This window comes from Virgibacillus salarius (assembly GCF_039521925.1).
In the GTDB taxonomy this organism is placed as follows: Bacteria; Bacillota; Bacilli; order Bacillales; family Amphibacillaceae; genus Virgibacillus; species Virgibacillus salarius.
This window is the reverse complement of record NZ_BAAACY010000088.1, coordinates 1-111928: the sequence shown is the minus strand read 5'-3', so window position 1 is coordinate 111928 and position 111928 is coordinate 1. Positions and strand designations below refer to the sequence as shown.

The 111928-nt window shown below is 38.4% G+C and carries 105 protein-coding genes and 2 riboswitches; of the genes, 58 read left to right on the top strand and 47 right to left on the bottom strand.

Annotation, left to right across the window (positions count from 1 at the left end):
* The first annotated feature begins 411 nt into the window (after window positions 1–411).
* The 15 genes from ABDZ84_RS11945 (at window position 412) to cysC (ending at window position 15936) form a co-directional block, all read left to right on the top strand.
* The gene (locus ABDZ84_RS11945; RefSeq protein WP_026683026.1) at window positions 412–1074 is read left to right on the top strand and encodes a peroxiredoxin; all 663 of its coding nucleotides are present in this window, start codon (window positions 412–414) and stop codon (window positions 1072–1074) included.
* 88 nt (window positions 1075–1162) lie between these two features.
* Window positions 1163–2572, top strand: coding sequence for an MBL fold metallo-hydrolase (locus tag ABDZ84_RS11940; protein WP_026683027.1), 1410 nt, complete (start codon window positions 1163–1165; stop codon window positions 2570–2572).
* Window positions 2573–2700: 128 nt separating this feature from the next.
* Window positions 2701–3273 (top strand): TetR/AcrR family transcriptional regulator, encoded by a 573-nt coding sequence (locus ABDZ84_RS11935; protein WP_026683028.1) that lies wholly within the window; start codon window positions 2701–2703, stop codon window positions 3271–3273.
* A gap of 383 nt (window positions 3274–3656) precedes the next feature.
* A complete protein-coding gene (locus ABDZ84_RS11930; protein ID WP_026683029.1) occupies window positions 3657–4007 on the top strand; it encodes a DMT family transporter in 351 nt (116 codons plus the stop codon).
* Window positions 4007–4321, top strand: coding sequence for a DMT family transporter (locus ABDZ84_RS11925; protein ID WP_026683030.1), 315 nt, complete (start codon window positions 4007–4009; stop codon window positions 4319–4321). Before ABDZ84_RS11930 ends, ABDZ84_RS11925 begins: the two co-directional genes overlap by 1 nt.
* 205 nt (window positions 4322–4526) lie before the next feature.
* A riboswitch (SAM riboswitch) is annotated at window positions 4527–4629 on the top strand.
* Window positions 4630–4796: 167 nt separating this feature from the next.
* Window positions 4797–5522 carry a phosphoadenylyl-sulfate reductase gene (locus tag ABDZ84_RS11920; protein ID WP_034679895.1) on the top strand — a complete coding sequence of 242 codons (726 nt, stop codon included), beginning with the start codon at window positions 4797–4799 and terminating at the stop codon, window positions 5520–5522.
* A gap of 112 nt (window positions 5523–5634) precedes the next feature.
* Window positions 5635–7467 (top strand): assimilatory sulfite reductase (NADPH) flavoprotein subunit, encoded by a 1833-nt coding sequence (locus tag ABDZ84_RS11915; RefSeq protein ID WP_026683032.1) that lies wholly within the window; start codon window positions 5635–5637, stop codon window positions 7465–7467.
* A 90-nt stretch (window positions 7468–7557) separates the two neighbouring features.
* A complete protein-coding gene (cysI, locus tag ABDZ84_RS11910; protein WP_026683033.1) occupies window positions 7558–9273 on the top strand; it encodes an assimilatory sulfite reductase (NADPH) hemoprotein subunit in 1716 nt (571 codons plus the stop codon).
* Window positions 9274–9315: 42 nt separating this feature from the next.
* On the top strand, window positions 9316–10095 hold the full coding sequence (gene cobA, locus ABDZ84_RS11905; protein ID WP_343781629.1) for a uroporphyrinogen-III C-methyltransferase: 780 nt from the start codon (window positions 9316–9318) through the stop codon (window positions 10093–10095).
* A 17-nt stretch (window positions 10096–10112) separates the two neighbouring features.
* Window positions 10113–10844 (top strand): sirohydrochlorin chelatase, encoded by a 732-nt coding sequence (locus tag ABDZ84_RS11900; protein WP_026683035.1) that lies wholly within the window; start codon window positions 10113–10115, stop codon window positions 10842–10844.
* A gap of 30 nt (window positions 10845–10874) precedes the next feature.
* On the top strand, window positions 10875–11516 hold the full coding sequence (locus ABDZ84_RS11895) for an NAD(P)-binding protein (protein WP_026683036.1): 642 nt from the start codon (window positions 10875–10877) through the stop codon (window positions 11514–11516).
* On the top strand, window positions 11500–12315 hold the full coding sequence (locus ABDZ84_RS11890; RefSeq protein ID WP_026683037.1) for a uroporphyrinogen-III synthase: 816 nt from the start codon (window positions 11500–11502) through the stop codon (window positions 12313–12315). The genes ABDZ84_RS11895 and ABDZ84_RS11890 overlap by 17 nt, the downstream gene beginning before the upstream one ends.
* Window positions 12316–12355: 40 nt before the next feature.
* Complete coding sequence (gene sat, locus ABDZ84_RS11885; RefSeq protein WP_026683038.1) at window positions 12356–13525, top strand: sulfate adenylyltransferase; 1170 nt, start codon at window positions 12356–12358, stop codon at window positions 13523–13525.
* A gap of 18 nt (window positions 13526–13543) precedes the next feature.
* Window positions 13544–15322, top strand: coding sequence for an SLC13 family permease (locus ABDZ84_RS11880; protein ID WP_026683039.1), 1779 nt, complete (start codon window positions 13544–13546; stop codon window positions 15320–15322).
* A gap of 11 nt (window positions 15323–15333) precedes the next feature.
* The gene (gene cysC / locus ABDZ84_RS11875) at window positions 15334–15936 is read left to right on the top strand and encodes an adenylyl-sulfate kinase (RefSeq protein ID WP_026683040.1); all 603 of its coding nucleotides are present in this window, start codon (window positions 15334–15336) and stop codon (window positions 15934–15936) included.
* A 333-nt stretch (window positions 15937–16269) separates the two neighbouring features.
* On the opposite strand, the gene ABDZ84_RS11870 is transcribed toward cysC, so the two are convergent.
* Window positions 16270–16899, bottom strand: coding sequence for a TetR/AcrR family transcriptional regulator (locus ABDZ84_RS11870; protein ID WP_051388469.1), 630 nt, complete (start codon window positions 16897–16899; stop codon window positions 16270–16272).
* A gap of 197 nt (window positions 16900–17096) precedes the next feature.
* Here ABDZ84_RS11870 and ABDZ84_RS11865 point away from each other — a divergent pair, with 197 nt between their 5' ends.
* Window positions 17097–17858, top strand: a complete 762-nt coding sequence (locus ABDZ84_RS11865) for an SDR family oxidoreductase (protein WP_026683041.1) — start codon at window positions 17097–17099, stop codon at window positions 17856–17858.
* Window positions 17859–18262: 404 nt separating this feature from the next.
* Here the strand turns inward: ABDZ84_RS11865 and ABDZ84_RS11860 are convergent, their stop codons facing one another.
* Window positions 18263–18628 carry a YybH family protein gene (locus ABDZ84_RS11860; RefSeq protein WP_026683042.1) on the bottom strand — a complete coding sequence of 122 codons (366 nt, stop codon included), beginning with the start codon at window positions 18626–18628 and terminating at the stop codon, window positions 18263–18265.
* A 155-nt stretch (window positions 18629–18783) separates the two neighbouring features.
* Between ABDZ84_RS11860 and ABDZ84_RS11855 the strand changes: the two genes are divergently transcribed.
* The gene (locus ABDZ84_RS11855; protein WP_051388470.1) at window positions 18784–19338 is read left to right on the top strand and encodes a hypothetical protein; all 555 of its coding nucleotides are present in this window, start codon (window positions 18784–18786) and stop codon (window positions 19336–19338) included.
* 276 nt (window positions 19339–19614) lie between these two features.
* Here ABDZ84_RS11855 and ABDZ84_RS11850 read toward each other — a convergent pair whose 3' ends face one another.
* Window positions 19615–20184, bottom strand: a complete 570-nt coding sequence (locus tag ABDZ84_RS11850) for a histidine phosphatase family protein (RefSeq protein WP_026683043.1) — start codon at window positions 20182–20184, stop codon at window positions 19615–19617.
* A gap of 153 nt (window positions 20185–20337) precedes the next feature.
* Between ABDZ84_RS11850 and ABDZ84_RS11845 the strand changes: the two genes are divergently transcribed.
* The gene (locus ABDZ84_RS11845; RefSeq protein WP_026683044.1) at window positions 20338–20682 is read left to right on the top strand and encodes a DUF3889 domain-containing protein; all 345 of its coding nucleotides are present in this window, start codon (window positions 20338–20340) and stop codon (window positions 20680–20682) included.
* Window positions 20683–20720: 38 nt separating this feature from the next.
* On the opposite strand, the gene ABDZ84_RS11840 is transcribed toward ABDZ84_RS11845, so the two are convergent.
* Entirely contained in the window at window positions 20721–21263 is a 543-nt protein-coding gene (locus ABDZ84_RS11840) for a GNAT family N-acetyltransferase (protein WP_026683045.1), read from the bottom strand.
* A 618-nt stretch (window positions 21264–21881) separates the two neighbouring features.
* Between ABDZ84_RS11840 and ABDZ84_RS11835 the strand changes: the two genes are divergently transcribed.
* Entirely contained in the window at window positions 21882–23477 is a 1596-nt protein-coding gene (locus ABDZ84_RS11835) for a M4 family metallopeptidase (protein WP_034679881.1), read from the top strand.
* Between the two features lie 448 nt (window positions 23478–23925).
* Here the strand turns inward: ABDZ84_RS11835 and ABDZ84_RS11830 are convergent, their stop codons facing one another.
* From ABDZ84_RS11830 to ABDZ84_RS11810, 5 genes are all read right to left on the bottom strand, one after another.
* Entirely contained in the window at window positions 23926–24303 is a 378-nt protein-coding gene (locus ABDZ84_RS11830) for a hypothetical protein (protein WP_026683047.1), read from the bottom strand.
* 79 nt (window positions 24304–24382) lie between these two features.
* Window positions 24383–25183: a hypothetical protein gene (locus ABDZ84_RS11825; RefSeq protein ID WP_026683048.1), complete on the bottom strand. Its 801-nt coding sequence runs from the start codon at window positions 25181–25183 to the stop codon at window positions 24383–24385.
* 134 nt (window positions 25184–25317) lie between these two features.
* Window positions 25318–25632, bottom strand: coding sequence for an NUDIX hydrolase (locus ABDZ84_RS11820; RefSeq protein WP_309299829.1), 315 nt, complete (start codon window positions 25630–25632; stop codon window positions 25318–25320).
* A gap of 146 nt (window positions 25633–25778) precedes the next feature.
* Window positions 25779–26240, bottom strand: coding sequence for a DinB family protein (locus tag ABDZ84_RS11815; RefSeq protein WP_026683049.1), 462 nt, complete (start codon window positions 26238–26240; stop codon window positions 25779–25781).
* Window positions 26241–26244: 4 nt separating this feature from the next.
* Window positions 26245–26625, bottom strand: coding sequence for a hypothetical protein (locus ABDZ84_RS11810; protein ID WP_026683050.1), 381 nt, complete (start codon window positions 26623–26625; stop codon window positions 26245–26247).
* A 218-nt stretch (window positions 26626–26843) separates the two neighbouring features.
* Between ABDZ84_RS11810 and ABDZ84_RS11805 the strand changes: the two genes are divergently transcribed.
* Entirely contained in the window at window positions 26844–27332 is a 489-nt protein-coding gene (locus ABDZ84_RS11805) for a GyrI-like domain-containing protein (protein ID WP_034679883.1), read from the top strand.
* A 150-nt stretch (window positions 27333–27482) separates the two neighbouring features.
* Here ABDZ84_RS11805 and ABDZ84_RS11800 read toward each other — a convergent pair whose 3' ends face one another.
* Window positions 27483–27854: a VOC family protein gene (locus tag ABDZ84_RS11800; protein WP_026683052.1), complete on the bottom strand. Its 372-nt coding sequence runs from the start codon at window positions 27852–27854 to the stop codon at window positions 27483–27485.
* 760 nt (window positions 27855–28614) lie between these two features.
* Here ABDZ84_RS11800 and ABDZ84_RS11795 point away from each other — a divergent pair.
* On the top strand, window positions 28615–28821 hold the full coding sequence (locus ABDZ84_RS11795; protein WP_034679890.1) for a DUF2642 domain-containing protein: 207 nt from the start codon (window positions 28615–28617) through the stop codon (window positions 28819–28821).
* Window positions 28822–28963: 142 nt separating this feature from the next.
* Here ABDZ84_RS11795 and ABDZ84_RS11790 read toward each other — a convergent pair whose 3' ends face one another.
* From ABDZ84_RS11790 to ABDZ84_RS11775, 4 genes are all read right to left on the bottom strand, one after another.
* Complete coding sequence (locus ABDZ84_RS11790) at window positions 28964–29365, bottom strand: hypothetical protein (RefSeq protein ID WP_343781614.1); 402 nt, start codon at window positions 29363–29365, stop codon at window positions 28964–28966.
* 401 nt (window positions 29366–29766) lie between these two features.
* Window positions 29767–30246 carry a hypothetical protein gene (locus tag ABDZ84_RS11785; RefSeq protein WP_026681909.1) on the bottom strand — a complete coding sequence of 160 codons (480 nt, stop codon included), beginning with the start codon at window positions 30244–30246 and terminating at the stop codon, window positions 29767–29769.
* Window positions 30247–30412: 166 nt separating this feature from the next.
* Window positions 30413–30565, bottom strand: coding sequence for a YjcZ family sporulation protein (locus ABDZ84_RS11780; RefSeq protein WP_080668705.1), 153 nt, complete (start codon window positions 30563–30565; stop codon window positions 30413–30415).
* A gap of 276 nt (window positions 30566–30841) precedes the next feature.
* Entirely contained in the window at window positions 30842–30940 is a 99-nt protein-coding gene (locus ABDZ84_RS11775; RefSeq protein WP_166530617.1) for a YjcZ family sporulation protein, read from the bottom strand.
* Between the two features lie 551 nt (window positions 30941–31491).
* Between ABDZ84_RS11775 and ABDZ84_RS11770 the strand changes: the two genes are divergently transcribed.
* The 6 genes from ABDZ84_RS11770 to ABDZ84_RS11745 all read left to right on the top strand — a co-directional run bounded on the left by ABDZ84_RS11770 (window position 31492) and on the right by ABDZ84_RS11745 (window position 37080).
* Window positions 31492–31920, top strand: coding sequence for a CHRD domain-containing protein (locus ABDZ84_RS11770; protein WP_026681910.1), 429 nt, complete (start codon window positions 31492–31494; stop codon window positions 31918–31920).
* 687 nt (window positions 31921–32607) lie between these two features.
* On the top strand, window positions 32608–34128 hold the full coding sequence (dacB, locus tag ABDZ84_RS11765) for a D-alanyl-D-alanine carboxypeptidase/D-alanyl-D-alanine endopeptidase (RefSeq protein WP_425542119.1): 1521 nt from the start codon (window positions 32608–32610) through the stop codon (window positions 34126–34128).
* Window positions 34129–34376: 248 nt separating this feature from the next.
* On the top strand, window positions 34377–35138 hold the full coding sequence (locus ABDZ84_RS11760; protein ID WP_026681913.1) for an AAA family ATPase: 762 nt from the start codon (window positions 34377–34379) through the stop codon (window positions 35136–35138).
* Window positions 35139–35782: 644 nt separating this feature from the next.
* A complete protein-coding gene (locus ABDZ84_RS11755; protein ID WP_343781608.1) occupies window positions 35783–36004 on the top strand; it encodes a hypothetical protein in 222 nt (73 codons plus the stop codon).
* A gap of 310 nt (window positions 36005–36314) precedes the next feature.
* On the top strand, window positions 36315–36668 hold the full coding sequence (locus ABDZ84_RS11750; protein ID WP_343781606.1) for a hypothetical protein: 354 nt from the start codon (window positions 36315–36317) through the stop codon (window positions 36666–36668).
* Between the two features lie 250 nt (window positions 36669–36918).
* On the top strand, window positions 36919–37080 hold the full coding sequence (locus ABDZ84_RS11745) for a GrpB family protein (protein WP_161629279.1): 162 nt from the start codon (window positions 36919–36921) through the stop codon (window positions 37078–37080).
* A 102-nt stretch (window positions 37081–37182) separates the two neighbouring features.
* Here the strand turns inward: ABDZ84_RS11745 and ABDZ84_RS11740 are convergent, their stop codons facing one another.
* Window positions 37183–37599: a carboxymuconolactone decarboxylase family protein gene (locus tag ABDZ84_RS11740; RefSeq protein WP_026681915.1), complete on the bottom strand. Its 417-nt coding sequence runs from the start codon at window positions 37597–37599 to the stop codon at window positions 37183–37185.
* 122 nt (window positions 37600–37721) lie between these two features.
* On the opposite strand from ABDZ84_RS11740, the gene ABDZ84_RS11735 reads away from it, so the two are divergent.
* A complete protein-coding gene (locus ABDZ84_RS11735; protein ID WP_026681916.1) occupies window positions 37722–38159 on the top strand; it encodes an Lrp/AsnC family transcriptional regulator in 438 nt (145 codons plus the stop codon).
* An 830-nt stretch (window positions 38160–38989) separates the two neighbouring features.
* Here the strand turns inward: ABDZ84_RS11735 and metA are convergent.
* The 6 genes from metA to ABDZ84_RS11705 form a co-directional block, all read right to left on the bottom strand.
* Window positions 38990–39898 carry a homoserine O-acetyltransferase MetA gene (metA, locus tag ABDZ84_RS11730; RefSeq protein WP_026681917.1) on the bottom strand — a complete coding sequence of 303 codons (909 nt, stop codon included), beginning with the start codon at window positions 39896–39898 and terminating at the stop codon, window positions 38990–38992.
* A 183-nt stretch (window positions 39899–40081) separates the two neighbouring features.
* Window positions 40082–41533, bottom strand: coding sequence for a carbon starvation CstA family protein (locus ABDZ84_RS11725; RefSeq protein ID WP_343781603.1), 1452 nt, complete (start codon window positions 41531–41533; stop codon window positions 40082–40084).
* A 143-nt stretch (window positions 41534–41676) separates the two neighbouring features.
* Window positions 41677–42408, bottom strand: a complete 732-nt coding sequence (locus ABDZ84_RS11720) for a LytR/AlgR family response regulator transcription factor (protein ID WP_343781601.1) — start codon at window positions 42406–42408, stop codon at window positions 41677–41679.
* On the bottom strand, window positions 42396–44147 hold the full coding sequence (locus tag ABDZ84_RS11715; RefSeq protein WP_343781598.1) for a LytS/YhcK type 5TM receptor domain-containing protein: 1752 nt from the start codon (window positions 44145–44147) through the stop codon (window positions 42396–42398). Before ABDZ84_RS11715 ends, ABDZ84_RS11720 begins: the two co-directional genes overlap by 13 nt.
* A 482-nt stretch (window positions 44148–44629) precedes the next feature.
* Complete coding sequence (guaC, locus tag ABDZ84_RS11710) at window positions 44630–45613, bottom strand: GMP reductase (protein ID WP_343781595.1); 984 nt, start codon at window positions 45611–45613, stop codon at window positions 44630–44632.
* Window positions 45614–46084: 471 nt separating this feature from the next.
* Window positions 46085–46195: a DUF6007 family protein gene (locus tag ABDZ84_RS11705; protein ID WP_425542122.1), complete on the bottom strand. Its 111-nt coding sequence runs from the start codon at window positions 46193–46195 to the stop codon at window positions 46085–46087.
* A gap of 485 nt (window positions 46196–46680) precedes the next feature.
* Between ABDZ84_RS11705 and ABDZ84_RS11700 the strand changes: the two genes are divergently transcribed.
* On the top strand, window positions 46681–47244 hold the full coding sequence (locus tag ABDZ84_RS11700) for an LOG family protein (RefSeq protein WP_026681924.1): 564 nt from the start codon (window positions 46681–46683) through the stop codon (window positions 47242–47244).
* Between the two features lie 279 nt (window positions 47245–47523).
* Here the strand turns inward: ABDZ84_RS11700 and ABDZ84_RS11695 are convergent, their stop codons facing one another.
* Window positions 47524–49458: a BglG family transcription antiterminator gene (locus tag ABDZ84_RS11695; RefSeq protein ID WP_343781594.1), complete on the bottom strand. Its 1935-nt coding sequence runs from the start codon at window positions 49456–49458 to the stop codon at window positions 47524–47526.
* A gap of 236 nt (window positions 49459–49694) precedes the next feature.
* Here ABDZ84_RS11695 and ABDZ84_RS11690 point away from each other — a divergent pair, with 236 nt between their 5' ends.
* From ABDZ84_RS11690 to ABDZ84_RS11675, 4 genes are all read left to right on the top strand, one after another.
* Window positions 49695–50009 (top strand): PTS sugar transporter subunit IIB, encoded by a 315-nt coding sequence (locus ABDZ84_RS11690; protein WP_026681926.1) that lies wholly within the window; start codon window positions 49695–49697, stop codon window positions 50007–50009.
* A gap of 24 nt (window positions 50010–50033) precedes the next feature.
* Window positions 50034–51143: a PTS transporter subunit EIIC gene (locus ABDZ84_RS11685; RefSeq protein ID WP_343781592.1), complete on the top strand. Its 1110-nt coding sequence runs from the start codon at window positions 50034–50036 to the stop codon at window positions 51141–51143.
* 138 nt (window positions 51144–51281) lie between these two features.
* Window positions 51282–51629 (top strand): PTS lactose/cellobiose transporter subunit IIA, encoded by a 348-nt coding sequence (locus ABDZ84_RS11680; protein ID WP_026681927.1) that lies wholly within the window; start codon window positions 51282–51284, stop codon window positions 51627–51629.
* 106 nt (window positions 51630–51735) lie between these two features.
* Window positions 51736–53157: a glycoside hydrolase family 1 protein gene (locus ABDZ84_RS11675; RefSeq protein WP_343781589.1), complete on the top strand. Its 1422-nt coding sequence runs from the start codon at window positions 51736–51738 to the stop codon at window positions 53155–53157.
* A gap of 288 nt (window positions 53158–53445) precedes the next feature.
* Here the strand turns inward: ABDZ84_RS11675 and ABDZ84_RS11670 are convergent, their stop codons facing one another.
* Together ABDZ84_RS11670 and ABDZ84_RS11665 are read right to left on the bottom strand one after the other, a co-directional pair.
* Window positions 53446–53925, bottom strand: a complete 480-nt coding sequence (locus ABDZ84_RS11670; RefSeq protein WP_343781587.1) for a DUF4188 domain-containing protein — start codon at window positions 53923–53925, stop codon at window positions 53446–53448.
* A 1-nt stretch (window position 53926) separates the two neighbouring features.
* Window positions 53927–54484 (bottom strand): PadR family transcriptional regulator, encoded by a 558-nt coding sequence (locus ABDZ84_RS11665; protein WP_343781585.1) that lies wholly within the window; start codon window positions 54482–54484, stop codon window positions 53927–53929.
* A gap of 150 nt (window positions 54485–54634) precedes the next feature.
* Between ABDZ84_RS11665 and ABDZ84_RS11660 the strand changes: the two genes are divergently transcribed.
* Window positions 54635–54982 (top strand): hypothetical protein, encoded by a 348-nt coding sequence (locus ABDZ84_RS11660; RefSeq protein WP_166530291.1) that lies wholly within the window; start codon window positions 54635–54637, stop codon window positions 54980–54982.
* Window positions 54983–55070: 88 nt separating this feature from the next.
* A complete protein-coding gene (gene rlmH, locus ABDZ84_RS11655) occupies window positions 55071–55550 on the top strand; it encodes a 23S rRNA (pseudouridine(1915)-N(3))-methyltransferase RlmH (RefSeq protein WP_166530290.1) in 480 nt (159 codons plus the stop codon).
* Between the two features lie 439 nt (window positions 55551–55989).
* Here rlmH and ABDZ84_RS11650 read toward each other — a convergent pair whose 3' ends face one another.
* The 4 genes from ABDZ84_RS11650 to ABDZ84_RS11635 are packed head-to-tail and all read right to left on the bottom strand — an operon-like array spanning window position 55990 to window position 63620.
* Complete coding sequence (locus ABDZ84_RS11650; protein WP_343781582.1) at window positions 55990–60387, bottom strand: coiled-coil domain-containing protein; 4398 nt, start codon at window positions 60385–60387, stop codon at window positions 55990–55992.
* Window positions 60374–61114 carry a DUF6063 family protein gene (locus ABDZ84_RS11645; protein ID WP_281949862.1) on the bottom strand — a complete coding sequence of 247 codons (741 nt, stop codon included), beginning with the start codon at window positions 61112–61114 and terminating at the stop codon, window positions 60374–60376. The genes ABDZ84_RS11650 and ABDZ84_RS11645 overlap by 14 nt, the downstream gene beginning before the upstream one ends.
* Window positions 61114–62616 (bottom strand): replicative DNA helicase, encoded by a 1503-nt coding sequence (locus ABDZ84_RS11640; RefSeq protein ID WP_343781579.1) that lies wholly within the window; start codon window positions 62614–62616, stop codon window positions 61114–61116. The genes ABDZ84_RS11645 and ABDZ84_RS11640 overlap by 1 nt, the downstream gene beginning before the upstream one ends.
* On the bottom strand, window positions 62598–63620 hold the full coding sequence (locus ABDZ84_RS11635) for a Wadjet anti-phage system protein JetD domain-containing protein (RefSeq protein ID WP_166530286.1): 1023 nt from the start codon (window positions 63618–63620) through the stop codon (window positions 62598–62600). Before ABDZ84_RS11635 ends, ABDZ84_RS11640 begins: the two co-directional genes overlap by 19 nt.
* 362 nt (window positions 63621–63982) lie before the next feature.
* Between ABDZ84_RS11635 and ABDZ84_RS11630 the strand changes: the two genes are divergently transcribed.
* The 7 genes from ABDZ84_RS11630 (at window position 63983) to dltD (ending at window position 70725) form a co-directional block, all read left to right on the top strand.
* Entirely contained in the window at window positions 63983–65725 is a 1743-nt protein-coding gene (locus tag ABDZ84_RS11630; protein ID WP_281949863.1) for a sensor histidine kinase, read from the top strand.
* An 81-nt stretch (window positions 65726–65806) separates the two neighbouring features.
* Entirely contained in the window at window positions 65807–66478 is a 672-nt protein-coding gene (locus tag ABDZ84_RS11625) for a response regulator transcription factor (RefSeq protein ID WP_343781575.1), read from the top strand.
* A gap of 14 nt (window positions 66479–66492) precedes the next feature.
* The gene (locus tag ABDZ84_RS11620) at window positions 66493–66639 is read left to right on the top strand and encodes a teichoic acid D-Ala incorporation-associated protein DltX (protein WP_080668743.1); all 147 of its coding nucleotides are present in this window, start codon (window positions 66493–66495) and stop codon (window positions 66637–66639) included.
* Window positions 66640–66656: 17 nt separating this feature from the next.
* Window positions 66657–68159: a D-alanine--poly(phosphoribitol) ligase subunit DltA gene (gene dltA, locus ABDZ84_RS11615; protein WP_343781572.1), complete on the top strand. Its 1503-nt coding sequence runs from the start codon at window positions 66657–66659 to the stop codon at window positions 68157–68159.
* Complete coding sequence (gene dltB / locus ABDZ84_RS11610) at window positions 68156–69313, top strand: D-alanyl-lipoteichoic acid biosynthesis protein DltB (RefSeq protein ID WP_205389318.1); 1158 nt, start codon at window positions 68156–68158, stop codon at window positions 69311–69313. The genes dltA and dltB overlap by 4 nt, the downstream gene beginning before the upstream one ends.
* 15 nt (window positions 69314–69328) lie before the next feature.
* Window positions 69329–69565 (top strand): D-alanine--poly(phosphoribitol) ligase subunit DltC, encoded by a 237-nt coding sequence (gene dltC / locus ABDZ84_RS11605; protein ID WP_026682562.1) that lies wholly within the window; start codon window positions 69329–69331, stop codon window positions 69563–69565.
* A complete protein-coding gene (dltD, locus tag ABDZ84_RS11600; RefSeq protein ID WP_121604155.1) occupies window positions 69565–70725 on the top strand; it encodes a D-alanyl-lipoteichoic acid biosynthesis protein DltD in 1161 nt (386 codons plus the stop codon). The genes dltC and dltD overlap by 1 nt, the downstream gene beginning before the upstream one ends.
* Window positions 70726–71155: 430 nt before the next feature.
* Here the strand turns inward: dltD and iolG are convergent, their stop codons facing one another.
* From iolG to ABDZ84_RS11555, 9 genes are all read right to left on the bottom strand, one after another.
* Window positions 71156–72166 (bottom strand): inositol 2-dehydrogenase, encoded by a 1011-nt coding sequence (iolG, locus tag ABDZ84_RS11595; RefSeq protein ID WP_321132433.1) that lies wholly within the window; start codon window positions 72164–72166, stop codon window positions 71156–71158.
* A 73-nt stretch (window positions 72167–72239) separates the two neighbouring features.
* Window positions 72240–73100 (bottom strand): class II fructose-1,6-bisphosphate aldolase, encoded by an 861-nt coding sequence (fba, locus tag ABDZ84_RS11590; RefSeq protein ID WP_343781567.1) that lies wholly within the window; start codon window positions 73098–73100, stop codon window positions 72240–72242.
* A gap of 90 nt (window positions 73101–73190) precedes the next feature.
* Entirely contained in the window at window positions 73191–74078 is an 888-nt protein-coding gene (iolE, locus tag ABDZ84_RS11585) for a myo-inosose-2 dehydratase (protein WP_026682284.1), read from the bottom strand.
* A gap of 22 nt (window positions 74079–74100) precedes the next feature.
* Complete coding sequence (gene iolD, locus ABDZ84_RS11580; RefSeq protein ID WP_343781565.1) at window positions 74101–76017, bottom strand: 3D-(3,5/4)-trihydroxycyclohexane-1,2-dione acylhydrolase (decyclizing); 1917 nt, start codon at window positions 76015–76017, stop codon at window positions 74101–74103.
* Between the two features lie 27 nt (window positions 76018–76044).
* Window positions 76045–77025, bottom strand: coding sequence for a 5-dehydro-2-deoxygluconokinase (gene iolC / locus ABDZ84_RS11575; protein WP_026682282.1), 981 nt, complete (start codon window positions 77023–77025; stop codon window positions 76045–76047).
* 181 nt (window positions 77026–77206) lie between these two features.
* Entirely contained in the window at window positions 77207–78025 is an 819-nt protein-coding gene (gene iolB, locus ABDZ84_RS11570) for a 5-deoxy-glucuronate isomerase (RefSeq protein ID WP_026682281.1), read from the bottom strand.
* A gap of 90 nt (window positions 78026–78115) precedes the next feature.
* Complete coding sequence (locus ABDZ84_RS11565) at window positions 78116–79573, bottom strand: CoA-acylating methylmalonate-semialdehyde dehydrogenase (RefSeq protein ID WP_026682280.1); 1458 nt, start codon at window positions 79571–79573, stop codon at window positions 78116–78118.
* 74 nt (window positions 79574–79647) lie between these two features.
* On the bottom strand, window positions 79648–80037 hold the full coding sequence (locus tag ABDZ84_RS11560) for a tautomerase family protein (RefSeq protein ID WP_026682279.1): 390 nt from the start codon (window positions 80035–80037) through the stop codon (window positions 79648–79650).
* Window positions 80028–80852, bottom strand: coding sequence for a DeoR/GlpR family DNA-binding transcription regulator (locus tag ABDZ84_RS11555; protein WP_228088937.1), 825 nt, complete (start codon window positions 80850–80852; stop codon window positions 80028–80030). Before ABDZ84_RS11555 ends, ABDZ84_RS11560 begins: the two co-directional genes overlap by 10 nt.
* 481 nt (window positions 80853–81333) lie before the next feature.
* Here ABDZ84_RS11555 and ABDZ84_RS11550 point away from each other — a divergent pair, with 481 nt between their 5' ends.
* The 5 genes from ABDZ84_RS11550 (at window position 81334) to ABDZ84_RS11530 (ending at window position 85967) form a co-directional block, all read left to right on the top strand.
* Window positions 81334–82101, top strand: coding sequence for a DeoR/GlpR family DNA-binding transcription regulator (locus ABDZ84_RS11550; RefSeq protein WP_166530273.1), 768 nt, complete (start codon window positions 81334–81336; stop codon window positions 82099–82101).
* A 117-nt stretch (window positions 82102–82218) separates the two neighbouring features.
* Entirely contained in the window at window positions 82219–82515 is a 297-nt protein-coding gene (locus tag ABDZ84_RS11545; RefSeq protein WP_051388394.1) for a PTS sugar transporter subunit IIB, read from the top strand.
* 2 nt (window positions 82516–82517) lie between these two features.
* Window positions 82518–82835: a PTS sugar transporter subunit IIA gene (locus tag ABDZ84_RS11540; RefSeq protein WP_051388393.1), complete on the top strand. Its 318-nt coding sequence runs from the start codon at window positions 82518–82520 to the stop codon at window positions 82833–82835.
* A gap of 481 nt (window positions 82836–83316) precedes the next feature.
* Window positions 83317–84336 carry a Gfo/Idh/MocA family oxidoreductase gene (locus ABDZ84_RS11535; RefSeq protein WP_026682386.1) on the top strand — a complete coding sequence of 340 codons (1020 nt, stop codon included), beginning with the start codon at window positions 83317–83319 and terminating at the stop codon, window positions 84334–84336.
* Between the two features lie 38 nt (window positions 84337–84374).
* On the top strand, window positions 84375–85967 hold the full coding sequence (locus tag ABDZ84_RS11530) for a solute:sodium symporter family transporter (RefSeq protein ID WP_026682385.1): 1593 nt from the start codon (window positions 84375–84377) through the stop codon (window positions 85965–85967).
* 466 nt (window positions 85968–86433) lie between these two features.
* Here ABDZ84_RS11530 and ABDZ84_RS11525 read toward each other — a convergent pair whose 3' ends face one another.
* Window positions 86434–87624 (bottom strand): MFS transporter, encoded by a 1191-nt coding sequence (locus ABDZ84_RS11525; protein ID WP_026682384.1) that lies wholly within the window; start codon window positions 87622–87624, stop codon window positions 86434–86436.
* Between the two features lie 64 nt (window positions 87625–87688).
* Window positions 87689–87788, bottom strand: a riboswitch (purine riboswitch).
* Window positions 87789–88035: 247 nt separating this feature from the next.
* On the opposite strand from ABDZ84_RS11525, the gene ABDZ84_RS11520 reads away from it, so the two are divergent.
* Window positions 88036–89037: a hypothetical protein gene (locus ABDZ84_RS11520; RefSeq protein WP_343781556.1), complete on the top strand. Its 1002-nt coding sequence runs from the start codon at window positions 88036–88038 to the stop codon at window positions 89035–89037.
* 379 nt (window positions 89038–89416) lie between these two features.
* On the opposite strand, the gene ABDZ84_RS11515 is transcribed toward ABDZ84_RS11520, so the two are convergent.
* Entirely contained in the window at window positions 89417–89902 is a 486-nt protein-coding gene (locus ABDZ84_RS11515; RefSeq protein WP_343781554.1) for a DinB family protein, read from the bottom strand.
* 24 nt (window positions 89903–89926) lie between these two features.
* Window positions 89927–91159: an MFS transporter gene (locus ABDZ84_RS11510; protein WP_343781552.1), complete on the bottom strand. Its 1233-nt coding sequence runs from the start codon at window positions 91157–91159 to the stop codon at window positions 89927–89929.
* Window positions 91160–91293: 134 nt separating this feature from the next.
* Here ABDZ84_RS11510 and ABDZ84_RS11505 point away from each other — a divergent pair, with 134 nt between their 5' ends.
* Window positions 91294–91875: a CGNR zinc finger domain-containing protein gene (locus ABDZ84_RS11505; RefSeq protein ID WP_026682376.1), complete on the top strand. Its 582-nt coding sequence runs from the start codon at window positions 91294–91296 to the stop codon at window positions 91873–91875.
* Between the two features lie 431 nt (window positions 91876–92306).
* On the top strand, window positions 92307–93740 hold the full coding sequence (locus tag ABDZ84_RS11500) for an alpha/beta hydrolase family protein (RefSeq protein ID WP_026682375.1): 1434 nt from the start codon (window positions 92307–92309) through the stop codon (window positions 93738–93740).
* 27 nt (window positions 93741–93767) lie between these two features.
* Here the strand turns inward: ABDZ84_RS11500 and ABDZ84_RS11495 are convergent, their stop codons facing one another.
* The 7 genes from ABDZ84_RS11495 to ABDZ84_RS11465 form a co-directional block, all read right to left on the bottom strand.
* On the bottom strand, window positions 93768–94793 hold the full coding sequence (locus tag ABDZ84_RS11495; protein ID WP_026682374.1) for a MerR family transcriptional regulator: 1026 nt from the start codon (window positions 94791–94793) through the stop codon (window positions 93768–93770).
* A 311-nt stretch (window positions 94794–95104) separates the two neighbouring features.
* A complete protein-coding gene (locus ABDZ84_RS11490) occupies window positions 95105–96979 on the bottom strand; it encodes a beta-glucoside-specific PTS transporter subunit IIABC (protein WP_166529969.1) in 1875 nt (624 codons plus the stop codon).
* Between the two features lie 188 nt (window positions 96980–97167).
* Complete coding sequence (gene licT, locus ABDZ84_RS11485) at window positions 97168–97998, bottom strand: BglG family transcription antiterminator LicT (RefSeq protein WP_026682372.1); 831 nt, start codon at window positions 97996–97998, stop codon at window positions 97168–97170.
* 238 nt (window positions 97999–98236) lie between these two features.
* Window positions 98237–99673 carry a 6-phospho-beta-glucosidase gene (gene ascB, locus ABDZ84_RS11480; protein ID WP_026682371.1) on the bottom strand — a complete coding sequence of 479 codons (1437 nt, stop codon included), beginning with the start codon at window positions 99671–99673 and terminating at the stop codon, window positions 98237–98239.
* A gap of 298 nt (window positions 99674–99971) precedes the next feature.
* Window positions 99972–101156, bottom strand: a complete 1185-nt coding sequence (gene alr, locus ABDZ84_RS11475) for an alanine racemase (protein WP_343781547.1) — start codon at window positions 101154–101156, stop codon at window positions 99972–99974.
* A 243-nt stretch (window positions 101157–101399) separates the two neighbouring features.
* A complete protein-coding gene (gene ald / locus ABDZ84_RS11470) occupies window positions 101400–102521 on the bottom strand; it encodes an alanine dehydrogenase (RefSeq protein ID WP_026682369.1) in 1122 nt (373 codons plus the stop codon).
* A 113-nt stretch (window positions 102522–102634) separates the two neighbouring features.
* Window positions 102635–103879 (bottom strand): PucR family transcriptional regulator, encoded by a 1245-nt coding sequence (locus ABDZ84_RS11465; RefSeq protein WP_026682368.1) that lies wholly within the window; start codon window positions 103877–103879, stop codon window positions 102635–102637.
* A gap of 129 nt (window positions 103880–104008) precedes the next feature.
* On the opposite strand from ABDZ84_RS11465, the gene ABDZ84_RS11460 reads away from it, so the two are divergent.
* The 8 genes from ABDZ84_RS11460 to ABDZ84_RS11425 form a co-directional block, all read left to right on the top strand.
* Complete coding sequence (locus tag ABDZ84_RS11460) at window positions 104009–105097, top strand: YkvI family membrane protein (RefSeq protein WP_166529973.1); 1089 nt, start codon at window positions 104009–104011, stop codon at window positions 105095–105097.
* 344 nt (window positions 105098–105441) lie between these two features.
* Window positions 105442–106941, top strand: coding sequence for a malate dehydrogenase (quinone) (gene mqo, locus ABDZ84_RS11455; RefSeq protein ID WP_121604137.1), 1500 nt, complete (start codon window positions 105442–105444; stop codon window positions 106939–106941).
* Between the two features lie 315 nt (window positions 106942–107256).
* The gene (locus tag ABDZ84_RS11450) at window positions 107257–107805 is read left to right on the top strand and encodes a GNAT family N-acetyltransferase (protein ID WP_281949882.1); all 549 of its coding nucleotides are present in this window, start codon (window positions 107257–107259) and stop codon (window positions 107803–107805) included.
* 461 nt (window positions 107806–108266) lie between these two features.
* Window positions 108267–108554 (top strand): hypothetical protein, encoded by a 288-nt coding sequence (locus ABDZ84_RS11445; protein WP_281949883.1) that lies wholly within the window; start codon window positions 108267–108269, stop codon window positions 108552–108554.
* Between the two features lie 82 nt (window positions 108555–108636).
* Window positions 108637–109386, top strand: coding sequence for an ATP-binding cassette domain-containing protein (locus ABDZ84_RS11440; RefSeq protein WP_281949884.1), 750 nt, complete (start codon window positions 108637–108639; stop codon window positions 109384–109386).
* Window positions 109379–110776: a hypothetical protein gene (locus ABDZ84_RS11435; RefSeq protein WP_281949885.1), complete on the top strand. Its 1398-nt coding sequence runs from the start codon at window positions 109379–109381 to the stop codon at window positions 110774–110776. Before ABDZ84_RS11440 ends, ABDZ84_RS11435 begins: the two co-directional genes overlap by 8 nt.
* 361 nt (window positions 110777–111137) lie before the next feature.
* Window positions 111138–111413, top strand: a complete 276-nt coding sequence (locus ABDZ84_RS11430) for a hypothetical protein (RefSeq protein WP_281949886.1) — start codon at window positions 111138–111140, stop codon at window positions 111411–111413.
* 167 nt (window positions 111414–111580) lie between these two features.
* The coding region (locus tag ABDZ84_RS11425; protein WP_343781541.1) for a helix-turn-helix domain-containing protein at window positions 111581–111928 on the top strand (348 nt) is incomplete at its 3' end.

Below are 111928 nucleotides of genomic sequence, written 5' to 3'. Positions count from 1 at the left end.
CAGCCGGAGTGGTGGTCAAGCAGTAGCTATTATTCCATAATAGCTACTAGAGGAAGCGTAAATCTGAGCAGTTAGTGATAAGGACTGAACGAATTTTGCTCAGTTTTTTTAATCTTGGCAGTGCCCGGGTTTCTAGCCATAGAATGGTACGTATCACACATCGGCGTCTGTCAAGTACTCAAGGGTTAGTTGTCTGTTATCCCGGACGAACGATCGAACCGCCTAGCGAATTCCCGCTAACTATTCGATCGTAGTTTCGTTGCTTTTTCTCTCACTAAACAATTATTTACAAGCACGCTAAATTGTTAACATTCCATGACAATTCAGATTTTTTTAACATGCATGTTTAGTCCACGTAATATAAAGGTAAAGACTAGCAGAACTAGAAGTAAAAAGAAAGGGGATTCAAACATGGAACAACAGGAACACTACGTGGAAGTAAATGGATTACCACGAATTGGGGAGCAGGCACCTGATTTTCAGGCTAAAACGACACAGGGAGATATCTCCCTTCGTGACTATCAAGGGAAATGGGTTGTATTGTTTTCCCATCCATCTGATTTCACACCAGTTTGTACGTCTGAATTTGTTGCCTTTCAGGAGGTATATCAACAATTACGTGCACTGGATACGGAATTGATTGGTTTAAGTGTTGATAGTGTTAGTTCGCATATTGCCTGGCTGCGGAATATAGAAGCGAACTTTCAGACGACCATAGAATTTCCTATCATTGCTGATCTAGATCAAAAAGTAGCGACGAAGTACGGTATGATTATGCCAGAATCTACGGGCACAGAAACTTCACGAGCTGTTTTTGTCATAGATGAGAAGCAGACGATTCGCGCACTCATTTATTATCCACTTACAACTGGACGGAATATGAATGAGATTGTTCGCCTTGTAGAAGCATTGCGAACAACGGATGAATATGGTGTATCGACTCCAGCTAATTGGCAATCAGGTGACAAGGCCCTTGTCAAACCACCACAAACAAAGCAGGAAGCAAATGAACGAATGAATGATCAGGACTATGATTGCGTTGATTGGTATTATTGTCAGAAAGAAATGAAGTAGAAAAAGTTCCCCGGCTCTCCTTAGTCGGGGAATCTCCTAATAGTTCGTTTGTTAGAAATGTATGGAATAGAAGGAGGTTATTAGATAGATGTATTTAAAATACTTTTATGATTCTTCCTTAGCGCAAGCTTCTTATATGGTAGCCTGCCAGTCAACTGGAGAAGCTGCCATTATTGATCCAGCAAGGAATATCGATGCATATATCCATCTTGCTAATGAGCAGGGGTTTCATATTTCCGCAGCGGTGGAGACACATATTCATGCTGATTTTGTATCTGGTGTCACAGAACTATCTCGGCGTACGGGAGCGACGATTTTTTATTCGACGGAAGGACCGAACAATGGAGGGTATGATTGGGATGATTGTTTAACCGTTCAAGGATTACGAGACCAAGACATTATAACCATCGGTAATGTCCAACTCAAAGCAATACATACTCCTGGTCATACACCAGAACACATGGCATATGAGCTAACAGATAAGGCGACAGCCAATTTGCCAATGGGGATATTTACGGGTGACTTTGTTTTTGTAGGAAATGTAGGTCGCCCAGATCTTCTTGAAAAGGCGTTAGGTGTGAAAGACTCTGCTGATAAAGGAGCTCGGCAGCTGTTTAAGTCGCTACAAAGGTTCAAACAATATGCTGATTATATACAGATTTGGCCAGGTCATGGAGCTGGAAGTGCATGTGGTAAAGGTCTTGGCTCCATACCTACTAGTACAGTAGGATACGAGCGAATGTATAATCCGGCATTTCAGTTTACAGAGGAGCAGCCCTTTGTGGACTTTTTGCTTCATGGCCAACCAGAACCACCCGCTTATTTTGCCAAGATGAAAGCAATAAACAAAAGGGGAATGACACCGTTAGCCAATGTGCCTGCCGGTGTAGAATTTCAATTACAGGGAGACTGTATCGCAGAATTAGCAAAAGACAAGAAAAATATAGTCATTGATACTCGAAATGCTATCGATTATGCTAATGCTAGTCTTCCAGGAACAATAAACCTTCCATATCCCGGGTTATTTGCTGATTGGATAGGTAAGCTCGTTGATTATGAGTCCAACATCTATTTCATAGCTGAGCCATATCGCTTTGATGAATTAAGAGAAATCGTTATAAGCATTGGTATGGATAAGCTTAGGGGGTTTTTCTCTACATCGTTAATTCAAACGGCATCCAGTCTACGTTCGTACCAAAATCAATCACCAACAGAGATTGAACGAAGGTTTCAAAAGAATGAAGTGCAAATTTTGGATGTGCGTTATCAAGATGAATGGGAGGAAGCACGCATTCCAGAAGCAATACATGCTTCGCTGCCACATGTAAAGGAGCGAGTCAAAGAGCTGTCCACAAGTAAGCCGATAGCTGTTCACTGTGCCTCTGGAAAGCGTTCTGCGATAGCCGCAAGTATATTATTAAATGAAGGCTTTGAAGTAATTAATATACGAGGCGGAATGCTACAATGGAAAAATGAGGATTTAGGTTGGACGAAATAGGATAGTAAAACGATTCCTTCCGTCAAGTTTTTGAAGAAACAAGAGAGATGCTTGACAGGAAGGAATTTATCCTATAAAATGACTGAAAGTCAGTCAAGAGAAATGAATACTATGAAAGGGGCGGTGATATGGATAATAAAAAGGAAAAAATTACGAAGTCTGCTATTCATGTGTTTCGTGAAAAAGGGATAGAAAAAACAAAGGTTTCCGACATTGTAAAAGGCGCAGGCATCGCACAAGGAACCTTTTATTTATATTTTCCCTCGAAACTTGCAGTTATGCCTTCAATTGCTGAAGTGATGGTAGAACGAATCGTAGAAGAAATGGAGCGAAAAGTAAATCGAGAAACGGCATTTACGGATCAATTAGGTCAAGTCGTCTCCATTATATTTGACCTGACAAAGGAATATCGGGAAATATTTGCGCTGATTTTTGCTGGATTAGCCTCAAGTGACTATTTGAGTGAGTGGGAAAAAATCTATGAGCCTTATTATGCCTGGATGCAAGAATTTCTTGAGCAACCAAAGGCTGCTAGTAAATTACGAGATTCGATTGATATTAACGGAACAGCTAAATTACTAATTGGCCTAATTGAATCGGCCGCTGAACAATCCTATCTGTATGACCAACAAGACGAGGAGTCTGCTAAACAAAAACAACGAGAAGTCTTAGAATTTGCATTACATGCATTATGTAAGTAATTGGACTTGGTGTAATCCAAGTTTTTTATTATAAGTTAAGAAAGTATAAAATCAGTGCAATGACTGCGTTAAGCCAAGTAGTTATTTTGAAATGTTTGATGTATATTGGCAATGCCCCTACGAATTACTTCGCTTTCCGCGGGCACGGCTTCAACTAACTTTGCAAAGAAGAACACGTTGCAAAGTTAGCTGAAGGACAAACCCCACGGAAAGGGAAGTGGGCAGCCGGAGTGGTGGTCAAGCAATAGCTATTATTCCATAATAGCTACTAGAGGAAGCGTAAATCTGAGCATTTAGTGATAAGGACTGAGCGAATTTTGCTCCGGTTTTCTAAAAATATAATGACTGAAAGTCAGTCATGTGGTAAAGGATGAAATACAGAAATGAATAAATCATGGATATATGTTGTATTAACGAGTGTTTTTGAATTGATCTGGATCTATGGATTTAATACCGCTAACGCTTGGTGGCATTGGGTCCTAATCATAGGAGCTATCCTTTTAGATCTCCATTTCCTGTCTAAAGCTTGTGAAAATCTACCAACAGGTACCGTATATGCGATATTTGCTGCTGCGGGAACAGTAGGTACAGCCATCATGGATATTTACTTGTTTGGTGGAAGTTTAAATGTAGGAAAAATGTTCTTTATGTTGATTCTAGTTCTAGGGGTTATTGGCTTAAAACTTTCTGATCAACCGGAACAGTCTGAAGCGACAAAGGGGGTTCAATCCTAATGGGTTGGTTATTTATTGCGAGTGCATCTGTATTTGAAATGTTAGGTGTCTTAGGTTTACGTCTCTATAGTCAACAGAAGACTATACGAAATGGACTGCTTTATATTGGTGGATTAGGTGGTTCATTCATCTTTTTATATGCATCCTTCTCGTATTTACTTGTAAGTGTGGCATATTCTGTGTTTATTGGCATTGGAACGGCCGGTGCGGTATTGATGAACATGATTTTCTTTGGTGAATCTACGAATAAGTATCGAATTGCTAGTTTGATTGCGATTATTATTGGAGTTACCGGGTTAAAAGCATTATCATAAGCATATTAGAATACACATGCTTTTGGGAGAATAGTACGTTCACATTTAGGTGATTCTTTTCATGATCTAAAAAAATTTATTGTCACATCTGGCTTGTTTTTTGTATATAACATGAATATCAAACTATTCTCATGTTTTGGAAAAAGGCATTGACTTTTTCTGGAAAACCATTTAATATATCAAACAATACAGTCATAGATTTTAATTCTTATCAAGAGAGGTGGAGGGAAAAGGCCCTTTGAAGCTTCGGCAGCAGGTTATTCTAACACTGTGCCAATTCCTACAGACAATGGTCTGATAGATAAGAAGAGTGCAAGATACCGTACAAATTACTCTTCTTATCACATGGATAGGAAGAGTTTTTCATAGCATGTTTATGTTTGCCTCACTGCCTATTTCCAGTACATTTGTTTGCCTAGACCTTACGCCTTTATTTTTAAGAATAACGTAGGAGGGATAATGCGTGACAAGTCATATGCTGTCATATCAAGATTTTACTGTTGATCCTTTTAAAGATTTTCTCCCTGAGGATGAAACGAAAGGAGCCTCTACCATTTTAAGTTGGGCATATGAGCAATATGGGGATTCCATCGTTTATGCATGTAGCTTTGGCGCAGAAGGTATGGTGCTAATTGATTTAATAGCAAAGGAGAAATCCGATGCAGAGATTGTCTTTCTAGACACAGGGTTACATTTTCAAGAAACGTATGATCTCATCGATGAAGTGAAAAAAAGGTACCCTGATTTGCGGATTCGCTTAAAGCAGCCTGATTTGACAGTGGAAGAACAGGCAGCAAAGCATGGCTCAGCCTTGTGGAAGCGACAGCCAGATCAATGTTGTTTCATTCGTAAGATCAAGCCTCTTGAAGAAGAACTAGATAAGGTACCTGCTTGGATATCTGGACTTCGTAGAGAGCAGTCACCAAGTCGTAGTAAAACAGACTTTGTGAATAGGGATGAACGATTTAAAAGCATTAAAATATGTCCGTTAATTTATTGGACTTGGGACGATGTATGGAATTATATTCAAAAACAACAATTGCCCTATAATGAACTGCATGATAGAAATTATCCAAGTATTGGGTGTATTCCTTGTACCTCCCAAGTAGCCGACTCTGATGATTTACGTGCAGGTAGATGGACGGGGCAAACGAAAACGGAATGTGGCTTGCACACCACGGTTAATAAAAGCGAATCGTGATGATCTGAGTATTCATCTTTTTTATTTCGTTTAATTCCTAGTAAATTAATTGGTATACTAAGTATTTGATTGTATAGGTATAAAAAAGAACTTAATAGTGAGGTGGAACGTGTTGTCGTTGAATGTAACAAATAGCCCTTTTAATCACGAACAAATAGAACAATTAAATCTCCTGTTACCTACTTTAACGGATCATCAAAAGGTTTGGCTAAGTGGTTACCTTTCAGCTTTTATATCAAAAGAAGTCCAATCTGGTAATCCAGACCCCCAAGCCGTCAGTCAAGCAACGAATGCTGGCACAGATCCGAGAGAAGTAACCGTATTATATGGATCGGAGACAGGGACTGCCCGCTCATTAGCAGAATCGATGGCTGAAAAGCTAGACGCAGCGAATTTTTTGGTAACTTGCTCCGCGCTTGATGACTTTAAGCCAAAGAAATTAAAGAAGACAGAGGATGTATTAATTATAACGGCAACCCATGGAGAAGGTGATCCACCGGATAATGCGATCTCTTTCTATGAATTTCTTCACAGCAGAAAAGCACCTAAATTGGATCATTTGCGTTTCGCAGTGCTAGCGCTCGGTGATGAGTCGTATGAATTTTTCTGTCAAACAGGAAAAGACTTTGATAAACGCCTAGAAGAATTAGGTGGAGAGAGGCTATATGACCGAGTAGATTGTGATTTGGATTTTGATGAGCAAGCGTCTGAGTGGATGACGGGAGTACTCGGGGTTTTAAAGCAGTCATCTGAAGTTGTTGACAATACCGTTCTAGCAGGTCAACAAACGGCAGGCACGTTCGTTTCCGAACAACCTGGTTTTTCAAGAACAAATCCATTTATGGCCGAGGTTGTGGAGAATATTAATTTAAGTGGTCGCGGTTCCAATAAGCAAACCCGCCATCTAGAATTGTCCATTGATGGGTCTGGCTTTACCTTCAAACCAGGAGATAGCTTAGGGATATTTCCGAAAAATGACCCCGTATTAGTCGATCAACTTATGAAGGCGATGAATTGGGATGCAGAACAAACTGTATCTGTGAATAAACAGGGGGAAATTAGGTCATTACGAGAAGCTTTACTTTCCCATTTTGAGATTACGGTTTTAACGAAGCCACTAGTAGAAAAGGCAGCTACATTATTTGCTAATGAAGCATTAACCGATCTATTAACAGCAAGCAATAAGGAAAATTTAAAGTCGTATCTTGAGGGAAGGGATGTTCTAGATTTAGTAACCGATTTTCCGCCTAAGAAGCTGCTGGCTGAGGATTTTGTCAGCATATTACGGAAGCTACCTGCTCGTCTTTATTCCATTGCCAGCAGCTATGAAGCCAACCCTGATGAAGTTCATCTAACTGTTGGTACGGTAAATTATTTTGCTCATGGGCGTGAACGTGCGGGCGTCTGCTCCAGTCAAGTAGCCACACGAGTGGAAGTCGGTGAGAAATTGCCAGTGTATATCCAACAAAACGCTAATTTTCAATTTCCTGATGACCCGGAAACGAGGGTGATTATGATTGGTCCTGGTACCGGGGTTGCACCATTTCGCTCTTATCTGGAGGAACTAGAGGAAACCGAAGCGGAGCAACAAACATGGCTCTTCTTTGGAGAACAGCATTTCTCCTGTGATTTCCTTTATCAAGTGGATTGGCAAAAGTGGTTAAAATCTGGTGTGCTATCGAGAATGGATGTGGCATTCTCACGGGATACCGATCAAAAAGTATATGTACAACACAAGATGCTTGAAAAAAGTAAGGATTTTTATGAATGGTTAAAAGCAGGCGCTGCTGTTTACGTGTGTGGAGACGAAAAGCATATGGCAAAAGACGTCCAGCAAACAATACTTACGATTTTAAGGCAGGAGGGAGACATGACTGCGGAGGAGGCTGAATCGTATTTGCAGCAAATGCGTCAGGAGAAACGCTACCAGCGAGATGTGTATTAATGGCTCTTGTTGGTTAAATAGGCAGGTTATTTAGGATACATGCTTGGTGCTATTACACGTGAAGATTAAGGAATGGAGGGAGTTTAACGAATGGCAAAGGGAAAGGACTCACTACATGAGACCACATTGGATGATATGGAGCGAATTAAAAAAGAAAGTAAATTTCTACGAGGTACAATAACGGAAGGACTTGCAGACCCAATAACAGGAGCTATTTCGGATGATGATAATAAAGTGCTGAAGTTTCACGGGAGTTATCAACAGGATGATCGTGATCTACGGGATGAACGGAGACGTCAAAAATTAGAGCCTGCCTATCAATTTATGCTGCGAGTGCGTGTTCCAGGAGGAATTGCCAGCCCTAAGCAATGGCTGGTGATGGATGAACTTGCTGACAATTATGCAAATGGAACGATTCGTCTAACCACAAGGCAAGCATTTCAATTACATGGCATCTTGAAATGGAATTTGAAAAATACGATAAAAGAGATTAACCATACACTTATGGATACTTTAGCAGCATGTGGTGATGTAAATCGAAATGTAATGTGCAATACCAATTCATATCAATCGGCGGTCCATGCAGAGGTTCAAACGTGGGCACAAAAAATTAGTGACCACCTCTCACCAAGAACCGGAGCATATCATGAGATTTGGCTAGATAAAGAAAAAGTAGTTGATTCGCGAGATGAAACGGAAATAGAACCAATCTATGGAACAACGTATTTGCCAAGAAAATTCAAGATTGGCATTGCTGTACCACCATCAAATGATATTGATGTATTCTCTCAAGACCTTGGCTTTATTGCTATTCAAGAGGCAGGTAAACTGGTGGGGTTTAATGTTTCTGTTGGTGGCGGTATGGGAATGACGCACGGAAATACCGATACGTATCCGCAATTAGGGCGGGTGATTGGCTTCTGTACACCAGATCAAGTAATTGCTGTAGCAGAGGAAATTGTTACAATTCAACGTGACTATGGAAATCGATCCAACCGTAAGAATGCAAGATTTAAATACACGATCGATGCAAGAGGTATTGATTGGCTAAAGCAAACGTTACATGAACGATTAGGCTGGGAATTGGAGGAAACGAGAAATTATCAGTTTGAAAATAATGGGGATAGCTATGGCTGGGTGGAGGGAAACGGCAAATGGCACTTCACATTATTTATTCAAAATGGCCGTGTAAAGGATACAGAGGATTATCCATTAAGGACAGGACTGAGGGAAATCGCAAAGGTGCATACGGGTGATTTTCGTTTAACACCTAATCAAAATCTAGTCATTGCAAATGTTACGAAACAAAAGAAAGAACAGATCGATCAACTTATCAAAACGTACAAACTAACAGATGGTGGGCAATTTAGCGGGTTACGCCGTAATTCGATGGCTTGTGTTGCGTTACCAACTTGCGCTTTGGCAATGGCGGAATCAGAAAGGTACCTTCCTTCATTAATTGAAAAGATAGAAGGGATTCTTGATGAAGCAGGACTACGTGAAGAAGAAATGGTTATACGCATGTCAGGCTGTCCCAATGGATGCTCGCGACCAGCTCTAGCAGAAATTGCGTTCATTGGTAAGGCGCCAGGTAAGTACAATATGTACCTTGGTGGAAGTTTTACCGGGGAACGATTAAGTAAGCTCTATCGAGAAAATATAGGCGAGCAGGAGATTTTAGATACACTTCGTCCTATTCTCAATCAGTATGCAAGGGAACGGCTCGATGGGGAGCATTTTGGAGACTACGTTATTCGAGCGAATTATGTGGAAGCTGTACATTCCGGACTTGATTTTCATAGGTAGTGCAGGTTTAAACCAGATTAATAGAAGAGGCGGGGGTAGGAAATGGGAAAGGTATATTTGGTTGGAGCAGGTCCAGGTGACCCCGATTTGATTACGGTAAAAGGTGCAAAGATCATCGGTCAGTCGGATGTTATTTTATATGATCGTTTAGTGAATGAACAATTATTAGAGGACTATGCACCTAAACAAGCAGAACTGATTTATTGTGGGAAGCGTCCAGATCACCACGCATTAAAGCAGGAGCAAATAAATCAATTACTTTGGCAATATGCAAGGCAAGGGAAGGTTGTTACGCGATTAAAAGGCGGTGACCCTTTTATCTTTGGAAGAGGGGGTGAGGAAGCGCTCACTCTAGGAAAACACCAGATTCCATTTGAAATTGTACCAGGAATTACTTCTGGATCAGCTGCGCCAGCCTATGCCGGAATCCCGTTAACCCATCGACAGATTAGCTCATCTGTTGCTTTTGTGTCGGGAGTAACTCGAAATGGAGATACAGGTGAAGCATATTGGGAGCACCTTGCTAAGGGCGCTGAAACCTTATGTATTTATATGGGTGTAAAAAACCTTCCAGACATATGCCATTATCTAATTAAATATGGCAGGGATGCAACGACGCCGATTGTCGTTATACATTATGGGACAACACAAGCGCAACAAACGATAACAGGTACGTTGCACACGATAGCAACGAAAGCTAAACATCTAAAAAACCCCTCGATGATTATTATTGGTGAGGTCGTTCGGCTACGTGAACAAATAAAGTGGTTTGAAGGGCTGGCTTATGAAGCATCCGAATCGCCAATTGCTGTCATTGGGTAACAAAGGGAGGAAGCTACATGCAAGCTGTTCTTTATGTAAGTCATGGCAGTAGATACGCTGATGCTACGGCAGAAGCCATATCGTTTCTTGAAACGGTGAAAGAACAGGTGGATATTCCCTTGCAGGAAATCTGCTTTCTCGAATTGGCCACTCCTGATATGAAGCAGGGAATTGCTAATTTGGTAACTCAAGGGGCAACCCGCATCGCAATTGTACCGGTGCTATTATTACAAGCAGGTCATTATTATCACGATATTCCGCAGGTTATTGAGCAGCAAAAGGCATTATATCCAGCTATTTCATTTACCTATGGTCAACCACTTGGTGTACAAGATCGATTAACGCAGATATTGGCTGAGCGAATGAATCAAGCAGTGGTAACTATGAAGTCAGATATGAAGGTGCTGTTAGTAGGCAGAGGCAGTAGTAATCCACAAACAGTAATCGATATCGAAACCATCGCAAATCGACTAAAAAAAATAACGGGGGTAGCTCATGTGGAAGCATGCTATCTAGCTGCATGTACCCCTGCTTTTGAGGGAAAGTTGCGGGCAGCTGTTACGGAGGAAAACTCGCAAATTGTTATCGTCCCTTATATTTGGTTTACCGGATTTTTGATGCGACATATTCAGCAAAGGATTACAGAAATTGGGGGAAGCAAGAGGGAAATCATCCTTTGTCATCATTTAGGAAAGCATCCGGCAATGCAGGAAGCATTAAAGGATCGCGTTATAGAGGCAATCGTGTAAAGCAATTTTATAAAAAGGATGTTGAATGCAATGGGGCGAATTCCATTAATGCTTGAATTAAATGAAAAGCAAGTAGTTATTGTTGGTGGTGGCACGATAGCAGAACGACGTATAAACACAATCATAGACAGTGGTGCTTACATTACAGTAATTAGTCCTATGATTAATAAGGCAATTCGAACGGCTTGGGAAGCGGGCTTTCTTACATGGAAACAAAAGACATTCGAGGCAACGGATATCCAGCAGGCTGTACTTGTTGTTGCCGCCACAGACGATCAATTGGTGAATCAATTCGTATCTATGTCAGCACCAGCCGAGTGCCTTGTAAATAATGCTTCAGATGCAAAAGCGAGTCATGTTCATTTTCCTGCATATCTGAAGCAAGGAAGATTGTCCATTAGTATTTCAACCAATGAAGCAAGTCCAGCACTATCATCCAAGATTAAGAAAGAACTTGAACGCATCTATAACAAGGACTATGAAGGCTATGTAGATTTTCTATATCAAAGCAGACAGCTATTGAAACAATCCACCGTGGATAAGCAGCGGCAGAAAAAACTATTACAATCGCTCGTATCTGAGGAATTTCTGTGTAAAGATAAACAACTTCAGGCATTACAGTCGCTAAGAGCAATAACGGGGAGGATCGATGCAAGTGAAGGGATTAAATAATAAGCAGGTAGGTATTGCTGCTACACGTAAAGTGGAAGAGATAGCTACATTAGTTAAAAAAAATGGAGGCATACCCTCCGTATTCTCTATTCAAGGAGAACAAGTATTTGATGATCAAACAGGTGAAGCGAATATTTCAACATTATTGTCAGGATCATTTGACTTCATCATCTTAACTACAGGAATTGGGGCAGCGAGCTTAGAAAGAGTTGCACGAAAGCTCCATTGCTTTTCCGATTTTATTCAGAAGCTAGGACAAACGACGTTAGCAATTCGAGGCAGTAAGACACGTCATTGGTTAAAAGAACACGCTATTTCTCCGACATTTGTATCGAAAGATGGCACCATGGAGGATCTTATACAGACGCTTGCTAATCAACCTAATCGGCAGGGACAGCGTGTTTATTTACAGGCATATAACCAAGATGATTTACAGTTACAAGCAGCATTAGAGCACTTAGGATATGCTGTCTATTTGGCGAAACCATATTATTATAAGCAACCAGATGCTGAGGTATTACGGGAATTAAGGGATGAAATTATTCATCAATCCTTAGATGCTGTTATTTTTACAAGCAAAACACAGGTTCAGAATCTTTTCCACTCCTTTTCACATGAGCATAGAAAACAGGTAATAGCCGCCTTTAATAAACATGTCCTAGCTGCTGCAGTAGGAAAAGTAACTGCACAGGAATTAAGAAAGAATCAGATTCAGGATGTTTTTTATCCGACGAAACCGAAGATGGGAAGAATGGTCGTAGAAATGAATCATTATTACGAACAACAGGTTGTTCAATGAAGCGTTATGCCATGAAAGCGAATAGGAGGGAGCTTAAGTGATATCAACAACGGAACAGATAGGAAGTATACCTCATGGAGGTAAATTAATCCAAAGGCAAGTCGCTAAGGAAGAACGGGGTGCCTATTTGCAAAAAATAGCGAACGTAAAAACAGTAACAGTAAATACGTGGCATCTCTCCGATTTGGAATTGATTGCGAATGGAGGCTTTAGCCCTCTTACTGGATTTATGGGGAAGACAAATTATACAAGAGTTGTAGAAGAAATGCGGTTGGAGGATGGCACGATTTGGAGTATCCCCATCACACTAGATGTAGAAAAAGCACAAGCAGAGGCATTGGAAATCGGTGATCAAATCGCACTGATTGGCGAGGATGATGAGGTATATGGTGTCTTAAATCTTACCGAGAAGTATCACTATGAAAAGGAAAAAGAAGCAAAGCTTGTGTATGGCACAACTGACCCATCACATCCAGGTGTTAAAAAAGTGTATGAAAAAGGTGATATATATCTAGCTGGTCCTATTCATCTACTTCAAAAGAAAGCAAATAATCAATTCGCTAATTATCAGCTAGATCCAAGAGAAACAAGGAAATTATTCGCAGCATTAGGATGGAAAACAATTGTAGGATTTCAAACAAGGAACCCAGTGCACCGCGCACACGAGTATATTCAGAAATGTGCATTAGAATCTGTTGACGGGCTATTGCTTAATCCTTTAGTAGGAGAAACAAAATCAGATGATATCTCAGCTGATATACGAATGAAAAGCTATGAAGTCATCTTAGATAAATATTATCCGAAAGACCGAACGAGACTAGTAATCTATCCTGCAGCGATGCGCTATGCTGGTCCAAGAGAGGCTATCTTACATGCTATTGTTCGAAAAAACTATGGCTGTACGCATTTTATTGTTGGGCGGGACCATGCAGGTGTTGGTGATTATTATGGTACTTACGAAGCGCAGGAGTTAATTTCCCAATACGAGGCAGAGCTAGGAATTCAAATATTTGCATTTGAACATGCATTTTATTGCACAGCATGTGAAAACATGGGAACAGAAAAAACATGTCCACATGATAAATCCTACCACGTTCATTTAAGTGGCACGAAAGTACGTGAGAAGCTACGTAATGGAGAAGAGTTGCCAAAAGAATTTTCACGCCCAGAAGTAGCAAAAGTGTTAAGGGAAGGCTTCAGACAACGTTAAGTAAAGGGAAGGTTCCTCATGTCGAGCGAGATGATCATTGTTTCTATCGTAATTTGTTTCATGATCGGTGGACTTATCATGGATATTGCGCATCCAGTCATTATTGTGTTTACCGCATTAACCATCTTTTTATTAATAGGTATTGTAACACCAGAGGACGCGCTTATTGGTTTTTCTAATGAAGGAATGCTAACCATTGCTCTGTTATTTATTATAGCTGGTGCCATTCAAAAAAGCGGTATTATCGAAGACATTATGAAGAACTGGCTAAATAAAAGTAATAGTTTAATCGGCTCAATGGTCCGAGTACTGATACCAACGTCTACACTTTCTGCATTTTTAAATAATACACCAATTGTTGTTACGTTTACGCCATTAATTAAAAATTGGTGTGAGGAGCATCAAATTGCACCATCAAAATTCTTAATCCCCCTTTCCTATGCGACCATTTTAGGTGGAACCATTACGTTAATGGGGACGTCCACCAACCTTGTCGTACATGGTATGCTAATTGATTACGGCTATGATGGATTTTCAGTCTTTCAGTTAGCAATTATTGGCGTTCCGATTACCATTGTTGGTCTCCTTTATTTGATTGTCATAGGCAGACGCCTGTTACCGGAAAATAAAGGTTTTCAACAGCAGGTAAAAGAGGATTCCCGAGAATATATTGCTGAAATGGTTGTTGAGGATTCGTTTTCAGCGGTAAATCGTAGTGTGAAAGAAGCTGGATTAAGAGAGTTAAAGGGACTTTATTTAATCGAAATTATCCGTGGTAAGGAGCGCGTATCACCTGTCCGCGCTACAACCATTATTCAAGCTGGTGACCGTCTCATTTTTACCGGTATAATCACGGCATTAGCTGAGGTGCAAACAACGAAAGGGTTATCGTTAAGAATGGGAAAGCAAGTTGATTTTGATGATTTAAAGAATGGCAGCTCAACAATTGTAGAAGCTGTTGTATCGCATCAGTCCTCCTTGCTTTCCAAATCGGTGAAGCAATCTAAGTTTCGATCCTTATACGATGCTGGAGTTATTGCAGTTCACCGAGATAGCGAACGAATAAAATCCAAAATTGGTGATATTTTGTTAAAGCCAGGTGATAGCTTACTATTACTAGCAGGAGCCGATTTTATGGAAAAGTATCAGCAATCGGAAGACTTTTATGTAGTAACCCCATTAGATCGACCGAATACATTTCAGCGAAATCCTTTTAAAGGCTGGATAACAATCATTCTCTTTTTAGCGATGATTCTATTGGTTACAATCGGTATATTGAGCATGTTTAAGGCGATGGCTATCGTAGTTGTAATCATGTTAGCAATGAAGGTGATCACAATGGAAGAGGTAAAGAAATATATTCATTTTGATGTGCTATTGCTAATTGCCTGTTCATTTGGTATTGGCATGGCGATGATGAAATCAGGCTTAGCACCTTGGATTGCTGATAAAATATTGAGTGTAGGAGAGCCACTTGGCTTATTTAGCTTACTATTGCTTATCTATATAGCAACAAATCTATTCACGGAAATCATTACAAACAGCGCAGCGGCTATTTTGATGATCCCGATCGTCTTCGAAATGGCAGCTAACCTAGATTTAGAGCCAATGGGCTTTGCAATTACAATGACGATCGCGGCGTCTTCTAGCTTTATTACGCCGATTGGGTATCAAACGAATTTAATTGTCTATGGTCCTGGTGGCTATACATTCAAAGACTATGTAAAAATAGGGACACCCTTAAGTATCTTGGTAATGCTTATTACGGTTATGATTGTATACTTCTGGTGGTTTTAGGAGGGAAAAATGTGACTAAGTCGAAGCATATTGCTTGGCATGACTCGATTGTATCAAAAGAAGCTAGGCAGAAACGAAACAAACATAAAAGTGCAGTACTTTGGTTTACGGGGCTATCTGGCTCCGGGAAATCAACGATTACCGTGGAGCTGGAAAGGAAGCTCTATCAACTAGGTATTTACACGTATCGGCTAGATGGTGATAATATTAGGCATGGATTGAACAAGAATCTTGGGTTTACACCGGAGGATCGAGCGGAAAATATCCGACGAATTGGCGAAGTATCGAAGCTATTTATCGATGCGGGTGTTCTTACATTGACTGCCTTTATCTCTCCATATCGAGAAGACCGCAATCTTGTAAGAGCGCTGCTGCCAGATAAAGAATTTATTGAGGTATATGTAAAATGTAGTTTAGAAGCGTGTGAAGAACGTGATCCCAAGGGATTATATAAAAAAGCACGTGCTGGTACAATAGCGGGTTTTACTGGTGTCGATGCACCTTATGAGGAACCAATTGCTCCTGAACTAACAATTGATACAGAGAAACAATCGATTGAAGAAGCGACGCAGCAGGTTATTAATTACTTGTTAGAAAATGATTATTTAACGTAAGGATAAATGATGCTGTTCGAAGGGAAAACCTTAGAAGAAATTATCTGTATGAATCGTAGCAATTCAAAGGAATGCATATTTATGGCGATACAGCATCAATTCTAGCGTAATGTTAGAACTGTCTCATAAGGTTAAAAAGCTAAGAAAGTATTATATTAGCCCATGTGGATAAAAATGGCGTGTTGAGACGCCCAGCTCCAGCGCCCCGTAACGAGGCGACTTCACGAATCTGGCAGTGAATTTTCTCTCATGCGCAAGCTGAATCATTGCCAAGGAAGAGGAGTGTATTCCAGTTAGTATCGATAAGCTACCTTATGAGACGTTCTTTTTAACTTATGAAGTTGTTTCCGATGCTTCCATTACTTTAGGTGTAAGATATTGCATAGAAATAGGTCTGTTTGACAGCATTTTAATTAATTGGTCAGCCATGTAGTCAGTGGAATATTTGAATCCACCTTTTACCCATTCCATAATCATTCCAAATAACGCATAAGCTTGATAACTTATCTGTAAGTCTTTTTCAATTGAATTGTCTCCCCTGTCCTCTCTTTGCAGCTGTGCAAGGTCGTTCATTGGCAATTTTTTCAAAATATCACATAATTTATTTTGAAAACCTGGTAATACATGTTCGTGATAAATAATGGTTTGATAGAAATCAGCAAAACGTGCCACATGTTCAAATATTTTAATACTAGCAGGGGTCAGGTCATGGAGACTAAATATTTCCTTATTAGCATATGGATCGCGGTAAGATTTAGTTAAATCAGATATGACATCGTCGACTAGCTCATGGAGTAGATCCTCTTGTATTTGGTAGTGCTTATAAAATGTTCCCCGATTTAAATCCGCTGTTTTGACAATATCCGTGATGGTGATTTGTCGTAATTCCTTTTCTTTCATAAGTGTAAGCAACGCAGATTTTAATGCAGTTTTTGACTTATGAATCCGCCGATCTACTTTCATATACAATCTACCACCAATCTGTTTATTATTTTGTTATGTTCAACATCAAGGGTGTTTAATGTTGATTAATCAACATGTTAGCGGTTATTTGAATATTGCTACCTTAAGTATAGTACATTATGCTTCTAGTATACAGTCACATGATATTGTCATTAGTTGGAAGACCTTTTTATATGTAGATAAAGGAGAGATTATGAATGAAATTATCAGGCAAAGTAGCAATTGTTACTGGTGCTGCTTCAGGTATGGGAAAAGCTATTGCTGAGCTCTATGCCAAAGAGGGTGCTAAAGTAATCGTTTCGGATATTAATTTAGAAGGTGCAGATGCGGTAGCTTCTGCCATCGAATCAGCTGGTGGTACAGCAAGAGCAATGAAGACAAACGTAGCAGAACGTGAAGAAATCGACCAATTAATTGATATAACTGTTCAAGAATTTGGAACGCTAGATATTCTAGTCAATAATGCAGGAATTATGGATGGCTTTGAGCCCGCAGGCGAAATCGAAGATGAGAATTGGGAGCGAATCTTTGCCATTAATACAACTGCGGTAATGCGTGCTACAAGAAAAGCCCTACCGATCTTTCTAGAAAAAGGAAAAGGCGTTATTGTTAATACTGCGTCAACTGGCGGTTTAAATGGGGCGCATGCTGGTGCAACATATACTGCTTCCAAACACGCTGTAATTGGTTTTACGAAGAACACTGGCTATATGTATGCAGATAAAGGTATTCGATGTAATGCAATTGCTCCAGGTGGTGTTGCAACCAATATCGGTGCATCCATGAAAAACGTAAACGAGCTTGGAGCAAGTCGTACAAAAGCTGGTCAGGCAGTTATGCCACGTGCTGGACAACCTGAAGAAATTGCCAATGTAGCTCTATTCTTAGCATCTGAAGATTCAAGCTTTATAAATGGTACGGTCATTACTGCAGATGCAGGCTGGACAGCAGCATTCTAATGAAAAAGTACTAGATATGCGGGGGCAAAAGCGTTCTAATCGAAGAAAAAAATGAAACAACTAAAAATGATCGTTCGTTCAACTAATTCGCTCCAGAAATATACGTGCTTCCGCGTTCGGCTGGTGCCCCTCCTCTTGCTGGTGAAATGTCGTACTACGGTGTCTGCTCGAAGCCTTTTATCTTGTACTCTCGCAGGATAAGGAAGGCTTCGACAGCAGTACATCGCACGCAGGAAAAGCGATCTTCTTTTTTCAACAATCTACGAATATTTGCTATTGTGCATCTTTAGAATGGACTGTTTTAGTTAGATCCTATCCTTCCCTTTTCCATTATATAAAAAATGAAGATAACTTGCTCGTATACAAAGGTTGTGTCCTTTCTTGCTAAACGTTATGTGATGAACTTACAAACTACTTAAATGCTCGTGAATAAGCCTCCACTTCCCATCCTCCGTTTGTACAAAAACATTTGTTGCACGTCCGCTTCCTGAAACAAGCCGCCCTTCATAGTACCCTTTATAATGGTAGTTGTAGATACAGGTTGCTGTATGTTCATCGACAGCGATCCACTGAATGTTTTTTGCTTGGTAAATTTCATCCTCAATTGTCCTCCACGCGTGCTCGAAATACATTTTTATTTCAGGGATGGAAGCACAGGTTTTATCGGTAAACCAATAATGTGCATCCTTATGTAACATCTTTTCAACCTGTTGGAAATCATGTGAGTTCGTTGCATCTATATACTGTGTAAGTGCATTTTTATAGTTCATGATTAGTCACTCCTCTTATGTTTCGTTTTAATTGTACCTGTTAAAAGTATAGCTTTGTTTACGCACAAAAACAAGAATATACGTTCGTTTATTTATGCTGTTGACATTTTAATTCAGAAATTTATAAAATTAGATTAGGGATGGGGAGGGAGAAAATGTATATTATCTTAGGAATTGGTATAATTGCTGTTGTTATTGTTTTATTTTCAATAGCTAAATTTGCAGCGTTTTCGGAGTTTATGAGTGGTTTTAAAAAAGGGACATTTGAAAAGTTAATGATTGGGCTTTCCGTTGCAGGCGTTGTATCGCTCGCTTATGGAATTTATTATGAAGTGACCTATCAACCACCCTATTTAGATATACAGGTGAATGGGAATGAACATACAGTTTTTGGTGAAATTGGTGATGTCGGATATTATGGTGATGGACTTGTAACTAAAGATAAAGAAGCCAATCTTCATCTTGTCACATGGGAAGATTGGAATTTAGAGGGCAACACGGTAGTAGAGCTTACCTATCCATCAGGTGCAACGGAAACGTGGGAGGCAAATATAACCGAATTAAATGACCAAGTAATCAATGGTTTGGCAGAAGCGCATGATGTGCAAAGTATATATGAGCTTTCCCCCTATACATTTACGGAATCAGGAAATGTAGAAGTACGTATACAGGAAGCCGAGGCTAGCTTTATTATTGAAGTAAAGGAATGATCATCAAAAAAGGACGACAGATGTCTATGTGTGGAGTTTTTCAGCTCCATGTGGAACTGGATGTTAAGCCCCATCGTTGTCCGGTATGTAATGTGCTTACAAAATGAAGGAAGATACATTGATAATTGATTAACATACACAAATATAGGGGGTGCCGCCATGGCGGGCACCCCCTACGATAAGTCATCATTGGCTCGCAAGCTTCAACTTGAAGCCTTTATCTCTATTGACTCACTCCAGTCGCTACGTTTCTAATCGAGCGCTTGCGCTTTTTTCTTAGGAGAGATGTTCTGTTTGATTATAGTCACGAACCTTCCAATCATCTTGCTGAACATGAATATTACTAATACATCCATTCATAAGCTTTGTTTTACCAGAACCAATTTCCCCGTCAGATAGCTCGGAGAGTATCGCATTAATTACAGCGCCATGTGCAACTAATAAAATCCGTTTGTTAGGGTATTGCTCCTTCACTTTTGCAATACCACCCATTACTCGTGCTTGAAAATCCTCCCGCTCTTCCTGATTAGGGAAGTTGCGATCAGGATAAGCTTCATTCCTTTCTGCGATGGTCATTCCTTCTGCTTTTCCAAAAGATCGTTCCTTGAACGCTTCCATTATTTTAAATGGTAATTGTAGTTGCTTATTTATAATTTCTGCAGTTTCCTTTGCCCTTCGTAATGGACTACATATCAGTTCATCATAATCTTCGCTATTTAAATATGTAGCACATTTCATAGCTTGCTTTCTACCAGTATCATTTAATGGAATATCCGTTTTGCCTTGGAGCTTTCCCGCGGCATTCCAATCGGTTTCCCCGTGTCTAATTAAACAAATAGTTGTCATGTTCATTGCTCCCTCCCCTTCATCACCTATTCATTTATTATACTAAATAAAATTCGTTGAAGTTCACAGTAAACGTGTTCGAAGTTCACAAATCAAGATACGTATAAATTCACAAATTCTTCACATTCTAAATGTATAAAGGAGGATGGACCGATGCATACATTTTTTATGGCAGTTAGCTTGAGTGGGTTGATGCTTATTACAGGGGCGACTTCTCTAATTCCTACAGAACAAGCTGCTGCAGCTGTTGTTGAAGAAGTTCCTGCCTATGCAAAGTGGGGTAAAATGGCTGTCAAAGCAACGATGGCTAAATATCCAGATGCCGAGATTGTTGATTATTTATACAGTGGCAATGAAGAACAGGATGACTCAAGAATAGAAAAATTTAAGCTGTGGCTACGAGAAGGAGATAAGGAATTTGGTGTGCGAATTCATATAAAGCATCATGTATCGTCAGAAAAAGTAGAAGGAATTTCCTTTGAGGAAACGTCGAATTGACAAAAGCGCATGACGATAATCGATCTGCGCTTTTGTTCCTACATATCTTCTGGATTGATGATAGCTAATACTTGATGGTCTTCCCACTTTCCGTTTATTTTCACATTCTTTTTGGCAATACCTTCTTTATGAAATCCTGCCTTCTCTAATACACGAATCGATCCGGTATTATGTGGCATAACTCCTGCTTCAATCCGATGGAGCTTCAGCTCGTTAAATCCGAAATCTACTACAAGCTTAGCCGCCTCGGTCATGTATCCTTTGCCATTATGAGATTTATCAAGAACGTAGCCGATAAGTGCACACTGTACTGGTCCCCGCTTTACTTGAAACAAATTAATCGTACCAATTAGCTTGTCCTCTTCGTTTAGAAACATCCCAAAATGGTACTCCTCTTCTTTCGCTTGTCTACTTATCGCTTGCCGAATTCTTTTAAGCTGAGCCTCTTCTGTATAAAAATCCTCTTCTCTTTCTATGGAATAGGCTGCAAAAAAGGAGCGGTTACGTTTTTCGAGATTCAGGCATTCGGTCACATCGTCTTCGGTAAACGGCCTTAGATAGAAATGTTTTCCTTTTAACATCGCTTTCACTTCCTTCCTTCCATCTATCTATTTCGAGTTATTTTGTAGAATTTCCTTCTATTTTATTGCTGAAAAAATAAAAACTATTTCTGTTTTGCTTTCCAAATAAACTGAGGAAAAAGGTGCAAACAAATGAAGGGTCAAGACGAATGATGGAGTATAATCGCTAATTTTTCTCGGATTTATAGTGAATAAGTTATAACATTTTAGCTATTATTTATAATAACCGTAGCTTTATTAGGAGGTTTGAATCGTTTTTAACAGAGGTTTCTTTTCGTTGACAGATAAGGGTAGTTATTTAGCCTCGAAAAAAGTAACGAAATCAGCTTCTTTTCTAATGGGTTTCATTCCTAACTCCTATGTATAAGTAAACAGAAATCAGTACATATTAATCATTTTTTATTATTCATAAACATAGCTACGGGTTTCGACAAATTTATCGAGTCTATTAATCTATAATAGTTTCTACACGTAAGATTCTAGCAATTCATTTTTAAAATTTACTAGAGTTAAGAGGGTGTAGACTTCATAATTAATAGCAGAAAGGGAGTGAAGGATGAACGGCTCCGCTTGCTCCGGGCAGCGGCTAATTTATGAAAGATGGAAAGGATGGTAGGTATGAAATTAAAGAAAAAATGGATGGCTTTGACACTGGCGGTTCCATTGTCATTTGGAATGATTACCCATAGTACTATGATTCATGCGCAAGAAACAAAAATAAACATAGATAACTCCTACGATACCCCCTCATATATTATTGAAAAATGGCAGGCACCAAGTGGTCTATCCAAAAAAGAGGTTGTCCTTTCATATTTGGAATCCAATCAAGAACACTTTCAATTAACAGATCGTTCGCATATTAATTTTAACATAACAAATGAACAAATAGATCGGGAAACAGGCACCACCCATTTTAAGCTAGAGCAGTTGTATAAAGGCATACCTATATTTGGCGCGGATCAGACAATTACATTAGATGAAAATAAAGACGTTACTGCGTATTTCGGTAAGGTTATTCCTGCAATAGAAACGAAAAATGTGGCAGAAAAAACGACGGTATCAGCAGCGAAAGCAAAAGAAATTGCTAAAGCACATATTGAAAAGAAAATTGGGGAAGTAAAGGATTATGATGGTGAAGTAGATGCAAAACGATATTTATATGAATATAAGGAAAAATTCTATGACACGTATCTTGTTACGGCTTCTACTACACAGCCATCCGTAGGGTTTTGGCATTATTTTGTTGACGCGTCCAATGGTAGCATTATCGATTCATATAATGCTGCTCATCATGTTACTGCTTTTGGAAGAGGCGTGTTTGGTGATAAACAGATGTTTGAGGCTCAGGCATTTAATGGGATGTACAGGCTATTTGATATTACTCGTGGTGATGGGGTAGTAACGTATGACCATACAACAGGTACAAATGTAGATATAACAAGTTTAAATAAGATGTTCCGGGATGGATCAGCCGTCGATGCTCATGCAAATGCACAAAAAACATATGATTATTATTTGGATACCTTTAATCGTAATTCTGTAGATGACAATGGTCAAATTTTAATATCAGCGGTTCATGTCGGACATAACTGGAATAATGCATCGTGGAATGGGAGGCAGATGTCCTATGGGGATGGAGATGGCATTCGTTTTCATCCGTTAGCAGGAGGACTTGATGTTGCTGCTCATGAAATGAGCCATGGTGTTGTTCAGCATACAGCCGGATTAATTTATCGTAATCAGTCTGGCGCCTTGAATGAATCGTTTGCAGATATATTTGGGGCAATGGTTGATCGGGATGATTGGCTAATCGGTGATGCAATTATGGCAGATGGAACGATGGCCTTGCGATCAATGGAAGATCCGACGGCATTGATTGAAAGACGCACACAGGAGCCCTATCCAGATCATTGGGATAGAAGATATACAGGACCATTAGATAATGGTGGCGTCCATATAAACAGCAGTATTAATAATAAAGCAGCTTATTTAGTTTCAGAGGGAGGAGAGCATTACGATGTTGAAGTGAATGGAGTTGGCCGTGATGTAACAGAACAAATTTATTATCGCGCCCTATCCCTTTATTTAACAAGTAATTCCGATTTTAGCATGATGCGTCAAGCTGCTATACAAGCGGCTACGGATCTATATGGAGACGAATCAGAGGCGGTGGCAGCTGTCGAACAAGCCTATAATGCTGTTGGAGTCTATTAGTTGAAAAAAATCAATACCTAGCTATCTGTTGTTGGAAGGTAGCTAGGTTATGTATTAGATCAATTTTTTCCGTGGGGATGGTAAGCTGTCTTAAATGATGTATTTAAATAAATATGTTACAGTTCATCGTAATTAATCAGTTGATACTACTTCTACGACAATGTTCCCAGTAAGCTCATCATCTATCCCGCATATAACTGGCAGTAAGACCCCCACTCAAGCAATAAAGTAAAACCAATATGGATAGGTGGGGATCAACTGCCAGTAAATGTCCGATTGGTTCAACTAACAATCCGTGGGGGATAAACAAAACTCCCACGGGATGAAGTTTCACTATATAAAAATGAGTACATTCCAAACTCCGGGAGATGGGAATAATAAATTTGATGGCATATTAACTTCGTTTTTATTAATTTGTGCTCCGCTGTAGAATTCTCCAGAAAACACCTTAATTAAATCTTTTGCTCCTTTTTTTTAATGCCATTATTTCTACTGGTTGATTTTTAATATTTTCTTGCCCCCAATAAAACCAAAAATATTTTTGTGATTTACTAGATACGATTGGGAAAGGGCCAGTTATACCAAATGCATCCTTTTTTCCGATAACTTCATAAGTTAAATCTTCACCATCCTTACTTTTCGTATGATACTCAAAGATTGGAGTAAGCTCCCAATCATTATATGCTTCATTTAATGCAGTTGTTGAATTTTCATCATTCCCTTTTATAGCTTTTACGCTGTCTTCTTTCACTTTACTGTCCGTTTCACACGCGGCAAACACTATTAAGAAAAGCATTAGATAAACCAATACAACCGTTTTATGCAACGATATCACACCTCTCAACAATCTTATTAACTGAAAGTATGCTGGATTCTGTTAAATGATCCCTATTTCTATAAGGAGATTATTTCTTCCGCCAAATTGACTTGGTGTATGCGATGGTCATTCCTACTTTTTGCATGTTCTGCTGGCTCACACTACCAAATGTGGCTTGACCAACGATGATTTTACAGTTTGCCTCTCTTGCAAGCTGGATACGTCGTTGAAGTAAGGCTTGATGCACACCTTTATTTTGGTCGGTAGGAAGCGTTGCTGCGGCAGCTAAGTTCGCAATCGTATTCTTTGTAAATAGTACACCAACTCCTGCCGGTGTATTGCTGCTATTAGCAAGTAGAAACGTCCAGCCAGGCACCTTGTGCAAAACAGCGTTATTTTCTGCAATAAAGGGGTTTAAAAAATCAGGCATTGCGAATCCTTTTGTATAAATATGTGCAAATGTATTAAAATTGTCTATATGTATTGGTTTGATAGTAATATCAGGAAACTGTCTGCGTTTAAGCTTCGCCGTTTCTCCATAAAGAACGGTATGAAATCCTTTTTGGTAAAAGCCTCTGGAAGCAAGTGCATCAAATACAACATTTGACACATGGGCTGGAGTTAGTTCGAATTGTAACGGAATGTTCTTTTGCTGGTAAAAGTCAATTATCTCCTCTAAATAGTCGCTATCATTATCAGTCAGTCCTTTCACTGTATTAAAGGAAGGGCCAGGAATTTTGGTAGCAGTAAATGCAGTAGCATTTCCAAATGTTCTTACGTCAGCATCCATTGGATTTCCTTGGATGTGGGAAATAGCAGTTAATCTTGATTGGAGTGTATCAATCTCAGCTTGTTCGATCTGCAAAGCCATTTCGTTTGTTAGTATCACGTACACACAATCCCTTCTATAGCTCGTATATGACTATTCTCTTATAAATAATGAAAGCTTAAGGGAAAGTTGTGTAGCAATCTCCTTACTGCTGCTCCAAATCATATACGTGAGATAATCGATTACAAAAGTAGTTACGTTTCGAATGTCTTTTCTGTTTTGGTTATCACCTTTTGCTTTAAGCGATCTGCTTGCTTAATATAAGCTTTCACATATCCTGGGATCGTGGACCCGTGGATGATCTCCTCTGTTGTCATCCAATAAACAGCAGCTATCTCGTTAGGATCTTTCGCAATTGCTTTACCAGATTGATGTTCACATAGATATACTATATTTACAACATGGATACCTGTATCGGTTACAAAGGAGGCGCTTGTTATATATATAGGGTGCTTAACAAAAATTCCTACCTCCTCGGTAATTTCTCTACGTAATGTCGTTTCAAGTATGGTATCCGTATTGCCTTCTTTGCTCTACTTTTCCATCAATTAGTGATAATGTATTAGCGGCATGATCTTCTTTACACTACGTTTTCCAATTAACCATTTGTTGTCTTTATAAATGGCGCCTTCTACATTTACGATAAACAATAGTATTACTCCTTATCTGTGTTATAAAGTCCTCTTCGTATTAAATTGGCAGTGATGGGTTCCCTATTTAGCTCGCGCGACCAGATAGATAATTGTCCCACATGGTGGATTTCGTGAGCAATGACATGACGCATGATTTCCCCGTGGGTAAACATTCCAAAACAAGGCTTATAATCTTTACCAGCATAATACGATTCGATATAAGGTAAAATTTGTCTCCTACAAGTTTGGGAAAATGTTACTATATCCTCTAAGCTGGTAAATTCTTCTTTGTCATAATGGTATTCTTCTTTACCAGCTAATCCGTTTATCCACGCTTGCTCCACATCTATGATGTGAAAGAGCGTACCCAAAATACTTCTTACACCACCAGTTCGTTGCTTTACCAGTTCATCGTGAGAAATTTGCGTACACCAATCAAACCATTCATCGCGAACCTGCCAATTATAGCGGAAGAATGTTAGCAAACGATCAGCTCCTTTTTATTAGCTCGTTCCGAAAATCTTTCAGTAGTCCCTGCCTTCTATGGATAAAAGGTAAATAGTAGAAGGTACTTGCTTTTTCTGGGAGTATGGTTGTTTCTGAAAAGATATAGATTGTTTTTTCCAAAGCCGCCGCAATGCCTAATTCTATATGACTCCCTTTTCCTGCAGGTACTAGCATAATAAATACATCACAGTCTACAACTGCTTGCTTCTCTTTGCTGCCAATGAATTGTAGCTCCTTTTCCGTGGTTGCTCGAGTATTCTGTGTCCAGTCGTATGTTTGTAGGTTCCCGTTATGGACGAGCCCTTCTGCTAAGTAACGTACGTGTTCTTTGTTTTTAAAACTAGAGGCTATGTAGAATTTCATAGAAGCGATTTTCCTTTCCAGCTTATGCATTTGTTCGTGAAATAAAGTAAGACTGTTAGCTCCATCAAGGGTTGGTCGAAGGGCGTGCTATACTAAGCTGTAAGCATGCTTGTTAGAATGTAGCCCCCCCTTCTCCCGAAAATAGTTGGAAATATAGACTAGACCTGTCACACTATTAGTATATAATTAGTTAGAAAATTAGGAAAGGGTTGATAATTTTGAGGGATAAGCAGGCTAATGAGGCGAAACTATTGACAAAAGCTGGGTTTACAGCAATTGGTCTAAAATGGGAAGGTACATTTGTTGGAGCGGCCGCTGGAGAAATTCGAAATCTGCAAAGAGAATTGCGAAGGCGAGTACATGAAATAGTCGATGCATTGGAGCCAGATCGTTTCTTTGGATTATCTTATCATGCAAATCCAGCTTCGAATGGTTTCATCCATTATGCTGTCGTGGAAGTGACTGACGTGGAAAAGATTCCATCGGGTATGGAGATTGTAACCCTACCTGAGCTAACATATGCAACGTGTGATCATGAAAAAGGACAGGCAATAGATCGCTCCTACCAAAATATCTATGAATGGATTCAAAGCCAAGGGTATGAGGAGAACTCTGTCGGTCATTTAACCCATGTTGAGCTATACAAGATGGATAAAATCGAAGAGGAGCCAGAATTTACGATATTAATACCCGTAAAGAAAAGCTAGATTTACAGAAGGGCTCAATTAAGACAAACAAATATCATTTCCAAAGAATAAACGATAAAACTCTGAACTATTATTCGAACATAACTTCGTATATCGAATGGAGTTCAGAGTTTCCTTATCTATATTTCGTTTGGTTTGTCCCTTTTCATACTAGCTATCTATAATGACACTAAACGTGTTGCCATCTAGATCATAAAAGTCAAAGCCAGTAATTGCTCCATGATCCTCTACCTCGGAAACATGCACACCTTTTTGCTTTAATTCAGTATGTAATGCATGCACATCAGCAGTTGTAAAATTGAAGTTAGAATTCTGAAAATCCGTAATGTCAGGGAAAGTGGTTGGTGGCATTTTTTTCACCTTTATAAGTGTTACATATTGCTTTTCCTCTGTAAAATAAAAATCTGCTCCATTACCATCTGGCCAAGCGCCAATAGGATTTAACCCAAGCTTCTCCTGATACCATTGAGCAGATTTTTCCATATTGGTTACAGGGATAAATACAGCGCCAATTTTTATCATCTCTATTCCTCCTTTTTTGATTTCACTTTAAGTAACGCAAGCTGGGAGCTAATTCTTACACATTAGGTATTTTTTTGAATGAGGACTACAAAACTCAATGTATTCCCAGCCAAGTCTGTATCGAGTTGTGCGTGTTCAATCATTTTTTGTATAATTTTTGAATCTAATGGTAGGATTGTTTATGTGAACTCCTTATAGTTAGGGATTTGGACAGGACTACCATACCCTAATTATAAGGTTTTTTCATGAATTTTTATAGTTGGAATTACCAATATTCGCAATCTTGAGGAAATGTATGTTGCTTGGCTTTAGTTTCAAAATGTAATGATCGCTAGTGAGGAAATTAAAAAATTAGAGGCTGAGACAAAAGAATGAAGAAACAATTCGTTTTCTAATTAGAATCATTCATTTAGCACCTGAAATAAGCGAGACTCCGGAGGGAACAGCACGAGTCCAAAGATCCACTTGGTAACGTGTTTTTCTTTACTAAGTTAGCTGATGCCGTGCCCGCGAAAAGCGCGTATAGTTTCACGGTGCGGCGATGATACTCCTATTGATAACATGATTATTCGTATTTTGAGTAAAGAAGTTGTGTTTTGTCCCAGCTTCTCGTTGGTAAAGTGTCCTTCATATGGCGAAACTTAAACAGCCCGTTTGATGAGCGGATACTTATTTGTACTTAACCCCTCCTTCACTTATCCATACAGTTAGAATCTTTTAGAATATGATAATACTGTATTGGTAAGAAAGGAGGAATTCGATGAAAGCTGATTACTTTTATCAAAAAGCCTGTAAATACTATGGAAAGCCAGTTAAGGTCGTAGATCACTATGGGAAATGTTATCGTGGTGTTCTAAAGGATGTTACTCCTAAAGGAATTTATCTTGATTCAGGTGTATCAGGGTTCTTTTTTCCCTTCTTTGCTATTGTTTCCCTTGTATTGTTGACATCATTATTCTTTATTTAAAATAAAAGAACCCTTCTAAAAAGTCGAGTATGAATAATGATTACTAGTACACATCGAAGGATTTTAATCATCAAAAGATGCCTCTTATCAACTTATGAAAGAGGCATCTTTTTCGAAAGGATTAACAATTCGGAGGGAAATATTAATAATAGTATGGGAAAAATAAACGACGTAGTCGGAAAAATGGAAATCGGAACCGTCTAAAACGACGAAACCTTCTAGGAAAACCGAATCCACCATATCCGCCATATCCACCATATCCACTATACCCAAAGCCGTATTGGCGTTCCGTTCCCACTTCTCTGTCCATATCACCATATGGCATAAGCAATGTTACACTGTCGTCATCTACATCTTCAATAATGCCATCATACATTTGCCCATCTATTGCTTGAATTTGCACAAAGTATAAATGAAATTTATTACATAATTCATACATTTGTTTTTTGTGTGTATTATGATCCATGTATGGAGAATCATAGCCTTGTTCATATGGTGATTCATAGTGTTGATATGGGTGATCCATTTCATGTTGATAGTGCATTGTATCCTTCCTTCCTATATTACTCACTCCTAAAATATTCATCCCATAGGCAAATGTTACAAAGTATAGCTAATAAATTTAAAATATCATCTTATTGTTGGCAATTTAATAGTGGTACATGCCCAGTTCTCCACATTAAATGATGCAGCTAAAATAAAGGGAATTTCAAAATTAGAAAATGCAAATTAATCAACGTAATACTCCAAAGTGGATTAAAATCACCTTTCATTCTTTTATCTCCGTTGCCTCAGTCCAGTCGCTACGTTTCTATTCGGGAGCTTCCGCTTTTGTTCCTTCTATAATTTAGAGTATGGAAGGAAAGGTATAGGCTCCTTTTGTTTTAAATAAATCCTACCTTGTATCTCTGCAATTATTTTTTATATAAACAAAAAGGTTAGTCACTAAGACCAACCTCTTGAACTATACTGTTCGCTTTCTGATGGAACAGAAATCCCCATTGATTGTAAAGCTTCTTTTGTTTCATTTAAATACGCTTCTGCCTGCTCTTGCCATATGATAATTGTTTCCATAAAGGATTTATATTCAGTTGGCGCATTCTCAGCCATCGTATCTAAGCCCTCACGCACTTTTTTATCTTGCGTCTCCGCATTAATTATACAAGCTATTAATGTGTCAATAATAGATTGCCGTTGCTCACCATTCGTAAGTCTTTGAGATGATCCCACTGCGGTTATACGATGATAGGATGCAGGGACTAGGTGACTATGCATTTCGTTGTTCCCTTTTAAATCCTTTGTTTCCGGTATATGGAATAACTCGCTACTCATAGCACATACCATTTCTTCAGCATACAAACTATGGTACAAAAAAGATAAAACAGCTTCCCAATTGCTTACTCTGTAATTATAAAATGGATACAAAAAACCATCTCCCTTATTTGATAAAAGAATTATCTTTTAGGGTATGATCACATATCCAAGTAGGTGTAATTGATTGGAAAGTTTTCATAAAAAAGATGCTGACAAAAATAAAATATAAGTCAGCATCATCATTTCTTCAATTGTCGATTTATTACGTTAAAACTTTCTAATAACTGTGTCCAAATGCTGCAGCTCCTACAATGATTAATAGAATGAATAATACAACAATAAGTGCAAATCCACCACCGTATCCGTAGCCACCACCATAGCCGCAGCCGTAACCGCCACCATAGCCTTGACCGCCATATCCGAATGACATTCATATCCCTCCTTTTATCCTGCATATAACTGACAGTAAGACCCCCACCTCAAGCAATAGAATGAAATCAAAATTGGTAAGTGGTGGATCGACTGCCAGTAAATGTCCGATTGGTTCAAAAGTCTTTAGGTCATACTTGTGGTACTAACCATCCGTGGGGGATAAACAAAATTAAATTTATATCAACACTCTCTACATAGTAGGAGTGACAAACATGGCTATCATTATTCGTTAAATTGGGTTACTTTATTTCGTCTTAATTCTTATTTACGTTTATTAGCCGTAACTACCATAGCCGAATGATCCAGCACCAACAATAATTAGAACGACAAACAACACAACAACTAGCGCAAATCCACCACCATACTGTGACATTTTTAGATCGGACCCTAATAAATAGACTTCTCTTATAACCTATGAATGAAGGCTTTATTATGATTGGTTATACGCTGATAATGATAAGATTTTTCCGTCTAGAACTGCATAACCTCACTACGTGAGGCATTTTAAACGTATATCAAGAGGAGGGATATTCATGATTGAAAAATGATGTTATGGCTTATGGACCCTACAATGGGCGCATCGATGGAAAATATGTTAATAAGTAAACATGATGAGAACCCATATTCAGTGACACCTATTGTAGGGAAGCTAACCCTACGGGCTTTTAAACAAAATAAAATTATGTAAGCAACTAATTTTAGCATTTCCTTTGACAACATGGTGTATTAGGAAAATGCGGATTTTACAGAATTTCTATTTCCCAAGTATTAAAATTGAGAAGCTAGCCTTTTGGTTCCTTCATTGACAGTTAATGTCCGCGTGACCTGGCTCGTTACTATACATCCAACAATTAGGTTTTAAAACTATACAGACCATATATCCATACATAAACTATAGCAATTATATGGAAGGAAGGTGAAAACATGCTAAAAACGTTTAAAGCTAGATTGAAGGGAGATAACGAAGTCCCCCCGGTAAAGACTAACGCTTTTGGTAGTGCAAAATTTGTAGTAAATAAAAGAAGAACTAAAGTAAAGTTTTCGCTAGATGTTCGGAACATTCGAAATTTCATTCAGGCTCATATTCACTTTGGTGAACGTGGAGAAAATGGACCAGTAGTAGTTTTCCTATTTGGGGCTAACCTAGAAACGCTTGAGGAACAAAATGGCATTACGACGCAAAGAGGTGTTATTACTGGCATTATTACTGATGATGACATTGTACCAAATGAGGTAGGAATAAGGACTGTAGAGGATTTAATAAATTCTATGGAACGAGAACTAACGTATGTAAATGCTCATACTGAACAAAATCCTGCAGGGGAGATTAGAGGTCAAATTGTACCACTTTAGTTTCCGCGATTAATCGCTAATGATATTCGCACTAGGATAGTTATAACCGATTATGCAAGAAATTTAATTGTTTATGTATTGTAACGATGGCTAACTTACAAAATAAAATAAATCCCAATTAAAGTATTGTGGTCCATCGTTCCATAAGCTTATGTATATGATAGGGTAATAGGTTATAAAACGACACTCTTCTATATATAAAAATCCTAGTAGAAACCAATGGGCTTTTCCTTTGTTTGTCATGTTATAACCTTTTATCTTATGAAACCTGTCTCAGATGATATGGTAATGAAACATAAATTACATGACATTCCTTTTATTTCTAAGACACGTTTTTTAAGCCGAATTATCGGGAAGAAAGGTCCACATTTTAAGCTTCTCGATGGAATCATGAAAGATAAATGAGCGGTCAATTGCTCGTAAAGCCCGATTAGTGTGATACAGTGAAACTTACCTTTGCATTCTTTCAAAGGTATCATTGTTGAATCGATCGGGTTCGTATCGTTGATGGAAAAAGCGTATGCGGAGCTCTTAGCGACTGTAGAAGGGATAAATAAGGTCCTATTTATCTAGGTCTATGGAAGCTTTTTTTATAAAATTTCTAATAAATGCACTATTTTACTGTATAATTAAAATATTCAAATAAAATGAAGGGATGTGGACAAGCTCATGGATTGGAAGAATCACATGAAGAAAGGATTTTTGCTCCTCTTGTTCTTATTTATTACGATAATCCCATTTTTGAAACAGGAGGAGCCCTTATTTGTAAAAGCATCCGAAGATATAACAGCGGCAGAAATGGATGAAGATGCTCCGTTGGATGAAAAGCTTTCCGCTATACTAGCGAATGAGCATCTGGAAGGGACGGTTACGGGTGTTAGCATTAAGCGTGCAGATACTGGTGAACTACTTTATCAACAGAACGGTGACATTCGACTACATCCGGCTTCTAACATGAAATTACTAACGGCAGCAGCAGCTTTAGAAACACTTGGGAAGGACTACCAATTTGCGACAGAGATATTAACGGATGGTAAGCGAAGAGGGAAGGTACTACATGGAAATCTATACTTAAAAGGAAAGGGTGATCCCACCCTCCTCCAAACGGATTTTGTTCAATTTGCTAAGGATTTAAAGAAGCAAGGAATTCGGAAAATTAAGGGAGATCTTGTAGGTGATGATACATGGTATGATGACGTTCGTCTTTCGCAGGATCTGAATTGGTCTGATGAGCCATTTTATACAGGTGCACAGGTCTCGGCATTAACCCTGTCACCAAATGAAGACTACGATGCTGGTACGGTAATTGTAGAAGCAACTGCGAAAGATACTGCCAAAGGAAAAGCGGAAATACGTGTTATGCCAGAGACAGATTATATAACGATTAAAAATAACACGAAAATGGTGGATGCCGGAGAGCCGAGGGATATTTCGATTGAGCGAGAGCATGGATCGAATACGGTAGTTGTTGAGGGTACGATGCCAGTAGAAGGTGCAGCGTCTAGGTCGTGGGTATCGGTATGGGAGCCAACTGGATATGCGCTCGATGTATTTAAAAAATCATTAAAAGCACAGGGGATCTCTTTTATTGGCAACTCCAAGGATACGTTTGCAGCAACACCGGCAGATGCCCAGCTCCTAACATCTAAACAGTCAATGCCAGTAAAGGATTTACTCATTCCGTTTATGAAACTAAGCAATAACGGGCATGGTGAAGTGCTGACAAAGGAAATGGGAAAAGTAATAAACGATGAAGGCAGCTGGGATGAGGGGCTGCAGGTGATCGGAGACGTTATTACCGATTTTGGTGTAGATGAAGACACGATACTACTTCGGGATGGTTCTGGAATGTCGCATAAGAATATGATTCCAGCAAATGATCTTGCTGAATTGCTTTACAACGTACAGGATGAGGACTGGTTCGCTGCTTATAAGGAGTCATTACCGGTTGCAGGTGAAGCAGAAAGGTTAGTTGGAGGTACACTTCGGTATCGAATGACATCAGAGCCAGCAAAAGGAAATGTGACAGCAAAAACAGGATCGTTAACGGGGGTATCCACCCTTTCTGGCTATGTTACAACGAAGGATGGGAAGCCGCTTATTTTCTCCATCATGGTAAATAATTACGTGGGTTCTAGTGCAACGATTAGAGGAGTGGAAGATCAACTAGCTACCACGTTAGCAACACATGAATTTACGGAAGAATAATGAATGCCATGGAGGATGGCTGAGGTATTATGTAAATACAGTAACTAACCTATTTGGAAACCCCTTCGGGAGAAGAATTTGTGTGTGAAAGAGGTTTACTTACGAGAATATTGAATTGTATATTCAGTTATGTCGGAGTAGAGCTGCTTTTTGGGCAGCTCTTTTACGTTGAAGATGGCTATCGCTAAATGTAGCTTGGAATGCTAAAATGAAAAGAAAAAGAGCTCGTTATGCAGAGGTGATTCCCTATGCCTAGATTAACATCTGAAAATACTTTTTTAAAAAGCTTACAGTTAAAACAGGAGCAAGTGCCTTCCTTTGATACATTCCCATTCGATCTACCCGTTATTCGTCATTTGGGAGTGTTAGATTTTCATCCAAATGTTACGTATATCATCGGTGAAAATGGCATGGGTAAATCAACACTGTTAGAGGCAATTGCTGTAGAATTAGGCTTTAATCCAGAGGGAGGTACGCGGAATTTTAACTTTTCCAGCTATGATTCGCATTCACCTTTAGATAACTATATTCGGATTAGTAAAGGTGTCCAGCGCCCGATCGATCATTTTTTCTTTCGTGCAGAGTCGTTTTACAATGTAGCAACGAATATTGAAGTGATGGATAGTCAGCCAATGGCTGGGCCACGTATTATTGACTCCTTTGGAGGTAAATCTTTACATGAGCAATCTCATGGAGAGGCCTTTTTCGCAACTTTTATTCATCGTTTTCAAGGGAATGGTCTTTATATATTAGATGAACCAGAAGCGGCTTTATCACCGTTACGACAAATGTCCATGCTTACGCGCATTCATGAATTAGTAGAAAATGGCTCACAATTTATTATATCCACCCACTCACCAATTCTTATGGCGTATCCACAGTCTCTATTATTTGAATTATCGGATTCGGGTATACGGGAAACGACGTTAGAAGAGACAAGTCATTATGCTATGATGCGGCAGTTTTTTGAGAATAAGGATCGAATGCTCCATCATTTGTTTTACGAGTAGAGCTGTTTGATTTGTCTGGTAAACGTCATATATCCATTGGAAGGAAAGAGGAGACTATCGATAACGGTATAAGCCCTTTAGTTTTCTTGGAAAAATAGAAGGTCATTCAAAAACAAGTGCGTATTCTCAGGCAAATATGGCTATCTCATTTGTTTTTAAAGGGGCTTGGATGTATAAGGATGGAAAATGTCGTGTGTAAGTGTAACCAACAAGGGAAAGGTAAGTGGATATGTCAAGAGTTAAAAAAACAATTTATACGTTAGTTGTGATTCTGGTGATATTAGCGATTTTTTCATTTGTATCTACAAATGTATTATTTAAATAAAGCAATTCATTTGTTTTATTTAATAACCAAAAAGGGAGAGCGTATTGCTCCCTTTTGTTCAAAGTTAAGAAAGTATAAAATCAGTGCAATGACTGCGTTAAGCCAAGTAGTTATTTTGAAATGTTAGATGTATATTGGCAATGCTCCGACTAATTACTTCGCTTTCCGCGGGCACGGCCTCAACTAACTTTGCAAAGAAGAACACGTTGCAAAGTGGATTTTCGGCTTGTGCTAATCCCGCAGGAGTCTACGTAATTCGTCTCCGCTATGCGAAGGTGCAACAATTCTTGTCATAAGTAATAGGTTGACTTTTTTTCCAATGGGTAAAGTAAAAAAATTGCTATCCGTGAGTATAAAAGCAGCTGTGTTACTTCATGCTAGCGTTGTAGAGGCTGGTAATAGCGAAGGCCGGCCACTTCAACTCCTGTGGGAAATGTTTGACCTGAAGATCCACTTTTTTGAGCGGGTTTTGCTAAAAAAGTTAGCTGAAGGACAAACCCCACGGAAAGGGAAGTGGGCAGCCGGAGTGGTGGTCAAGTAAGCAGTAGCTATTATTCCATAATAGCTACTAGAGGGAGCGTAAATCTGAGCATTTAGTGATAAGGATTGAGCGAATTTTGCTCCGTTTTTCTAATGTAAAAAAATCTATTGCTGCGATCGAAGATAATGGTATATAAATTTGCTCCGGAAATATACGTTGCTCCTTGAAGGCGCTTCGTAGCTGGATATCTGAATATAAAGACGAGGGGAATAAGGAAAATCCCTTTATGTCCTAGTATAATCGCCCAATAGTTTTGCTGGGCAAATGCATATCCTATTTTCATAGACAATATGGAAGTGAGGGAAGTTCTATGAATGGAGATTGGAATATGCCTGCGGTGATGCCTCCTGAGCAACAATTTTATGTACAGGAAGATGTTGAACGTAGACCACCATTTGGTCCTGGCCCAGGATTTAAAGGAGGCTTTGGCAGACCACCATTTGGAGGTCCAGGGTTTGGAGGTCCTGGATTTGGTGGCCCAGGATTCGGCGGCCCAGGGTTTGGAAGCTCCGGATTCGGTGGCCCGTTTTTCGGCGGGTTCGGCGTTCCACTAATTGGTGGGTTAGCTGGCGGGCTTTTAGCAGGAACACTTGTGAATGCGTTCGATGATGGTGGCTACGGCTATTATCCACCCCCTTACCCACCGTATTATGGCGGGTATTAGCTAGATCAATGAAGAATAAAGATGAAATAGATAAATGGAAGATGCTTGATTCAAGGTCAGCTGTACTATACTCGTTGTCTGGTTGAATGAAAACCTCTTTATGATATATAAGCCATCACATGATGTATGTGGTGGCTTAGCTATTATTTGCTCCATTAACCGTTGACGGCTAATGAAGCGTTTGCTATCTTGAACAGGATTCATTGAAGGAAACAATATGCTGTGTATTTTATAAGGGAGGGCTCGGGTGATGAAGGTGCGATTAACAGATTACGATAAAAAATGGGTACAAATGTTTGAGCAGGAAGCGCGATTTCTTCGCGAGTTGCTAGGAAGTGAAATCACTACCTATAAAATGAAAAACCTTCCTACTGTTAGATTCGGAAGGTTTTTTTGTCATACACAATTTTAGTATAGCATGAAGAAATATAGTTTATTAGCCGATTTTGTTGAAGATCATTAAAAGCCTTATTAAACAAAAGCAACTAGTTAGGAAGAGCTTTTATATTTAAAATTATTTCTTTACAGGTTCTAATTTCATCATAGCTCCAAAGTACTGTGAAGCAGTAGTAAACGAAATAAAAGCACAAAGTTCACTGATTTCTTCTTCAGTCATGCATTCCTGTAAAACGTTAAAAGTTGAAGTTGGTATATTCCCCCTTAGCTTTAAAAACACCTCCGTAAAAGCAACCGCAATAGAAGTTTTTTCATCAAACTTATCAGGATTAGGTTTACCTTTCACTTTACAATACTCACAACCATTACTTTGGGCTAACGTTCTCCTTATTTGCTCCTTTAATTCAGAAGAAAGCAATCCTCCTTTTTCTAATACTTTCCCTAAATGTGACCATCCTTTCATTACTTCTACGTTGTGTCCTAAAAGTCGTTGAAATGGTGAGTCTCCGAAACTTGATTCCTTAATTCTTGCCATTTAAAATCCTCCTTTGCTATATTTAATTTTAGAAGATTTAATACAAAAATAACATTAAATTTATAATGAGTAATCGATAAATTAATTAAACAATTAACGATATTAGGAGGATTTATTTAAAAATGAAAATTGATAATGTTGACAGAAAGATTTTAGATGAATTACATAAAAATAGTCGCTTATCTATGAGTGAACTTGGAAGAAGAGTTAACCTATCTTCTCCTTCTGTAACAGAACGGGTTAGACAAATGGAATCATTCGGTATTATTAAAAGCTATACATTAGAAATCGATTATGAGAAATTAGGTCTACCTATCCAATGTATAATTGAAGCAACAGTCAAAAATGGGGACTATACGTCGTTCAAAAACTTTATTCTAAAACTCCCAAACGTACATTTTTGTTATCGTATAGCTGGAAATGCTTGTTACATGCTTAAAATGCACTTTGAAAACTTATCAAAAGCGGAGAAATTCATAGAAGAAGTAAATCCGTACGCACAAACTGTAACACATTTTATTTTCTCACAAGTACCAACAGTTCCGCGTTCTGCGAACTAACATTAATATTCCTTTAGGGACTATTCAACTAAACCCTCTCTATAAAGAAAGAAGTATCTAGTGTGATTCCACAATCTGTCCCTTTTATGCTAATAGGCTCAAATCCTTATTCCGAAAGTACTGCAAATGTACACCTTACAAACTATGGATAGATGATTGGTAAGGAAGGTGTAAAATAGAAATAAAGTTATTTCACGTTAATATGCAAACATTATGTACCACAAATTCACCAAGTAAGTCTTAGTGATAGGGTTCATCTTATAAATCGCAACGTAAAAGGTGAAAAAGTCAAAGAATCATGAAAGCCGTATACAGTACCTTTCTTTACGGTTCATAGCAGTAACCCTGTTCATTTAGCCGATAAGAAGCCAATATGCTAAAGATATGATAATTCTATGCTTCGCGCTCATCCAGAGGGAGTCGAACGCTATGGTAGCTAAAAGGAGCGTTTATCAATCCGCTATGATGACACGAGGTTCTACAGCAAAGCAAAGAAGCCCTTTGTAATGAATTGGTATAAAAAGAACCAACATATGTCAGATACCTAATGGAGCATGAGTGGAAGCACCCTTTCTGTGACAGCCACATTTACGAAAGGAGCCAAATCCGTTGGGGAAGAAGGAAAAGTGTTTGAATCAAAGAAAAAATAACTAGAAATGATGTTCATGAAACGAAGCTACTCGGAAATATCCTTCGCTTGCCGTGGGCGGCTGGTGAGCCCCTAATGCTGCGGGATCTCACCGATACCTCCCGTAAGACAGTGGGATGCTATTTACCACACTTGCTTTTTATTTCTAGCTTATCCGTCTTACCGGATGACCATTTTTGGCCTATTTCCATTCATATGGTGTTTCTTGATAGACGTAGTAATTAAGCCAGTTCGAGAACAGTAAATGTGCATGGGAGCGCCAGCGGTTTAATGGTTTTATTTCCGGATTATCGTTGGGAAAGTAATTTTTAGGAACAGCTGCATCGATGCCTTTATTTCGATCGCGATAATATTCGTCCGCAAGCGTAAGATCATCATATTCCAAATGACCAGTAACCATCACGTGTTTTTCATCCTTAGACAAGATAATAAATGGGTCATTGTCTAACGTCGATGACAGGAGTAGCAGCTTATCATTCTTTTCCACTTCCTCCGCTGATGTACCCGTATAACGGGAATGTGGTGCTAAGTATTCCTCATCAAATCCACGGACAAGCTCTACAGTAGAATTTGCCACTGTATGAGAGAGCACCCCTGTGCATTTAGCGGGTAGCTCAAATTTGCCGATACCATAATGATAATAAAGTGCTGCCTGGGCAGCCCAACAGATATGTAAGACAGAGGTAACATGTGTTTTCGACCATTCCATAATTTCAGAAAGCTCTTCCCAGTAATCAACCTGTTCAAAAGGCATGAGCTCCACAGGTGCACCAGTAATAATCATGCCATCAAATCGCTGGTTCTTGATATTGGCAAATGTATTATAAAATTGATTTAAATGGGACGGACTAACTGTCTTTGATTCATGTGTTGCTGTATGAAGGAATGTAACGGTAACCTGTAATGGCGAATTACCTAATAAACGCAGTAATTGTGTTTCCGTGCGTTCTTTTTCAGGCATTAGATTGACAATAACTATATTTAACGGACGAATATCTTGTGTCGTCGCCCGATCCGTATCCATTAAGAAGATGTTCTCTTCCTCTAACACATGACGTGCAGGTAATTGCTTAGGTACATTAATTGGCATGCTATTATCCCCCTTCCGATGATGCTATTTATTATAAAGTAAGATACGGATAAGTTCTATACCTCCTCTGAAAATCGTACAAAGTTTCAAAAGATATACGCAAATGAATAATATGAAGGCATCGTTGTACAAAAAAACAGGGTATTGCTCATTAAGACAATACCCCTTCATAGATAAATTTACTTATGCAGCGCTGTCCCAATTGGAGATATCCTCTTCCAACGGAACATTGTTTGCTCGAGCCTTCTTCGCAGCCTTAAAGAATAGGACAAGTAGGATTATCGTTCCAATGACACCACCGGCCCAAGCAACGTTCATCGGTAAGCCGAAGCCGATTTGCTGGGATAGGATATAGGCGATTACCATAACAAGCATGAATGTACCTGGTATGAGTGAAACAAAGTAATTTTTCTTTGCGATATAAAGATACATCGCTCCTACAAATAGCGCGATCACAGCTGTGGCTTGGTTCGCCCAGCTAAAGTAACGCCATAAAATATTAAAGTCAATTTGCGTTAAGACAACCGAAATAGCAAACAGTGGTAAGGCAATCCATAAGCGGCTGGATAGCTTTTTCTGAGCGATCTTCAGATAATCTGCAATAATCATTCTTGCACTACGAAATGCAGTATCTCCGGACGTGATTGGCAAAACGATGACACCTAGGACAGCAAGTGTTCCACCGATTGCTCCTAGTAATACTGTGGAGGATTCACTTACAATTGCTCCTGGTCCGCCAGCTGCTAAGATATCACTTAGTCCTTGATAGCCATCAAACATGCTCATCGCTGCCGCTGCCCAAATCATTGCAATAATCCCTTCAGCAATCATCATACCGTAGAAAATTTTACGTCCTTCTTTTTCCTTCTTCGTTGTACGCGAAATAATCGGTGTCTGCGTTGCATGAAATCCAGAAAGCGCACCGCAAGTAATGGTAAAAAATAATAAAGGAAAGATAGGTGCATGGTCTGGGTGGAAGTTTTGTAAGGACAGCTCAGGAATCGGTGCACCAGTGACTACTAATCCAACACCAACGCCAAGTGCACTTAGTAATAGCAGTGCGCCAAAATATGGATAGAGTCTGCCAATGATTTTATCTACTGGAAGTAATGTAGCGACAATATAATAAACAAAAATAGCAGCAATAAAGATCCACACGGCAACACTACCATCTGTCAGTAAGTGAAGCAGGCTGGCTGGTGTTGAGACAAATACCGTACCTACTAATAAAAGGAGCAGGACAGCGAATGCATTTACAATATGCTTCATGGCCTTTCCTAAAAATTTACTAGCTAATTCCGGTAAATGGGCACCACGATTACGAATGGAAATCATCCCTGTTAAATAATCGTGTACCGCACCTGCAAAAATACAGCCAACAACAATCCAAATGAAGGCTGCTGGTCCATAGAGTGCTCCCATAATTGGTCCAAATACAGGGCCAGTACCAGCAATATTCAACAGCTGGATAAATGAATTTTTTGCGGTGCTCATTGGAATATAATCTACCCCATCAGCGTTTACATAAGCAGGTGTTGCTCGCTCCTGTTTTACACCGAATAATTTTTCAATGAATTTACCATATGTGAAATAACCGATAATCAGTAGTGCAATTCCAGCTAAAAAAGTATACAACGCGCTCTCCCCCTATTTCTATAAATGAATGCGATTACATAAAGTATAAAAGAAACCTAAGAAAGAAAGGGGGAATGGAGAATAACACGTAGAAAAATCAGATTAACATGTTAGCTTGTTCTATTAAGATGTGAAATAGCTTACTAGATTTCTAAACGCTGTCTTAATGCTTTGGCATAATTCCTGCTTACGGATAACACTTCGTCATGTCCATCTACATGCAGGTGATAGGCACCATTGAACCATGGGGTTAACCGGCTAACATATTCTAAATTCACTAAGAAGCTTTTATGAATCCGGAAAAATCCGTATGCAAGCAGCCTGCTTTCTAATTCCTTTAATGGGATCTTCGTTTCATATTCGCCGGTCTTCGTAATCAGCTTTGTTAATTTATCCACCCGTGACATATAGAGAATTTCTTTTGGCTCCAGATAAAAGATCTCCCCATCCGCCTCAACGGCTAGCTTACCTGTTGGTTTCGTTTTATCGGTCTGCTGGCTAGTAAATAATTTATTTTCAATTCGTTGAATTGTCTCCTGTAATTGCTCCTCATCATAGGGCTTCAGCAAATAATCCACAGCATCATGACGGAATGCCTCCGCTGCAAATTGTGGATAGGCAGTTGCAAACACAATTAACGGTGCATGCTTCAGCTTTCGAATGGCTTCTGCTGCCTTCATCCCATCCATCTTTGGCATTTCTACATCCAAGAAGATAACATCTAGCTGGTGCTGAAGGGCCTTTATCACAGCATCCTCGCCAGACGCAGCTTCATCAACGAGCTGAATAGAAGGAAAGCTGCTTAATAAATGCTTCAATTCATCTCTACTATATAATTCATCATCCACAATAAGTGTTTGAATTAACTGATCCATTGTTGTGACATCTCCTTATAGGGTATGGAAAACTGAATAGAAGTTCCTTGATTAATGCTACTGCTGATTTGCAGCGAAGCATCCTCGCCAAACATAATGCTTAATCTTCTATTTACATTGTACAGGGCCAAGCCACTGCCAGAGGCTGAATCAATAGGCGCTTGAATGACTTGCTCAGCCAGCTCTGTGTTCATTCCCTTGCCATTATCTGCTACATAAATGCAAATTCTATCTTGATTCCGGTTTATTTTTATTTTCAGCATGCAATCTGTTTCTTTATCCTTAAAGCCGTGCTTCATGGTGTTTTCAATTATTGGTTGTAGCGTAAGTGGCGGAATAAGCTGGTTAAGTACACAAGGATCGATTTCATAGCTAACCGTTAATTTATTTTTAAATCGTTCTTCTTTAATGGATAAATAAGCCTTCACATGAGCCAATTCCTGTTGTAAGGTGATCGTGCTTTGGGTCGTAGCTGATAGATTCTGCCTGAGAAAATGAGAGAGAGACATGAGCATTTTCCGGGCTTTACCTGGATCTAAGCGGATTAAGGAGATAGTCGTATTCAGCGTATTAAACAAGAAGTGTGGACGAATCTGTGCTTGAAGCGCTTTTATCTCTGCCTCTTTTGCCAGCTGATAGGCACGATCTACCTCTGCCGTTTCAAGTTGGTGACTAATCATAGAACTAAGTCCTTTAATCAGCTCTTTTGTTACGTTTGTAATCTCCTTTTCCGAGCGAAAATAGAACTTTAAGGTGCCAATTGTCTTTCCGCATTGTCTAAGTGGTGCAATAACTGCTGCGCCTAAGGGGCAATTCGTAACTGCACAATGAATCGACTCCTGATTGGCAATCAAGACCTTCCCCTGTTGGATGGCATCAAGCGTAATCTTTGTTTGGATCGGACTATTGGTACGGTGGTGATCATGTCCAAGCCCAACATGTGCTAATATTTCCGAACGATTCGTAATCGAAACAGCACTCGTTTGAATTTCCTGATGGATAATATGACAAACGGCTTCAGCCGCCGTTGGTGTTAATCCATGCTGTAGGTGAGAAATCGTCTGATCGGCAATACGAAGCGTCTTCTGCGCTTGGAGAGCGCTTACTTTTTCTTCCTCGCTTAATACATTTTTAATGACGAGCAGGAATAGTGCAGATCCAAGCCCATTTGCTAAAATCATGGGAATGCCAATAATGTTCACAAGTGCGCTTGCCTGTTCAAACGGCTGGGCAATCATTAAAATAATTAACATTTGCAGGGACTCCGCAAGCGCACCAATAATAAATGCGGTTTGCAGTCTCACCCGTTTATGCTTTTTATAAAATAGACTAGCAAGGATACTAGCGATTATCGTGGCAAGACCACAGGCAATTGCCGTAAATCCGCCTAAGGTAAATCGATGTAATCCGGCAATGATCCCTGCGCCAATTCCAACCGTTGGACCGCCAAGCAGGCTTGCAATTACCACACCGATAACACGCGAGTTGGCAATTGCTTCATCAGCCGATAGGTCCGCTGCCCAACGGTGAAATTCCAAATTTTCTGTGCTGAGACTAACACCTGAATATGTACCGATAATGCCGAAGAAGCCGAAGAATAGAATGGCGGTAAATTGCTGTCTGCGATTCAGTTGATTTTGATAGAACATACTGCGGAAGAATCGGAACCTTGTTAAGATGAATGCGATCGTAACGAGAATCCCAATCCGTTCTATCATGGTTAATAATAATTCCCACACGGAAATACCCCCTCCTTACCGAGCGGATTTGGCTACATCTAGTATAGCAGTTTTCGTAGAATTGAACGAAAATTTAGGTAGAAGGGTCTAGTGAAAGAGGTGCTATAAGGGGAGCGATCTTGAAAGCCGTATAATCATTTTATGCTTTCATCGTAATTTGACATAGAGGATGCTTCCTGCGGTTATTGTCAGCGTTAATTTATTTTCCGATACATGGTTCTATGGACAGATGCTATTTTCTTAGCAGATCCCTCGGAATCTAGTTTTTTCGGTAAGACGTATTACCATTTCAAAAATAAGCCGAACTATGATCCGGATATAACGTCGTATCCACGGATGCTAGTTCGGCTTCCATTACTTATCTATTTTAGGAGAGCTAGTTTAAAAGATTATCTTATCTGGCGGATCTTACCGACTAGTTGAAAAAGATCCCGGCTATTCGTATGTCCCTTTTGAAATACCAAGTTATTCATCAGCCGTAATTAGTAAACTTTATCCCCATTAAAGATGGAGTTCTTAACGACAACATAGTCTACATGGCGAATCGACTCCAGCTTGTTGCCACCTGCATAAGAAATCGATGATTGTAGATCCTGCTCCATTTCCTTTAGCGTATCTGTAAGGGAGCCTTTATGCTCCACAAGCATTTTCTTTCCCTCTACATTTTTCTTTTCCCCTTTTTGAAATTCAGAGGCAGAGCCGAAATATTCCTTCAGCACCTTACCGTCCCTTTCAATCGTTTCGCCAGGGGATTCCTCATGCCCTGCGAATAATGAACCGATCATTACCATGGTTGCACCAAAGCGAATGGATTTCGCGATATCACCGTGTGTCCGGATGCCACCGTCGGCAATAATAGGCTTGCTTGCTGCTTTTGCACACCAACGAAGTGCCGCCAATTGCCAGCCACCTGTACCAAAGCCTGTTTTTATTTTAGTAATACATACTTTCCCAGGGCCGATTCCCACTTTTGTCGCATCAGCACCAGCATTTTCTAATTCTCTAACCGCCTCAGGTGTTCCAACGTTTCCAGCAATGACAAAGCTTTGAGGTACATGCTGTTTAATATGCTTGATCATTTTAATAACTGCTTCTGAATGACCATGAGCGATATCAATGGTGATATATTCTGGTGTTAGCTGCTCATCAGCTAGTTGCTTCACAAATCCATACTCTTCTTCTTTTACACCAACGCTAATCGAAGCAATTAGGCCTCGCGCTTGCATATCTTTGATAAAGGCAATACGCTTCTCTGGTTCGAAGCGGTGCATGATATAGAAGTAATCATTTTCTGCTAAAAACAAAGCAATCTTTTCATCTATGATCGTCTGCATATTTGCAGGAACGACTGGTAATTTAAAGGTGTTTCCACCTAACGTAACAGTTGTATCACATTCTGCACGGCTATTCACCATACATTTTGCAGGAATTAGCTGAATATCTTCGTAATCAAATACATTTTCCATGATTTACACCCCAAAATCCGAATGATTTTATATAATATATTATGATTGTTCGTCTATTAGTAATGTATCTCATTTTGTAGCAAAAGTCAAAATATAAAATGTAAAGGCTTAACTAATCAATACATGTCACCGATTAACGATGAAAAGAAGTATGATAAGCGCTTAAACCATACACTGTGTAGAAGGTATTATCCTTCTCCTAACAGAGAGGGCAGTAAGCGAGGCACGGTAGGGAAAAGAAAAATTCTCCCCATTCGCTGCATCTATTTTATTGACATAATATCAGTCTGCTTGGTGTTCTTTTAAACACAATAAATACTCCCTTCATAGTAGTAAGAGAATTTTTATTTTCTCTGTCTACGATAAAGGGAGCATATCACAATGGTTCGGATTATTATGTGAATAGAATACTTTTGTCAGATTCATTTTAATCAGGTTGAAAGTCAATGGCTCTTCTTTTTTTTAATGGAGTCAACAATAATGTGAAAAGCCATAGCTAAACCAAAAGCAAAAAATATAAAAAATAACTATGTTTAATAATACACTCCAAACATTATAGCTAGGTAAATAAGAAAATAACATAAACATAGGAACTATAAATATTAAGTCTAATAATCCTATTCTATTAAAATCACTATTTAAATGATTCAATTACAACACCCACTTAGGAAAGTATTTTACAAGCCTGTCTTTACCTCCATACGTATCGACTGTTGTTTGAAATAAATATTTACAAACTGCTCCTCCAGCAAAACTTATTTGCGTATCAAATTCTTTATTTCTAGGAAGGTCACGTAAATCCCTCTCTATCTTGCAAATTCTTTTTTTGAAAAATGGGCGAAAACCACATGACAAGAGTCTAGTAAACAAAAATTTTTATATAAAATCGATTGTAATGAAAACTGCGAATTTACTAAAATGACTAGTAGAGCTGTAGCGTTTATTGAAGGTGCCATTCTCAATAATAATTAGATAAGGAAACATAATAAATTAAAATGCAGCAACTTGATGTGAGAATGATATAATGGAAGTATGACAATCAAGAAATGAGGGTGATGAGGATGGATTTGAAGCGAATTGCTGTATTCTGTGGCTCAAGCGCTGGTCAGGACAGTGTTTATATAGAAAACGCAAAGCAACTAGGTGAAGCGATGGCAGCAAACAATAAAACCTTGGTATATGGCGGTGCCCAGGTCGGTTGTATGGGAGCTGTGGCAAATGCTGTGTTAGATCAAGGTGGCCAAGCGATTGGCGTAATCCCCCAAAAGCTAATGGATGTAGAAATTGCCCATGAGCATTTAACAGAGCTTCATGTAGTAGAAACGATGCATGAGCGTAAGGCAAAAATGGCAGATTTAGCCGATGGTTTTGTAGCATTACCAGGTGGAGCGGGAACGTTAGAGGAATGGTTCGAGGTGTTTACATGGGCACAATTAGGATATCATGATAAGCCAATCGCTTTATTGAATGTCAACGGCTTTTACGATCCACTAATTCAAATGCTAGACCATACAATTGATGAAGGATTTATGAAAAAGGAATATCGCGATATGATTATTGTTGCCGAAGAGCCAGCAGCATTAATTGATAAAATGAATCGTTATGAAGCTAGCTATGTAGTGAAATGGTAGAAAGAGAGGAAGGGAGCTGTCCGAAGAGATAGCTCATCCTAAGGAAGATATATTAACAGGTTAATAATAGAGGAAATATAAGGCTACCTCGAAAGTCTGCATACATTCTTTCATGGTAGCTTTTTTATGATGAAAATATCTATCATATGGCCCAATATATTTAAAATTTAAGGATTACTCAATAGAGAAGGAGATATCCTGTTTTTTCATATACGCACCGTGTTTCGGATATTTAATCACTCATCTCATTTGTTAGTTTGTTTTGTTCTATTCCTAAGATTAAGCGTCATTTCCCATTAATATTGACAATTGGTCAATAAATTCCTGAAAGTTAGTTGATGTTGCAAGTTGGGAAACGTTTGCCGGATTTGTTAACACTTTTATATATTCATCATAAATTTCCCGATAGATCTTTCTTTCCTTTTGGCTCATTGCAATCAGTGAAACAATGCGGACGTTGTCACTTTCTCCCCAATGGATCGGTTGCTTGGGTATAAGAATAGCAATAGTTGTTTGTAAGGCGTCCATTTTCATGGAGTGCGGAACAGCGACAATTTGATTAAACGCTGTGGAAGACATCTTCTCCCGTTTGAGTACATCTCCAAGATAGTTTTTAGGAACAAGTCCATGATCTATCATCTTCTTTCCTAAATAGTTTATTGTTTCTGTTTCATTGGCAAATGATTTACCTCGGACAAATAGACGCTCATCAAATAGTGAAAGTAGTTGTTGCTTCATTCTTGCTCTAGCCTTGGCTGCTTTTAAGCGCTCTATTTCATCGCGAATCTTTATCAAGTCATAGTCTGATACAAAAGGACTTATCGTTAGCGTAGGAGTATTCCCAGAAGCGGTTGTCGGCATTGTAGTGATGATCATATCTGCATTCATTGATAACTGATAATCCATTTGCGTAATTACCTGTTTGAATGTTATCTGATTGCCAACATGCTTTCGTATTTTTTTCTGTATATCTTTGTGTATATCATAATAGCCGGGAGTAATTAGGATAGCCTGAATCTTTGTCATTGTATGTTGTTTTAATTCTAGGCAACTCCCAACATGTAAGGCTATATACGTGATTTCATCCTCAGGTAGCTTTACATGCTCCTCTTCCGTGATGATGTTTGAAATAAATACCGCTAGATCATAAATAAGCGGAGAGGAGGTTTTAATAGTCTGGGTTAACGGGTTCTTGGATGAAAATCCACTCGCCGCCCTTACCGACATATTTTTAATATGCAGGGCAAACTTTGCTTGAAATTCTTCATCGGCAAGATCAACTAGATAGCTATCGTTAACCTTTTCGATAATCTTTTGTACTAAATGGATGTACTTATCATTGATAAAGCTGTTGAATAGATTAGTTGAGCGCTCATCTTTTAGATTAATGGTAGTTTTACTTGCTAATAATGATTGCAGGTAGTTCATTTCAGCATTACTAATAAACACATGAAAATAGTCTTCTATCAAATGTTTAACCTCAGTTAGCACCTCGGCTGGAATTAACGGCTGTTCAAATTCATATGAAAATTTTTGGATATATTGTTCGTCCTTGATACGTTCAATCGAGATGACGATATGGTAGATAATGTTACCAATGGTATATTCATTAATGTCTAAGCCATGATTATTTAAGATTTGTAACAGGCGATCGCGAAACGCATGAAGGTCATAATCATACACCTCTTCCAAATCAATAATATTATAAAAGGTTGTATTATATTCTTTAAAATAAATGACACTCATCAGTTTACGCTTATTTCTTTCCAAACCACTCAAGGAGAGCTGATCTTTTTTTCGACATAGCTGTAAATCAAAGTTTTTTAAAAATGATCGACAGCTTTGCATATCTCTTTCCACCGTAGGCATACTGATATGGAGGTAATCACTTATTTCAAAGAGGTCGATCCCCTCTGGCAGTAAGACAAGCTGTTGTAACATATAATACATACGTTGTGACGGCGTTTGAATAACGGATCGGCTTGCTTCAGATTTTTTCTCATGAGGCATATCATTCTTCCGAAAACCAACGAAGCGATAACCAAGATGAGAGGATTCAATGTGTACATCGGATGAAGGATGATTGAAAAGCGAGATATAATTTCTCAACGTACGCGGTGAAATATTCAAGAGTTCTGTTAGCTCTTTTGTTTGGACCCAATCATTTTTCTCCTGCAAGTATTCAATAAGTAATTCCTTCTTATCCTTACGCATGAAGGCACCCCCACTTCCTTCTAGTATTTGTTCAAAAAAGAGTAGCCGATTCGAAACAATAACGTGCAAAGCCTTCTCAACCATTTCTTCTCAAACCTTATTATATTATAGCTTACCCTATTTTTTAGTCATTTTATAATCAGCTTTTTGCCGAACAGTAGGCAATAAGTTGATTGGTAAACCTATAAGGATTTGTTACATAATTACAGTACAACAAGTAATGAGGAGGAGCTTCAATGGAAAAAACAGCACTTTTAATTTGTAGTGGAGGAGCATCTAGTGGATTTTTGGCTCAGAATATACGGAAAGCGGCGAAAAAAAGAGGAATGGAAATCGAAGTAATTGCTCGCGGAGAATCTGAATTAAGAGAATATATGAATCAAATTGACGTTGTACTCATTGCCCCACACCTTAGCTATATCCAACAGGATATCGAACAGCAGCTAAATGGAAGCGGCATTCCTTGCACACTAATTGATCCATCCACATATGGCCTGCTAGATGGAGAAAAGGGCTTAGATATTATTATTCATCAACTCGAAGAAAAATAATAATCATAGAGGGTGAAATATAGCATGAAAAAATTTATTCAATGGATGAATGAATCATTTGCACCTCGGATGAACAAAATCACAAGAAATGCTTGGGTTTCAGCTATTCAAGAAGCAATTATGGGTGTTTTGCCACTTATTCTCGTAGGCTCTTTAATAACACTGATATCGATTTTAAATGATTTTATTTCTGGTATGCCTAACCTACAGCCAATAAGTGATTTTTCGTTTGGATTAATGAGCTTATTTATTGCATTTTTAACTCCCTATTTCATTATGGATAAGTTAAAGAAAACAGATAGGCGACTAGTTGCTGGATTAACTGGGGCAGCGATGTTTTTAATGTTACTCGCACCCGAATTTACGGATGAAGGAGCCATATCCTTTGCTTTTGAAAGGTTTGGAGCGAATGGTATGTTTGTTTCGTTATTTGTCGGGCTATTAGTCGGATTTGTCTTTTATCAGTTTAGTAAATTTTCTTTTTTTAAAAGCTCTAGTTCACTACCTGATTTCATTATCGTATGGTTTGATACCATTTTGCCTATAACATTATTGTTGCTTGGCGGATGGCTATTCACATTTGTTTGGGACTTTGACCTTTATCTGGTAATTATTAGCCTGTTTGAGCCTTTAAATCAAATTGGTCAAAGCTTTGTCGGGTTTGTATTAATCACGTTTTTATGTGTGTTTTTATATACGTTTGGAATTAGCCCTTGGGCGCTTTACCCGATCATTTTTCCGATCTGGGTTTCGGGTGTAGAACAAAATGCCGCTAATGTAAGCCAAAGCATACAGCCGGAAAACATTCATGTGTTTGAAACAATGATGGCATGGGTATGGATTGGCGGAATGGGTACGACACTTCCTTTAGTTGTGCTCATGGTGTTGCTCGCTAAATCGAAGCACTTAAAAGCCATAGGACGAGTAACGATAGTACCTTCTATTTTTAATATTAACGAACCGGTTATCTTCGGATCACCTATTGCTTTTAATCCGATTCTCATGGTGCCGATGTGGCTAAACGGAATCATCATACCAGTTATTACGTATGTTGTTTTAAACCTTGGGATGGTTACGATACCATCAGAGGTATTGCAGTTATGGTATTTACCAGTGGAATTTCTACTTTCTTAGTTAATACTGATTTTCGAGGATTGATTTTATTAGTTCTTATTCTAGTAGTATCATTTATCATTTGGTATCCATTCTTTAAAGTTTATGATAATCAAAAGGTTAAAGAAGAGGCTACGGAGTAGTAAAGGAGGCTGTTTTATGGAAAAGAATACGGAAAATATTCATGAGGTTGCAATGAAAATTATTTTGGCAGCCGGTAATGCACGAGAAGAGATTCAAGCAGCATTAAAGGAGATGGAAGTCTTTGCTTTCACAACTGCTGAAGAAAAGTTGGCGCAGGCTAAAGAGCATATAACAACGGCTCATTCTGTACAAACAGATACGATTCAAGGTGAAGCCAGAGGAGAGGAAATTACGTTCTCGCTATTATTTACGCATGCTCAGGATCATCTCATGACGGTGATGAGTGAGTGGAATACGGCAAAAAATCTAGTAACGATCTGTCGCGGTCTCGATGAGAGAATTAGCCGTCTAGAGAAAAAATAATGGTCAAGCTAGTTTACTGGCCCGTTGTCCATGATATAGCGTTCAGATGAACAGTAGCAAAATATAGATAGAAAGTTAAAAAATCATGAGATGGGTGTGGTGAAAGATGCTTTATACAACAAATTCTACGTTTCCGGAGTCATTCCTTTGGGCAGCTGGTACATCTGCTTATCAGTGTGAGGGTGCACATCTAACGAATGGTAAAACACTATCGGTTGTTGAAAAAAATATCAATAACCAATATGCGGATCCTAGTGTTGCTTCTGGGCATTATCAGCTTTGGGAAACTGATGTTGAATTGATGAAGGACTTAGGTTTAAAAGCCTATCGCTTCTCTATTTCATGGCCTCGTATCCTTCCCAATGGTAGAGGAGCGGTCAATCAAGAAGGAATTAATTTTTATCGAAACATCATAGCTAAACTGAAAGAATACCATATTGAGCCAATTGTTACAATCTATCATTTTGATCTTCCTCAATGCTTACAAGATGAGTATGGGGGATGGTCGTCACGGAAGATAATCAAAGATTTTGAAGAATACTGTCAGGTGCTATTCGATCATTTTGGTAATGATGTAAAGTATTGGATTACGATTAATGAACAGAGTAACATGTTTCAACTTCCTTATTTAATGGAGTTTGATGAGCAGCTCCCATTAGAAAAGCAGAAATTTGAAATGAATCATATTATGACAGTCGCGCATGCTAAGGCTATCCACCGTTGTCGGCAAACGATTGCCGATGCGAAAATTGGTCCAGCATTAGGGATCATTCCTAACTATCCTGCATCGGCCAAGCCAGAGGATATCTTAGCTGCCAAACATGCTGATGATTTAAGAACCTATTTGTTTATGGATCTTTACATGAAGGGGAAGTACAAACAATCGGTGTGGAATTATATGGTCCATAAAGGAGTAGAGCCAACGATAGAACCTGGAGATATGGCATGCATCAAGACGGCCAAGCCAGATTTTATCGGGATCAATTACTATCAATCTCGTGTTGTGAAATTTGTACCAAAGGATACAGCGGAGAAAGAATTAAAGCTTAATTATGATGGGGAAGCTGACGAGACACAATTTGAAAATATCCCTGGTTTGTACGAGGGAGCAGCTAATCCTTATACGAATAAAACGCAGTGGGATTGGGAGATTGATCCAGTCGGATTGCGATATTTATTGAATGATATCTATGATCGGTATGATGTTCCTGTGCTGATTACAGAAAATGGAATTGGTACGATAGATGAATTAACGGAGAAGAAGGAAATTCTTGATGAAGAGCGAATTGATTTTCTAAGAAATCACTTATTCCAATTGCATTTAGCTATGCAGGATGGGGTTCAAGTTTGGGGATATGTTGTTTGGTCATTTATCGATCTGCTCAGTACATCAAGTGGATTCAGAAAACGATATGGCTTAGTATATATTGATCGTGATGATACGGATCTTAAAACATTGGAGCGAATTAAAAAGCAAAGCTACCATTGGTATCAAGCTGTGATTACTTCCAATGGGCAATCCTTATAAGTGCAAGCTAAAGTCATTCTCATCAAAACAGTGATTGATGAAGAATGACTTTTTGTTTTATGGACGATGGATTGGAGCTTTAGCAATCGAGTAGCTAGATAAAATGTAAGCTTTTCGGTTGATATGGCAACTAGATGAATGTAGCAGCTTGATAGATTTTATAAGTACTATGGATGACTCTTACTTATAAAATCGATGGAGGAGCTATGATTGATTGGAAAGGATTGTTATGATTTACTCCTATAATGGGATGGCTAGTTGATTGCACCCAAGTGTTATTTGCGGATGTTATTTTTGAGCCTTCAATCGCTTACTAGCAGTGATTCGTTCTTTTGTGATCGGGATATGCTTTCTTGCTTTCCCAAGCCCATATAATGGCATATTTCCATATATCGATTCATAGTTCCCTTTTGGAACAACATATGTTTCATGATAGATACCAACAGCATTCGTAGCGCTCGCCTTTTGATTAAATGCCTGCCAAGCAGCCAAATGCTTCTGCCCCCTTGCATAGTTCAACAAATGCTCTGTCGACTGCCAATATTGGATCATCACCGTTGTTCGTAAGCCGAAGTAATTCTCCATCGCTAGAAACCCTAACTCCTCTTGATGTGTATACAGCTCCTTAATCATGCCAGGCATTGCAGTAAAAACAGGCAGCCATTTGTGAACAGCCAGCCGACGATTAATCCGCATGCCAATTAGAAAGACAACCATATCCTCATCATTTTCTGTCGTATAGCGACCGTGAAAGATCTTTTTCCCCATCTTAATCCTCCTCCTGATTGATTTGTCCCTTGGTTACCTCACACCACTCCATGGTGGCTTTCGTCATCCGCTTGCCATAATCCAACGTGTACAGCCAATAGTTTGCATCCGCGCTTTCTAGGTGGCTGCCTTTGATCATATGTTCGATGGATTGATAGGTTTCATAACGCTCCTGTAATTTCTGCTTGTAGTCCTGTAGTAGCGCTAAGGTATGCTCTGTACGCTGGTGGCGACTGAAGAAAAGCTTCAAAATGACTTCATTTCGCTCGACAGGAATCTGCTGAAGCGGCTTCTCCAGCCATTCCTGTAACGCTTTTTTACCTTCTGCGGTTAAGGTGTATTCTTTGCGATCTGGCTTCCCATCCTGAGCTGTCGTCGTAACGGTTGCTAACTCATCGGCTACTAGCTTTTTTAAGGTTGGATAAATCTGTCCATAGCTAATTTTCCAAAAGTGAGTTAAGCTCTGATCGATCAATTGCTTTATCTCATACCCCGTACGACAATCTGTCGTTAATATTCCAAGCAATGCATAGGTGGTGTGATTGTAGGTTTTATTCATATTTGTTCATTCCTATCTATATGATATATATCATATAGATATATAATACAAGAAAGAATTCAAGAGGACAAGTTAATTTTTGGAAGATTTATGTATGTAAACTGCGAGGAGAATTTGTTATAGTAAAGAAAAAACGATGGGGTGTTGGGGATGAAGGTTATGCTATCAGCTATATTGGAAATTGTCCGTGTGCTTGTGGTTATAGTTTTCTTTTTTGTGTTAATTGGAATAGTTGTGAATGGTGTTTTTGAAAATACGACCAACCTAGACGTTCAAGAACTAATCGAGGACAATGGATATTTGTTCTTCTTTCGACTTCTTCAAGGAGTAGGGGTAGTAGGGGTCATCTATATTTTTTATCGAAATAAGTATCAATTCTCAGGTTGGTATAGAGGAAAACAAATGCAGCGTTTATCGAAGCGAACAACAAGGATGTTACTTTGTATTAGTCTTGTTTGTATGTTCGCACTATATGCTGTTGTTTGGTTGGTGGTGTAGTTTTTAATTGGTAAGTTGAAGGAAATGGGTTGTATGGTATTATGCTGAAATAAGGGATAGAAAAATTCGAAAAAGGAAGTTACGTATTATGAAAATTACGATTGTATCGGTTGGAAAATTAAAAGAAAAATACTTGAAGCAAGGTATTGACGAATACATGAAACGGTTAAACGCTTACGCCAAAGTGTCGATAAAAGAAGTAGCGGATGAAAAAGCACCAGAAAATATGAGCGAAGCAGAAATGCTGGAGGTCAAGGAGAGGGAGGGCGAGCGCATCTTATCACAGCTTTCCGCAGACACCTATGTCATCACACTAGAGGTCAATGGCAGGATGCTAAGCTCAGAACAGCTAGCCAAGAAAATGGACGAGCTAGCTACATACGGTAAAAGTAAAATCGCCTTTGTCATTGGTGGGTCTTTAGGAATCAGTGAGGGAGTACAAAAACGAAGCGACTTAGCATTGTCCTTTTCAAAAATGACATTTCCTCATCAATTGATGCGCTTGGTATTGTTGGAGCAGGTTTATCGTGGGTTTCGGATTAATAGAGGGGAACCGTATCACAAATAGTGGTAAAGCAGAGGGTAGAAGTAATTCTAGATTAAGAAATATTAAAAAGGCAGCTTTAGGTTCATCAATTAAAATTGTGTATGCACCTTCTATTCTCTTCAACAGCAAAAAGCCTTTGTTAGTCTTATAATGGGCTTTACCATTAAAGAACGTTTAAACAAATCTTCGCAATAACATTATGGAAATAATTCGTTTCACAGTATCAGTTTACTACACCATACAAGAGTTAATCTTACCCATAAGCAATGGACTGGATGATTGGCTAAAAAACCATAATTTATTTTCAGTTCTCAAAAATAAATTATGGTTTCACCAGAAGGGTGGAGTGGTGTACAATCCTGTCATTCTTTGGTACACTTTTTGTCTTTTAGTGGTCTTTAGTATGTCAGAAGTGGGTCATTTCAATGGCTGTATCACCACATAACCCTATCAAACCCTATCATTCAAACAAATCCAACTGCTCTGCCTGCCCTAACCGATCAATAACAGCTGGCTCATGATCCTGAAAATAAGCATGATGCAGCCATTTATCTGTTGTCATGACTTTTTTGCTTTCATCCTTTGACGCGCGTAATCGACAGCTATAAATAATCGGGAAGTAATCCTGCAGAAACTTGCCTTCTGCATGAGCTGTTAACGCAATGATTTGGAAGCCTAACTGCTCGGCGATAAAAAAGACCGGACTTAGAACATGATCACTTGATGCTTTGCCAAATGGATTATCTAAAATAACAGCACGGTCGGTTAAGTTGGCTTTTTTCTTTTCTGCTACATATTTTAATATGCCTAAGAAGAGCGTCATGTTTTTACTCCACTTTTCTCCTCCTGACCAGACATTGCTCTGCTCCCAGGAATACGAACGGGTTGAAATTTGATTATCATTGGTTACTTTACGGCAATGCACCTTCATCACATCGCGATCCATGACAACCTTGAGTAATTGCTTGGATTCCAGCCATTTTTCTAAATTCACACGAATCTTATTCATATCCTGATGCCCTTGCTCATTGTGGTATTTCTCACCATTTAATTGGTTAATGATCCACTCGGTATGATCACGAATGCGTAACTTACCGTCTTCTGGCTCCCATTTTGGAATCGAGAAGCTATAGATTGGCTTCCAGTTATCCACTTTCACTCTCGTTTTCTTCGGGATTTGCTCTAGTTCTTCAACTAATGTTTGCAAATGGGTATGAATTTGATTGATAAAAAGTTGAAGCTCTTCATCACTTTTGCGAATATGCTCATTGGCATATTTAGTAATCCGTTGAATGCTTGCGAACATATTCTGTTTAAAGGTGACGACTTCCTGATAGTCACGCTTCTGTTCGACTCCTTGAATCGCCATTTGTTGTAATTTTTTATCGGTAATTTTTGTTCGACAAAAGATACGGAACTGATCCCTAGCAAGACGGACAAGCTCGCTTTCGTCATCGACTAGCTGCTTCATTTCTTTTAGCTTATCTGTCGCTTGTTTGGCAAAACGGTTGCGCTGGTATTGAAAATCAGTCTCCTCTTGTTCGGTTAACGTAATACTCGCAATTCCTGGTGCGTTAAAGTGATACCCTTCTATAAAATTCTCCAATAGCCTCTCCGCTTCATCAAGACTAGCTAACTCCTTGTTCACTCGCCTGAACTCTTGATCAAGATAGGTTTTTTGCTCTTCTAGCTCGGTTTGTTCTTGCTGTAACTGTTCGTTAACAACGGTTAAGTCTTGCTCAAATCGCTCCACTTCGTCATCAGGGAATCGTTTATAAAAGTCTTTATATGCTTCATTTAATAACTCTTGTTTGACATGTAAATCTCGTTCAGTCGTTTGATAGGTTGCTCTAATTTCGTTTAATTCGCTTTTTGCTGTCTGTAATTGTCCGTGTAATCGGTCAATATACTGGTCACCATCAGCCGGGAATACTTCTGTTTTATCAACGGATGGGAAAGCTTGTTCAATTTCGTCCATCCGTTCTGTAGTCGTCTCGATCCGCTGCTGTTCGGTTTCTTGTTTCGCTTCCCATTCACCGGTTTGACGTGTGATCCTTTCTTTCTGTAGCTGTAATTCTTTGCGTTTTGATTTCAGACTGGTGATCCTTTCATCTGTGAACGTTGCTGGTAATGTTGCTACTTCCTGATATTGCTCTTCACTGGTGATTACTTCGTGTTTCATCTCTAGATCACGAATACGGTCGTTTAACAGATCGACATCTTCTTGATAACGAGTCATCGATCGTTTCGTCTGCTTGATTTTCTGCGCTAGTTCCTGTTGTTGTTCTTGGTATGTGTCAACTTCCTGCTGATGCTGGGAGATTTCCTTTTGGAAGCTTACATATTGCTGGCCATCTCGCAGTTTTGATTCGATTCCGGTGCGCTCAGCCTCTGCTTCTTCTGCTCTGTTATGATATTTATCGATGGTTGCTTGATGATCCGTAATTTGTTTGTCTGTTTGCTCGATCTTGGCTGCTAGATTTTCCTGCTCTGTTTGCAGACTGTGTAACTGCTCTTGCCAGTCTTCTACCTGCTGAAAAGGATATTTCCTTAAAAACTGGCGGAATTGTGTCAACGCTTGCTCCCAGCTTTTCAGCTCGATCTCAACGTTTTCTCTTGTTGTTGTGATCTCGCCAGCATGACGTTTTAATTGCTGTTTCCACGCGATAAACGTTTCGGAGTCTATGTTGTCACGCCAATGATTCGGGACGATCCAGTTGCCTTTTTCGATATCCGTCATAGCGGTTGCTTCTTCTGTCGTCACCACCATCACCGGCAAGATAAAGCGATCGGAAACCTGTTCTAAACGCTTGATTAATTGGGGCTTTGCCTTTGTCGTTGTCACCAAAATACTCGGCCATAACGTCGCCTGCTTTAACCATTGTTGCTGCTCTTCTGGTAGCTGGTTGAGATAATTCACACCTGTTTCCAGATAATCGAGTTGATTCTTCCATAGCTCGATTTGTTCGGAGAGGAATGGATCACTGAAGAAAGTCTCTTGCTCTCCGTAGTCATCAACATAGCGTAACGCAACCCGCTCCTTATCCAACCATTTCTTGCGCTCGAATCGTTGTTTTTCAATATAGTTTTCGAGTTGACCTTCGATCGATTGTTGCTGTAAGTGAACACCTGCAACATCCTGCCAAGCACTTCTTAACATCGCCAGAGACTCGACTAGTTGCTGTTCTTCATCTGACATCGCCTGTAACTGTTGTTCGACACGCTGTATTTGTAAAGCTTGTTCTTGGAAATCCTTTTGTAAGTGATTTCTTTCTTGCTGCTTTTCGTCTATTTCACGCGCCAATCGTTTTCTTTCTGTTTTCAAGTGAACCAATTCATCATCTAACACTTGGTAACGAGCTTGCCATTTTGGTAATAGCTCTTCAATTGTTTCCTGTTCTGGATTCGCGAGCAGTGCTTGACGCAAGCGATCACTATCTTTTTCACGAGTTTCGATAAAAGATTGAAGCTTGTTTACCTCGTTATTCCACTGTTGGTCCGTTTGCTCATGGTTAGTGAGTTGTTTCTCTAAGGTTTTGATTTGCTCTTGTAATGGATTCCTTTCCCGTTGTAAGTCTTGTTGTTGCTTGTTCATGTCATCGATTTGAGCTTGATAGGCACCATGTAAGGCTTGCTCTACTTCTATCAGCTGATCCTTTAACATCTCGATATCTGTTTCCTTTTCGAACGAAGCAATTTGATCTTGGATAAAGGATAAGGATTCATTTGCTGCTTGTTGTTGTTCGGCAAATTTGGCATACCGTAATGCTGCGTGACGCCCTTTGATATCAGCTACCGTTGTTTTTTGTTCTTGCAAAAGAAGCTTGGCGTTTTGAAATTCTTTGTTCATTTGCTGTTTTTCTGCTTCTTTTGCGACAACTTCGCTGGAAGCGATCTTCGCTTTATGTTGGTGCGTGTCATCCTGCCAGTTCATTATTTTTGCTTCAATCGCTTCTTTTTCTGTTAAAAAGGTCTGTTTGTCTGCTTTGGTTTGTTCCCAGATTCCTTTGGTTCGTTGCTTCGCCTCGAGCAATTGTTGCTCTTTCGTATGGAGACGCTCAAAAGCAGTCGTATAGCCAACTAATTCATCCTGGATCTTCTGGTTTTCAGCAATCGTTTCTTTTAACTTTTGATAATTTTTAAAGCTTTCATACCGTTGCTCAAACAAATCAGCAAAAAGGGTAGGATTATGACCAGCCATCGCGCTTTCAACGGTTGGAATTAGCAAGCGATCAAACAGCTGATTTGTCGTTTTACACGCTTCAAAGAAGGCTTCAACACCACCTTCTGAACTATTGATTTTGACAATGTTCTCCCACTCGCTGGCAATAATCTGATAGTTGTCTTCAATGTATTGGCGATACTCTTTAATCGTGGCAAAGGTATTCGCTGACAAAGATTTCTCCTTCATCATACTATAGTAATCTTGTATTTCCCCGCGCTCAGTAGGACGTTTACCACCTTGCACCTCACGGACGAAAGGGATCTCCTCAATCGCATGGGGATCGCCATGCTGATATTCATAGACATAACGGAGCGAGTCGACACCATGCTTATTCATATAAAGGGTAACAGCTGTCACGACGTAACGCCTTGGTTTGTCATTAATGATCCATTCGACCGCAATATGGGCAGGCGCGCTTTCTAATGTTAATGTTTTGCCGATTTTGCGACTAGCAAGCTCTGTGTGTGGTAGCATTGCCTGTAGTGCTGTTTGAATCAACACCGTTTTACCGCCACCATTTTCTAATAGAATTGCCCCATTGTAGCCATCAAATAAAAATAATTCATCATTATAACGTTTATTGCCTTCCTCATAGATGACATTGGCTAAGCGAATTTTACTAATCGTTGGCATCTGTATTCTCTCCCTCCATCTCATAGATGAATGTAAGGATTCCTTTGTTATATTCCACTTCCATAAAATAGCGCTGGATAATGGTTTGCGCTTTATCAGTTAAGGTTATTTCTTGATTTCCAAGGGCTTTGACTAAATCTTGATCAAGTAAAAAACGCTTCACAGTATCGATAAAGCTATAGCGACTAATCGTATTACCTGTTTGACGTTTGGCACTCTCTTTCACATCATTCATATCATTCCATTTATCGACTATTTGGCGCCAGTTATAGGAGAATTCACGCTCTTTTTCCTTTAAAACTTCTTCTTCTAAGGCCTGCAATTGCTCAATCCGTTCCTGAATCTGGTGCATCCACTCCTCGATCCGTAAGAAATCACGTGTCGGGCGTGCGCTTTGATAAGAATTATAGAAGCTACCAAACAAAATGATCGTCGTAAAATACAGTAAGTAAATATCTGCATTAGTAGCGCCAGAACGCAAATAATGGCGTTTAATCCAGTCATTACTAACATGAAAGCTCGACAATTTCGTCTCAGGAATTAAATATAAATGTTCACTCGTATTAACGATAACAGCATCTACTTCTTTTGCATATAAATCTAGTAAACTACGAATATCATCGTCGGCTCGATATAGCTGGACCGCTTCTTGATCTGTAACAGACGTACGCGCTAATTTCGTATAAATACGAAAGGCTTCGATTACCTTTTCCTCACTGTAATGCACTATGACTCCTCCAATCGGATCACCATCTCTTGAATGGAATAACGTTTATAACGATTTAAAATGGCTTTCTCTTCGGTAATAACTAAACGATTATCACCAAGGATGTACAATGCTTCGGTTAATAGCGATTTACCATCCTCGTCATGCTCCATATCACCACGCGTTATCGGTGAACGCTGATGTAAGATTAACCAAAATTCATAAAAAGACCTTGATGCGTACAGTTGGGCTTGATTGGTCTCGGTTAAATAGTCAAAAAAGGCAGATAGTCTGATTTCTCGCATCTTACTTAAAACAGATAATAATTCTTCCATTAGTTTTTTATATAGTTTTCTTAACGCTTTTGCTCTAGCATCGATTTCCTCATCACTTTCCGCTTCAGGCATTGTCGTCGTTTGATCTGCTTGTTGATCTTCGACAATAGTTTGATCAGCAAAAAGTGTTAGTGGTGACCAGGTTCGTTCTTCCTCTACTTTTAAGAACGGATGGAGCACACCTTTCATCGTTTCCAGTGGCAACGGCACCGAAATAATATGCGAGGTAATTTCATGATCGAAATTAAACGCTTCAATTCCCGTGTAATACAACGACTCTTGCGCTGTAATTAAGGTCGTATTTTTTAATGATAAGGTCTGTTCTAGTAGTCTCGAATGATCGTAGTGAACCGCCTCTAGCTCTCTAGTGATCGTCAAAATTAAATCATACGTTTTTTGTTCTTTGCGATGAATATCTTTCGCATAGAGCCTGTCCTTCGTTTCTTTCACAAATTGGCGCAACTCTTTAAATTCATCATCTTCACGCTGCAAACGACTGTAACTATCATTTAATAACTCTTTATAACGATCAAACGTTTCTTCTGAAACAATACTGCGTTGAATTTCCTGTTTGAGTGCCAGCATCCGCTCATCAATACTTTCTACTGCGACACGCATTTCATTGACTTGTCTTAATGCCCCATTGAACTCGCCGCGCTCTAATTGTTTACGAAGCATCAATTGATTAATCGATAATTGAAATTCACTATAGAACTCTTTTGTAGCAAAGACAAGTTCCAAGCCATCATCGTCTAACGTATAAAACTGTTCATTTGTCGTTGGATTAAAATTATTCGTTTTGAGAATCGAATATTCGAGCTGTTCGTCTTGACCTGTTTCCCAGTTATAGAAGGAATAGGTTCGCTTGACCCCTGTCCCTGGACGAAAATTATCGATCAGACTACTAGCAAGACGAGAATAATCACTTGCTTGTAACTGATACTGTTCTGCCGTCACTTCTTGAATAAAGGCAGCTAACTGCTTTATCCCTGTTTTATAGTGACGCATCACTTTTTGTTCAAAGAAAAATAGTAACGTTAATAGTCCTAAACCTTTCATATCAATTAACTTACCATTCTCATCCTTTTCCCGTTTACGTTCTAAATCCGTTAAGGGATCAAATAACGCCAGACGACGAATCCGTTCCTGATAGCCTGCTGTAATCGTTGCTATATCATGTCGTTCCAATTTGATCCCTCCCATATTTGTTGTAATTCCTTTGTTCTTAATGTTTCTTGTGGGTAATAATAGCCTTCAGCGAGTAATCGCTTGATTTGACGCTGCTCTTGTTGATCGAACCACTGTAAAAAGGCATCCTCTGCTCCCTCACGCTTTCTTTGATAGGCTTTACCTTGCGCAGGCTGTTTTGCCAAGCAAGCTCGGTAAAAAGGAAACGCTAAACGTAGTTCGATTTTGTTCGCCAAACTATGCCAGATCGATATCCCCTCACGGTCGATATCACCAAAATAAAAGAAGTGGTGGTCAGCAGTGATTGGATATTGCTGATTAAATTGCTCGATACTCTGTATGATCGTTTTGCCACTTCCATAAATCAAGGTGGCAAAGGCTGTTTGTTTGATGGCTGGCAATAGACCTTGATAGGTGGTTTTATTCTCAACAATTAAATGGAGTTGTTTGGGCTCTTGTACTTGATTGGGATTAATCGCATATTTTAATGGTTCTGATACAGGCATTATTTTCATTTTATCGAATAGGTGAACCCGTTCTAATAATTCTTTACCTTTTTTCTCAGTTATCCATTTCTCATCACCAGCAATCTCATAGCTTCTTTCTGGTGTTGGAATCGCTTCTGTAGGAAAACCATTTGTTCGTATATATTGATCTATTTGTCGTAAGTAGGGTAAATCCTTCTGCAACTGTTTCGGATCATGTTGATAGTAATAGTCAAGGTTTATTTCACGATGGAATTGAATACGGTACTGTTGTAAGAGGTGGTGATGCGCTTGTTTTAACTTCGCTTTTTGAATACGATAATGCAAGGCGACAGAAGGTTTTCTAGGTGAACGCCCTTTGCTTTTCACCATCGCTAAAATGCCCGCTTCTTCTAAAGCAAGCACTTCTTCAGCAAAAGCTTCATAGCTATCGAAAAAAGGTGATGATAATTCTTGTAGTTGATTAATATCGATTGTTTTCTTTGGATATAAAGCAAGTGCTTCTTTTAGTTCTTTCATATTTTTCATCCTATGTGTTGAGATATGTCTTATTTTATCATATCGGGGACAGGGGATGGGACAACTTATGAATATGAGTTGTTTCGACCTCATTAGTGAAAGGATAATTAACGAAACATGAGCTGATCCGCGTATGCAATAAACAAGCTATATCACTAAGATATTAAATTGCCTTTTGTGTAATTCATATACTGATTATCTTTGCCCATGATCCCCCTCTTTTCTGGAGATATGCAGGTACAAAAAAGATTCCGCAACTTGAAAAAAATGTGTACGATATAGAGGGGGTATATGTGGACACATAAATAACATACCCATAGCTTAAGTTATTAAAAAACGCTTATGAAATAAAGGAGTATAACATGAGAAAACGCGGTATCACCGTTAAATTATTCGCTGTGACAGCTTTATTCTTTTTGGTGTTTTACGCCATGATTATGATATTTCAGTTATTATTTTTTGATCGATTTTATCAGCATCATAAAACAAAAGAAGCAGCAAAGCACATACATCAGTTAGCAGAAGCTTATGAGAAAAATTCCTGGAGCGAAGCGGAACTAACAAAACAGACACTCTCTTACATGAGAGAGACCAAAAGTCCGTTGACGATTGTGGACGCAGAAGGTTTTCAGCTGGTGCAGGATCCGTTTAACATCATGCTGGAAACAGAAGACGGCAAAATTGTGGAAATATCGCTCTCCTTACTCGTCACAGATTACGGAAAACAGCTGCGCGCATTACATATCGCAAAAGGAGATACATTGATTGTGCAAGGAGAAGCAGATGCCACGGTTCCTTCCGTCATTTATCCATCTGTTATTACAAAGAATACGTCTAGTGTCGGTGAAGATCTGGTCGATAATGAAGTGACAATCGAAGGGGAAGTAAAAAGCATTTCGCTGCCTAAGGCTGGGATGTGGAATAGGGGGATCGGACTTCTCTATGATGCACTGGTGGAATGGTTCCCGCTTGAGAAGGCGCAGATAAAGCAGCTTTCTAAAGGGGAGAGCCTGCAGCTGGACTGGGTAGAGTCATGGAGTGGAAAACATAATTTAGTACTAATTGAGCCGTTTGAGAAAGATGGAGAAATGCAATTTATGTTCTCTGTCACATCTCTTCAGGAAATTAGAGACACTAATGAATCACTTCAAGTATTTTATGTATATATAGGAATCGCAGGCTTTATACTCATCCTATTGCTGTCGCTATTCTACTCACGTCTTGTTAGCAGACCGCTGATTAAGCTGAATGAAATGGCAAAAAAAATGGTGCATCTGGACTTCTCATCAGCAAAGCCGATTAAGCAGAAGGATGAACTTGGGAGCCTTTCAAACAATATGCTGGTTATGGCACAAAATCTCGATGTCGCATTAAATGATTTGAAACAAGCGAATGGAAAGCTAAAGCAGGATATGGAAAAGCGCGAGCAGATGGAGAAGGAGCAGCGCGAGTTTTTTGAGCATGCATCACATGAATTAAAGACACCGCTCAGCATTGTCAAAAGCTTCGCAGAGGGGCTGCAGGATGGTGTCAGTCCGGATAAGCGAGATCACTATATTGAAGTAATTATTGAAGAGTCGGACAAGATGGAAGTGCTGATCAAGGATATGCTGGATTTGGCTAAGTTGGAAAACGGTGCAATCCGATTAAGAAAAACATCTTTTCTACTTAGTGAAATGATTGAGAGCTTGGCAAATAAACTATTTTGTATCGCGAAAGAGAAAAATGTCATAATTGAAATCATGCCGAAGAATGAACAGCCTGTTTTGGCGGATTATGAGTGGATGGAACGAGTAATGCAAAATCTCCTTATCAATGCTGTCCGGCACAGTGAGAGCGATTCTGTCATTTCGATTCGAATCGAATTAGATCAAGAAAACGGTGACAGTGTATTGTTAATTGAAAACAAAGGCAAGCAAATACCGGAAGAGCAGCTGGATGAGATCTGGAAACGTTTCTATCGGACCGAATCCTCTCGAAGCCGAATGACAGGCGGTACAGGATTGGGGCTAGCTATCGTCCAGCAAATTCTAGACCTGCATGCATTTCATTACGGAGCGGAAAACATGCCTGACGGTGTGCGTTTCTATGTTCGTTTCAAATAATGGGATAAATTACTTATTAGGACACATAAAAGACATATAACCTTGTTAATTTATGTATATAGAGTGGAAGGAAGATTCACGATGGGAAAGACAGTGTTGCTTGTCGAGGATGAAGTAAGAATCCGGGAAGTTGTAGCCGATTACTTCAAAAAGGACGGCTGGGAAGTGTATGAAACGGATAATGGTAGCAGTGCTATCGATTGGTATGATGCGGTTTATCCGGATTTAGTCATTCTCGATATCATGATGCCGCAAATGGATGGTTTTGCTGTTACCAGGCAGGTGCGAAAGAGATCTGGCGTACCGATCATTTTGCTGACAGCGAGATCTAGTGACGATGATAAAATTCATGGGTTTGAACTTGGAGCCGACGAGTATGTAACCAAGCCATTTAGTCCGAAAGTGCTAGTCGCACGTGCTAATTCTTTAATGAAACGCGCAACCGAACATTACCTGCCCACTGGTCATATGATCAGCTTCGGTCAAGCAATCGTTAATATGAAGTCCCATCAGCTTCAGCTTGAGGGCAAACAAGTAGAATTGACGCCAAAAGAATATGAATTATTGGTGTTCTTGCTTCACCATAAAAATAACGTCCTTTCACGTGAGGCAATTTTGAATCACGTATGGGGGTTGGACTTCGATGGTGATAGTCGCGTTGTCGATACACATATTAAAAAGCTGAGAGCTAAGCTAAGCTGTGAATCACATCACATCAAGACTGTTATTGGAACCGGCTATAAATTTGAATAAAAGGAAGAGAAAAGATGAATAAACTCAAGCAGCTGTATGCGCACACTGGTGTCCGTTTTGCTTTGCATACTTGTTTTTATCTGGCAATTCTTGTCACCTTGTTTTTGATGTACGGCTTCCATACGGCTAATACAGGCAACTATATCTATAATGATTTCTAAATGGAGAAGATAATAACATGAAACTTTTAACACGTATTGCACAGCATGCGGCAAGCAACCCGGAACAGACGGCATTTTGTACAGAGGACCAGGTGCTGAACTACGAATTGCTTTGGGACAGGTCGAGCAGACTGGCAAGCTTCATACATGCCAGACAGCTTGGACGGCAGACACCAATTGTTGTATATGGTCATATGGGAACCGATATACCGGTATCTTTCCTCGCCTGTGTGCAGGCTGGCCACCCTTATATACCGGTAGATGCATCCATTCCAATGGAACGGATGCGCTATATCGTGGAAAAATCCGGTGCAGAATTAGTAATTAATACAACAGATAGCAGCCTGGAATTTGATAATATCGCTGTTTTACACGTGTCAGCACTGCAGCTGGAAACAGTAGAGCCTATTGGTGATGAATATTGGGTCCAGCCTGATGAAGTTTTTTATATCATTTATACATCCGGCAGTACGGGAAATCCAAAAGGTGTTCAAATAACCGCTGCAAATCTGCAGTCATTTACTAACTGGATGACAGGTGACTTTCCGTTAGAGCAAGGAAAAGTGTTCTTGAATCAGGCACCGTTTTCATTTGATTTGTCTGTCATGGACTTTTATCCAGCGTTGCAAAGTGGCGGTTCGGTTCATGCATTGGAGAAAGATGTAATCAATAAGCCAAAGCTTTTGTTTGAGAACTTGAGTCGCTCGGCATTGCAAATTTGGACATCGACGCCATCCTTCGTACAAATGTGTTTTCCGAATCCGGACTTTAATGAAAAAATGCTTCCTGAGCTTGAGGTATTCCTGTTCTGTGGTGAGGTACTGCCGTTAGCTGTAGCCAAAGAGCTGAAAAAACGTTTTCCGAGAGCGAGAATCTTTAATACATACGGACCTACAGAAGCAACGGTTGCTGTGACGTCTGTTGAAATTACAGAAGAATTGCTCGCGAAGGAGAAGGCATTGCCGGTTGGCTATCCAAAGCCCGATATGCGTATTCTCGTTGTGGACGAATCGGGAAATCTGTTACCTGAAGGTGAAAAAGGGGAGCTTATCCTTGCAGGGCCAAGTGTGTCAAAGGGCTATCTGGGTGAGCCGCTGCTGACAGAAAATGCATTCGGCATTATAAACGGAATGAACGCCTATCGTACTGGAGATGCCGGCTTTATTCAGGACGGCTTGGTGTATTGCCAAGGCAGACTGGATTATCAAATCAAGCTGCACGGCTACCGGATGGAGCTGGAAGAGATTGAATTCCACCTTAATCAATCTGATTATATTAAGGCTGCCATTGTTATCCCTCATGCGCCAAACGAGGAAATTGAATACTTGATTGCGGCAGTGGTACCAGCCGATCATGACTTTGAGAAGGAATACAAGCTGACAGCTGCTATTCGAAAAGATCTTGCTTTGCGCTTGCCGGCATATATGATCCCGCGTAAGTTCACGTATCATACTGCTATTCCAATGACGATGAATGGGAAAGTAGACCGTAAGAAAATGAAGAAAGAGGTATTCGCATGACCCCGTATAGTTCTTTCCTTTTCTTTATCATTCTAGGTATTTTGCTACTGCCGACGATGATTCTCGGCACAATGGGTAAGCGGCTGCGGTATTACAATGTGTTCGTCACCATTGTTGTATTGGCTATTATATTTTCAGGAGGGGACGCAGGCTTCTTCTCGTTAGTAGCCTTCACCATTCTTCAGGTTGTACTGGTCAAAGGCTATATTACTTATCGACAGACAAAGAATAGCAGCCTCGTATTCTATGTAATAAGTTTTCTATCGATCCTGCCTTTGATTTTATCCAAGGTTTTGCCGATTTTAGCAGTGGATAACTGGGCAAGCTTTCTGGGTATTTCCTATCTGACATTCCGAGCTGTTCAAATCATTATTGAAACAAGAGATGGATTGATTAAGGATCAGCTCTCGATTTTTCAGCTTGTCAATTTTATGCTGTTTTATCCAACAATTTCATCAGGTCCGATTGATCGCTTCCGCCGATTTCAAAAGGATGAAGAAAAGCATTGGACACCGGAGGAGTACAAGGAACTGCTTTATAAAGGGATTAACAAAATCTTCCTTGGTTTTTTGTATAAATTTATAATCGGCTACAGCATCAATACGTACTTCATTATGAATCTAGAATATATAGCGGATTACAAGTTTATCTATCATCTGTTGTATATGTACAGCTATAGCTTGTACCTGTTCTTCGACTTTGCCGGCTATACGGCGTTTGCAGTCGGAGTCAGTTATATGATGGGAATCCGGTCACCGGAGAACTTTAATAAGCCATTCATCAGCCGCAACATCAAGGATTTCTGGAATCGATGGCATATGTCACTGTCGTTCTGGTTCCGTGACTATGTGTTCATGCGCTTCGTCTTTTTAATGAAGAAGAAAAAATGGATACAGAACAAAATGCTCGTCTCGAATCTAGGTTATATTCTGCTGTTCCTGCTAATGGGAGTATGGCATGGTTTAGCGATTCAGTACATCATTTATGGAGCATATCATGCCTTGATGATGGCCGGATTTAATTTCTTCGAGACCTGGAATAAAAAACATAAACGCTGGCCAACAGGAAGAGCGATGACAATTGTGTCTATCGTTATCACTTTCCATGTCGTTTGTTTCGGTTTTTATCTGTTTTCTGGCAGACCATTTCAATAAAAGGGGAATATGAATATGAATTTTAAAGAAAAAGTACTACAGGTTATTGCAGAAGTTTGTGAAGATGATGTTGTGAAAGAAGAGCATGATTTGGATATATTCGACGCAGGACTGATTGATTCATTTGCGACAGTAGAATTACTTGTTCAATTCGAGGAGCAGCTTGATATCAATGTACCGATTACGGAGTTCGATCGAGATACATGGAATACACCAAATGCTATCGTTGATCGTCTGAATGAGTTGAAATAATGAAGAAGAAGTATTTTTTTGGACCAATCATTCTTGCATTGGTCCTGTTTGCCGGGGTAGTACTCGTACCCGTATCATGGCTTGCTAAGTTAGTTCCGGAGGATCGTTTGGAGGAATCGGCTACCAGTCTGGAGTCAAATATGTTCCAAGGAACATATTTGCAAAGTGAAATGCTCAAACATTCGACGTATGTTCCAATCTATGGTTCTTCCGAATTGTCGCGCTGGGATCCATTCCATCCATCAAATTATTTCGAAATGAATGCCGCTGTCTTTACACCTTATTTAATAGGAAAAGGCGGGATGACCTCTATTATTCATGATTTAAACTTTGCCACGCATGCTGATCAATTGAAGAACAAGCAGATGGTCATCATCGTATCGCCGCAATGGTTTGTAAAGCATGGTACAGACGAGCAGCATTTTGCACCCAACTATTCCGCTCTGCAAGCCTACCAGCTTCCTTTTAATAAGGAAGTGGACGAGCAAGTGAAACGAAAATTGATGCAACGCCTGATAACGTATGATGCGGTTAAGAACGACACGATACTTTATCAGCTTTATGATGCTTATTTGAATGACAAAAAGGTTAAGTTTAATATTTTTTCAGTTTCTGCAAAGGCTTATATATCCTTACTTAAGAAAAAGGATCTGTATTTCACACTTCTGAAGGATAAACCAACTAATCGGCATCAGTCAAACGAAGTGAAGGACAAGACGTGGGAAGAACTGCAGGCACAAGCTGATGCTTATGGCGAGAAACGGACACAGCATTCCAAATTTTATATTGATGACAACGTGTATAAGTATAGGAAGCATTATATCAAGGGAATGAAAGGAAAGAATAAAGGACATTCCTATGCAGAATCACTTGAGTATGAAGATTTCCAGCTGATGCTTGATATTCTCAAGGAAGCTAATGCCGACCCTCTTTTTGTCATTATACCTGTGAATGGGGCGTATTATGACTACACAGGCTTCCCCGAAAAAGGACGGCAAGAATACTACACTCGTATAAAGAAGCAAATTAATGATAGTGGCTTTACTTACGCCGATTATTCCGACCATGAATACGACCCTCATTTTATGCGTGATACGATTCATATTGGCTGGAAAGGCTGGGTTTATTTAAATGAGGATATGCAGAAGTTCCTTGAATAGCACTAGGACGATTCACCTAATAGGTGGGTCGTTTTTGGTTTGCCCAGCATGGGCGGACTCTAAGGAGGGAAGTCTTCAGTACGACCTTGTAGCGGTACGTACTTAGTCAAAAGTAAGGGTGTCCATGGGTGACGTGGAATTTGCAGGAAGCTCGAGGCAAATCTCTGGTCTGACGAATAGAAAGCATATAGGAGGCAACGTATGAGACGATTTCGAGACAATCTAAACAAGCGAGCATATGTAGATCCATTAAAAACAAGGAGGATAAACGGTTGATGGTCAATTCAAAGGTCCCTTTAGGAATTCGTTGGTAAAGTGCCCTCATAGGACGAAATTAAAACCGCCCGTAAAAACAGGCGGCTAGTTACTTCAGTTCCCATAGTTGAGTTTTATACCATCCATGAGAAAGTATTGTATCTAGTATCTAAACTTATTGAAGCTCACTTAATTCTACCGTGCGATTTTCCTTCCAGGAAATTTTAGCAGCCTTTGCTAATAACTCAGCCTGTAATCCATCCTCGAATTTAGCTACAACTGGTTTATCTTCTAAAATAGATTGTGCAAAATCATGAATCTCAGCGATGTATCCTTCATTATAACGCTCAAGGAAGAAATACATTGGCTTATCTTCCGTAACAGAAGCATTTGTGCTTACTTTAACATTTGTCGGCTTCTGATTTTCAACTTGGACCATTCCGTTGTTGCCGAATACTTCGATCCGTTGATCATATCCATATACTGCTTGGCGACTGTTATCAATAACTCCCAGCGAATCATCTGCAAAGGTAAGTGTAATAATTGCCGTATCAACATCATCATTACGTGAAAAACAATCATTCACCAGAGAAGAAGCTTTTACTGTAATATTTTTAACATCCTGTCCAGATAAGTAGCGAATCATATCGAAATCGTGAATTGCCATATCGATAAATAATCCTCCGGAGCGTTTTATATATTCTTCTGGTGGAGCTTCTGGGTCACGAGAAGTGATTTTAATAACATGTGGTGTACCAATGTCACCATTGCGAACAACATCATGTGCTTTTTTGAAATGTGTATCGAAGCGACGGTTAAATCCTACTTGGAATTTTACGCCTGTTTGTTTAATCACTTGTAAGGTCTCTTTTGTTTTCTCGATATCAAAGCTGATTGGCTTTTCACAGAAAATATGTTTATGGTTCCTTGCAGCTTTTGTAATAAAATCAATATGTGTATCAGTGCTTGAGCAGATAAACACAGCATCAATTTCCGGATCATTCAGAATATCATCCGCATTCTCTGTGATAATAGGAACTGCTTTTAAATAATCTATATCGCTTAAGTGATTAGTGTCTACATCTGAAATAGCTTTTAGCTGATAATGCTCGGATAGAAGAATGTTTTTGGCATGCAGCTTTCCGATACGTCCGGCACCAATGATGCCTACAACTACTTTTGACATAAATTAATTCCCCCAAGTCGGTAACTGTCTATATGTAGAGGCAGTCATGTTATTTATGAAACGTTTATTTCTATTATAATGCTTTGTTGGAAGTACCAAATAAATGTATTTTCTCTGCTACTACCCTTTCAATGGCACTCATCCCTGTTTGCATGATTTCCGGGATATTATGTGAATCTGGATGTAGTTCCAAATATTTACGTACTGCTTTTGTCCAAGCTTGATTACATTCGGTATTTACATTGATTTTTGCATGACCATATTCAATTGCTTTAACAATTTGATGTGAAGGTATTCCAGATCCTCCATGCAGGGCTAATGGAATTATATTCAAATTTGTGGAAATCTCCTGCATTAAATCAAACGCCAATTTAGGCTCGCCTTGATATATGCCATGAACAGATCCAAGCGCTGCTGCAAGCAAGTCTACTCCAGTTTCTTCTACAAGCTGATAGCATTCCTTGGGATCTGCATACTTAATACCAGAAGTTATTCCGTCCTCTGTACCTCCTACAGAACCGATTTCTGCTTCAACAGATACATTCTGCTTTTTGGCGTAATCGACAACTTCTTTCGTGTTAGCAATGTTTTCTTCCAAGGGCAACTTTGAACCGTCGTACATTACCGAACTGTATCCTGCGTCAACTGCTTCTATACAGCGTTCTACAGATAGTCCGTGGTCGAGATGTAGAACAACAGGTACAGTGATTCCCATTTCTTCAACCATTTTTTTAGTTGTTGCAGCAATCAATTTAAATCCGCCAAGATAATCAACAATTCGATCCGTAGAAGCTAGAATAACGGGAGACTTTTCTCTTTCTGCTACACGTAGGGTTGCTTCTGCCCATTGGAAATTATTTATGTTAAACTGGCCAATAGCATAGTGCTTTTTCTTTGCTTCAGGCATCAGTTCTTTTAATGATACAAGCGACATACTTTAACCTCAATTCTTGATAGACTATATCCAGATGTCCACTTCAGCATATGGATTTGACGTGAACATCCTCTTAACGATAGTTGTTACTTAGTTTAAAATGTTTTCATCAATGTACTTCCGAGCCATTATCGCATATTCAAGTGGATGGGCAATTTCCGGGTCTTGCTCAGCTTCAACAACAATCCAGCCACAGTAGTTATGTTCTTGTAGCTTATCAAAAACTTTTTTAAAGTCGATACCGCCATCACCTGGAACGGTAAACATTCCAGCAAGAAAAGCGGATTGGAACGATGTACCGTTTTCTTTGCTAGTTTGCATTACATTATCACGAATATCTTTAAAATGTACATGTTTAATTCGGTCAATATGTTTCTCTAATAATGGCATATATTCTTTATCAGAGGCATAAATATGACCAGTATCATAAAGTAAGTGAACCAAGGCAGGATTTGTGTTTTCCATTAAGCGGTCCACTTCTTCTAATGTTTGGACAACGGTTCCAAGGTGATGGTGATAGACAAGCTTTAAACCATAGCTATTTGCTATTTTACCAAGGACATGAAGGCCGTTCGTAAGCTGCTTCCATTCTTCATCTGAAAATGTTGGCTTATTAGCAAAAACATTTTGTGCTAACCCTTGAATACTGTAGGTTTGCTCGGAAACGACAGCAACGGCTGCATTAACTTTTTTTAAATAGGTACAATGCTTATGAAAAGCTTCAGATGCTTTCTCGATACCATCTCGAACAATAAAGCTGGAAAACCATTGACCAGCAATTTTTAAGTTACGAAGTTCAATTTCTTTTTTTAATGTTTCTGCATCAGGAAAGAAGCCTCCAACCTCGGTACCTTCAAACCCTGCTACAACAATATCGCTTAAAAGGTGAGATAGTGTGTTAGCTTTACCAATTTCGGGTATATCATCATTACGCCATCCGATTGGGGCAATTCCCCATTGAATATCCTGTTTCCCCATAGATCATCACGTCCAACTTCGATTAATATTGTCTTGCATTATCGCGAACTTGCTGTGTTTTTGCGTAAGCTCTTTGTACGCTTTCTCTTTCTGAAACTTCAGCTACACCTACATTCCACCAACTGCCATCGTAACCATCTGTCATTGTTTTTGGCAGCACTTTTATTTCAATTAATGTAGATACACTTTGCCTTTTTGCGTCTTCCATAGCTGTAGTTAAATCTTCCAAATTATTTACAGAATAGGTTTTCAAACCATATCCCTCGCCAATTTTACTGTAATCAATATTCATGATTTCGTTATGCAAATTACGGAATTCTGTTCCTGTACTTCCATTTCCGTGATCCATTTGCAAATTATTGATACAGCCAAATCCAGAATTATTGAATAACAAAAGGTTGATTTTTTTATCATATTGAAGTGCTGTCACAATTTCAGAATGAAGCATTAAGAAGCTACCATCGCCAACAACAGCATACGATTCCTTGTCAGGGTTCGCTAATTTAGCTCCTAAAGCTCCGGCAATTTCGTAACCCATACAAGAATAGCCATACTCTAAATGGAACGTATTCGTCACATTAGCATTCCAAAGACGCTGCATATCACCTGGAAGGGAGCCTGCTGAAGATACAACAATTGCGTCGTCATCGACTATATCGTTGATTTTAATCAATGCGGCTGTTTGTGTTAGTTCCGTTTTTAGAGCATCTGCATACGCATTTAAAATCTCTTGACTGAAATGCTCCGAAATTTCTGGTGTGAAATTATCTCGATTGAATTCGATTCCAGCTAAGCGATTACGTTCCTTCTCCCACTCAAGTCTTAATGCATTCATTTCTTCAGCGTAGCTTGATTGATAGTCACCAATATGTTTGTTAATTAATTGCAGTGTTGCTTTGGCATCAGCTACAACTTGAAAACCATCAAATTTATATGCTTGTCCTCGATTTACATTGATATTTAAAAATGTTGTATTATCAAAGTCAAACAATGTTTTTGATGAAGTCGTGAAATCTGAATACCTCGTACCGATTCCGATAATTAAATCAGCATTCATTACCGCTTTATTCGCAGCAGAAGTACCTAAAATACCATTTCCACCAAGATTATTATTGTGAGTAAACGCAACGGTTGATTTTCCAGCGTGTGTTTCTACAATTGGAATATTCGCTTTTTCGGAAAGCTCAACTAATTCATCTCTCGCTTGTGAATACTTAGCACCGCCACCGACTAATAGAACTGGACGTTTACTTTGAGTAATGGAGGATATTGCTCCATCTAATTCCCGTTGCGTCGGCAATTTGCGATCTACATAGTGAACCCGTTTATTAAAAAAGCTAGTCGGATAATCATAAGCCATTGCTTCAATATCTTGAGGCAAGCAAATGGTTACAGGTCCGGTTGTTGCTGGATTAGTTAATACTTCAAACGCTCGTAATAACGCGCTCATTAGTTGTTCTGGTCGATCAATACGGTCCCAATATTTTGAAACGGCTTTGAATGCTTCGTTGGTGGTTATATCTGTACTATGCTCATGCTCTAATTGCTGTAGAACAGGGTCTGGCTGTCTTGTTGCAAACGTATCTGCCGGTAAGAATAATACAGGGATATTATTTGCGAAAGCAGTTCCTGCTGCAGTTAACATATTCGCTGAACCTGGACCTGCGGATGCAGAAACACCAAAAATCTTTTGGCGGAAATGCTGTTTGGAAAAAGCAATTGCTGCATGAGCCATCCCTTGTTCATTCTTTCCTTGATAGCTTTTTAGATGACCTGGATTATTTTCAAGAGCTTCTCCTAAACCTAAAACATTTCCATGTCCATAAATGTGGAAAATACCTTCAACAAAAGGTGTTTCAATACCATCTATAGAAATAAATTGTTGGTTTAAAAATTTTACTAGCGCTTGTGCAGTTGTTAGACGGATTCTTTTACTCATTTGTTCAACCTTCCTTTCTCTTGAAGTTTAAGAACGCTCGCGAATAAGCTGTTCAATTTCTTCTACAGTCGGCATTGCTTCGGAAGAGCTATGCTTGCTGACTACGATAGAAGCAGAAGCACTGCCAAATTTCAAAGCAGTTTCATAGTCTTTTCCTTTGATAAGCGCATAAAGGAATGCAGATGCATAGGAATCTCCGGCACCAAATGTTTTTAATACCTTTGTTTTGTATGCTTGACCGCGGTGAACTGTTCCATCTGGCTCGTATGCATAAGAACCATCAACACCATGCTTGATAACAACAAGCTCAGTATGATGCTGGAATAAGTGATGAATCGTTTTTTCGTTATCACCTGTAGAATTAAGCTTTTCCATTACATCGTATTCGTCACGTGTACCGATAACGACATCGGATTGCTCAGCAACAAGAGAATAGTAAATAGCTGTTTCTTCAGTTGATTTCCATGTATATGGTCGGTAGTCTAATTCAAATATGACTTTTACATCATTCTTTTTAGCGTATTGAATGGCTTGCAATACCGCTTCACGAGAAGGGCTTTGTGCAAGTGCAGTGCCAGAAACAAGAAGCATTTTTGCTTTTTTAATATAATCTTCATTTACTTCTGTAGAATCTAAATAAAGGTCTGCTACTTTATCACGATACATTAAGATGCTACATTCTTCTGGACTTAGAATTTCTGTAAACGTAAGTCCGGATTTATGTCCATCGGTATCAAAAACGATATTGGAAGTATCAATTCCTTTATCCTGCATATATTGCTTGATAAAGTTGCCATGCTGATCCTGTGAAATTTTTCCAATAAATCCAGCTTTTAGTCCTAATTTTGAGCTGCCGATAGCTATATTAGCAGGTGAACCGCCAACGTATTTTGTAAACGTCATTGTTTCTTCCATTGGACGGTTGTATTCGTTTGCATTTAAGTCAATAGCTGCACGGCCAATCGCGATAATATCGAATTCTCTATCCTGGTTAAATGTAAGTGACATGATTTTCGCTCCTTAAATTGTGAATTTTCATAGAGGAACCGTCCGCGTCCTATTTTATAAAAATAGAAAGAGGGAGGGACGATTCAAAATCTATTAATCCAGAAAAACTAAACTATGGCATGATTTCATTTTCATTCTGGTATAGCCATGTCCAGCTCCAAGCGCTTTCCGCTTTTGGTTTTTAATCTCTATCAATAATCCATTCGTGGTCTTTTTCGTTATGAAATTTCCAAATACGTTCTGGCCCCGCCATGACATTTAAATAGTAGGAAGCATAGCCATCTGGAACGCCGACTGGATGATAGCCTTTCGGAACAAGGACAACATTTGCGTTTTCTACAGCCATTGTTTCATCTAAAGAACGATCCTCTGTGTACACACGTTGGAAAACAAATCCTTGTGGAGGGTCCATCTCATGATAATAGCTTTCTTCCAAGAAGGACTCTTCCGGGAGATTATCCTGATCATGCTTATGCGGGGGATAGCTTGACCAGTTAGCTGTTTCTGTAAATACTTCTACAACAAGCAAGCTGTTTGCAGAAGGGTCAGAGTCTGGCAAAATGTTGTGTACCTGACGTTTGTTGTGATACTTGCCTCGATGCTCTACCCCATTATCCTCAGCTTTAATCAGCTTTGTCGGCAGCTCTTTATCGGATGGGGCAAAGCATAGTGCTACACGAGCTTTTGTAACGGCTGTAATCGTAGCTGTTTTATTGTGGGAAATATAAACACTGTCCGTTGGTTTTCGTTCAAATACACTGTCACGCGTACCGATTTCCGAGAAGCTTTGATATCCATCTGTGACAGTGATTTTTCCTGTCAGTGCCACAACGCAAAGTTCTAAATTAGTCAGCTTTTCATCATAGCTAGTATGAGGTTCTAAATCAACAACTTTAAAACCGACATAATGAAGATCGGAATTTTTCTCTGTCACTTCATGAACAAGCGTCACGCCGTCTGCTAGTTTATTATTTTCAGGTTTTCTTAGTAAATGACTCATAACGGACTCCTTTCAATATGGGCTGAGGCCGGGGTAGTGGGATAACAAGCCCCAACCTCGTGTTAATACTGGAAAGCTGGTATTCTCTTATTATGAAAAATCAGGTTCAAGATAACGAGCTGTTACTACCTTCTTACGCGTATAGAAATCTACACTGTCTTTGCCATTAGCATGCAATGTACCATAGAAGGAAGACTTCCATCCAGAGAATGGGAAGAATGCCATTGGAGCCGGCACACCTAAGTTGATTCCTAACATCCCTGCATCGATGTTTTCGCGGAAGTAGCGTACGGACAATGCACTTGTAGTGAATAGGCAAGCACCGTTAGCAAATTCAGATTGGTTAGCAAATTCAACAGCCTCTTTTAAGTTTTTCACACGTACAATAGACAGTACGGGAGCAAAAATTTCATCTTTCCAGATGGACATATCTTGAGTTACCCCGTCAAAAATAGTTGGTCCAACAAAGTAACCGTCTTCTAATTGTTCATCGCGGCCGTCACGAATTAATGTAGCTCCTTCTTCAATACCTTTTTCGATGTAGCCAAGTGTACGTTGTTTTGCTTCATCGCGAATAACTGGTCCTAAGAAGATGCCTTCATCCAGGCCATTACCCATTTTAATGTTGTCAGCAGCTTCTTTTAATTTAGCGATAAATTCATCTGCAACAGAATCTTCTACTGTTACAACGGCGCAAGCCATGCAACGCTCTCCAGCTGAACCGAATGCTGCGCTAATTACTTCTTTAGTTGCTAAGTCTAAGTCAGCATCTGCTAGTACAGTAGAGTGATTTTTCGCACCAGTTAATGCCTGAACGCGTTTTAAGTTTTCACTTCCGCGTTTGTATACATATTCTCCAACAGGCTTAGAACCTACGAAGGATACTGCTTTCACAGCAGGGTGATCTAAAATACCATTAACCACATCATGTGCACCATTAACAATGCTGAATACACCCTTCGGAAGACCAGCTTCATCTAATAATTCTGCAAGTCTAGCTGCAAGAATAGGTGTCTTTTCAGATGGTTTTAAGATGAAGGAGTTACCTAAAGCGATTGCCATTGGGAACATCCAGCATGGAACCATCATTGGGAAGTTAAATGGAGCAATCCCGCCGACAACCCCTACAGGATAACGATAGTTTGTAGCTTCTACATCTGTTGCGATTGTTGCAAGTGAATCACCCATCATTAGTGTTGGCGCACCAGCAGCAAATTCTACGTTTTCAATACCACGTCCAACTTCACCTAATGCTTCACTAACGCTCTTTCCGTTTTCTTGTGTAATTAATTTAGCTAATTCTTCTTTATGTTCCTCTAATAGGTTTTGATATTTAAATAAGATACGAGCGCGTTTTGCTACAGATACCTTTTTCCATTTATCTTGAGCTGCCTGAGCGGATTGTACGGCATCTTCGAAATCTACAGAAGTAGAGATTGGTACCTGAGCTAATACCTCTTTTGTAGCTGGATTATAAACATTTTCATAGTTATCAGTTTTACTTTCGACCCACTCACCGTTAATAAAGTTTTTTAGTTTTTTAGACATTTGATATCCTCCTCTTTATTCTAACAACTTCTAATACTAGTAATCTGAAAGATAGATAGCGCCTTCATAAATCTCTAGAGATCACCTGTTAAGAATTGGGCTTTTCCAAAGCCAAAGCTCCATTCTCCAGCTCCGTTTGTAACAAACGTTATCATTACATCCTTCGAATCAATCTGGCACTCAGACTTTAATTTGTCAGTCAAAATTCGATAAAAGTCTTGCTTCATTTTATCGGTTCTTTGCGTGCTGATTACAGTAAACAAAAGTACATTACTACTTCTACTAAATCCTAATCCAGTATCTTCTAGTATCATTTCATATGGTTCATGTTGAGTAACGATTTGATAGCGATCTCCCTCAGGAACTTGAAACGTTTTCAATAAAACATGATGCGTTACATCCATAATCTGTTTGATTTCTTCAGGCTTTTTACCTTTTATTAAATCAATTTTTACTAAAGGCATTTCTTTACTCCTTTATTCGGATTTGCAGTCACTAGCTCAACTTTATTATTCGTACAATATTCGACATACTTGTTATTTGGTAATCGATCAGTAATGAGATAATCCAATTGATTTAAGTCGCAATAAGTAGTGAGGGCGACTTTATCAAATTTTTGGTGATCAACTAATAAAAACTTCTGATCAATTTGTTTAGCAATATAGGATTTTAACTCTGTTTCCTCAGGAATTGAACTTGTAATACCATTTTTAATAGAAATGGCAGTTGCAGCTAAAAAAGCTTTGTTGATATTGTATTTTTTAATAATTTCCTGTGCCTGAAGGGTTGTGAAAGATTGAGATCTTCGATCGAGCAATCCTCCGAGACTATAAACGGTAAGATTCTCAAAAGGAATCGTTCTCAGAATAATGTCAATATTATTAGTGACAATTGTAATCGTTTTTTCTTGAATATGTTCTATCATTTCCAATACCGTTGTACCTGTGTCTATAAAAATAATGTCACCTTCTTGAACATATGTAGCAGCTTGTTGTGCAATTCGTTGCTTTCCTGCTAGATTTGTTTCTTTCCGGTAGGTGAAGGAAGTTAAAGGTTTTGTTACTTCATTATTTTGTGATTTTTCTTGTACAGGATTTTTTACAGCTGCACCACCGTGGACTTTTATGATTTTTCCAGATTTTATTAATTCTTGTACATCATTACGAATTGTATTTTTAGAAACAGCGAACTTATCAACGAGTTCATCGTAGGAAGCTTGTTGCTTATGGGTAATATATTCTTCCAATTTAGCGATGCGCTTAGATTTGATGTTGATCACCTCTTTTCTTGTCTAAGATTATAGCACATAAAATACAAAAAGTTAACAACAATATTACCAAAACTTTATATAAAGTTAGATAAATTATGTGTATAAGTTTTAAGTTTGGTTGTCTATGGGTATAGTAGTTTTCGTGCATTTGATTCATTAAATATGACTTGGAACTCTCGGATTATATAATGTAGAATAAGACTATCTTTATAAATGTAAACGGATTTGTAATAAGAAGAAATAAGTTTAAAGTAGGATTGCTGACTTAGTAGGTAGTAATAGAAGTAAATGGTGAAGACTATGATTAAAAGCTTATTGGAAAGGAAGTAAATACCAGGGGGATTGAATTACGATGTTTTATTCATTGGTGAAAATGATTTGATTTGTGCATAAATTATTAAAAAGTTAATATATAGTTAACATGAATATGATTGCACGAACTTATCTTAGCATTGTGGAAGATGAAAAAATAAAGAAGGGAGCACTTAGTATGTTAAAAGCACAACGAGTAAATGCCATACTCGAATTTGTGAAAGAGAAAGAGTCCGTATCACTTGATGAGTTAGTGGAACGATTTGATGTATCAAAAAATACAATTAGGCGAGATATACAAGAACTTGTTGATGGAGAAAAACTAGTGAAGGTATACGGTGGAGTTTCAATAGCAAAACCTTTAACAGTTCCTTATCAAGATCGTAAAATAAAGCAATTTAATGAAAAACAACAACTTGCTAAATTAGCAGCAGAATTTGTTGAAGAGGGAGATATTATTTTTATTGATTCTGGTACAACTACTGTAGAGATGCTAGAATTTATGAAACATAAAAATATTACCATTGTAACCAATAATTTAGATTTCACATTGGATGCCAGTGCATATCCGAATTTACATATTTATTCAACTGGTGGTGTTTTCGAACGATCTACAAGGTCATATGTTGGAACAGAAAGTGCAGAAGTAATTCAAAAGTATAATTTTAATAAAGCTTTTATGGCTTCCACCGGTATTTCTTTAGATAAGGGGATAACAAACTCTTCGCCTTTAGAGACACAAGTAAAAGCAAAGGTGATTCAGAAAAGTGAGCAAGTATTTATACTTGTTGACCATACAAAATTTGATAAATATGCATTAACTACCTATTGTGATTTTAGTGAAATTGATTATTTAATAACAAATCAAGAACCACCGATAGAATACATTAAACACAGTGAGCATAATCAATATAGCGTTTTATACCCCAGTCATATTAGTGTATAGTGAAATGTTGACTTAGCTTAAGATAACAAATTAGTAAGCTCTTACAATAAATATCACGTTTTGTATGCTTAAGATCTGTGTGAATAAAAATAATAAATTACAGGAGTGATGATAATTTTGGATAAAGTAATTGTAGTCTGTGAAGCTGGAATAACTACGAGTTTATTAGTAAAAAAATTAGAGGATCTTGCTAAGGAAAAGGGGGAGGATTATGATATTCAATCCAAAAGTATGGAAGAAGGGTTAGACTATCTGAAACAGAATAAAGTTGATGTTGTATTATTGGGTCCACAAGTTCATCATGTAGCTGATAAATACATCGAATCGACAGATGCTAAAGTGGTTAAAATCTCTGTAAGTGACTATAATACAATGAATGTCTACAGCATTTATGAGCAAATGAGTGAGTTATAAGGATGTTAATTGATGTGCAAGTATTCATGCCTTTAATTATGGAAGCTTCACAAGTAAAGACATTCGCTTATAATGCATTGGAGTTTGCAAAGGGAAGAGATATCACAGGATATGAAGAGGCGATTTCTTATGCAAAAAAGCATTTGATAAATGCACATAATAAACAAACGGAGCTACTTCAGTTAAATTCTAGAGAGCAGCAAGCTGATATCAATGTTTTTTTAATACATGCGATGGATCATGTGACAAATGCTCAAATAATTTGTGATATGGCACAAGAATTAGCAGAGCTTCACTTGAAAATGGCAGAAAAAGTATAAAGCTTATGATGTAGAAGAGGCTGAGATAAAAGAATGAAGAAACAGTAAAAACGAACGATAATTATTCAAAATTAATTATCGTTCGTTTTTTGATTATAATCATTCATTTAGCACCTGAAATAGGCGAGACTCCTGCGGGAACAGCACGAGTCCGAAGATCCACTTGGTAAAGGTTTTTTCTTTACCAAGTTAGCTGAGGCCGTGCCCCGCGGAAAGCGAGTATATTTTCACGGTGCGGCGTGATAACATGATTATTCGTGTTTTGAGTAAAGAAGTTGTGTTTTATCTCAGGTTCTTTTATGGAAGGTAATTTGTATAGTATGAAAGTAATTCTACTATAATTCAATTATATCACAAAAAATAACAAATAATTAACCAATATTTAACTAATACTTGACTAATTATTACATGTTGTACTAATATATAACAAAGATATAACTAATAATAACATTTAACTAAAATTATTATAGGAGGAAATAAAATGGAAACGCTTAAAATAGGTGTAGCTGGATTGGGAAGGTTGGGTTTAATTCATGCAGAAAATATATATAACATGAAAGGAATAGAATTAACAGCAATCTCTAATCTAGATGAGAAAATAAACAAAAAAGTGAAAGAGAAATATAAGGTTCCTTATACTTACACAAGCTATGAGGATATGCTGGAAAATCCAGAATTAGATGCAGTTTGTATTGTAACCCCGTCTGGATTCCATACAGAACATATAAGATTAGCATTAGCAAAAAATTTACATATATTTTGTGAGAAGCCAATTGGTTTAGATGTAGAAGATATTAAAAATACGATTAAAGTTATTGAGAAACATGATCGTATTTTTCATTTAGGGTTTATGAGAAGGTATGACGAAGACTATTTATACGCTAAAGAATTGATAGATAATGGAGGAATTGGAGATATCTCACTAATTCGTTCATATAGTATTGACCCAATTCAAGAATTAGATAGTTTTGTAAACTTTGCAAAAAAGAGTCCTAGTGGTGGGTTATTTCTAGATATGAGTGTTCATGATATTGATGTAATTAGATGGTTAACTAATTCGGAAATTTCAACCGTTTGGGCTACCGGTAATAATAAAGCTGCTCCTGAATTGAGTGAAGTGAATGAGTTAGATATGGGAACGGTGACTATGAAATTAGAGAATAATGTAACCGCTTTACTCGTGGCGGGTCGTACCGCTTCACATGGGTACCATGTAGAGACAGAAATCATTGGGACTAAGGGAATGATTCGAGTTGCCGCAGCACCTGAAAAGAATAAAGTGACAGTATTTAACGAGCATGGTACAGTTCGCCCGTCCTCACAACATTTTCCTGAGCGATTTGCGCGAGCATATGAGAATGAAATAAAAGATTTTGTACGTTGTATTCGTGAAAATAAGTCACCGGAAGTAACAAGTCTTGATGGATTACGAGGAACAGAAGTGGCTTTAGCCTGTCAAAAATCGTTCAATGAAAATAAATTAGTAGACGTTAAATATTAAGAAATATCTGAATAAATCATTTGTTAGGGGGGAAAGAGTTGAATCTATTTAGTATTTTTAGTTTTGTGTTAGTATTGGCGTTCATTTACTTATATGCTTATTATCGCAGTAGAAGCATAGATAAAAAAGATTCAGAGGGGTATTTTCTAGGTGGTCGTTCTCTCGTCGGAACAACTGTTGGTATGACTATTATTATGACAAATCTTTCTACTGAACAATTAGTAGGTCAAAATGGTCAAAGTTATGTAGCTGGTATGGAAGTTATGGCATGGGAGGTAACAGCTTCTGTAGCCATTGTTATGCTAGCTTGGGTTTTCTTGCCGAAATATTTTAAATATGGTGTAAATACGATTTCAGATTTTATTGAGATTCGTTATGATACGTTTACAAAAAGAATAGTTTCCATCCTCTTTATAGTTACTTATGTAGTAAGTTTTATGCCAGTTGTATTATATTCCGGTGCATTAATTTTTAATGATTTGTTTGGGATTGAAGAGCATCTTGGTGTTAGTAACATAACTGCAGTTGTCATTATTTCTACAGTTATTGGCTTGGTAGGTGTTACGTATCTGTTTGTAGGGGGACTTTCACTTATAGCACATAGTGATACGCTGTATGGAATTGGTCTCCTTCTTGGCGGATTGACAATTGCAGTTTTAGCAGTTATTGCTTTAGGGGAAAATAGCTTTTTCCGTGGTTTAGATATATTTTTAAATAGTTCCCCTGAAAAACTAAATGCATGGGGAGCTCTAGATTCATCTATCGTACCATGGCCAACTTTATTTTTAGGAATGCTATTTAATAATTTGTATTTCTGGTGTACAAACCAAATGATTGTGCAAAAAGCACTTGCAGCTAAAAACTTAAAGGAAGCACAAAAAGGGGCAATGTTCGTTGGTTTCTTTAAAATTACAGGCATGTTATTCTTAGTTATTCCTGGTATTTTAGCTTACAATATGTTTGGTGAAGGAATGCAAATGGACCTTGCTTATCCTGCATTAGTAGCAGAAGTGTTACCTAATTGGGCTGCCGGATTTTTTGGGGCAGTAATATTTGGAGCGATTATTAGCTCTTTTGTAGGGGCACTAAATGCTACTGTTACTTTATTCAGTTTAGACTTCTACAAGCCGGTTATTAATAAGCAGGCAACAAACCATCAAATAGCAAAAGCAGGAAGAATTCTAACGGTTGTAATTGGGATAATAGTTGTTTTGATAGCACCTTTTATTTCACTTTTCCCACAGGGATTATATGCAGTAATCCAAGAGTTCAATGGATTATACAGTATGCCACTTTTAGCTATCATTCTAGTTGGTTTCTTTTCTAGAAAAACATCTGCTACTGGGGCGAAAGTTGCATTACTATTTCACATTATTGTTTATGCGCTTTCAAAGGTAGTGATTCCTGATGTACATTATTTATATGTCTGGAGCGTTTTGTTCCTATTAGACTTAGGTATCCTATATTTCTATAGCCAGTTGAAGCCGGATCAAGAGGACTTTCAATTTGATAAATATAAAAACAAAGTTGATATTACTCCTTGGAAACATTCTAAGTGGGTAGGTATTTTAATACTGGTTATTGTAGTAGCATCTTATATTGTTTTTTCTCCACTTGTATTAGCGAAATAAATATCTAGAAAGCAAACATTTTTTATGGATATAATGTTTGCTTTCTATTTTTGTCAAAGCTTCGCGTTTTTCTAGCTATTCTACCTAGTTTCTTTCTGTTCTAATGGAGCTTATTTTATCTTCCTTGAACAGATCGCTCTGTACAATGGTTTAAGAGAAAGCTATTTTAGAAGAAAGCATTCGTGTTTGTTTGGATCAAGGAAGGTTTTAATAGGAAGCCTAGTGAGGAATGGAAAGTGATACCTACCTTCATTTGTTCTTTATTAACTCAGTAGTTCCGGTGGATTAGAATATGCTGACTCTGAATTGTCCCCTAATAATCCAAGGTAAAGAACAATTGGATTTATTTAAAATAAAATAAACCAAAATGTAATACTAACGTTTGGTTTATTTTATTTTAAATCTAGATGCTATGGAAAACGATGACTAAATGGTCTTTCTAATAAAGATTAGCTTAACCCTACCATTACCCTCGATCACTCACCGTATCACCAACCATTGCTCCTTCTTCATCCTTCTTCTTACTTGTTATAGAAAAAGCAGCAAACAGTAAGGATACAATCACAAGTGCGCCACCGAAGTAAGCTGCATTGGTAACTGTTCCAGTTTGATTTAATACGAGTCCCCCAGATGCGGATCCGATAGAAATGCCGATTTGCAGTGCTGAGTTATTGAAGCTTTGCTGAATGTCGGATGTTTCCGGATCTGTATCAATCAAATAGCTTTGTTGTGGTGGAGATAGACTCCAGCTCAGTGCTCCCCAAATCATCATCACGGGGATGAATAGAACAAGGGAGAAGGTCGTTAATGGTAATAAGAATAGCATCGCAGCAAAGGTCGTGATTACGAAAATGATACTTTTCTGCGGACCAACCGAATCAGATAGGTACCCTCCAAATGCTCCTCCGCTTACTGCTGCAATACCAAATAATAGATAACAAATACTTATCCAATACGCATTCATATGGAGCTCAGTCTCTAAAAATGGTGTGAAGTATGCATACAGCGTATAATGCCCTGCTAGCATAAATACCGTTGCCAAATGGGCACTTCCAATCTTCAAGCTAGCAACAGCTTTTAACTGTTGTTTGAGCGGAACTGCTTTTCCACCTGGAATTTGTTCTAAGAAGATAGAAATAAGCACAAACGAAATAATAGATAAGATGGCAATGCCAAGGAAAATCACACGCCATCCGAAGTTATCGGAAATGAGTATTCCTAATGGCACACCCATGACAAGGGATGAACTAATCCCCATATAGATAAGTCCAAGCGCCTTTGCTCGGTGTTCTGGTGCAACAATCTTGGCAGCAATCGTTAACGATAGTACTACAATCAGTGCTGTACTCATCGCACTTAAAACCCTTGCAATCATCATAAATGTAAAATCAGGGCTGAAATACGTCATGATATTACTGATGAAAAAGATACCTAAGGAAATAAGGTATACTTTTTTACGCTCCAATTTACTTGTTAGAACAAGTAATACTGGACCAAAAACTGCATAAATAAGTGCGAAAACGGTAATAAACTGTCCAGCAGAGCTAAGAGAGGTATTTAAATCCTCTGCAATCGTAGGAAGTATTCCACCAACGATCAGTTCAACAAGTCCAACCGCAACAGTGGATAATGCTAATATAAAAACTTTTATATTCATATTCTGTTTTTCGTCCTTTCTCATAGATAGTTACTTAGGAAACAAAAAAATCCTGATTACAAAAAATGATAGACTCATTTTCTGTAATCAGGATTTTATGGTTCCTGGTAGAGACCCCCAAGCCATATTCTTGAGGTTATACAGTGTACGATTTATTTTTAGTGAACACTTGAATAGTTTACTAGGAGTTAGAGAAGTTTTCAAGTGTAAGATTATTCTAGTATAATTTTAATTAGTATGGATGGAAAAGAAAATTAAGCGCATAGAACGCGTTTAAATTGTCTAATCAACGTGACGATAATATAAGCGGCAAATAAAATAATTAGAGAAATGTATACATAACGTAACGAACGATACAAGTAATTCTACAATTACATCGATTTGGTTAGTATAGTGAAAGGGCTGATTAGAATGTTCTATCCTTTAGAATTACAAAATAATACGTTGAATATTCCAAATTCTGAGGTTGAGAAAACTACATTTAAAGATCTAGGTTTAAGAGAAGCTCAATTAGAGGAATTTTTAGCTTCTAATCTAGAATTGTTAGTAGAAGATGATGAAAATTTATTATTAGTCGGACAACAAGTTCGTGATATAAGTAGTGGACGCACAGATTTAATAGCTGTTGATGAAAATGGAAATCTTGTGTTAATCGAAATAAAACGTGATCTGGATGACATTAAATCTCGAAAAGAGCCTTTTGAGTTTCAGGCGATCAGATACGCAGCAACTCTTGCAAAGATAAATAATGTGGAAACGCTGGTAAATAAAATTTATGCACCATACATTGAGAAAAAAAGAGAGATCTCACAACAAGGACTAACTGCCGTAGAACAGGCTCAGCGTAATTTGAATACATTCTTGGAAAGTAACGAATCAAAAGGAATATTTAACAAAAAGCAGAGAATCATTTTAGTAGCTTCACAGTTTGATGATCAAACTTTATCTGCGTGTGCATGGTTGAGTAACAATAATGTTGATATCTCTTGTTTTACAATTGAACCACTCAAATTTGCAGATCAACTTTTTATTGATTTTACTAAGATATTGCCAGTACAGAGGAATGAGGATTTCTATGTAGATTTGGCAGAATCTAATAGTAGTATTAAAAGGGATAATTCAAATCGAATAAGTAAAAAAAGATATCTGCCTAGAATGAAGGAACTATTTGAGTGGGGGATACTATCACCAAATCAAAAAGTATCTATTAAAAATCAAGATAATTCAGATGCAACTGTAGTAGATGAAAAAACGGTTTCATTTAATGAGAATATAATGTCTTATAATCAATGGGGAAAAGTTGTAACAGGCTGGAGTGCAATGAGTGTATATGAATGGATTATTCCAGAAGGACAAATAAAAACGCTTCATGAACTTCGTTTAGAAAGAATAGATAACAAACAGAGGGATTAGTAAAATTCTAAGATAAGGATAGTAAGCGTTTTTTTACTCCAACAACGCTTCTTACCTGTAAATATGAAAATAAGCATTGGGAGGTTACTATCAATGCTTATTTTTTTTCCTCTTATTTACCACGGTAAACCGTATCACAAATAGTGGTAAAACAAAGGGTGGAAATTGTGATTCATAAGGAGTGGCTAAATGAATTGTAAATTACAAGGAAGGGCCTATTTGCATAGAGCCCCTTTATTAATTATGATGTCTTTTGGTCGTTAATTGCTATTGATATAATAATGTGCCAATCAGCAAATTTTTCGAGTAACATGAAGGCATCAAATAAGTATAGAAACGGAAAGGTAATTTTTATTCTTAATACCCAATTATGCTATCTTTATTTCTTAGGTTTTATGTTGTCGATTAAACTAGTTATATTTTTAATCGCCCCAAAATGCATTCCTTCATGATATAGGCAAAAACTAATTAACTCTCCGACTGATCTTAATTCAAGTCCAGTAGATGTAGTATATGGTTGCTCAATTTTTTCATCCATTCGGCCATATAATAAAGAATCAACTTTGCTTATTTGTTCACTTAATAAATGGGTCAATTCATCCTTTTTTGGAGTATTTATTCGCCATTCCTTAGGTGAAGTCCCGGGAGCAAATAGTTGATCAAAATTGTCTGGGATTCTTGAATTTTCACCAATGAGATGGAAACAAAATTTATCCATTACAGTGTACATGTGTCCTAAATTCCATTTAATATTATTATTTAGCCCCAAAGGTATAATTTCTAATTTACTTTCATTTATATCTTTAATGTAATTAATTGTGCTCTTTCGCGCAAAATGTAACTGTTTTATAGGATAACTATTCATTAAATAACTTCCCTTCCTTTAATTTTACTGTGCTTTAATAGTTTTGGTTTGCAAATAGACATTATCTTTTTCCATAAAAAATGTAATTACTGCACCGATTGCTAATATTAAGCCACCCATTCCAAATGCATAAGAGTAATCTCCACTTATTGCTCGAAGGTACCCACCAAGGAATACACCTAATGCAGCAAATATTTGGTGAAGAAGCCAACTAAACCCTAGAATACTTCCCATTGCATTTTTACCAAATCGATCACCAATAATCCCCGTAACTAGTGGAATGATTGGCATTGATGAAACTCCATAAACAATTGAAAATACATATAACTGCCATATCCCTGGTGATATTGCTAGCCAAATAAATGCTATCAGGCGAATAATATAAAGCATAATCAACAAATTTTTCTTTCCAAAATTACGAGTTAATTGTCCTGTTACAAACATTGAAACTGCACTCGCAAAAGCAGCAATACCAAGTAATTGCCCCCCAAGTGAGGTATCCCCCCCTAGATCAACTGCGAAATTTGGAAGATGCATGGTTACTAAGTATAGTGTAAAACCACAAGAAGCAAATCCTAGGCTTGCAATCCAAAACTGACCACTTCTTAATGCCTCTGACAATTTTGCACTCTGAGGTGGTGAAAATATTGCCGTAGAATCTCCATCTGGCAATTGACCAACATCTTCTGGATTATTTTTAACTGCAAATAAAACTAAAGGAACGACTACAACCAGAATAATCATTCCAAGTACCACAAATGCAGAGTGGAAACCAGTGTTAGCAATTAGATAACCAGTTAAAGGTAATAGTAAAAGTTGACCAATGTTCATTCCCATTGAACTTCTTGAAAGCATTTTAGCCCGTTTCTTCACAAACCATCTTGATACTAATACTGAGTTGGCCATAGAACCACAGCCTGCAAAACCAATTGCGGTAAAAACCCCATAATAAATAAAGAATTGCCATACTTCAGTGATTGTTGCAGATAGCAAAAATGCAATTCCCATTAACGCTGCACTACTAGCAATTACTGACTTAGGACCAAACCTATCAATCCATTTCCCCATAATCGGTTGGAAAATCCCCCAAGTTATCATATTGAGAGACACTGCTAAACTAAGTGTTGTTAAGTCCCATCCGTAGGTGTTATTCAGTGGAGCAAAAAATTGCCCTGCTGTCAGGTTTAGACCAAATGCTCCCATAAGTGTGATAAATGTAATCAGAATTACTCGATTACCCATAAAAGAATGTTGCAAAAAATCTCCTCCTATAAATGTATTAACCATTAAATTTATATTTTAATGGTTAATACAATATACAATTATAATTAACCTGTCAAGTATGCTACAATAGGTTAATATTAAAATAATTATAGAAATGAGGGATTATAATGGTTAGTGAAAGTAACTTCCCACTAATTTCTGGTTATCTATCTTTGGATTTGGTAAATACAGAAGTGGTTCGGAATGGAACCCGATATGATTTGTTGACAAAATCAGAAGATGTAATTAATTGGGTGAATACTTTACTAGAGGAGAATATTCTTCTAACTAAACAAATTTCAGATAATGTACAAGAGTGGTCTAGTCAGGTCTTACCAATCTTAAGAGAGATTCGCTCATTTTTGCGTAAGGGATATGAAAGTTTAGCCGATGGAGAAGATCTTTCTGAAGGGTGGATTAATTATCTGGAAACAGTTATTGAAAAGGCACCATTCACTTATAAGGTAGAAAATAATGAGTTAATACCTGTCCCCATTGGACAACCATCTAATGTTTTAATTTCGCTAGTAGCACTGGATGCTATTAAACTTTATACAAGCAATAAATTATCCTCTATACATCGTTGTGCGAATCCAAGTTGCGTTTTATTGTTTATCGATACTCGTGGAAGGCGAAAATGGTGTTCAATGAGAATATGCGGAAATCGTGAAAAAGTTACTCGCTTTCAAAGGCGACAAAAACAAGAATGAAAGTAATTAGTCTAAAAGAAGACTTAAGATTAATATAATTGGAGTGACTTACGCAAAGGGCTATTAAAGGATATGATTATAATGAATCACAAATTAATCTGAACATATCCTAACTTTAAACTTAATCATGAGTAAGGAAAGCAATGTATCCACTGCCCGCTCAGAGGTCACCTATATTATTAACGCCTATACCATGTACTTCTTTTAAGCAATCATTAAAAAATAAAGTCAATACTTCCTTAAAGAGCCTCGTACAGAATATCTAGAGAAGAAATTCGCCATTCACCAACTTCGCCTTTCCGTTAAGTTGCAGTGATTGAATGAATAAAATAGTCCTTGAATCTCCACCTACTGGATAATGTATTGTTTATATTAGCAAGCAGCTAGCATTTGAAGCTAGAAGCTAACGTAAACGAGGAGGTTCTATGCATATGAGATTTTTTGAGATAGTCGTTATTGTCTTCAACCTTTTGCTGATCGGTTGGATTCTAGTTGCCAAGAAAAAGCCTGTGCCTTGGTTGCTTATTGGTTTCGGTGTTTCCACCATTCTAATACTGATACATGGAGTTATTGAAGGCTGGCGCTGGCAGATGATTCCGGCTTATGTTATGACAGTAGTTCCGTTAGTGGCTGTAGCCGGTAGATTGCTGTTCAAATCCGAACAGTCTGCTGAGCGAGTGGTGACAAAAGCATCCCGCGTAAAACGAATAGCACTGATAACGTTAGCTGTAATCTATTCTTCCGTGGCCGTTGCGCTGCCGCTTATACTTCCGGTCTTCACCTTTGAGGAGCCGACAGGTCCGTACAAAATCGGCACCGTTACCTACGACTGGAAGGATCAGGCGCGGGATGAAACCTTCACGCCAGATCCGGGTGACAAGCGAGAGTTAATGGTGCAGATCTGGTATCCTGCAGATGCTCAAGCAGAAGGAGAAACAGAGCTCTATTTTTCTAACCCAGATGTGTTTGTGGAGGGGTATAGTAAGCTTCTGAATATGCCGAAACTGTTGTTTACGACGTTCGCTTATGTTAAAACACATGCCATTGAGAACGCGGCGATTTCCAATCGGGAGCCATCTTATCCGGTTCTTATTTTCTCGCATGGATTTAGTGGGCATAAGAATCAGAATACTTTTCAGATCGAGCATTTAGTGAGTCATGGATATATAGTGGTGGGCATAGATCATACGTACAGTAGTACAGCATCTGTTTTTGCTGATGGTCGTGTTGCAAACTTTGTGCCACAAGATACCGAATCAATCGCTTACTTGGATAAAGCGAATGAAGGCTGGGTAGCAGATGCCAAGTTTGTGCTGGATCAAGTAGAGAAGCTAGCCAATAATGATCCGGATCGTCGTTTTACGGGTCGCATGGATATGAGCAATGTAGGGATGTTTGGCCACTCTTTTGGAGGGGCGACAAGTGCACAGATGCTAATGTCGGATTCTAGAATAAAGGCTGCAATTAATATGGATGGCATTTTATATGGAAAACAACGGATTCCAGCAGAAGGGATGAAAAAGCCCTTTATGATGATGAGTGCCGATGACTCCATAGAGGTGAAAAACACCGCAGATACAGTGTCTGTCCAAATTATAGAGGAAACGTTACCGCGGTATAAACATGTGGCTGTAGGTGGAAATTACTGGATGAAAATAAAAGACATGAAGCATATGGGCTTCTCTGATTTATATCTGTTTTCACCAATATATGAAAAACTGGAGGGGGTTGATGCCCGAAAGGCTCATCGGCTCATTAACGATTACACGCAGGATTTCTTCGATCATTATTTAAAGCAGCAGCCATTTAAGCTATTGGAGCAAAATATGGGGGAACACCCGGCGTTTGAGCTGGAAAAAGGCTAAATGGTACAGGTGAACAGCCAGGGGACGTTAGCCTTCAGGCTGTTCGCATGATTGATCTGACAGTTGCTCTAGCTTTAGCTGTAAGCTCTGATAAAGTACGAGATTACCTTTTGCAAGCAAATGAAATGAAGGACTTATAATGGAACATAGTGTATTGCAGCGTTCGAGCAGTGGCGCCCTCGTTTGCTGAACATATTCTGCAAAAGAACGGATAAAATCTTCCTTATTAAATGCTTGCTCTGTATTGACATAAAGCATAATCATATCCTCGACAATGGCCTGTACATAAGGACTGTCGGCAGCATGTTTTTTATCCACCGCATGATTCAATCGATATTGTATATTCTCAAGCTTTTTCATCCATGTGGCTACACTGTAACGAGGTTTATAACCTGTATGTAAGAAGAAAAACTCAATATTATTCAGTTCCTTGATAAATTGGGGATCGTTTATCAGCTCCTGAAGCTCATTCCAAGCGGCTGTTTGTTTTGCTGTTACCCTCGCTTGATTGACAATATATTTATTGAAAAAATATAACATTGGCTCCTTCCATTCTGAAGGAATCTCTGCAAAAATGTTCAAGGTTTCCACCTTCTCAGAAATGAACTGTTTTCGTTTCTCGATAGTTAATTCTTTTTCATGAACGAGGTCGTAAACATAACGCAGTGAATCCCCTTGGTGCTGCTTCGCCTGACGTAAAATCGCAATCATATTGGTGAGTGCGCTAGCCTGTGTCGAAAGCGATTCGATCTGCCAATCGAGTGCCTTTTCAACCGGCAATTCCCCAGAAATGAGCTGGCTTATTTCATCAATACTAAAATCAAGATAGCGCAAGGTAATCGTTAACTCTAAACGCCATATATCTTCTGCCGTATATAATCGATGTCCACCATCCGTATGGCTCGTAGGCTTTATTAACCCAATTTCATCGTAATAACGGACGGTTCTGACCTTAGTTCCAATCATTTTCGCCACTTGCCCAATGGAAAACGTATCCGTCACAGCTTTAGAATCTAAAACCTTCTGAAAATCCATGCCGCTGTTTGCATGCACATGACTCACCTCCAATATCTTATTTTACGTTCTCCAGTTACTGGAGATTCAACCTGATTATACTACGTAAGCATGTCCCGGAAAGGGAGTTGCTTTGATAATACCATCATTGTATCCTTCCAAAGGGTGTGTCTTACAAATACTATTGTACTAGAAAAAATAGAATTGTACTGTACGATATACAACTATATACGGCCTTTTTCAAAACTAAACTGCCTTCCCCCTGTTCCATTCAGGGCAAAGGCAGTATAGGTGCGTTTTCTTGTCTCATATTACTAGGTTAGTTTATTACAATAGAGGGTTTTATTTGTTTAGTCCTTTGCAACAAGTGTCAGGATCGAATCTTTTTCTTTTACTTGATTTTCAGCTGTAGCATCGACTGTACTGTATTGGTTCGAGTTGGTGACAATGATTGGAGTGGTTACATCATAACCGGCCTCCTTGATTTTATTTATATCAAATTCTACTAAAACATCACCAATGTTCACTACATCTCCCTGTTGGATGTGAGAAGTGAAGTACTGCCCATCTAACTGTACGGTATCTATACCAACGTGGATCAATAGTTCAGCACCATTCTCCGAAACGATACCAATCGCATGCTTGGTTTTAAAGGCAACGGAGATGGTTCCATTAACTGGAGAAACAACCCGACCTGTCTGAGGCTTAATCGCAATCCCTTGACCCATTGCCTCTGAAGCGAAGGTAGGATCAGCTACATTGGTCAATGCAATTGCCTCTCCTTCCAATGGGCTAAAAATTTGCTCATCTACCGATTCTATATTATCGTCTTTTATAGCTGTGTTTGCTTCCTCAACAGTTTCTTCCACTGGATCATCAAAGCCTAGCATATAGGTTAGCACGGCAGAGATTATGAAGGAAGCGGTAATTCCAAGAATTAAGGCGAAAAATCCTTCGCCACCTGGCCCGAAGAAGATCGGTAGGGTTAATAACCCTGGTGCACCGGAGGCAAATGCTTGTGTACCACCGTATCCGATAATTGCCCCACCAACGGCCCCACCGATAATGCCGGCGATAAAGGGTTTCTTCAATCGTAAGGTTACTCCGTAAACCGCAGGCTCGGTAATCCCGAATAATGCGGTAATCGTGGCTGAACCGGAAAGTGCTTTTAATTTTTTGTTTTTCGTTTTTAAGAATACCCCAAAGGCTGCTCCAGTTTGAGCGAATACCGAAGCGGTAGCTGCTGGTTTAATTCCATCCTGTCCGTAAACAGCGATGTTATTGATAAAGACAGGAACAAGTCCCCAGTGCACCCCAAAGATAACGAATAGCTGCCAGCCAGCCCCTAATGCTGCTCCTGCAAGTAATGGGCTAAAATTAAATCCAGCAAGTAGTGCGTCGGCAATCCCATTACCAATCGATACACCGATTGGTCCGAAGACAATTAAGGTAATTGGCACCAGTACGACTAAAGAGATTAACGGTGTTAAAAAGTTTTTCACGCTTTGGTGAATATAGCGATTCGAGAGCTTTTCTACATAACTCATCATAATTACAGATAGAATAATCGGTATAACCGTTGATGAATAAGGCATCATCACGACAGGAATGCCGAAGAAATCGATAGCAGCATCCTGTGCTTCTAATTCTACAATGGTTGGATAGACAAGTGCGCCAGCTACTGTCAATGCGGTAAAAACATTCGCACCAAATTTACGTGCGGTGGTTACCGCTAATAGTAGTGGTAGGAAATAAAATAAGCTATCTGAAGCTGCATATAAAATCGTGTAGGTGCTTCCGGCTGGGTCTAACCAATTTAGGTTATCAGCAATTAATAGTAGCCCCTTCAAAATACCTGCTCCAGCCATTACGCCTAACAATGGTGCAAAAATACTAGAAATGACATCTACGACACGTCCGACAATATTCCCCTTTGATTCATTAGTGGAAGCATCTGTCGTTTTTTTATCATCTTCTAGAATATTAGAAATCGCACCAATTGCTTGGTACACTTCGGGCACGGTGTTTCCTATAACCACTTGGAATTGTCCACCGCTCTCCTTCACTGTAATAATACCCTCTGTATTTTCTAATTTGTCCTTATTAGGCTTCGAAGGATCCTGTAAGGTAAAGCGTAGACGCGTAGCACAATGAACAAGTGATTGTACATTATCCTCGCCGCCCACATGATGTATAATTTCTTTAGCTAATGCTTGGTTATCCATAGTAAACCTCCTCTAGGCGTTTGAGCGAAAAGAGTATGAAAAAAACCTAAGCCAATAGAAGAGCTAGAACATACTCGTGTTCCTCTTCCATGACTTAGGTTTTGCCTGCTTAATCAGTAACAATCCTAATCGCTTTTATGATTTATTTGTTAAGATATTTCATGATGACAGGGCTATCCATCTGGATTTTAACGGTTCACGACACGTTCGATATGAATCGTTAAATAAAGCATTTCTTCATTTGTCAGCTCGTGATTATATTGCCTTTTAATATAGCTTTTAATCTTCTCGGTGCATTTGGATGCTTCTTTATGCTTTTGCTTAATCATGATATATAAGTAATCATCATCATTTTTATAATGAGAACCATTAAATACACGTTGGGCAAAATATTTGAGGTGTGTAATAAAGCGTCCGTAGTTCAACGAATCTTCATTGAACTCCACATTAAAATGATATTTGACGATATTGATAATCTGTTGAATAAACTTCGTCGTGTTAAACGTATTTTCTGTGTCCTCATTCATATTTGCTTCAATAATATGAATGGCGATAAACGCTGCCTCATCCTCGGGCAGCTCGACATCAAACCGTTGATTAATGCGTGCTACTGCTCTTTTTCCAACCGCAAATTCATCCTTATACAACTGCTTAATTTCCCAAAGAATATCATTTCGTATGGTAATCCCTTGCTGATAACGCTCGATAGAAAAATGAATATGGTCTGGAAGGGATAAATAAATTTTTTCATTGAGCTCTGTATTCAAGGCTTCCTTAGCATCCTTAATGATCAGCTCAACCTCAGACATGAGCTCAGCCGGAATTTCTCGTAGCAATAGCTTAAAGTTATCAAAGGTTTGCTGATCCTTTAAGGTGAACACCTTTTCAATTTTATCCGCTTCGATTTCTTGACCAGCTTTCTTTTGAAATGCTAGCCCTCTTCCCATGACAACCAATTCCATGCCCTCTTCATCAAATGCACTGACAACATTGTTATTTAGTACTTTATGAATCTTCATTCGCTATCCTTCCTTCACATACAACGTTCGTGAAAAGTAAAAGAACCTAAGCCACTTTGAAATAAACCTAATACAGGTCTATAAAAGGTGACTTAGGTTTTGCCTGCTGACCAGTTACAACCCTAATCATCATATCTATAGTTATTAATAACTTACTAGTATTATAAGCCTATTTCTTTTCATACGTCAACGCTTTCATAAAAGAAAGAGCATACCAAAGTTCTTATTCGTTAAAATGCTAATCAAGTTGCTGACCATTAGATGAAATAACGCGTTTATACCAGTCAAAGCTCTTCTTTTTGATTCGCTTACCAGTACCATTTCCTTCATTGTCGCGATCGACATAAATATAGCCATATCGCTTTTTCATTTCTCCGGAAGAGGCACTGACAATATCGATAGGCCCCCAGCTTGTATAACCAATAATTGGTACGCCATCTTCGATCGCTTCAGCCATTTCGGCAATGTGTCTACGTAAATATGCAATACGGTAATCATCTTCAATCGTTCCAGCCTCAGTTACTTGGTCAATAGCACCTAAGCCATTTTCTACTACGAACAACGGTTTTTGATAGCGATCATACAATTGATTTGCGGTGATGCGAAATCCAACTGGGTCAATCGTCCAGCCCCATTCTGATTTAGATACATAAGGGTTCACTGCTGAACCGAATACGTTCCCGCTTGTCGCTTTTTTCATCACTTCTTTGTCAGAGCTGATCGTTCTACTGGAATAATAGCTAAATCCGATGTAATCGACTGTATGATTCTTGAGGATTTCAAGATCTCCAGGCTCCATCGCAATGTGAATGTTATTTTCGTTGAAGAAGCGGTTTGCATAGCCTGGATATTCCCCACGTGCTTGTACATCGATAAAGAAGAAGGATTCACGATCCTTATCCATCGCCAGCTTTACATCTTCTGGATTACAACTGTATGGATAGAACATCCCTGCTGCTAGCATACAGCCAATTTGTGCATCTGGAATGATTTCATGACATGCTTTTACTGCTAAGGCACTAGCCACTAATTGATGATGGGCTGCTTGATATTGAATTTGTTTTTGATTATCTCCTTCAGCGAAGACCAGTCCAGCACCGAGAAATGGAAGGTGAAGCAGCATGTTTATTTCATTAAAGGTCATCCAATATGTCACCTTGTCTTGGTAACGTTCAAACACCGTTTTTGCATAGCGTTCGAATAGGCTCACAAGCTTACGAGAGCGCCAGCTTCCATACGTATCAATTAAGTGAACAGGCACATCAAAGTGTGCAAGCGTTACGACTGGCTCTATATCATGCTTTCGTAGCTCGTCGAATAACGCATCATAGAATGCTAATCCTGCTTCATTTGGTGTTGCATCTTCTCCAGTTGGAAAGATCCGTGCCCAAGCAATTGACACACGTAGTGCTTTAAAGCCCATTTCTGCAAATAAAGCAATATCCTCTTTATAATTATGATAAAAATCAATCGCCTCATGAGCCGGATAGAACTCGCCAGCCAATGGTTGTAAGGAAGGAACATCCCCCTTCATGATTGCGCGACGACTATCTCCTGTCGGCAATAAATCAACAATGGTTAAGCCCTTATTATCTGTTTGATAAGCCCCTTCAGCTTGGTTTGCTGCAATTGCGCCACCCCATAAGAACCCATCTGGAAATGTATAATTTTCCATTATCTCTGCTCCTTTACGTTCCATATTTTCATAACGGCAATAAAAAAACCTGACGAATGCAAGGGACACAGCAATGGTGCTCCTTATTCGTCAGGTTATGCCCACTAAAGGTAACATTCCTTTTCGTTACGTATATGAATTACCTATAATCTAGCAGAAGCGATAATAGAAGTCAATTGGAATAGGTTACATCTATACCATCTGCTTTTGTTCTACAATATAAAAATCCGCTTTTCGTTCTTAATGGAACTTTTACGTAAAGCGGAGAAAGTCACATTTGTATTCTTTTTGCTTTTTTTCAACTACCAGTAATAACTCCTTCTTCAACCATTCCTCTAAACTCCATGGCTTTCCCGCCTCTTACATAAACACGTGGGACGCGTTTCCCCATTAAACAGGCTGTTTCATAATGAATAGTTCCCATTAAATCAGCAACCTCCTCCATGGCGACATAGCCTTCGCTAGGCTCACCAAAAATGGTAATCACATCCTCTAAGCTGACATTCTTATTAACCTCGGTAATATCAATCATTGATTGATCCATACAGATTCTGCCGACGATCGGTACGCGTTTTCCGTGGACGGTTACATCGCCACGATTGGATAGTAAGCGCGAAAAGCCATCTGCATAGCCAACGGGAATGGTTGCTATCTTACTTTCCCTTGTAGTCTGAAAGGTTAGTCCATAACTTATCAATTCATTGCGAGCTAATGTCTTGATATGGATAGGCTTGGTTTTGAAGCTCATGGCCTGGGTCAAGTTAATCTTTTCCTTGAGATGTTTCTCTGGATATAAACCATAAAGCCCAATACCGACACGTACCATGTCTAGATGCATAGCTGGATAGGCGATGGTTGCTGCGGTATTACAGCAGTGAATAATTGGAATATGGCGGTATTGCTTGAGAAATGAAATAACCAAACAAAATTGATGGAATTGCTTCTCTGTATAAGTTGGATCGGTATTATCTGCATCGGCAAAGTGTGTGAAGGCACCCTCCAGTATGACATAGTCGGATGTAGCTGCTTCGACTACTTGAATGGCTTTTTCTTTACTGTTCACACCAATTCGATTCATACCACTTTCGATCTTTAAGTGAATACGTGCGGGCTTCTGCAGCACCTCTGCTTCATGCTTCACTTTTATAGCTGCTTCTTCCGTGAAAATTGTCAAGGTAATATCCTGCTCGATCGCTGTTCTCACACCAGCTGGGTGTGTATATCCAAGTACGAGAATAGGGAAATCAATTCCTGCTCGCCGCAACTGAATCGCCTCATCTAATAAGGCGACAGCGAGATAGTCAGCACCGGCTACAATAGCTTCATTTGCAACTTCTACGGCTCCGTGCCCATAGCCATCTGCCTTGACGACAGCCATCAGTTTGGTTTGCTTGCCGATATGATTTCTAAAGGCGCTGACATTATTCTTAATCGCATCTAACGAAACTTCTGCCCATGTATCGCGGTAACTTCCAAGCTTCATTTTGCATCTCTCCTTAGGTGACTGCCGATGTTGAATTTCTGCAATGAGGCAACGCACTTTTCGATCATACCTAATATAAAGTAAAACTTCAATCAGTTGGGGGGTATCCCCCCACGGATAGTTCGTACGACAAAGATATGACCTAAAGGCCCTAGAACCAATCGTACATTTACTGGCAGTTAGTTATATGTGAATAAAAGCACCCTTCATACCAAGGTAGAAGGGCACATAGCTGCTATTTACTTATGCGTCTTTCAATACATCTTCCGGTGATACGAAATCGTACCCAAGATCTGCTGCGACTGCTTCGTATGTTACTTTTCCATTCATCACATTGACACCGGAAAGGATTGCTGGATTATCCTGAATCGCTTTCACAGCGCCCTTCGATGCAATTTGTACAGCATATGGAACGGTTACGTTTGTCAAGCCAACCGTGGACGCACGTGGTACGGAACCAGGGATGTTGGCAACCGCATAATGGAGAACATCATGCTTTACATAGATTGGATCATCATGCGTGGTCGGGTGGTCCACTGTTTCAAAGTTACCTCCCTGATCGATGGCAACGTCAACAATCACAGAACCTGGCTGCATGGATTGAACCATTTTATCTGTTACTAATTTGGGAGCCTTTCTTCCTGGAATGAGCACAGAACCGATAACGAGATCCGATTCTTTCACCGCTTCTGCGATATTGTACGGATTTGACATTAATGTTTGGATGCTTGAACCAAAGATATCGTCTAGTTGACGAAGACGTACTGGGTTTAAGTCGATGATGGTTACTTCTGCACCAAAGCCAAGTGCAATTTTTGCAGCATTTGTCCCAACAACGCCCCCACCAATGACGGTTACTTTTCCGCGTTTTACCCCGGGAATTCCACCAAGGAGGATGCCTTTTCCGCCTTCCGATTTTTCAAGATATTGTGCGCCAATTTGTGTAGCCATTCGTCCAGCTACTTCGCTCATTGGTGTCAACAATGGCAATGTGCCGTTTGCTGTAATGGTTTCATAAGCGATGGCAGTTACTCCAGTTTCCACTAATGCTTTGGCTAGTTCTGGTTCTGCAGCCAAATGAAGGTATGTGAATAGAATAAGTCCTTTGCGGAAGTATTTGTATTCTGATGCAAGTGGTTCTTTTACCTTCATAATCATATCTGCTTTTTCCCAAACATCTGCAGCGTTAGCGATCATCTCTGCTCCAGCTTCTTGGTATTCCGCATCTGTAAAATTACTTCCCATACCTGCGTCTTTTTCGATATAGACGGTATGACCAGCATTTATTAAGTGAATCACCCCAGCGGGTGTCATAGCAACACGGTTCTCGTTGTTTTTAATTTCTTTTGGTACACCAATAATCATCATTATCCAACTCCTTCTCAATCAATCTGTTCTTGTATCATAACGTTTATGTAAAACGGTTTCATTATGAAAAAATATAAAAGGAAAAAACATGATTTGTGTAAATGCACAAATCATGCTTTTCGTATGCTTTCTATAATTAGATCAAGATAGGAATTTGCTTTTTGGTTTGGGTCTTTTAAATCAATGCCACTAACCTCTTTAATTCGCTTTAAGCGATAATTCATTGTATTGGGATGAATAAATAGCCTTTTGGCTGTGTTATAGACATTGCTATCACAGTGAAAATACATTTCTAATGTCGTTAGAAGGGAAGTCCCGTGAATTTGGTCATAAGCCCGTAGTTTTTCGATAAATGGGTTCTTGTATTGATTCATCTTCCGTGCAGCTGCTAATTGCTCGATAAATTGGTACACCCCTAAATCTTCGTAGAGTTTTACAGGAGCGATGGTATCTGGTAGCTTTTCTTGTAGTTTTAATACTTCTCTAGCCTGTTGGTAGGAGTTTTGGATTTGTTGCGCCGGTTGATAAACTAGTCCTGCTGCTGCAAATATGTCCGCTAAGTCTAGTTGTTGGCTAATCAGTGTAATGAAGTCGTCCATAAAGGCATACATCGTTTGCTTGTAATCGAATGCATCCTTTAGATGTACGAGCATAATAAAATCATTATTGTCAAAGAGACTTGTAATTACATGTAGCTTGACCTGCGATTCTGATAAGTAAAAGGCATGCTTTTCCATTTGTTCGGTTATTTCATCTGTAAAGTGAATAATGACAATCGCTTTATTACCATCCAAGTGCATATTGTATTTCTTTTCCCGTTGTTTAATAGCGTCCGTATCTTGCAAATCTCCACGCAACAGCTGCCAAAAGAAGTCTCGATATCCTTCTTCCAGCTTGCGATGGCGCTGTAGATCTTTGATGAAGAATTTCTTCACGTAAGCAGCCGCTTCTTTGAATAATATTAAATCCTCGTCTGTAAAGGCTTTGTCGGATGTGTGGGCCCACACAAATCCTAATATTTCATTTTGGTTGCGTACGGAAATAGCAACGCGATTGCCAAGACCAATCTCGTTAATTTTGGGAATACGAACAGGATTATCACTGTCAATTAATTTTGGCATCACACCCTTTTTCCACAATGCATTTATTACCTTATCTGGGACCTTTCGGTTGATAATCGTGGAAATGCGGACTTGGTCGATATTGTCTTTATGTTTGCTGTAGGATACGACATGATGATTGGAATCTTCTATTGTAATTGGACATCCGAAGATATCTGCAATCTGGTCTGCAAGCTGATCGAGGGATGTTATCTTTTCCTTTAAGCTATTCAGTATATCTTTCTGTTGGGACATAGACCTTATTCCTCCGTGTATGGTTTGAACAAATAAACAAAATTTTATTCTATTATTTTAGTATATACACAAATCGATTTCATAGTGAAGATGTTATAGTAATCATGCAACACGATGGGAGGAAATACAATGAAAAAAATCCTGTTAATTGGAAGCGCTTTTATTGGGGTGATTGTTGGTGCAGGTTTCGCTTCTGGACAGGAAGTGCTACAATACTTTACTAGCTTCGGCCTGATGGGGATTATTGGGGGAGTTATTGCAACCGCTTTATTTGCGTATGTTGGGATGGCACTCGTCTGGGTCGGTAGTAAAATGAAAACGAATTCACATAAGGATGTTATTTATACAATAAGTGGGAAGACCATTTTTGGTCGCGTGATAGGGACAGTTATTGATTATATTCTTATTTTTACTCTATTTGGTGTTGGTGTGGTTATGTTGGCTGGGGCGGGTTCTAACTTAGCTCAACAATTTGGACTGCCAGCAATTTTAGGTACGATCCTTATGACAGTACTTGTCTTGGTACTTGGGATGATGAATGTGGACAAGGTTGTTTCTGTTATTGGTGGGATTACTCCTTTCTTAATTCTATTTATTGTGATGATTTCAGTCTATAGCTTTTTAACGATGGATGTGTCGTTCAGTTCCTTGGATGACTTAGCGAAGCAACAGCCGACAACATTGCCAAATTGGTTTATTGCAGGGGTGAATTATGCATCCTTCAATACAGCAGTAGGTGCATCGATGGCATTAGTAATGGGTGGTGCTGAAAAAGATAGAAGGGCAGCAGCTTTAGGAGGACTAGTTGGTGGCTTCGTGCTTGGATTACTTATTATTTTGAGTCATCTAGCCATCTTCTCTAAAATCGAGGAGGTTGGCGATGTGGATATGCCAATGCTTGCGATTGTCAACGATATCTCGCCAATACTAGGTACAATTATGGCAATTGTGATCTTTGCTATGATATTTAATACAGCGATAAGTATGTTTTATTCGTTTGCTGCTCGCTTTACGAAAGTAGAGACAAGCAAGTTTAAAATCTTTTATACGATCATCCTACTCGTTGGATTTATCGTAAGTTTTATCGGGTTTACCGATCTAGTCTCTCTTTTCTATCCAACCATTGGATATATGGGACTTGTATTAATATTAGGTTTGATCTATGCGCCGATAAAACTTAAAAGAGAAGCGAAGCAAAAGCAAATAGAAGAAGCGTAAATAATGCAAAATGATGCAGGGTATCACAGGGTGTGAAACACAGACCAACATCATAAAGTGAAACTTCAATCAGGGGTTCTGTTTATGGGGTATGTCTGCCCAGTTATATAAATAAATAAAATTTCGAATCTAGTCGGTGCAGCTTCAACGTTTTAGCACTCTAGTCCGCTTGTTACCTCCTTATAATTACCAAATAAAATTTAAATATTTCTTTAATAGTGGTAAACTAGAGAGTGGGTTAAATATTTCTAGGAAAGATTTGTAACGAGATACATCTTGTTTGATGTATCATTCAACAAGAGCGATTACATCTTTTCTGTTGAAAATAGGGAGAATGAATGGGAATGAGCAAAAACTATACGAAAACAGATGTTATGTTAATTGGTGCAGGTATCATGAGTGCAACGTTAGGATCATTGTTGAAAGAATTGGTACCAAATTGGAACATTCGTGTGTTTGAAAAGCTGGAAAGAGCAGGAGAAGAGAGTTCAAACGTTTGGAATAATGCAGGTACGGGGCATGCTGCATTGTGCGAGCTGAACTATACGCATGAACAACCTGACGGCTCGATAGATATGACGAAAGCAATTAAAGTAAACGAGCAATTCCAGGTTTCAAAACAATTTTGGTCTTACCTTGTAAACAGTAATCTGATACGTAATCCAAAGGATTTTATTATGCCTTTGCCTCACATGAGTTTTGTGCAAGGGGAGAAGAACGTAGAATTTTTAAGAAAGCGCTACAAAACCATGTCAGATCATCCGTTGTTTCAGGATATGGAGTTTTCCGATGATCAGGAACAGCTTAAGAAGTGGATTCCACTCATGATGAAAGATAGGATAGCGGATGAACCAATTGCAGCAACAAAGATTGATTCTGGAACCGATGTCAATTTTGGAGAAATAACACGTAAAATGTTCGATCACTTAGAAAGTCAAGACGTTGAGGTGAACTATAGACATACGGTTGAGGACATTCAACGTTTGAGTGACGGTACATGGGAAGTAAAAGTCCATGACATCGATAATGGGAAAATTGAGTACCATACGACAGACTTTCTTTTTATCGGCGGTGGTGGAGGCAGTCTGCATTTACTGCAAAAAACCGGGATTCCTGAATCGAAGCATATTGGTGGCTTCCCTGTAAGTGGACTATTCATGGTATGTAATAACCAAGAGGTGATCGCACAGCATCATGCAAAAGTGTATGGTAAAGCTAAGGTAGGAGCTCCACCGATGTCTATGCCACACCTTGATACAAGATTTATCGACCATGAAAAATCATTGCTTTTCGGACCGTTCGCAGGCTTTTCACCGAAGTTCTTGAAAACGGGATCCATGCTAGACCTGTTAGCTTCGGTTAAAACAGATAATCTCGTGACAATGTCAGCGGCTGGTGTGAAAAATGCTTCCTTGACAAAATATTTGATTGAACAAGTAATATCTTCGAAGGAAAAGCGCATGGAAGAATTACGAGCATTTATTCCGGATGCTAAGAGTGAGGACTGGGGTCTAGTAGTGGCTGGGCAACGGGTGCAAGTGATCAAGGATACGGAGAATGGCAAAGGAACACTTCAATTTGGTACGGAGGTTGTCAGCTCTGCAGATGGCTCGATAGCTGCATTGCTAGGAGCTTCGCCAGGTGCGTCTACTGCGGTTCACGTCATGCTTGAGGTAATCGAAAAATGTTTCTCTCAACATGTAAAAGACTGGGAGCCAAAAATAAAAGAGATGATTCCTTCTTATGGTGTCTCACTAGCAGAAAATCCGGAGCTTCTTCGAGAGGTTCATACATCAACAGCACAGACACTTGGACTTGGTGAAAAAGAAAAGGTGCATAGTTAAGCTGGAACATCCATTCACATAAAGTGAAACTTCAATCGGTAGGGGGGTTGTTTATCCCCCCACTTATTCATATTGGCTGTATATACTGGGATTCTGATAACAGGATAGCATTTAACGTAAACGCAGAACCTTTGATCTATGTTAAGATTAAAGGTTCTTTTTTTACATTGTAAGGGATGAGTTTAAAACCCTATTGTCAAGATTCTAGCAGCTTTTTAATGAGTTCATAAGGTACAATTAAGATAGCATTCATTCATACAAGGCAAAGGGTGGAGCTGGAGAAGGATATCCCCCATTACAAAAGGAGAATTAGCAATGAATACATTTCCAATCATTGAAACGGAACGGCTTATTTTAAGGGAAGTAACAAATGAAGATGCACTAGCTATGTTTGACTACTTATCTGATCAAGACGTGGTCAAACATATGGGCTTGGAGCCATATAAAACACCAACCGAAGTTCTGGAGGAAATTAACTGGTATCAGTTAATACGAGAAGAAGGAACGGGAATTCGCTGGGGTATAACTCTAAAAAATATGGATACAGTTATCGGAAGCTGTGGTTTTTTGAACATGCATCCCAAGCATTATCGTGCAGAGGTAGGATTTGAGTTAAGTAAGCTGTATTGGGGAAAGGGCATTGCTAAAGAAGCACTAAAAGCTGTCCTAGACTATGGGTATAAGCATTTTGAACTGGAGCGAATTGAGGCTTTAATTGAACCTCTAAATCGTCCGTCCCAACGATTAGTGGAAAAACAGGGATTTATAAGGGAAGGCTTATTGCGACATTACGAATTTACATGTGGAAAGTTTGATGATTTGTATATGTATTCCATTCTAAAAAAATCGTTTTTTAAATCATGAGACAAACGAATGAGAAACAAATAAAAATGAGCGATAAGTTAGTTGAAATTCACTAGCAATCATCTGTATAGGTTTTGGAAACGTTTTAACTGATTAGAGTGAATCTTTTGTTAATGCTACTAGACCGAAAATGTTTTACTCATCTTTATATTCAACCATTCTTGTTTATACAAGGTCGATCAAAAGTTTTAGTACCCAACTAATCAAATAACTCAGCAAACATAACTAGTAGTAGTCCCAGAATTAAATATCGAAACTTTCTTTTTCAAGTGTAAAGTGTTCAAAACTACTTGACGTTTACAAGGATACTAGAGAATAATTAAATTTATTTTATGAATTTATATATTTAAAATTATTTTCAGTATCTAAATTAAAAACTATTTGAATTTTAATAAAGTTATGTTATAGTAATGTTGAAATATTGAATAAAATACAATTTTATACAGAAATGGGGTGAAAAAATGGTTAATCAAAACAGAGTTACCTTATTCTATTTATCGGCTTTACTTACTATTTCTAATTTTGTTGAGTTAATTGTTGAGAAATTTAACAGCTTAACTTCTTTCCAAGAGAAAGGTGACACTCAAGTTAATCCAATAGCAGGTTGGATAACAGTTCTCATCGCTGTGATTATCGGGGGTCTTACTATTGCAGGGTTGATGTGGGCGTGTCAAAAATTTGGAGGCGGAAGAACATTTCTTGGTGAATTCAAAATTCTTGGTGCATCTGTAAAGATTAAATGTGGATGATAAAGAAATATATTGTTGAAAGCGTTAAGTTTACTTAACGCTTTCAATTTAAATTATTTATAGACGTTGGGGGGGTTCTTTTATGATGGAATTTTATCTGCAAGAAAAAAGTTATGGTAAAAATTTTCGTATTAGCGATGTAGACATAAAAATTAATCCTGGAGAGATAGTATGTCTTTTAGGGCATAATGGAGCAGGAAAAACAACAATAATTAAAGCAATTTTTGGTTTAATCAAGTATCAAGGTAATTTGAGCATAAATAACAAAAGAATTGATTTATCTAAAGAAAAGGATATAGATTTTTTTAAAAAACATGTTGCTTACATTCCAGATGAAGTTAATATTTTCCCTTTCCTAACGCCAAATGAGGTATTCGAGTTAATTGCAAATGATAATAAAGAAACTAACATAAAGTTTTTGCGAAAATTAATTGATATATTTGAATTAAATCAGTATATTAATATACCAATTAGCGGTCTTTCTCATGGAAATAAAAAAAAGACACAAATTGTATCATATTTGTATCGTAAACCGTCCTTTGTAGTTTTTGATGAGCCTACAAATGGCTTAGATCCAGATATGACTATAGTTTTACGTAAGGTAATTAAATTATTAAGAGAGCAAAAAATAGGTATTTTACTCTCAACTCATAACCTCAGTTTTGGAGATGAACTATATGATAAGCTCGTAATTTTACGTAATGGTGTGGTTAAATTAACAACGGATTTCGAGAACGTAATTAAAACTTATGGGAACGTTGGCTTGGAAAAAGTATATACTAAAATTAATGAAGATTATTATAAACAAGTGGATGCGATATTATATGAGTGATTTTAAAAACATTTTAAAACTAGTTGAACTCAAAAATTCTTCTCAAACTATAAACAAAATGTTGAAAAGCAATCCTTCATTATTCTTTGCTTGTTTGTTATCTGTTTTAATAATTGTTATCTTATATAATGTTTTTATTGTTCAGTATCTTCAATCCTTTGATCTTGATTTTGAAACTGTGATTTCAAACTTGTTTTTAGTTTCCAGTCTTATAGCTTTTTTAATTATTTTTTTTATTAGAAATAAATTCAAAAACGAAAAGTATGTATCGCTTTTTTTAAATAAGGAGACGAAAGCACAAAATATTATTCATGCAGGTATCTTTGTATATTATATAACTCATACAATCTTTTTAGTACTGATAGCAATGCCTTTCATCATAATACATATATTGCAGATTGGAAACTTTAATACACTACTTTTTACAATAAACTTATTTTTAACTACATCTATTGCTTTTTATTTATCTTTTAATTTGTGGGTTTATGCTAGTAAAATCATATTTTATTTGTTACTAAATAAAAATAAAGATCATTTTTTAGCTACAACATTTGTTTTTTCATCTTTTTTTTCTGTATCAACATTCGTAATTTATTATGTTGTAGGGAGTGTAATACAATTTCCTTACCTCTCAATAGTTATTGGATTATTATCTTTGATTTGCAATTTATATATTATAAATTATCTTTCTTTATATTATCTAAGATACTCTTTTCAAATGTTAGTGCCTATAGCATCTGAAGAGAAAAAAGTTAAAATTGATGCTCAAGATAATAATATAATAAAAGAGTTGAAAACGGAGCTATTAGACGTAAAAAGAAATGGTACATTTAAAGAACAAGCTATTGTTTTCGTCCTATTGTTTATAACAAGCATTGGACTGTACATTTATTTGGATAGCATGAGATTTGACTTCTTCTTTTCTTATTTAATCAATTTTGGTCTGACGGAAATTATATTACTTATTTCTTTGGAAATTGGTATAAGTTTTAATTGTTATAAAGAAGCAATATACCCTAAGAATTTAACTAAAAGTGCATATTTGTATATACGTATTCTTTCATTGTTACTATTAAACTTTCTTTGCTTTTTTCTTTTCATAACAACAATCTCATTAATAACCAGTTCTCATGTTTCTTTTGATTGGTATTTAATGATATCGGTAGTTTTTATTAGCCTTGTTTCATTATTTATTGGATTTGCTTTGAAAATTACTGATTCAAATAAAATCCTAGTAATCTTAACACTTTTAATTTCAGTTAATGTTTATGACTTTTTTATATCACAAATACTAGATCCGGTATGGGTCGGTTTTTTAAACATTTCTATATCAATTATGTTAGTTTTTATTATTGAATTCCTTTATCTAAGGAGACCTATATTAAGATGATTCTTTACTTTTTATCACTCATCTCAGTTATAATTTTCCACGAGTTGGGTCATATTATCGCAGTTATATTCTGTAATGTTTCTGAAAAAAGGGGTTTTTTTGATTTCAGAATTTCCATTTCTGTAAAAGCCATAAGTATTCATCATAAAAAATTTAAAAAACCTCTTAAAAATGCTACTATTGCATTTTCTGGTCCAATATTTCCGATTATTATATCAGCATTGCTTAATTTATATATTGAATCAAATTATGTTTCAATGTTATTTTTATTATCCCTTTTTAACATTCTATTTTTACACCCATCACTACCGGATGGTAAGAATGTTGTGAATAATTTTAAAAAAATTAAGGAGTCTAAACAATGAAATACCTAAAAAGTGTTTTTAATGGTTTATGTTTTATGTTTCTTTTTATTTTAGTTATCTTATGTGCACCTATTGTAATGCTTTTGTTGGGTTATACGGAATTTAAACAAGAACCTAGTCTCTTTGGTTATCATCTATATGTAATAGAAATCCAAGGAACTAACTTTTCTTCAACTGCTAATATATTAGGCCTTCTGTTGTCTTTTCTTATTGGTGTTATCATTTATTTTCTATTTCTAGCTTTATTCAAACAAAAAAAACATCAAAAATGATGCGATAAATACAAGGTTACCTTGGTTGATGTGACTGCTAAACTAAAGTAGACAGTTTCCGCTAGATTAGAAGAAACACTTATTTACCCAAATATACCAGTAAAATATATAGCTCTCCCATTGTATGATTTAAGATTATACACACATCAATGGAGGGCGCAGAAAAGGTGGATAAGTGGGAAATGTATATGGAGATTCAACAGTTAATTAAGCAAGGATTTAGTAAATCGAAGGTGGCGGAAAAGTTGGGGGTATCAAGATCAACGGTGTATCGCAACCTGCAGAAGTCTCCTTCGGAGATGGCTGAATGGGTAGAAAGTATAAAAACGAGAGAGAAAAAGTTAGATCCTTACAAAGCGTTAATTTTATCCTGGCTGAGAGAACATCCTGATATGTCAGCAGCACAAGTGCAAGATTGGTTACAGGAAAGGTATGAATCACTGGGGATTGGCGAGAGCACGGTTCGTGCCTACGTTAGAGAATTACGTACTGAATATAGAATAGAGAAAGAGACT

Excerpts from the sequence above, each read along its gene's own strand:
- ABDZ84_RS11790 (WP_343781614.1), bottom strand. The coding sequence starts at position 29,365 with ATGCACTATCAACATGAAATGGATCACCCATATCAACACTATGAATCA.
- licT (WP_026682372.1), bottom strand. The coding sequence starts at position 97,998 with ATGAAGATTCATAAAGTACTAAATAACAATGTTGTCAGTGCATTTGAT.
- ABDZ84_RS11695 (WP_343781594.1), bottom strand. The coding sequence starts at position 49,458 with ATGCGTAAGGATAAGAAGGAATTACTTATTGAATACTTGCAGGAGAAA.
- ABDZ84_RS11665 (WP_343781585.1), bottom strand. The coding sequence starts at position 54,484 with ATGAATAAAACCTACAATCACACCACCTATGCATTGCTTGGAATATTA.
- ABDZ84_RS11720 (WP_343781601.1), bottom strand. The coding sequence starts at position 42,408 with ATGGATCAGTTAATTCAAACACTTATTGTGGATGATGAATTATATAGT.
- metA (WP_026681917.1), bottom strand. The coding sequence starts at position 39,898 with ATGCCAATTAATGTACCTAAGCAATTACCTGCACGTCATGTGTTAGAG.
- ABDZ84_RS11670 (WP_343781587.1), bottom strand. The coding sequence starts at position 53,925 with ATGGGGAAAAAGATCTTTCACGGTCGCTATACGACAGAAAATGATGAG.
- iolB (WP_026682281.1), bottom strand. The coding sequence starts at position 78,025 with ATGAGTCATTTACTAAGAAAACCTGAAAATAATAAACTAGCAGACGGC.
- ABDZ84_RS11850 (WP_026683043.1), bottom strand. The coding sequence starts at position 20,184 with ATGACAACTATTTGTTTAATTAGACACGGGGAAACCGATTGGAATGCC.
- dacB (WP_425542119.1), top strand. The coding sequence starts at position 32,608 with ATGAAGAAAGGATTTTTGCTCCTCTTGTTCTTATTTATTACGATAATC.
- ABDZ84_RS11925 (WP_026683030.1), top strand. The coding sequence starts at position 4,007 with ATGGGTTGGTTATTTATTGCGAGTGCATCTGTATTTGAAATGTTAGGT.
- ABDZ84_RS11690 (WP_026681926.1), top strand. The coding sequence starts at position 49,695 with ATGGAAAAAACAGCACTTTTAATTTGTAGTGGAGGAGCATCTAGTGGA.
- cobA (WP_343781629.1), top strand. The coding sequence starts at position 9,316 with ATGGGAAAGGTATATTTGGTTGGAGCAGGTCCAGGTGACCCCGATTTG.
- iolC (WP_026682282.1), bottom strand. The coding sequence starts at position 77,025 with ATGTCACTTACATTTAACCAGGATAGAGAATTCGATATTATCGCGATT.
- ABDZ84_RS11795 (WP_034679890.1), top strand. The coding sequence starts at position 28,615 with ATGAAAGCTGATTACTTTTATCAAAAAGCCTGTAAATACTATGGAAAG.
- ABDZ84_RS11430 (WP_281949886.1), top strand. The coding sequence starts at position 111,138 with ATGAAATACCTAAAAAGTGTTTTTAATGGTTTATGTTTTATGTTTCTT.
- ABDZ84_RS11705 (WP_425542122.1), bottom strand. The coding sequence starts at position 46,195 with ATGTTATTTTCTTATTTACCTAGCTATAATGTTTGGAGTGTATTATTA.
- ABDZ84_RS11565 (WP_026682280.1), bottom strand. The coding sequence starts at position 79,573 with ATGTCTAAAAAACTAAAAAACTTTATTAACGGTGAGTGGGTCGAAAGT.
- iolE (WP_026682284.1), bottom strand. The coding sequence starts at position 74,078 with ATGGGGAAACAGGATATTCAATGGGGAATTGCCCCAATCGGATGGCGT.
- ABDZ84_RS11560 (WP_026682279.1), bottom strand. The coding sequence starts at position 80,037 with ATGCCTTTAGTAAAAATTGATTTAATAAAAGGTAAAAAGCCTGAAGAA.
- ABDZ84_RS11465 (WP_026682368.1), bottom strand. The coding sequence starts at position 103,879 with ATGTCCCAACAGAAAGATATACTGAATAGCTTAAAGGAAAAGATAACA.
- ABDZ84_RS11845 (WP_026683044.1), top strand. The coding sequence starts at position 20,338 with ATGCATACATTTTTTATGGCAGTTAGCTTGAGTGGGTTGATGCTTATT.
- iolG (WP_321132433.1), bottom strand. The coding sequence starts at position 72,166 with ATGTCAAAAGTAGTTGTAGGCATCATTGGTGCCGGACGTATCGGAAAG.
- ABDZ84_RS11535 (WP_026682386.1), top strand. The coding sequence starts at position 83,317 with ATGGAAACGCTTAAAATAGGTGTAGCTGGATTGGGAAGGTTGGGTTTA.
- guaC (WP_343781595.1), bottom strand. The coding sequence starts at position 45,613 with ATGGAAAATGTATTTGATTACGAAGATATTCAGCTAATTCCTGCAAAA.
- fba (WP_343781567.1), bottom strand. The coding sequence starts at position 73,100 with ATGTCGCTTGTATCATTAAAAGAACTGATGCCTGAAGCAAAGAAAAAG.
- ascB (WP_026682371.1), bottom strand. The coding sequence starts at position 99,673 with ATGGAAAATTATACATTTCCAGATGGGTTCTTATGGGGTGGCGCAATT.
- ABDZ84_RS11750 (WP_343781606.1), top strand. The coding sequence starts at position 36,315 with ATGAATGGAGATTGGAATATGCCTGCGGTGATGCCTCCTGAGCAACAA.
- dltD (WP_121604155.1), top strand. The coding sequence starts at position 69,565 with ATGAAGAAGAAGTATTTTTTTGGACCAATCATTCTTGCATTGGTCCTG.
- ABDZ84_RS11755 (WP_343781608.1), top strand. The coding sequence starts at position 35,783 with ATGGGTAAAGTAAAAAAATTGCTATCCGTGAGTATAAAAGCAGCTGTG.
- mqo (WP_121604137.1), top strand. The coding sequence starts at position 105,442 with ATGAGCAAAAACTATACGAAAACAGATGTTATGTTAATTGGTGCAGGT.
- ABDZ84_RS11745 (WP_161629279.1), top strand. The coding sequence starts at position 36,919 with ATGAAGGTGCGATTAACAGATTACGATAAAAAATGGGTACAAATGTTT.
- ABDZ84_RS11445 (WP_281949883.1), top strand. The coding sequence starts at position 108,267 with ATGGTTAATCAAAACAGAGTTACCTTATTCTATTTATCGGCTTTACTT.
- ABDZ84_RS11895 (WP_026683036.1), top strand. The coding sequence starts at position 10,875 with ATGGGGCGAATTCCATTAATGCTTGAATTAAATGAAAAGCAAGTAGTT.
- ABDZ84_RS11945 (WP_026683026.1), top strand. The coding sequence starts at position 412 with ATGGAACAACAGGAACACTACGTGGAAGTAAATGGATTACCACGAATT.
- ABDZ84_RS11525 (WP_026682384.1), bottom strand. The coding sequence starts at position 87,624 with ATGAATATAAAAGTTTTTATATTAGCATTATCCACTGTTGCGGTTGGA.
- ald (WP_026682369.1), bottom strand. The coding sequence starts at position 102,521 with ATGATTATTGGTGTACCAAAAGAAATTAAAAACAACGAGAACCGTGTT.
- dltA (WP_343781572.1), top strand. The coding sequence starts at position 66,657 with ATGAAACTTTTAACACGTATTGCACAGCATGCGGCAAGCAACCCGGAA.
- dltB (WP_205389318.1), top strand. The coding sequence starts at position 68,156 with ATGACCCCGTATAGTTCTTTCCTTTTCTTTATCATTCTAGGTATTTTG.
- ABDZ84_RS11680 (WP_026681927.1), top strand. The coding sequence starts at position 51,282 with ATGGAAAAGAATACGGAAAATATTCATGAGGTTGCAATGAAAATTATT.
- ABDZ84_RS11920 (WP_034679895.1), top strand. The coding sequence starts at position 4,797 with ATGCTGTCATATCAAGATTTTACTGTTGATCCTTTTAAAGATTTTCTC.
- ABDZ84_RS11855 (WP_051388470.1), top strand. The coding sequence starts at position 18,784 with ATGTATATTATCTTAGGAATTGGTATAATTGCTGTTGTTATTGTTTTA.
- alr (WP_343781547.1), bottom strand. The coding sequence starts at position 101,156 with ATGAAGCTTGGAAGTTACCGCGATACATGGGCAGAAGTTTCGTTAGAT.
- ABDZ84_RS11865 (WP_026683041.1), top strand. The coding sequence starts at position 17,097 with ATGAAATTATCAGGCAAAGTAGCAATTGTTACTGGTGCTGCTTCAGGT.
- ABDZ84_RS11880 (WP_026683039.1), top strand. The coding sequence starts at position 13,544 with ATGTCGAGCGAGATGATCATTGTTTCTATCGTAATTTGTTTCATGATC.
- ABDZ84_RS11520 (WP_343781556.1), top strand. The coding sequence starts at position 88,036 with ATGTTCTATCCTTTAGAATTACAAAATAATACGTTGAATATTCCAAAT.
- ABDZ84_RS11620 (WP_080668743.1), top strand. The coding sequence starts at position 66,493 with ATGAATAAACTCAAGCAGCTGTATGCGCACACTGGTGTCCGTTTTGCT.
- ABDZ84_RS11735 (WP_026681916.1), top strand. The coding sequence starts at position 37,722 with ATGAAAATTGATAATGTTGACAGAAAGATTTTAGATGAATTACATAAA.
- ABDZ84_RS11435 (WP_281949885.1), top strand. The coding sequence starts at position 109,379 with ATGAGTGATTTTAAAAACATTTTAAAACTAGTTGAACTCAAAAATTCT.
- ABDZ84_RS11440 (WP_281949884.1), top strand. The coding sequence starts at position 108,637 with ATGATGGAATTTTATCTGCAAGAAAAAAGTTATGGTAAAAATTTTCGT.
- ABDZ84_RS11450 (WP_281949882.1), top strand. The coding sequence starts at position 107,257 with ATGAATACATTTCCAATCATTGAAACGGAACGGCTTATTTTAAGGGAA.
- ABDZ84_RS11810 (WP_026683050.1), bottom strand. The coding sequence starts at position 26,625 with ATGAAATTCTACATAGCCTCTAGTTTTAAAAACAAAGAACACGTACGT.
- ABDZ84_RS11625 (WP_343781575.1), top strand. The coding sequence starts at position 65,807 with ATGGGAAAGACAGTGTTGCTTGTCGAGGATGAAGTAAGAATCCGGGAA.
- ABDZ84_RS11460 (WP_166529973.1), top strand. The coding sequence starts at position 104,009 with ATGAAAAAAATCCTGTTAATTGGAAGCGCTTTTATTGGGGTGATTGTT.
- ABDZ84_RS11660 (WP_166530291.1), top strand. The coding sequence starts at position 54,635 with ATGAAGGTTATGCTATCAGCTATATTGGAAATTGTCCGTGTGCTTGTG.
- ABDZ84_RS11930 (WP_026683029.1), top strand. The coding sequence starts at position 3,657 with ATGAATAAATCATGGATATATGTTGTATTAACGAGTGTTTTTGAATTG.
- ABDZ84_RS11800 (WP_026683052.1), bottom strand. The coding sequence starts at position 27,854 with ATGATAAAAATTGGCGCTGTATTTATCCCTGTAACCAATATGGAAAAA.
- ABDZ84_RS11775 (WP_166530617.1), bottom strand. The coding sequence starts at position 30,940 with ATGTCACAGTATGGTGGTGGATTTGCGCTAGTTGTTGTGTTGTTTGTC.
- ABDZ84_RS11685 (WP_343781592.1), top strand. The coding sequence starts at position 50,034 with ATGAAAAAATTTATTCAATGGATGAATGAATCATTTGCACCTCGGATG.
- rlmH (WP_166530290.1), top strand. The coding sequence starts at position 55,071 with ATGAAAATTACGATTGTATCGGTTGGAAAATTAAAAGAAAAATACTTG.
- ABDZ84_RS11940 (WP_026683027.1), top strand. The coding sequence starts at position 1,163 with ATGTATTTAAAATACTTTTATGATTCTTCCTTAGCGCAAGCTTCTTAT.
- ABDZ84_RS11840 (WP_026683045.1), bottom strand. The coding sequence starts at position 21,263 with ATGTTAAAAGGAAAACATTTCTATCTAAGGCCGTTTACCGAAGACGAT.
- ABDZ84_RS11505 (WP_026682376.1), top strand. The coding sequence starts at position 91,294 with ATGGTTAGTGAAAGTAACTTCCCACTAATTTCTGGTTATCTATCTTTG.
- ABDZ84_RS11935 (WP_026683028.1), top strand. The coding sequence starts at position 2,701 with ATGGATAATAAAAAGGAAAAAATTACGAAGTCTGCTATTCATGTGTTT.
- ABDZ84_RS11835 (WP_034679881.1), top strand. The coding sequence starts at position 21,882 with ATGAAATTAAAGAAAAAATGGATGGCTTTGACACTGGCGGTTCCATTG.
- cysI (WP_026683033.1), top strand. The coding sequence starts at position 7,558 with ATGGCAAAGGGAAAGGACTCACTACATGAGACCACATTGGATGATATG.
- ABDZ84_RS11860 (WP_026683042.1), bottom strand. The coding sequence starts at position 18,628 with ATGAACTATAAAAATGCACTTACACAGTATATAGATGCAACGAACTCA.
- ABDZ84_RS11770 (WP_026681910.1), top strand. The coding sequence starts at position 31,492 with ATGCTAAAAACGTTTAAAGCTAGATTGAAGGGAGATAACGAAGTCCCC.
- ABDZ84_RS11780 (WP_080668705.1), bottom strand. The coding sequence starts at position 30,565 with ATGTCATTCGGATATGGCGGTCAAGGCTATGGTGGCGGTTACGGCTGC.
- ABDZ84_RS11500 (WP_026682375.1), top strand. The coding sequence starts at position 92,307 with ATGAGATTTTTTGAGATAGTCGTTATTGTCTTCAACCTTTTGCTGATC.
- dltC (WP_026682562.1), top strand. The coding sequence starts at position 69,329 with ATGAATTTTAAAGAAAAAGTACTACAGGTTATTGCAGAAGTTTGTGAA.
- ABDZ84_RS11540 (WP_051388393.1), top strand. The coding sequence starts at position 82,518 with ATGTTAATTGATGTGCAAGTATTCATGCCTTTAATTATGGAAGCTTCA.
- ABDZ84_RS11635 (WP_166530286.1), bottom strand. The coding sequence starts at position 63,620 with ATGAAAGAACTAAAAGAAGCACTTGCTTTATATCCAAAGAAAACAATC.
- ABDZ84_RS11630 (WP_281949863.1), top strand. The coding sequence starts at position 63,983 with ATGAGAAAACGCGGTATCACCGTTAAATTATTCGCTGTGACAGCTTTA.
- ABDZ84_RS11740 (WP_026681915.1), bottom strand. The coding sequence starts at position 37,599 with ATGGCAAGAATTAAGGAATCAAGTTTCGGAGACTCACCATTTCAACGA.
- ABDZ84_RS11675 (WP_343781589.1), top strand. The coding sequence starts at position 51,736 with ATGCTTTATACAACAAATTCTACGTTTCCGGAGTCATTCCTTTGGGCA.
- ABDZ84_RS11900 (WP_026683035.1), top strand. The coding sequence starts at position 10,113 with ATGCAAGCTGTTCTTTATGTAAGTCATGGCAGTAGATACGCTGATGCT.
- ABDZ84_RS11550 (WP_166530273.1), top strand. The coding sequence starts at position 81,334 with ATGTTAAAAGCACAACGAGTAAATGCCATACTCGAATTTGTGAAAGAG.
- ABDZ84_RS11870 (WP_051388469.1), bottom strand. The coding sequence starts at position 16,899 with ATGAAAGTAGATCGGCGGATTCATAAGTCAAAAACTGCATTAAAATCT.
- iolD (WP_343781565.1), bottom strand. The coding sequence starts at position 76,017 with ATGAGTAAAAGAATCCGTCTAACAACTGCACAAGCGCTAGTAAAATTT.
- ABDZ84_RS11650 (WP_343781582.1), bottom strand. The coding sequence starts at position 60,387 with ATGCCAACGATTAGTAAAATTCGCTTAGCCAATGTCATCTATGAGGAA.
- ABDZ84_RS11490 (WP_166529969.1), bottom strand. The coding sequence starts at position 96,979 with ATGGATAACCAAGCATTAGCTAAAGAAATTATACATCATGTGGGCGGC.
- ABDZ84_RS11515 (WP_343781554.1), bottom strand. The coding sequence starts at position 89,902 with ATGAATAGTTATCCTATAAAACAGTTACATTTTGCGCGAAAGAGCACA.
- ABDZ84_RS11760 (WP_026681913.1), top strand. The coding sequence starts at position 34,377 with ATGCCTAGATTAACATCTGAAAATACTTTTTTAAAAAGCTTACAGTTA.